The organism is Halpernia sp. GG3 (genome assembly GCF_052976925.2).
In genome coordinates this window covers 173,015-288,357 of sequence record NZ_JBRIIR020000017.1, presented here as the reverse complement: position 1 = coordinate 288,357, position 115,343 = coordinate 173,015, and the positions used below count along the sequence as shown (strand labels likewise).

Sequence of the window (115,343 nt, the reverse complement as noted above, 5' to 3'; positions counted from 1 at the left end):
CTTTCTGAAAGTTTAGAACCAAATATTGATAAAAATAAAGTGTCGTTAAAGGGAAATAACATTTACCAAAATCTATCATTTAAACAAAAATTTGGAAAATATTTATTAAATATTGGAACCTCTTATGCTTATAATAAATCGGATGTAAATTTTTCCACTTTATTAAATGACGTGCCGCAAAGCAATATTACCTCAAATGTTTTAGGGAATTATATAAACGCAAAAGCAGTTGTTGATAGAAAAATAAATAAAATCTCAGCCATTCGTGGTGGTTTTGAATTTAATAATGCGAATGAAAAATCTCAGTATGGTGCTTTCAAAAAAAATTATTCAGATCTAATCTCTGCAGGATTTTTAGAAACCGATTTAGGGTTTTCAAACAATTTTTCTGCTAAATTAGGTGTTCGTGCGGAGAATTCTTCTTATTTAAAACATTGGAATCTTGCACCGAGAATCGCGGTTGCTTATCGTTTGGCGAAAGATTATACCACATCTTTGGCTTACGGAATTTTTTACCAAAATCCTGAAAGTAAATATTTAAATTCTGCCGCTCCACTAACCTTTCAAAAAGCAGAACATTATATTTTTCAGGTTCAAAGAAATACAGAAGGTAGAAATTTGCGGCTTGAAGCTTTTTATAAAAAATACAATCAATTAATTAAAACTTCAGGCGATCAATATTTTTCGACGGCGACAAATAATAATGGAAGTGGCTTTGCAAAAGGGTTAGAGTTGTTTTGGCGGGATAAAAAATCCATTAAAGACATAGATTATTGGGTAACTTATTCTTATTTAGACACCAAAAGAGATTTTAATAATTATCCGGTGAGTCTTATACCAAGTTTTGCTGCAAAACATACTTTAAATCTTGTTGCGAAAAAATTTGTAACCAAATGGAAAACAGGGTTTAATATGTCTTACACCTATTCTTCTGGGCGTCCTTATTATGATATTATTAATGATAATGGCCAAAATATTATTCGTCATGAAGGAAAACTAAAAGACTTCAGTAGTTTAAATTTTAGCTTAAATTATCTTCCAAATTTGGGTAAAAAAAATCCGAAAGCATTTACCGTTTTAGTTTTAAGTGTTTCTAATATTTTAGGCCAAAAGAATATCTACGGCTATAATTTTTCTAATAATGGCATGCAAAGTTCTGCGGTTGTTCCGCCAGTTAATACTTTTATTTTTATTGGTGCATTTATAAGTTTTGGACAAGATAAAACGAATGATACGATTAATAATAACTTGTAGACTTTCAAACCAAGAACCAAGATAAAAGAAATGGGATTAAATTATTTTTAAACCTTTCAGAAATCAAAACTAACCATTCAGTATAAATTAATTTTAAAAGAAAAATTCTCAATCTATCTTTACATTATAATTAACAAACCAATAAAAATTTATATAATGAAACCAATTAAAAATTTAGTTTTAAGTCTTGCATTGACTTTTACCGGAATTAATGCATTTGCACAAACCGCTTATGAAAAAGCAATGGCAGACAAAGTTGCCAAAGTGCAGCAAAGCCAAAATGCAGAAGAATTGGGCGCTCTTGCTAATGATTTCAGCAGAATTGCTTTAAAGGAAAACAAAGAATGGTTACCACAATATTATGCGGCGTTCGCGGACATTCAAAAGGGACGGATTTTAATGCGTGAACAAAAACTTTCAGATTTAGATGCATTAGCAGATGACGCACAAAAGCACATTGATGCTGCAGAAGCCATCTCATCAAAAAACGTAGAGGTTACAATCCTTAATAAAATGATGCACAGTTTAAAAATGATGGTCGATCCGCAATCGCGTTATATGAGTGAAGGTTCGCTTGCCGCAGGATTTCTTGCAGCCGCTGAAAAATTGGATCCTGAAAACCCAAGAATTACTTTGCTTAAGGCGGAAGATACTTATTACACGCCGGAACAATTTGGTGGAAGCAAAGAAAAAGGTATTGAATTATTTAAAAAAGCACAAGCGCAATTTGCGGTTTATAAATCGACTTCTGCGCTAAGCCCAAGTTGGGGGAAAGCAGAAGTCGATTATTTTCTGTCTCAAGTGGCGAAATAATTTAAAAATATCAAATTAAATCCTGCTTTTTGCGGGATTTTTTTATTTAATTTTTTTCAATACCATTCAGTATAATAATCTTACCCTTCGGTTGGAAAAAATTGTAAACCGCTGTTTGTCAGTTTATCTTTACACTATTAATTAACCAAATAAATTATATCGTAATGGAAACTTATACTTTAACCTCAGATGAAAAATTTGCACAAGCACAAAGAAAAGTAAAATGCATCAAGGGATTTTACACCCACGCAACAGTTTATTTATTTATAAACATTTTTATTATCGCGAGTTGCTATATTGATAATCCACGTAGTTTATATACTTCAGACCCTTATATGACGGCTTTTTTCTGGGGAATTGGTCTTGCAGCACACGGTTTTTCAGTTTTTGGGAAAAACTTTATTTTTGGAAAAGACTGGGAAGACAGAGAAATCCAAAAAATATTAAATAAATAATTTTGAATTATTTTAATAATTAAATTTACAAAATGGATACAAAAGATTTAAGAAAAAAAATGATCACAATGCTCTGGATTTCCTTTGCAACAGGCTTGTTTTTTTTCACTTTCTTCACAAATGATAAAACTTTCCATAATTTCTTAATAAGTTTTCTGGTTTCGTTTCTGTATTCCTTTGTCTTTGTAATGGGTAATTATTACACCAATTGCTATCTTAATTCAAAATATTCTTGGATAGATAATACACGTACTAGAATTGTTTTAGGAATAATTTCAACCCTTTTTGTAAATGTATTTCTGGTTTTTGTCTGTAATTATTTAAATTTAATTGTCCTTCAAAAAAACAATCCAGATAATTTTTTCAAGGGTGAAATGGGCATGTTCAACTGGATCATTATCAACTTTGCGCTTTTAGTGTCCGCGATTATGCACGCAAAAGGTTTTATGGATGAGTGGAAAAAATCTTCTAAAAAAGAAGTCGTTGAGCAGAAATTAATTGCAAAATCTGCAAACGCCCAATTTGAAACTTTAAAAAACCAATTAGATCCGCATTTTTTATTTAATTCTTTAAATGTCTTAAGTGCTTTGATAGATGAAAACCCTGAACAAGCACAGAAATTTACGGCTTCGATGTCAAAAATTTACCGCTACATTTTAGAGCAGAAAGACAAGGAATTGGTTTCCGTAGAAGAAGAAATAGAATTTGCAAAAACTTATACCGCGCTTTTAAAAACCCGCTTTGAAGATAGCGTCACTTTTGAATTTAACGTCAATGAAAGTGTTCAAAAAGCATTTGTTGTGCCGCTTTCCTTGCAGTTATTATTAGAGAATTGCATCAAACACAATTTTGCCACTTCTTCAAAACCTTTGCATATAAAAATCAGTTCAGAAGATGGAAATTTATTAATAGAAAACAATCTTCAGTTTAGAGAAAACATCAAAGAATCTTCGGGGATTGGGCTTTCAAACATCGTTCAACGCTATGCTTTATTAACAAAGAAAAATGTTTTTATAGAAAAATCTTCTGATTATTTTAAAGTCAAAATTCCCATATTAACACAAAAAACACAAAAAATGAACACAAAAAATGCATCAGAAAGCAATGCTTACGAACGAGCCTCAAAACGCGTAAAAGAATTAAAGGGGTTTTATGGAAATCTTGCCTCTTACTGCGTGATCATTCCGTTTTTAATATTTGTAAATCTCTACACGGCGCCGCAATACCAGTGGTTTTGGTGGCCGATGCTCGGTTGGGGATTAAGTTTAGTGATTCGTGCTATTTCTATTTTTGGCATTAGCAAAGACTGGGAAGAGCAACAAATTCAGAAAATATTAAATAAAAATTCCTAAAACTATTAACCATGGAAAATTATTCACAAAACGAAATAGATTATTCTATCGCAAAAGAAAAAGTTCATCGTATGAAAAGATTCTATGTAGGCGTCGCAATTTTCATTCTTGTATTTTTAGTGTACAATGTGGAAAGATTTTTCAGAACAGGCGAACTTACTTTTTTAGAGTATCATAGATTTGGTGGAATTTTCTTGATCTGGGGAATTATTTTAGCGGTAAAAGGGTTAAAATTATTTTTTCTAAATCAAGACTGGGAAAGAAAAATGATGGATAAAGAACTAAACAATAACAACAATGGAAACGTATAATTCTGACGAAATAAAATACCAGAAGGCGAAGAAAAGAGTAAAACGGATCAAAGGATTTTACACGCATTTTTTGGTTTACATTTGCGTTAATGCTTTAATTGTTTACTTAAATTATCAAGATTTAAGACCTGGAGAAAGCTATTTCCATTGGCATAATTTCTATACTTTATTCTTCTGGGGAATTGGTTTAGCGGCCCACGGATTAAGTGTCTTCTTACCTAATTTTATTTTAGGAAACGATTGGGAAGAAAGAAAAACTCGCGAATTAATGGATAAATACAGATAATATGGAAACAACAACAAATATTATTATAATCGTTTGGGCGCTTTCAGAAATTTTTCTGCTTTTGAAAATGCGTTCTGGAAGTAGTGCCGAAAGTAGCAAAGATAAAAAGTCGTTATCGCATCTTTGGATTGTGATCGGATTCAGCATTTTCTTCAGCATTTATATTGCCAAAGAAAGCAGTTTCCATTTTTACAGCAATCTGGCTTTTCAAATAATTGGTTTGGCTTTTTTAATGTTGGGCGTTATTTTTCGTTTGGCCGTGGTTTATAATTTGGGTAAATATTTCACCGTAGATGTGACCATTATGAAAAACCATAAACTCATTACTGACGGTTTTTACAAATACATCAGACATCCCTCGTACACTTTTTCTCTGCTAACTTTTGTCGGTTTAGCGCTTGTTTTAAACAACTGGATTTCTGCAATTGTCCTTTTAATTCCAGTATTTTCAATGTTTTTTTATAGAATTAAAATTGAAGAAAAAGTTTTAAAAGTACAGTTTGGAACAGCATATACTGATTACATGAAGCATACAAAAAAAGTGCTTCCTTTTATTTATTAAATTAAGAAAATGATCAAAACCGTAATCATCGAAGATGAAAAACCTGCCGCCAGAAAATTAGAAAGAATGTTGGGTTTAATACCTGATTTAGAAATAGTTGCCGTATTATCTTCCGTGGAAGAAAGTTTAGACTGGTTTAAAAATAATGAGGCGCCGCAACTTATTTTTTCTGACATAATGCTTGGTGACGGAATGTCTTTCGATATTTTTGAAAAATTTCCGGTGCAAAGTTTTATGATCTTCACCACGGCTTATGATCAATATACATTGAAAGCCTTTAAACTGAATTCCATCGATTATCTTTTAAAGCCAATTTTGCAGGAAGATCTGGAAAAAGCCGTTGATAAATTTAAAAGTTTCTTACCTAATGAAATGCCTTCTAACGAATTGAATTTTAAAAATTTAATTAAAAAAGAAGAACCAAAATTATCCCGAATTTTAGTAAAGATCGGCTATAATCTAAAAATTGTTTCCACCGATGAGGTTTCGTGTTTTTACAGCGAAAATAAAATTGCTTATTTACAAACCAAAGACCGTGTTTATCCAACCGATTTTACATTAGAAGAACTCGAACAAAGTTTAGATCCAAAACAATTTTTCCGCGTCAACCGACAACTTATTATAAATTTAAATTTCATTAAAAACATCCACACTTCGCCGTATTACAAAGTTGATCTGGAATTTCAACCGGATTTAGAAATTACCGTGAGCCGCGATCGCGTGAAGGAATTTAAGGATTGGTTGGTGAAATAATTTCTTATTAAACAAAAACGGCGAAAAACTTTAATAAGGAAAAATTTATTAGAGAAATTAAATTATTTAGTACAATTGAATCAATACTTCCGCAGGAATATTTAGTTTTTCTTTTAAATTTCTGATCATTGTCAGGCTCAGTTTTCTTTTACCGGAAAGGATTTCAGATTTTCGGGAACGCGTTCCCAATATTTTACTTAATTCACTTTCAGACATGTTTCTTTGTTCCATTCGGAATTTAATGGCTTCAATTGGGCTTGGTTTTGGAACAGGAAAAAGCACCAATTCATATTCTTTTACCAAAATAGAGAGAATTTCTAGTTCGTCAGAATCTTTAGAATCTTCCTTAATATCTTTTTGCATCAGCAAATAAATTCTCTCAAGAGAACTTTCGTATTGCTTGCTATTTTTTATTGGTTTTAACATAACTTATTTTTTTAGCATCAATCTTATCATAATCTTTATGCGTTCCGAACCAAACAATAAAGATGATTTTCAGTCGGTATTCTATATCCACTATTAATCGGCAAGTATTTCCATTAATATTAAAAACAACTCTTTTATCCGTTAATATTGAAGCGTTTCGGTATTGTTCTTTAAGTTCATTTGGACTTGCCCATTCTGCAACATTACTTTCTTCATACCATGATAATAAAGACTGCTTTGCTTGCGGAAATTCTTCCCAAAATTCTTTTAAAGTATTTACAGCAATAATTCGCATAGACAAATGTACAAAAATGTTCCCAAATTGGTGACACTTAATTTATTTAATTATTGGCCTTACTACAAAGTAGAAATGGAATTTCAACCGGATTTAGAAATTACGGTGAGCCGAGATCGGGTGAAGGAATTTAAGGATTGGTTGGTGAGGTAGAATAAAAGGAAAATCAGTTACTTAGGATTAATATTTCAACTCTATGCAATGAATTCTAGATTGAAAAATATATTGAAATTTTGAGGGTAATTAAATTTTAGAAGTATTTTAAAATGAAGTATGAATTTACGATAAAATGTCAATCACATAAATGGACAATTCAAGACAAATGTTTTATTGGTTTTAACAAGTTCTTTCTAATTTGATATACGTTTAATTCTTTATATTAGTACTTTTGCAAATACATAGATTTATTATGGAAGATATACAGGAAATTAGTGGTAGTTCAGCATCATTTGAAGATTTTAAAAATGAAAATGGTATAACATTTTGGTGGGCATCCGATTTAATGAAAATGTTAGGATATAAGGATATGAAATCTTTTCATAAAGTTTTAGACAGGGCGACCAAGGCTTTCGTATCATTAAATATTCCACATTATGAAAATATTATTTCTCAACAGCGAGAAATAGATGGTAATAATTGTCAAGATTTTAAACTTTCACGTTTTGCCTGCTATATCTCGGTAATGAATGGCGATCCTAAAAAAGTTGAAGTTGCGGAAGCACAAGTTTATTTTGCGCAACAAACAAGAAAATTCGAATTATTTATTGAAAACAATAATGATATTGAGAGAATGCTAATTCGAGAAGAATTAACAGAGGGGAATAAATCATTAGCTTCAATAGCAAAGAGATCAGGCGTAACCGATTTTGCAAGATTCCAAAATGCAGGTTATGTTGGGATGTACAATATGGAATCTTGGAAACTTGAAAAGAAAAGAAATGTAAAGAAGGGTTCTCTTATGAACCATATGGGAAGAACAGAATTGGCAGCAAATTTATTTAGGGTAACACAAACCGAGGAAAGAATAAAAAACAAAGGTATTAATGGACAAAATAATTTAGAGCAAACTCACTACGAAGTGGGAAAGGAAGTTAGGGGTATTATCCAAAAAAATATGGGGAAAAACCCTGAAAATTTACCCATTGAAAAACAAATTTCAGAGGTAAAAAAAGGTTTAAAAGATGGACATAAAAAAATGCTAAAGGAAGACAGCAATAAAAAAAAGTAAAGAAAGGAGGATTTTTGCTATTCTATGAAATCACGCCGCTCCCCAACAATTCTTCCCCAGAATACCACGCGGCAAATTGTCCTTCTGCAATGGCCGATTGTGGGTTTTCAAATTCGATGAATAAACCTTCTTCAAACTGAAAAAGGGTCGCTTTTTCTAAAGGTTGTCGGTAACGGATTCTTGCACAAACGTCTAAAGTTTCGCCATTTTTTAATTTTAGATCTTCGCGAACCCAATGAGTGTCGCTATTTTCAATTTTCAAGGCTTTTCTGAAAAGTCCTGGGAAATTTCTGCCTTCGCCCACGAAAATTAAATTGTCTTTCATGTCGCGTGAGATCATAAAACAGGATTCTTTGTGGCCACCAATTCCCAAACCTTTACTTTGCCCGATGGTAAAATAATGCGCGCCTTGGTGTTTGCCAATGACTTTTCCGTCAGATTTTTTATAAATTGTTTTTGCAGAAAGAAATTCCAGTTCTTCCAGTTTTGAATAAAATTCCAGTTTTTCTTGGTGATATTGATCAAAATCACTGAAAATCTCTACAATTTCACCTTCTTTTGGTTTTAACTGTTGTTGCAAAAATGTGGGCAAACTAACTTTTCCAATAAAACACAGACCTTGCGAATCTTTCTTTTCGGCAGTCACTAAACCCATTTCCCTAGCAATTTCCCGAACTTCCGGTTTTGTAATATTTCCAATGGGGAAAAGCGATTTTGACAATTGGTCCTGGTTCAGTTGACAAAGAAAATAACTCTGGTCTTTATTGTCATCTTTCCCCGCCAAAAGGCGAAAAATTTCTTTTCCGTTTTCGTCAAAAGTGGAAGTCACTTGTGCGTAATGTCCCGTCGCAACTTTCTCAGCACCAAGCGATAAAGCCGTTTTCATAAAAACATCAAACTTTACTTCGCGGTTGCATAAAACATCCGGATTTGGTGTCCGTCCGTTTTTATATTCATTGAACATATAATCGACGATGCGCTCTTTGTAAAGTTCGCTCATATCAATCACCTGAAACGGAATTCCCAGTTTTTGAGCCACTAAAAGCGCATCATTACTGTCTTCGATCCACGGACATTCATCTTCCAAAGTCACCGATGCATCATTCCAATTACGCATAAAAAGCGCAATAACTTCATGTCCCTGTTGCTGAAGCAGATACGCAGCAACACTGGAATCTACACCGCCGGACAAACCAACTACTACTTTCATTTTTTCATTTTATAAAGCCTTTCAAGGAGACTCTTTATTGAGGTGCAAATTTACTACAATAATTGCAGAATTTTTAGAAGCAACAAGATCATCGGTATTTTCAATATTATTCCCGCTTTCCGTTCCAATCTTTCATCCCGATTTTACATCGGAATGAAAGGATTTCCACTGCAATCGGGGCTACCTCGAAGTTTTGTTTTTCTTTCAAGATTAAATTCTAAAAATAACTTGCTTTAAAAGATAAATTGCAACAATAAATTTGGATTAGTAATTGCATTTAAAAGAGTTAATTTTAAAATTATGAGCAGAGGTTTTGTAAAAGAAGATGACCAGGAAGAAGTGCCGATGGTAGCGCCAAGAGCAGATTTACCGGAAAATATAGAAAATTTTGTCACTCAAAATGGAATGGATCTGCTTTTGGAAGAGCGTGAAAGTTTGACAGAAGAACAAGAAAATTTAGATAGTTCACAGGAAAAAGAATACCGAATTTCTTTTAATCATATCAATGCAAAATTGCAATTATTAAATGAGAGAATTTCATCTGCGAAAATCGTTGACCCAGAAAAATTGCCGCAAGATGAAGTTCATTTCTGTGCGACAGTGACTTTTAAAAATTTAGAAAATAATTTAAAGCAAACTTTTCAATTGGTTGGCGTAGATGAAGCCGATATTAAAAAACAAAAAATATCTTTTATCACCCCTTTAGCGAAAGTATTAATGCACAAAAAAGCAGGTGATAAAGCGATTTTAAACTTAGGTGAGAGGAAAAATCAGTTCGAGATCTTGGAAATTAAATATTAGAAACTTTGATTATTTATTCTTTTGTCTTGAAACAAAAGAACCAAAAATTCAAGACTGGAAACCCACCTAAAAATTATATTTTAATTATAAAATTTCCAAATTGACTCTCTTAATGTCGTCGAACCACTTCTTTAGGTTTCGGGCGGAAAGTAGATTTCTGCCGCCACTCAAACACTGGAAATTTTTTAACGAATTAAAATATAATTTTATTAACGGTTCCGTTTCCGTGGTCATTAGAAGTTATTTTCAAAAACACCTTTTTGGATAAAATTAAATAACTCTTTTTGCTGTAATTAATTGAACAATTAAAATGGTAAAAGAAAGTAGTAAACCTAAAATTGAAACGCCTGTCCAGCCGAAAGAATTCCAGGCAATTGCGCCGAGAACCGTTCCTAAAGCACCGCCAATAAAAAAACCAACCATGTAAATGGTATTAACGCGATTTCTAGCTTCGGTGTTTTTAGAAAAAATAATATTTTGATTGGTAATGTGAAGCGATTGACAGCCTAAATCTATCAAAATAACACCCACAATTAAACCAAATATTGAATGCGCGGAAACAAGAAAAATTAACCAGGAAATAATTAATAAAATCACACCGGCGAGAATCAATTTATTTTTACTGATTCTATTATTGAGTTTGCCCACGTACGCCGCACCTAAAGCGCCCGCAATTCCAAATAAACCGAAACCGCCTGCAACTGCACTTCCGTAGTGAAATGAATCTTCCATTAGGAAAACCAAGGTCGTCCAAAATGCACTTAAACTTCCAAAAGCTAACGCGCCACGAAGGGTTGCCAATCTCAATGTAGGCTCAGTTTTTAAATAGAACCAAAGCGATTGCATTAATTTGGAATAGCTTTCTGAATAGTCTGGTTTAATAACTGGAAGTTTAATTTTTAGCAAAACGAAAAGCATAGTCATTAAGGCGGCTGCTCCATAAAAAACACTGCGCCAGCCAAAATATTCTCCAATTAATCCACTCAAAACGCGACTTCCTAAAATACCGATGAGTAAACCGCTCATCACAATTCCAATGGCTCTTCCGCGCCCTTCATCATTACTAAGATGTGCGACCATCGGGACAAATAATTGAGGCAAAGTAGAAGTAAAACCAATTAAAAAACTGCTGATTATTAAGAACAACAAAGATTTTGAAAGCGCTGCACCTATTAACGATAAAACTAAAATCAGAAAATCAATTTTTATAATTTTCATATTGCTGATTTTATCACCTAATGGAATAATTAGCAATAATCCCAATGCATAGCCAATTTGAGTAGATAGCGCTACATTACTTACTTGTGAATCGCTTACATGATAAGTCAATGCGATGTCATGCAACAAAGGCTGATTATAATATAAATTTGCGACAACTAAACCCGCAGAAATACTCAGAAGGTAGAGTGTGGAATTTGGTAAATTATTTTTCATTTAATATTAATCGAGTCATTTAAAAGATTTGCAAAACTATAAATTATCTTGAAAGAATAGGCCAGTCTACAATTGTATTAATGAATTAATTTTGGAAGGAAAATCTATTGATAAAAAAAATATAAAATTATTTAACCAAAAAAACCCCTTGTTAATGATCATTAACAAGGGATTTCACTTTATTTAAAAGTTTATTTCACTTTTTCTTTCATTGCTTCTGGTTTACCGTCCAAACCATCTTTCGCTTCATTGACATCTAAAGTGACACTTTCGCCTTCTTTAAGTTTTTTATTCACAAGCATTTCTGCCAATAAATCTTCGATGTATTTTTGAATCGCACGTTTCAAAGGTCTTGCGCCAAAATCTCTGTCCCAACCTTTCTCACCAATAAACTCTTTTGCGGCATCTGTTAGTTGCACGTGGTAGTTTAATTTTTCTAAACGGCTGTATAATTTTGCCAGTTCTAAATCGATGATTTTAGCAATATCTTCCTTTTCAAGATTATTAAATATCACCACATCATCAATTCTATTTAGAAATTCGGGTGCGAAGGCTTTCTTCAAAGCACTTTCAATGGTGCTTTTTGCTCTTGCGTCGGTATTAGATTTTTTAGCATTTGTACCAAAACCAACGCCGTCACCGAAATCTTTTAAATCTCTAGTTCCGATGTTTGAAGTTAAAATAATGATCGTATTTCTAAAATCAATTTTACGTCCTAAACTGTCTGTTACAAAACCTTCATCTAAAATTTGTAATAGAATATTAAATACATCCGGATGCGCTTTTTCTATTTCATCTAAAAGTAAAACGGCGTAAGGTTTTCTTCTAATGGCTTCAGTTAATTGCCCACCTTCTTCATACCCAACATATCCCGGAGGCGCACCAACCAAACGTGAAACCGCAAATTTTTCCATATACTCACTCATGTCAATACGGATTAATGCTTCATCAGAATCAAATAATTCCCGCGCCATTACTTTCGCTAATTCAGTTTTACCAACGCCCGTTGTTCCAAGGAAAATAAACGTTCCAATTGGTCGGTTTGGGTCTTTCAATCCGGCGCGGTTTCTTTGGATGGCCTTTACCACTTTTTTCACCGCTTCTTCTTGACCGATAACTTTTCCGTTAAGTTTAGCATCCATTTGAGCCAATTTATCCAGCTCATTTTTCCCCACTTTCGTCACTGGAATTCCGCTCATCATAGAAACAACTTCTGCCACATTTTCCTCAGTAACTTGTTCTTTCTTTTCTTTAATATCTTCATCCCATTTTTCCTGTGCCACGCTTAATTCCATTTGTAAGCGCTCTTCTTCATCTTTTAATTTTCTGGCTTCCAGATAATCCTGTTTTTTAACTGCTTTTTGTTTGAGTTCCTTTATCTCATCAATTTTTTTCTCATGATCCACAATTATTTCTGGAACTTTCATGTTTTTCATGTAAACTCTAGAACCCGCTTCATCTAACGCGTCAATGGCTTTGTCAGGTAAAAAACGATCTGTAATATATCTCGCCGTTAATGTTACACACGCATTTATGGCTTCATCTGTGTAAGTTACGTTGTGATGGTCTTCATATTTATCTTTTATTTGATTTAAAATTAAAATGGTTTCTTCAATGTTGGTTGGTTCAACCATTACTTTTTGAAAACGTCTTTCTAACGCGCCATCTTTCTCAATATATTGTCTGTATTCGTCCAAAGTTGTGGCACCGATACATTGAATTTCACCTCTAGCTAAAGCTGGTTTGAACATATTTGAAGCATCTAAACTTCCTGTAGAACTGCCGGCGCCAACAATGGTGTGCAATTCGTCAATAAACAAAATGACATCTCTGTTTTTTTCAAGTTCCGTCATAATTGCCTTCATCCGTTCCTCAAATTGTCCACGGTATTTTGTTCCGGCAACCAAACTCGCAAGGTCTAAAGTAATCACACGTTTGCCATAAAGAACTCTGGAAACTTTCTTTTGCTGAATTCGCAATGCTAAACCTTCCGCAATAGCAGATTTACCAACGCCTGGTTCACCAATCAAAAGCGGATTATTTTTCTTTCTTCTAGATAAAATTTGCGAAACGCGTTCAATTTCTTTCTCACGACCAATGACAGGATCTAGTTTTCCATCTTTTGCTAATGATGTAAGATCTCTACCAAAATTATCTAAAGTTGGCGTTTTGCTTTTGCCGGAGCCAATATTTCCCGTTGGTTTCCGCATTTGACCAAATTCTTCACGCTCTTCATCATCATCATAAGCACTTGCTTTTGGCAATTGTCCAGAATTTTTGAGCATGCTTTTGTACTCCATCGACACTTTATCATAATCGATATCGTACGCATCCAAAATGTTGGTCGCAGGATCTTCGGATTTATATAAAATCCCAAGAAGAAGGTGCACGGTATTTATTTCGTCCGCTTTATACAAGCGGCATTCTAGTTCAGATCTTTTAATAGCTTGATCTGCTAACTTTGTAAAGGAGATCTTATCCGACTCTGAATTTGAGAAAGGATTAGAATTAGTAACCGTCATAGTTTCTATTTTCCTTTTAATCTGTGTAAGATCAGCGTTTAAACTACGAAGAATTTCTTTTGCAGAATTTTCAGAATCTATAATTCCTAAGAGAAAATGCTCTGTATTTAGAAATTCACTGTGCAGTCTTTTAGCTTCACTTTTACTGTGTCTAAAAACTTCATTTAAACCAGTTGAAAATTTATTATTCATATATTTAAAATCGAAATTGTTAAATTAAAGACGAGTTCGCCCGTAACTTGAATCAAAGTTACAAATACTTTACCAAAATCTTAAACTGACTTTATGACTTATTTTTTTTGTAGTTTTGTTTGGTAATCAGCTATTTTAGCACAATTTTTTTATCTTAATTAGATTTTTTCTTAGATAATATTTTAACGAAATGTTTTAATGAAAGTTTTAGCGAGTGTCTTTAGCAATTTATATACCGACCAACGGGTTGAGAAAGTTTGTAAAACACTTCTGGAAGCAGGTTATAAAATTGATTTAATTGGCAACAATTGGGAAGGTTCGCCGGAAATGACGCGGCCTTATTCTTTTTCTATAATAACTTTAAAATCAAAAAAACTTCGATATGCGTATTTAGAATTTCAAGTCAAATTGTACCGGGAACTTTTAAATAAAGCAACTTCAGAAACTATTTTGTTGGCTAATGACTTGGATGCACTATGGCCGAATTATTTAGTTTCAAAAAAATTAAATATTCCTTTGGTTTTTGACAGCCATGAGATTTTTACAGAAATGCCATCGCTTCAAGGAAGATTTGTAAAAAAAATCTGGAAATTTTTGGAGAAAAGATTAGTTCCGAAAGTCAAATACATGATGACGGAAAGTGAAAGCTATGCTGAATGGTTTCAAAAAGAATATGGAATAAAACCAGTCGTGATCAGAAACATCCCAAGAAAAATTACGGAGGACATTGTATTCCCGAAAAATAATCCAAAAATCATTTTATACCAAGGCGCCATCAATCAATCTAGAGGAATTCTGCAAGCCATTGAAGCAATGAATTATTTAGACAACGCCATATTTAAAATTATTGGAGACGGACCGAAAAGGAAAGAATATGAAGATTTTGTTTTAAAGAATAAATTGGAAAATAAAGTCCAGTTTTTGGGCAAAAAATCACCAGCCGAATTACGACAAATCACCAGAATGGCAGATGTTGGTTTAAGTTTAGAAGAAAATGGTGGCTTGAGTTATCTTTATTCTCTGCCCAATAAAGTTTCAGATTATATTCAGGCAAAAGTGCCTTTGGTGATGATAAATTTCCCTGAAATGATGCGCATCAAAAAGCAATTTAATGTTGGCGAAGTAGTAGAAAACCATGAAGCTAAAAACATTGCAGAAAAAATTAAAACAGTTTTAGCAAACGGCAGGAATTTTTATAAAGAAGAATTAGAAACTGCCGGAAAAATTTTATGTTGGGAAGAAGAAGAAACCAAAATAAAAAACCTTTTCAAAAGAGTAAAAGTTGAAAATTTTTGAGCTTAAATTCATAACTTTGTATCATGACCATTAAAGAAAAACAAAACGAGATTGTAGCAGAATTTGCCTTTCTGGAAGACTGGGAACAGAAATATGAATACATTATCGATTTAGGAAAAGAATTAAAGACTTTGCCGCCAGAGAAAAAAATAGAAAGTAATCTAATAAAAGGTTGCCAATCTCAGGTTTGGATAGATGCCCGTTTTGACGACGAAAAATTAGTGTTTGAAGCAGATTCTGATGGAATTTTACCAAAAGGGATCGCGTCGCTATTAGTTAGTATTTACAGCGGCCATACTACAAATGAAATTTTAAATTCAGATTTTGAGTTTATTTCACAAATCGGATTACAGGAATTTCTCTCGCCTTCCAGAGCAAATGGTTTAATGGCAATGACGAAGCAAATAAAATTTTATGCCGTTGCTTATCAATTAAAAAAATGACGCGCGTTTTAGCATATCGTTTTTCTGCATTTGGTGATCTTGCGATGACGGTTCCAGTTTTTAAAGAAATTTTGGAGCAAAACCAGGATCTGGAAATTATCATGGTTACCCGCACAAACTTCGAAGCTTTATTTGCAGAAATTCCCCGACTGAGATTTCAAGGCATAAATCTGGAAGATTATAAAGGTGTCGTTGGAATGAGACGTCTTTCGAAAGAACTATTAAGAGATGTCAACTTTGATTATGTAGCAGATTTACACGACGTTATAAGATCCAAAATACTAAATACTTTTTTCGCGAATCGAAATTTTAAAGTTTATAAAATAGATAAAGGAAAAGAGGAAAAAGAGAATCTTACTGATATTTGGAACCTTGATAAAAAACAGTTAAAAACGACATTTGAGCGTTATGCTGACGTTTTTCGGGACATGGGTTTTTCAGTTAAACTTTCAAATAATTATCTTGTAAAATCAGTTGAAAAAAAAGGAATTGGTTTTGCGCCATTTGCGCAGCATAAGGGCAAAATGCTGCCATTAGAAAAGTCCTATGAAATCTGTAAAATTTTAGCGAAAACGCATAAAATTCATCTTTTTGGTGGTGGCACAGAAGAAAAAGATATTTTAAAAAACTGGGAAGGTGAAATACTCAATACTGAGAATATTGCCGGCGAATTAAGTTTAGAAGAAGAATTAGCGCTTATTTCGAATTTAGAAGTAATGATCTCTATGGATTCTGCTAATATGCATTTGGCAAGTCTTGTTGGGACGAGGTGTATTTCTGTTTGGGCTTCTACGCACCCTTTTGCGGGCTTTTTGGGTTACGGACAATCAAGTGATGATGTCGTTCAAGTTGTAGATTTAACTTGCCGGCCATGCTCCACCTTTGGTGATAAAGAATGCTTCCGGGGAGATTATGCCTGTCTTAATGAATTTAACATTCAAAAAGTAATAGACAAAATTTAAAAGATTAAAGGTATTTAAACATAAAAAAATCTCATATTTCTACGAGATTTTCTAAAAATTGTGGGCCCTGAGGGATTCGAACCCCCGACCCTCTCGGTGTAAACGAGATGCTCTGAACCAACTGAGCTAAGAGCCCCACTTTTTTTCATTTTTGGTTTTGCAAACATACAGCAAAATTTTAATTCTGCAAAATTTTTTCTAAAAATTCTCCCACTACGAAGTTACTTCCGCCAATATAAATCATTTCATTTTTTTTAATATTCTGTAATGCAAATGAATACGCGTCGGAAAGATTTTTAAAGATTTTAAAGTTTATTTCATATTTATTTAAGTCTTCTTCATATTCCTCAGGATTTCTTCCCCTTTCAACGTTGGGTTTAATAAAATAATAGTTTTCTTTTTTGGGTAAGATCTGTAAAATATCATCTAAAACCTTATCATTCACAAATCCTAAAATAATATGTTTTTTGAACTCCAATTTTTCAAGTTGCTTAAAAACCAATTCTAAGCCCGCTAAATTATGCGCCGTATCTAATATTGTTAATGGGTTTTCTGAAAATATGGTCCATCTTCCTAAAAATCCGGTATTTTTTTTGACGTTCAATAACCCTTCGACTAAAGAACTTTCTGGAATTTCAATATTTAATTTTCTTAGCTCTTCAATAACTTTTACAACAACTTTTATATTTTTCTGTTGGTAATTTCCTGTTAGATCTGATTTGTAATTGTTTGTGAATATTGAAGCATCGGTAAACACTGAATTTTTCTTTTCTGCCGTTTCTTTTAAGATTTTAAAAACTTCAGGGTTTTCTGAACCTGAAATAATTGGAATATTTTCTTTTATAATACCCGCTTTTTCAAATGCAATTTCTGCAATTGTATTTCCTAAAAGATTTTGATGATCCAGATCTACATTTGTGATAGCGCAAATTAAAGGGTTTATAATATTTGTAGAATCTAATCTTCCGCCCAAGCCAACTTCAATGACGGCGAAATCAACTTTATTTTCTTTAAAATACTCAAAAGCCATTATTGTTGTAAACTCAAAAAAAGAAGGTTGAATTTTCGGTGGTAATTTTTTCAATTTTTGGATGAATTGATAAACAAATTCTTTATCACAATTTTCGCCATTAATTTTAATTCTTTCCCTAAAATCGACTAAATGTGGCGAAGTGTAAAGTCCAACTTTATAACCAGATTCTTGTAAAACCGAAGCAAGCATGTTGCTAGTTGAACCTTTGCCATTAGTTCCGCCAATATGGATCATTTTTAGAGTGTCTTGTGGATTGCCGAAAAAATCACATAGTTTTTTGATGTTTTCTAAACCTGGTTTATAGGCGGTTTGACCTACAATTTGGTAATTTGGCAATTGTGCAAAAAGCCAGTTTAATTCTTTCTGGTAGCGATCTTCGTTCAGCATTTGAAATAATTCTTTAAACCATACAAAGATATTCAATAACTAACTGAAATAATTGTTCTGATGTAAAGATTTATTAAGAAGCAAAATTGTAAATAGCCCTGATTGCAGTGGTTATAATTTTTAGCAGGCGCGGCGGATAAAAAGATAAAAACGAAAAGCTGATTCCCGCCTACCAAAAAAATTAATTCAAAAAGCGCTATTTTTGCACTTTATTTTATAATTATGGCAAAGCAAGAAGATGTTTTTAAGAAGGTGGTTTCTCACGCGAAAGAATACGGTTTTATATTTCCTTCGAGTGAGATTTATGACGGACTTTCCGCGATTTATGATTACGGTCAAAATGGCGTAGAACTGAAAAATAACATAAAACAATATTGGTGGAAAGCAATGGTGCAGATGAATGAGAACATTGTAGGGATCGATTCTGCCATATTCATGCACCCTTCAATTTGGAAGGCTTCTGGCCACGTTGATGCTTTTAGTGACCCATTAATTGATAATAAAGATTCTAAAAAACGCTTTCGCGCGGATGTTTTATTGGAAGATTATTGTGCAAAATTAGAAGATAAAGCGCAAAAAGAAATTGAAAAAGCCTCGAAACGATTTGGCGATAGTTTTAACGAAGAAGAATTTGTTTCGACTAATCCAAGAGTTGTAGAATACAGACAAAGGCAAAAAACGATTTTGGAAAGAATGGCAAAGTCTTTAACGGACAATAATTTAGCCGATGTAAAAGCGTTAATTGAAGAATTAGAAATCGCCGATCCAGATACAGGTTCTAAAAATTGGACGGAAGTTCGCCAGTTTAATCTGATGTTTGGGACAAAATTGGGCGCTGCTTTAGAATCTGCGACAGATTTATATTTAAGACCGGAAACGGCGCAGGGAATTTTTGTTAATTATCTAAATGTTCAAAAAACTTCGCGTCATAAATTACCTTTCGGAATTGCTCAAATTGGGAAAGCCTTTAGAAATGAAATTGTCGCAAGACAGTTTATTTTCAGAATGCGTGAGTTTGAACAAATGGAAATGCAGTATTTTGTGCCGCCGGGAACGGAACTCAGTTTTTATGAAGAATGGAAACAAAAACGCTTGAACTGGCATTTGGCATTAGGTTTAGGCAAAGAAAATTATAAATTTCATGACCATGAGAAATTGGCGCATTACGCCAATGCAGCAGCAGATATTGAGTTTAAATTTCCTTTTGGTTTTAAAGAATTAGAGGGAATTCACTCGCGAACAGATTTTGATTTATCGGCGCACGAAAAACATTCCGGTAAAAAATTACAGTATTTTGATAACGAAAGAAACGAAAGTTATGTCCCTTATGTGGTTGAAACTTCTGTTGGTTTAGACCGCTTATTTTTAGCGATTTTCTCAAATTCATTAAAAGATGAGGTTTTGGAAGATGGTTCCGAACGGACAGTTTTAGCACTTCCACCAGCTTTAGCGCCTGTGAAAGCAGCAATTTTACCTTTAATGAAAAAAGACGGTTTGGGTGAATATGCAGAGAAAATTTTCGATGATCTGAAATTTGATTTTAATCTTATTTACGAAGAAAAAGACAGCATCGGAAAACGCTACCGTAGAAATGATGCGCTTGGAACGCCTTTCTGTATTACAATTGATCATGATTCTTTAGTTGATAATACCGTCACAATTCGTGACCGCGATACGATGAAACAGGAAAGAGTGCCTGTTGCAGATTTGAGAAGAATTATTGATGAAAAGGTTAATTTTAGAACGCTTTTAAGTAAGATTTAGAAAAATATTAATAATTAAATCCTGAACGCTGTTCGGGATTTTTTTTTGCTAAAAACCTATAAATCTCAGGTTTAAGCCATTCAGTTTTGAGAAATATATTACGTAAATTTGATTTGTTCTAAATAATAAGAAATTCTTTGGAACTTTTTTAATAAAATTGATCAATTACAATGTTAGATTTACAACATATCAGAAACCAGTTTCCTATTCTAAATCAGAAAATTAACGGAAAACAATTAGTCTATTTAGATAACGCGGCAACCTCTCAAAAGCCACTTTCTGTATTAAATGTTTGGGAAAAATACTACAAGGAAATCAACGCCAATGTTCACCGCGGCATTCATACTTTAAGCCAATTGGCAACAGCTGAAATGGAATTGTCTCGGCAAAAAATTCAGAAATTTATCAATGCTAAAAATGATTATGAAGTTATTTTTACCAAAGGAACAACGGAAGGGATTAATCTGATTGCTTACGCTTTAGGGAATTCAAATTGGGTAAAAAAAGATGATGAAATCATTATTTCTTATCTCGAACACCATTCGAATATTGTTCCGTGGCAAATGCTTTGTGAAAGAACCGGGGCAAAATTACGCGTCATTCCAATGGATGAAAGCGGCATTTTGCAAATAGATGTTTTAAATTCCTGGCTTTCTGAGAAAACAAAAATAGTCTCTGTTAATCAGGTTTCTAACGCCTTGGGTGTTATAAATCCGATTGAAGAAATTATTAAAAAAGTCCGAAAAAAATCTTCTGCTTACATTTTAATTGATGGCGCGCAATCTGTCGTTCATTTTGAAATTGATGTTCAAAAAATGGATTGTGATTTTTTCGTATTCTCAGGACATAAAATTTATGCGCCGATGGGAACGGGAATTTTATATGGCAAAGAAGAAATTTTAGAAAAATTACAGCCTTTTCACGGCGGTGGCGAAATGATTGCAATTTGCACTTTTGAGAAAACCACTTACGCTGGGTTGCCGTTTAAATTTGAAGCAGGAACACCTAATGTTGGTGGAAATATTGCGTTGGGCGCAGGTGTAGATTTTATGAATGAGATAGGAATTGCAAATATTCAAATGCATGAAAATGAACTTTTAGACTACGGTCAGAAGAAATTGCTAGAGATTGAAGGCTTAAAAATTTATGGCGAAAAAGCCAAAAGAACGGGCGTTATTTCTTTTAATTTAGAAGGAATTGGCATTGCTTCTGACGTCGGGATGATTTTAGATAAACTTGGAATTGCGGTGAGAACCGGTCATCATTGCACGCAACCAATTATGAACTATTTCAATATTGCGGGAACAGTTCGTGCGAGTTTTGCGGTTTATAATACTTTTGAAGAGATTGATGTTTTGGTGGAAGGTGTGAGAAAAGCGCAGAAAATGCTTTCGTAATTTGCTCTCGCAGATTTTGCAGATGACGCAGATTTAAATATTTACAATTATTTTATATTTGACAAAATTTTACTTTATGAAAAAAATCTTGTTGGCTTTTATTTGCTTTTTATTTATTGGTGTCAAAGCGCAAAGGGCAGAAGTTATAGAACTAATAAAAGTCAATAAAAAGTATGATTCTATTTTAGTGAATTATCAAAAGAAAGCGAAAGATTCGCTTTCAAATTTATCTAAAAGAGAAAGAAATAAAATAATGGCAGAAAAAGAAAGAGATATTTCTAATGATTTAAAAATATATAACTACGCGCAACTTGAAAAAATAAAAATTGCAGAAGAAAAGGAGAAAAAGGAAAAAAGAGATGAGGTTAAAAGTAGGTGTAATAAATACGAACAAATTGTTTTGCCGAATATTAAACCAAATATTTCTTCTTATAAACCAACCTATTCAAAAAATGTTAAATCTGATGATTATGGAAATGTTACAGATAATCTATTAAAAAGCGTTGTTTCTTTTGTAGTCACTGCAGACGGAAATGTCGAAGAAGTAAATGCTGTTGGAAATAATGAAAATTTTAATAAGAATGTAGAGTTAATGATTTACGACGTAGAGAAAAAATGGACAGTTACGTGTCAAAATGGATTTGGAGTGAGATCCAGATATAGGTTGCCTGTTACTTTGAATTTAAAATAATACAATAAACCTCGAAATTTTAAAGATTTCAAAGGTTTAAAATAATTTCTAATTTTCTTTCCAATCCACCACCGCTCTAATAAACGCTTCCGCATTTTCCAGCGGAATATTTGGTAAAATTCCGTGGCCGAGATTAGCAATGTATTTGTCTTTTCCAAAACGGTTGATCATCTCGGTTACCATTTTTTTAATTGTTTCTGGCGGCGAAAGTAACCTTGAAGGATCAAAATTTCCCTGTAAAGTGATATTATTTCCGGTTAATTTTCTGGCATTTTCTGGCGTAATCGTCCAATCTACGCCTAACGCAGAGGCTTTAGACAAAGTCATTTCTTCCAACGCAAACCAACAACCTTTACCGAAAACGACAACTGGCGAAAGATCTGCAAGCGCTTCTACAATTTGATTAATATAAGGCCAGGAAAATTCCTGATAATCTTGCGGCGACAACATTCCGCCCCAAGAATCAAAAACCTGAACGGCAGAAACGCCTTTTTCCACTTTTCGTTTCAAATAAGCAATCGTTGTATCCGTAATTTTTTGCAACAATAAATGTGCGGCTTCTGGATTTTGAAAACAAAATACTTTGGCTTTATCAAAGGTTTTAGAACCTTGTCCTTCCACACAATAGCATAAAATCGTCCACGGACTTCCTGCAAAACCAATTAACGGAATATCATTGTCTAATTTTATCAAAGTCAGTTCAATAGCATCAAAAACATAGCCCAAAGTATCATCAACATTCGGAACTTCAATATTTTGAACCTGTTCTAAAGTATGGATCGGATTTTCTAGCCACGGTCCAACGCCTTCACGCATTTCGAAATCCATTCCCATCGCTTGTGGAATTACTAAAATATCTGAAAATAAAATGGCTGCGTCTAAAGGATATCTTCGAATCGGCATCATCGTTATTTCTGAGGCTAATTCCGGCGTTTGACAGCGGGTAAAAAAATCATAGTTATCTCTCAAAGCACGAAATTCTGGTAAAAATCTTCCGGCTTGTCGCATCATCCAAACAGGCGGTCTTTCTACAGTTTCTCCTTTCAGTGCGCGGATATAAAGATCGTTTTTTATCATGTTTTATTAAGCAGTAGTTGCTTTAAATTTATCATTAATCAAAATTAGCAAAGAGTTTAAATTTGGATCTTTACTGGTGATTATTTTCTGTTGTGTTAATTTTTTTATTTCTGCGGAAGTTGTATCGCCAATAGAAAACAGCGTAGTATGTTCCAAAGAATTATGTTTTGCAAAACTACGAACTCCGCTCGGACTAAAAAAAACTAAAGCATCAAATTTCTTTTGAGTTTTAGGATAAAGTAATTCTGTTTCGTAACATTCTATTTTTTGATATTTTATACTTTGCAGTGGTAATTTTTCGTCTAAAATATCTAAAGTAAAATTGCCACAGAAGTGTAAAAAATCTTCTCTGTTACTCTTCTCAATAATAAACTCACATAAGTCTTTCGCATTTTTTAATGTTTTAAAAACACCAAAACCAAACTGTTTGATTTTCAATTTTGTCTTCATCCCAACACAATATATTTTATTATAAGGTGAAATTGTGAAATTTTCTCTTGGTAAAAATTGATTTTGGAAGAAAGCTTCAACCCCGTTTACACTAGTAAATATTAGGGATTTGCTGTGTAATGGGAAAGTCTTTAGCGTTTTAATTTTAAAATTTAAAACGTCTAAGAATGCAGGTTTAATATTTTTATTCAATTTATCAATTACCTGCTGTTCAACGATTTTCTTTGTAAATACAATTGTCATTGTGATAATTTTTATTGCAGTAGATTTTGAACTTTTTGCACTAAATGATCAATGTCAAAAGGTTTAGCAAGAAAGTCATCAATGCCGATGTTCTCACTGTCTTTTTGCGCATCGGGATGTGCAGACATCATCATTATTTTAATATCTTTTGTGTTTGGATCGATTTTAATTTCTTTAGCCAAAGTTCTACCGTCAACACCACTCATAAGCATATCTGTAATGATAAGTTGGGGATTTACTTTATTGATAAGCTCTTTAGCTTCCAGCGGGTTGCTGCAAATAGTTGCTTCTAAGCCTTCCGAAAGGAGTATGTTTAAAAGTAAATCACAAATATCCTTATTGTCATCAATAATTACGATACTCATCAGTTTTTTTTATTTAAAGGTAATGAAAAATAAAACTTGGATCCTTTTTGTTTCTCACTTTCTACCCAAATGTTTCCTTTGTGTCTGTTTAAGATATCTTTTACTATAAATAAACCAATGCCGAAACCGGGAAAAGTTTCTTCATCTTCACCTGAAACCCTATAAAACCGTTCAAAAATCCTGGATAATTCTTCCCGATTCATTCCTATTCCAAAATCTTCTACGCAAACTACCACTTGGTTATTCTCTACACTAAGTTCCACGTTTATAATTTTAGAATTTGGTGCATATTTTATGGCGTTTGTCAAAAGATTATTTAAAACTTGGGTTATTCTCTCTTTATCGGCATTAACCTCAACGTCGGTATCGCAGTTCAATATAAATTTTATTTCGTGACTTTCGTCCGCTGCTTTAATATCTTCAATAGTTTCCGTAACCAGTTTTATTAGAGAAAAAGGACGTCTTACCAAAGGTAAATTACCATCTTCCATGCGCGAAATATCAAGTAAGTCGCCAATTAAATTATTTAATTTATTAACTTGATTTTCTATTGTATTTAGTGAGTTATTTAAAAACAGGTCATCACTATTACCACGCATTTTCTTTAGCAATTGTACATATCCTTTTATTGTGGTAATTGGTGTTTTTAACTCATGATTAGCCATCTTAATAAAGTCATTTTTCTGATATTCCTGCTTTTTAATTTCATCAATATCAGTGCTTGTTCCCACCCAGTGTTTTACATTTCCGTAATCATCAAAATCTGGAACAGCCCTACTTAACATCCATTTAAAATCCCCATTTTTATTTTGGAAACGATGCTCAAAGGTAAAAGTAGATTTGTTTTTTACACTGTTAGTCCAAAATTCTATATTTTTCGCCCGATCATCTGGATGAACTATTTGCAACCATCCGAAATCAGACAGAAAATCTTCTTCAGTTTTACCACTAAAGTCGTAAACTGATTGATTAAAATAATTTAGTTTTCCTTCCGAGTTACCAATCCAAATGAACTGCGGCATGGCATCAGCTAAAAATTTATAACGTATTTCCCGATCTTCAATTTCTTTTTCTAAATTTTTCCTTTCAGATATGTCTTGAAGTACGCCGACCATTCTGCTGGGCTTTCTACTTTCATCAAAAAATATTTTACCGCGGCTGCTTATCCACTTTATTTCACCCTTTGCATCCTTTATTCTGCCGTCAAAACTATAGATCCCATTGTTAAAGGCATTCACTAACGCGGCATCTAAGAGCGGTTTATCCTCTTGAATAACGTGATTACGCATTTCCAATTGTGTAATCAAATACTCTTCGTTATATCCAAAAATTTTTGATAAAGCAGCGGAATGGTAAATTTGAGAGCTATTTAAATCTAAATCCCAGGTAGAAATATTGTTGCTTTCAGTTGCCAAACGCAATCGCTCTTCACTTTTTGTAAGTTGATCTTTAAGACCAACCATATCAGGAGTTTCTATTGCTATAGAACAGAAATGCTCTGGTTCATCCTTAGAATTAAAAACAGGATAATAGATAAAATTATAATTGCGTACTACAGCAAGGGCATCTTTCCCGAAAGAAATTGGAAATTCGTGGCAGTGGAATGGCTTTTTTCTACCAGCAATTTCTACTAAAAAGCTAGAGAGATTTTTTTTAATTTCTGGGAAAACCTCTGAAAGTTTTTTGCCAACGATTTCGCTCTTGTCAGCAGTAGTTATTTCCAGCCACTTTTCATTAGCATCTAAAATTTCGAAATCACCGTCTAATAAACAAACTCCGAAGGGAATATCTCCCATCAAATAATCTGGATCCATTGATAAAGGTTTAGAATCATTCATCTAATAAATAAGGGTTTTATTTTTGTCTCTCAGACCAATTTTTCATCTTTCTGTCTAAAACATCAAGTGGCAGACAACCCTGGCTTAATACTTCATCGTGAAATTTCGCAAGATTAAATTTACTACCTAAAGATTTCTCATAAGTCGTCCGAAGTTCGCGGATTTTTAGAGATCCGATTTTGTAACCCAACGCCTGCCCCGGAACTGCCATATACCTTTCCACTTCGGCCGTTGCACCAGCTTCATCATATGCCACATTATCTAAAAAATATTTAATAGCTTCTTCACGTGTCATTTTCCCTGTATGAATTCCTGTGTCAATCACAAGTCTCACGGCACGCAACATTTGATCACTTAAATAACCTAATTTTTGATATGGATCAGTGTAAAGTCCGAATTCTGGTCCTAATGTTTCGCAGTAATGTGCCCAACCTTCGCCGTAAGCGCCAAGCCACCCAAAACGCATAAATTTTGGTAGTTTTAAATTTTCTTGCTGTAATGAAATTTGATAATGATGCCCCGGAATTGCTTCGTGTAAAAACAAAGATTCCATACCGGAAGTCACATTAAATTTCGTTGGATCGGGAATTGGGATGTAAAAAATCCCCGGTCTTTTTCCATCGGGCGTTCCTTGCATATATTCCGCACTGGCAGTAGCTTCTCGAAATTTTTCAGTTTGCCGAATTTCAAAAGGTGTTTTTGGCGTCACGTTAAACATGGTTTTTAAACCCGGCGTGATCTTCGTCAAAATTCCATTAAAAGCAGCGATTATTTCTTTGCTAGTTTTATAAGGCATTGCTTTTTTATCACTTTTTTCAAAGTTTAAAAACTGTTCTAATGTTCCTTTAAAACCAACCTGTGTTTTTACTTTTTCCATTTCAATGCGCAACATAGCCACCTGATCTAAACCTAATTTATTAATTTCTGCGGGTGTTTTTTGAGTAGTAGTCCAGCTTTTCACATAATAACTATAAATAGCACTTCCGTTTGGCAGGCCATTATAACCATCTGTAGTTCTAGCTTTTGGCAAGTATTCTTTTTCTAGAAAATCTGCCATTTTTGTATAAGAGGGAATTATTTTAGAATTAATTGCTTCTTGGTAAAGTTTAGAATATTTATTTTTATCTGCCGAAGAAAAACCTTTTGGTAAATATTTAATTGGACCGTAAAAAATATTTTTTTTCATATCCGTGCTAGTGATTTCTGCGGCACGCAACTGAGGTATCATTTTCAATACCAGTTTTTTGGGTAAAACAAAACCCGTTTTTTCACCTTGTCGGAAATTACTTTGAGCAGAATCCATCCAAACAGCAAAAAGATCAACTCTTTTTAGCCAATTATCGTAATCTTTAGCAGTTTTAAAAGGTTGGTTTCCGGCCCCGCTTCCCAAAAGCGGAAAATCTAAAGGCAAGCCACCAAATTGTGTGAAAGGAATCAACTCTGGATGATACGCAAAACCCTCAATTTTATCTTTTATTTCATAATCTAAAACATCATAAACAACTTTTTTATCATCAGATAAACTTTTATAATCTACCGTTTTAATTTCGTTTTGGTATTCATTATAAAGGTTAATTTCTTTCGAAATCTGGTCTTTAGAGATGTTAATTGGAAGCTGATCATTAAAACGATTATCACCTTGAGCAGTTGCATCTATCGGATGTAATTTTAAAAAATCTTCATAATAGTGAGAAGCGATACTGTCTATTGAAGCTGTTTTTTCCGTTAATATCTTACTTTTTTCTTTCTCACAATTCGTTAAAAAACAACCAAGTATTAAAAGCGAGATGAACTTTAAAGCGTGTTTAAACATACATTTTGATATTTAAACAAAAGTACTCAATTTATAATTTAATCTGATTATTTTTACAAGATCTAAAAAAATAAAAAGTTTCTCTGTGTCAATGGATTTTTTATCTTTGCTACATACATTTTAATAAACATCTACTATTTTAAAGCCATGAAAGGGATTTTAAAAATTTATCACCCGGAAGAAACCCTAAAATACCATCTTAAAAGCACTTATTGCAAAGCCGTATTTCTCAATAAGGAAAATTTTTTAGAAGTAGAAGTGATCTCAGACGATGATGTAGATCATGTTGATGATGATTCTTTGCAATATCAGTTTCCCCAAATTGCTTTAAACATCTCTGATTTTCCTATTGATACGAATGAACTTTTAGACAGTACCTTCTTAGTTGACGATGAAAGTAGCATGGAAGTCAATCTTTTTGATGATGAAGACGCTTATATTTCTGAGAATTCATTAACTTTTGAAAATGATGCAGAAAATAAATTGATTCTTTTGTGGAAAGGTTTAATTACAGATTTTTATACAGGTTCGGATAATCTAATTCCATTCAAATTGAAATGTCATTTTGAGGCAGACGAAATTGAAATAGACGATTAAAAGTCATTTTTTACAGCGTTTATTTAGGGTTAAATTACAATAATTAGCTTCCAAAAACGTTTCTATACTAATTTTAAACTACTTAATGTTGCAAGCACAAACTATAAATTCTACAACTCCCGCGGTAGAACAACACATTTTTTCTCTTTGGGAAATTCTTTTCAGTGGCGGGTTGGTCGGTAATCTTATAATGGTTTCGATTTTCATTTTGGGCGCTTTGGCGCTTTATATATTTTTAGAGCGTTACTTTTTTATTAAAAGGGCAGCGAAAGAGACACCTAATTTCTTAGAAAACATTAAAGATTTTGTGGAAGGCGGTAGAATTCAAGCTGCTATAGATTATTGCAAAAATACAGATTCACCTGAAGCGAGAATGATTGAGAAAGGGTTAACTCGAATTGGAAGACCAATTTCTGATATTTCTAATGCAATGCAAAATCAAGGACAATTAGAAGTTTCAAAACTTGAGAAAAATTTAAATATTTTAGCCTCTGCTTCTGGTGCTGCGCCTATGCTTGGTTTCCTCGGAACTGTAATCGGTATGATCATGGCATTTTTTCAAATTTCAAATGTGACAGGCGCTGTAAGTCCAAAATTGTTGGCTTCCGGGATTTACACGGCAATGGCTACAACTGCTGTTGGTTTATTTATCGGTATTCCCGCGTATTTTTTTTATAATATTTTAGTAACTAAGGTCGACCGTCTTGTTTTAAAAATTCAGACGCATGTGAACGATTTTTTAGATACGTTAAATAAACCTTTGTAAATGGAACTTAAGCGAAGAAACAGAGTTAACGCCGAGTTTAGTATGGCTTCAATGACGGATATTATTTTTCTGTTATTGATATTTTTTATGATCACTTCTTCGGCGATCAGCCAGAGTGCGATTGATGTAAAATTGCCAAAAGCTGACGCTACAGAAACTTCAGCGCAAGATCCTGCGACAGTTACGATTAAAGAAGACGGAACTTATTACGTTAACGATAAAGAAATCGCAAAAGAAAATTTAGAAAATTATTTAGTTAATGCTTTAAAGGCTGAAACAACGCCCACTTTTACGATTAGAGCAGATGGAAATACCAAACATAAAGATGTGGTTTTTGTCATGGAAATTGCGGAAAAACATAAATACAATCTTGCAATTGCAACGACTCAGGAATAGATGAATTATGCTTTAGAACATACAAGAAACAAGAAAAAAGATCAGACGAAAAGCGCCGTGATAACTTTTTTGACATTTTTTTTATTGTTCCTGCTTGTTTATTTTTATAAAATTATTCAGGAAACGCCTGTTCTGCCAAAGGACGTAACGACAACAATGCTCATTAATTTTGGTGATAATCAAAACGGGGCACAACTAGAAGAACCTGCAAACCAGGCAGGTTCAATCGCGTCTGCAAACACAGAAATTATACCGCAGCCAGAAGTTTCAGAATCACAACCTGCAGCAGAGAAAATTATTACTGGAAATAATGTAAATGTTTCTACACCAAAAGTAGAAAAAGTAGCAAAAACCGTGAAGAAAGTTACTAAAACGGCAGAAAAAGCAATTCCTTCCAAAACTTCCAATGCAAAATCTTCCACGTCAACAAATAAATCTGTAGCTAAATCTGCCGGCGACGGAAAAGGCACTGCCGCAATTGGAAATTTAATTAAAGGCAGAGGAAATAAAACGGGTTCTCAAGGAATAAATGGAACGACGGGAAACGCGGGCGATCCACTTGGTGGTGACGGAAATGGCGATAGTAAAATTGGGATTGACCGAAAATTAATTGACTTTATTCCTGGGACAATGGGGCGAGGCGGCAGTCAACCTTCCCAAAAGTGCAGCGCGAGCGGTTCTGTAAATATTTCCTATACCGTAGATAAGGCCGGCAATGTAGTTTCTGCAAGAAGAAGTGGTGGAATTTCAGATCCCTGCGTGGTTTCAACCTCTTTAAGTTGGGTCAAAAGATATGTAAAAGCTGAGAAAGCAAATTCCTCATCAACCGGAACCTATAGAATTACTTTTTAGGTAAGAAAATTGGCGATCGTATAGATAATTAAACCAACTAACCCGCCTACTAAAGTTCCATTAACACGAATAAACTGCAAATCTTTCCCGACTTCCAATTCTAATTTTTCGCTCAACTCTTTCCCTTTCCAATTTCCCACAGTTGAACTGATTAATTCCCCAAACTGATGGGTATTTTTTAAAATATATTTATAAGCCGTTAAACGAATCCAACCATCAGTTTTTTGTTGTAAAACTTTATCAGATTTAAGATTTAAACCAAATTCCTGCACGTTTTTCGCGACGTATTTTTTTAATGTTGAGTCTTCCTGACTCAATTCTTCCACTAAATTTTTCTTAATACTGTTCCAGATGTCAAAAGCATAATTATTAATTTTTTCGGGGTCTAATAATCCATCTTTAATATGCTGAAAATTAGCTTCCCATTTCTCATTTTCCTGAATATCTTGGCTGAATTCTAAAATTTTCTGACTGATTTCATCGCGTAATGGGTGGTTTTCATTTTCCTCCACTTCACGAAAATAATCTGCCAAACCGTCCGTAATTTTATTCGCTAGCGCATCGTCGACAAATCGTGGAACTAAGCTAAAACTTTCTTTTTTTACACGGCTTTTTACTAAATCTTGATTTTGTAACACATAATTTTTAATTTGAGAAGAAAGCGAAGTGATCAGTTTTTGATGGTCATTTTTTTCTATTAAATACTGTAAACCATTGCCAATTAATTTTTGAACTTTAAAGTCTTTGGCTAAATCTATCGCTTTATTCCCAATAAAATTAACGACTGTTTTATCTTCAAGTTTATTGATGATATTTAATAAAATGGTTGAAATTTCTTTAACTAAATTTCTTTGATTTCTATCGTTGGAAAGCCAATCACCAGCGAATTTTGAAATATTTAATTTTTTTATATATGGGCGAATGTTGTCGGGCGAGAGAAAATTTTCAACCACAAAATTTCCCAGATTATCCCCAATTTTTTCCTTACTGTTTTCTATAATATTAGTGTGTGGAATTTTTAAACCTAACGGATAATGGAATAGAGCAGTAACCGCAAACCAATCGGCTAAAGCGCCTATCATTGCGGCTTCAGAGAAGGCGCGTAGATAACCAAGCCAGTGGGAAGGATTGTTTTTCATTAAAATAGTCAATGTGAAAAATAGTCCCGCCATCAAAATGAAAAGCCCCGTTGCGAAAGTCTTAAATAGAAACAGTTGTCTTTTTTTAATATCTTGTTTCATTTGTAGATTTATATTTTTAATTGTCAAATGGAATCACGAATTTTATTCATGTAATTCTTAAGTTTGTCCATAATCATTTCATTCTTTAAATTTAAATAAATGCCGTTAAATGGCGTTAAATTTGCTGACAGTATTTGATAATTTAATACAATGAAATTTCTTTCTGTCGTTTTTATCGGCATTCTTTTTCAATCCTGTACACAACCTCATAAAACCCCTAAAACTGTTATCATGGAAAATACCACTGCAAAAAATAATCCATACTATTCCCGAGCTGATCAAACAAAATTACATGTATCAGACGCGGAATGGAAGAAAATTCTCGATCCAGATGTTTACGCAGTTGCGCGCGAAGCAAATACGGAACGTCCGGGAACAGGAAAATACAATAATTTCGATGGTTTAGGCGAATATTATTGCGCCGTTTGCGGCAATCATTTGTTTCGCTCAGATGCAAAATTCTCTTCCACTTGTGGATGGCCCAGTTTTTTTGAGGCAGAGAAAGAAGGTGTTATTTACAAAAGAGACTCTGCTTTTGGAATGGAGCGTACGGAAGTACTTTGCAAACGCTGCGATTCACATTTAGGACACGTTTTTAATGATGGACCGCCACCAACTGGAACTCGATTCTGCATGAATTCAGTCAGTTTGGATTTTGTTGCGGATACCAAAAAAGAGACTAATTAAGTCTCTTTTTTTATTTCAATTTTTAGGTAAGATATTTTTTATCATAATATTATTTTTTAAAAAGTTAAAGTCCGTTAAATTGAGTTAAAGTATATAATTTTAACTATTTATATCTGTTTAAAGATTCCAATCTTTTTATTTTTGCAATCTAAAATTCTAAATGAAAAAAACATTATTTATACTTCTTCCGTTTTATTTGTTAGTTACTTCGTTTGTTTTACCAAAGATTTCGGCCGAAAAACAAAATTTCAAGAAGGATTCTTTGACGGTTCTGAAAAATTCCAAATCACTAGAAAACTTTAATGTCCCAGAATCTCAGACAATTTTTACTGCATTAGATTTCACAAATGAAGAAAAATTAGATGAAAGTATTTTTGAAAAAGCCTATCAAGGTTTTGATAAATTAAAAAAATCTGGCCAACTTCCAGCAGATTCTGAAATTTTAACTGTTGCAGATTTCAGCAAATCTTCTAACACCAAAAGATTATGGGTAATTGATTTATCCAAAAAAAAAATACTTTTTAATGCCCTGGTTGCGCACGGAATGGGAACCGGGGAAGAATTTGCAGAACATTTTTCCAATACTGACAGCTCACATCAAAGCAGTTTAGGCTTTTACATAACAGAAGCAACTTATACAGGAAATAACGGGTATTCTTTACGATTAATGGGAATGGACAAGGGTTTTAACGATGCCGCTTTAGAACGCGCAATTGTAATGCACGGCGCAGATTACGTAAGTGAAAATTTTGCGGCAGCGCATAAAAGAATTGGTAGAAGTTGGGGTTGTCCTGCAATTCCAAGAGAATTAGCGGCACCAATTATTAATACGATCAAGGGGAAAAATTGCCTTTTTATATATTATCCAGATGATAATTACCTTAATTCATCAGAATGGTTAAAATCGTAAAATAAAAAAAGCAGATTATTTATAATCTGCTTTTTTTATTTTAAATCCAAATCTAAACCTTATTTTAATTCAATAAGATTATTAAATTTCTGAACACTCTCTTTTAAACGATCTTCTCTTTCTTTTCTATCTTGCGGTGATTGTTCCGGTCTGTTTCCACCACCACGTCCGCCTCGCAAATTCTGGCTGCTTTGGTTAAAAGAAACAGGGTCTTTTCTAAAAGCCGAAAACTGTTTTACAAAATCTTTTTTCGATATTTTTACAATATTTCCACGAGTAGCAAATTCCGCCGGTGCATTTATTTTTTTGCTTTGCATCAAATCAAAAGAATAATTTCCGTTAGTGTCTTCTACTTTTATAATTAAACCGGGTAAACCACCAAATTTATAAGGACCGTCTTGCACAGGTATGTCTGTGGTAAACCATGCATTCCAAGTTCTTCCGCCATATTTCATTTGTGCTTTCTGAGTGTTATAATCACCAATTTTTACAGTTTCAGGTAAAATTTTCCAGTTAAATTGTGGCGTTTCTGTATAAGAATATTGATCTCTTCCTATTCTGCTATTATATAATAAGCTTTGATCTGTATAATTTTTTTCTACCACGAAATCTAAATGAGACTGCAAATTTTCCACTTGACTTCTGTCAAAATTAAAATTTCTGGTTTGTATTGCTCTACCGATGATCGAATCTCTTTTTAGTTGATTATCGCTGTAAAAAATTGATTTTGTTGGTGAAATATCAAGATTTGCCAACTCTGTTTTTACGCTTTTTGCATCTGTGGAATCTGTTTTAATTGAGGCTTGATAAATAAACCTAGTCACTTGCTGAGCCATAAAAAAAGGCATCGCAAATAAAGTTAGTAATTTTAAAAATTTCATTTTATTGTTTATTTTGATTTTAATTCTATAGGATTACCGTCTGCTATATTTCGGTAATTTCCATTATCATTTATGGTATTTCCAGCCTTACTTATTCCATCAAAACCATTCCTTTGTCCACTAAAACCACTAAAATCTGCTTTATTCATTTTTGGAGCTTCATTTTCAGAATAGTCGTTTTCATCTTCCATCTGATTTAATCCTCCACCATTTCGTTCTCCGCTGTCCATTTCTTCACCCATTCCTTGGCTGTGCGTGTCTCTTTTTCCAGCTCTTCTGCCAGAATTTACAAAACCAGGATTGCCGGAAGATTTATTGTGCGCATTTTGAGCTAATTCCAATTCGATGGAAGTTTTATCTCCTGTAAAATTTATTCTTGTAGATTTTTTTGCAGTTGGTAAGATTTCCTCCGCATATGAATTTGAAATAGTTATTTTCTTAAAAAATGTAAACTTATAATCTCCAGATTCATCTTCTAATTTTAAAATTAAACCAGGCAATCCATAAAATTTATAAGGACCGTCACTAATTTTAATATCTGCCGCAAACCATGCTGTCCAAATTCTTCCGCCAAAACTAGTTGTTGCCTTTTGAGTTTTATGGCCGTCCACATCCATAAAATCTTCAGAAATTTTCCAATCTATCTTTCTATCTTCCAAGTAAAAAATTTGTTTGGAACCGACGTTTTCAGTTAGGGAAACTTCTTTGTTTTTATTATTTTTCTCGATAAAAAAATCAAAAAAACTTGGTTGCAAAGATTTTCCATTTGATAGTTTTGGAAAGTCCAGTTTATCTTTTCTTTTTTTACCAGAGTTTGAATCATTTGCCTGCTGTTTTCTGAAGACAGTAATTAAGGAATCTTTTAGTAATTTATTTTCACTAACAAATGTGGAACCGTCATTTGTAATATCCAGAAATGTAAGCTCATGCATCACGTGGACAAGATTTATGGTGTCAGGATTTACTTGTGTTTCATAAATATAACGCTCAGTTTGACAGGAAAATTTGCCGACTGAAATCACTAAAATTATTAAAAAGAAAAGATGTTTCATAATTAATTACTTTTTGATTCTAAAAACAGGACAAAGTTAATTTTAAAGTGGAGATTTTTTTAAAAAACATTTTTTTTATAATTAGTTTAACATTAACTAAATTTTTAAAAATGATAAATATCAATCTGTTATATAGATAAATAGATAATACGGAATTTGTTATTGATTTTAATTGTAGTATTTTTGTACTTTAAAATAAGTCTAAATAAAAATAATGATAAAAGTATCAGACCAAGCGAAGCAAAAAGCCGTACAGTTGATGACAGAAGAGGGATTTAGTCCTTTAGAAGACTTCATACGTGTCGGTGTGAAGAGTGGTGGTTGCTCTGGATTAGAATATGTTTTAATTTTTGATAATAAAAAAGCGGAGGGAGATCAGGTTTTTGAAGATAATGGAATAAAAGTAATTATCGAAAAAAAATCAATCCTTTATTTAGCCGGGACAGTTTTAGAATATTCGGGCGGGCTAAATGGAAAGGGTTTTATTTTCAATAATCCAAATGCAAGCAGAACCTGCGGATGTGGGGAAAGTTTCAGTTTATAATTAGAGATTAGAGATTAGAATTTAGAGATTAGAAAGCGGCAAAATGCTGAGCTAAAAATTTAAAATTTAAAATTTCTTAAAATGGCAAAATATACAGAAGACGATTTACGCGTCGATTTAGAAAATAAAAAATACGAATTTGGCTGGGAAACGATTCTGGAATATGATGAATTTCCGATAGGTTTAAATGAAGACATTGTGCGTGCTATTTCCGCAAAAAAGGAAGAGCCGCGATGGATGACCGATTGGCGTTTGGAAGCATTCGCGATCTGGAAGAAGATGGAAGAGCCAACTTGGGCCAACGTAAAATATAAGAAACCAGATTTTCAGGGGATTAGATATTACGCTGCGCCATCGAAAAAACCAGAATTGGCGAGTTTGGATGAGGTTGATCCAGAATTATTAAAGACGTTTGCAAAATTAGGAATTAACATCGAAGAGCAAAAAAGACTCTCAAATGTTGCCGTAGATATTGTGATAGATTCTGTTTCTGTGAAAACAACGTTCACCAAAACTTTAAAAGAAAAAGGAATTTTATTTTGTGCAATTTCTGAAGCGATTCGCGATTATCCGGAATTGGTGAGAAAATATTTAGGAAAAATCGTTCCAAGAGGGGATAATTATTATGCGGCTTTGAACTCTGCCGTTTTTTCAGACGGAAGTTTTTGCTACATACCGAAAGGCGTGAAATGTCCGATGGAATTATCCACTTATTTTAGAATTAACCAAGCGGGAACAGGTCAATTCGAAAGAACACTTTTAATTGCTGATGAAGGAAGTTACGTTTCCTATTTGGAGGGTTGCACCGCACCGTCAAGAGATGAAAATCAATTACACGCGGCAGTTGTAGAATTGATAGCTTTAGATAACGCAGAAATAAAATATTCTACAGTTCAAAACTGGTATCCCGGCGACGAAAATGGAATTGGTGGTGTATTTAATTTCGTTACCAAAAGAGGTTTGTGTGAGAAAAACTCAAAAATTTCTTGGACGCAAGTTGAGACTGGTTCTGCTGTAACTTGGAAATATCCATCTTGTATATTAAAAGGTGACAACTCGGTAGGTGAATTTTATTCAATCGCGGTGACTAATAATTACCAATACGCAGATACCGGAACAAAAATGATCCACATCGGCAAGAATACTAGATCCACTATTATTTCAAAAGGAATTTCTGCTGGAAAATCTAATAATTCTTACAGAGGTTTAGTTAAAATAATGCCTTCAGCTAAAGGCGCAAGAAACTTTTCGCAATGTGATTCGCTTTTAATGGGTGATCAATGTGGCGCACACACTTTTCCTTATATTGAAGTTAAAAATCCGACGGCCCAAATAGAACACGAAGCAACCACTTCAAAAATTGGTGAAGACCAAATATTTTATTGTAACCAGAGAGGGATTAATACTGAAAAAGCCATCGCATTAATTGTTAATGGTTTTGGGAAAGACGTTTTAAACAAATTACCGATGGAATTTGCAATTGAAGCCCAAAAATTATTGGAAGTTTCTTTGGAAGGAAGTGTTGGATAATTATTTCTACGTTACGTTATATCACATTATCAGAATAAAAAAAACTATGTTAAAAATAAATAACCTTCACGCCAAAATAGAAGAAGGGACAGAAATATTAAAAGGAATTAATTTAAAGATCAATGCAGGTGAAGTTCACGCGATAATGGGCCCAAATGGTGCCGGGAAATCGACGCTTGCTTCTGTAATTGCAGGAAAAGATGAGTATGAAATTACTGATGGTGAAATAATTTTTGAAAGTAAAAATATTATAAACGATGCGCCGGAAGAACGCGCTCAAAAAGGTGTTTTCATGTCTTTTCAATATCCAGTAGAAATTCCAGGCGTTACGGTAACTAATTTTATAAAAGCCGCGCTGAACGAAACGCGTAAAGCAAATGGTTTAGAAAATTTGCCGGCAAAAGATATGCTCGCTTTAGTTCGTGAAAAAGCGGCGCAGTTAGATATTAAAAAAGATTTCCTTGCGCGTTCATTAAACGAGGGTTTTTCTGGCGGTGAAAAAAAGAGAAATGAAATTTTTCAAATGTTGATGCTTAATCCTAAATTGGCTATTTTAGATGAAACCGATTCAGGTCTAGATATTGACGCTTTGCGAATAGTTGCAGATGGCGTGAACGCATTTAGAAATGAAGGAAATGCAGTTTTATTGATCACACATTACCAAAGACTTTTAGACTATATAAAACCAGACTTTGTACACGTTTTGGCAGATGGAAAAATCATCAAAACCGGCGACGCATCATTGGCTTTAGAACTTGAAGAAAAAGGTTACGACTGGTTACTTTAATTATTTCTAAGTTTCACTTCACACATTTAGTAGATTACGTTAAGCGTAAAAACCTTTGAAAACGCATTAAAATGGCATTGTTTGAGCAAATAGAAAATCAAAAAGAACTTTTAACCGGAAACCAATTAAGCAGTCTAAATTTATTTTTAGAGCAAGGATTTCCGACAAAGAAAGATGAAGAATATAAATATACCAATCTTCGTGAAATTACCGAGAAAGACTACGGCTTTTCACCAAATGAAGAGCATGAAATTACAGATTCACAGTTTCAACAACTTCATTTAGACGAAGCAGATTTTGATTATATTGTTTTCGTTAATGGTAAAATTCACCCGGAACTATCAAAAATTTCCTTCGAAAATTCAGAATTTTTTAGTTTAAAAAATGCCTTTTTAGATTCTGATAAGAAAGAAATTTTAAATACTTATTTAGATAAAATTGCCGCAAAAGAAAACGCATTTATTAACTTAAATAGAGCGTTTTCACCTGAAGGTTTTTTCTTAAGAGTTGGTAAAAATCAAATCATTGAAAAACCAATTCACGTATTTTATCTTTCTCAAAATCAGCCAAAAAACACATTTTACAATGTTAGAAATTTATTAATTGCAGAAGAAGGTGCTCATGTAGAAATTATTGAAAGTCACCATAACTTTGATAATTTTTACACATTAACTAATTCCGTAACAGAAATTTTTGCAGAGAAGAATTCCAAAGCAGATTGGCATAAATTGCAGAATGACAGCGCGTTTTCTTATTTAGTAGACCACACTTTTGTGAAACAGGAAAGAGACAGTTTAGCTACTGTCAATACATTTTCTTTCGGCGGAAAATTAATCAGAAATAATTTAGATTTTATTCATAACGGTGAGAATATTAACTCGTTCATGAACGGCATTACCATTATTGGGAAAGACCAATTGGTTGATCATCACACGGCGGTTCATCACAAAACGCCTCATTGTGAGAGTTATCAAAATTACAAGGGCATTTTTAAAGATAATTCAAAAGGTGTTTTTAACGGTAAAATTTTTGTAGATCAATTAGCGCAAAAAACCAATGCGTATCAGCAAAATAATAATATCTTATTAAACGAAGGGGCTTCCATTGAAACTAAACCACAACTTGAAATTTTCGCAGATGATGTAAAATGTTCGCACGGTTGCACGGTTGGTCAGCTAAATGAAGATGCACTTTTTTACCTTCGCGCGCGAGGAATTGGCAAGGATAAAGCGATGGCTTTGTTGCTTGTAGCTTTTTCCCACGATGCTTTGAAAAACATTGACATTGAACCGTTGAAGAAGAAAATATCCGTTCTTTTAGCAGAAAAATTAGATGTCGAGATAGATTTTTAATATTTTTTTGGATGGAAATTTCTCGCAATCCACTGCAATCCTTTTGTAATTGTGATCAAAGTGAATAAGTCTATTGTACGTTTATTTATTCGCAAAGAAAAAAAGGATCTCCACTTTTATCGGAGGCTGCGACTTTCGCATCTTTATAAAGTTTTTCGTAAAAAGTTTGTTCTAGGTTCAGAAAGAATCAATAATTTGGTATAGGTTACAATTTAATTTCTAACATTAAACCTCTAAAAATTATTTTGTAAATTTACTTAAATCTAGAATTTATGATTCAAAATATATCTTTAGAAAAAGTTTTATTCCTTGATATTGAGACCGTTCCCAATCATCCGATTTGGGAAGATGTTTCAGAAAGTGAACAACAGTTATGGGATAAAAAAACTAAAAATCAACGAAAAGAAGATTTTACAGCAGAAGAGTACTATCTCGAACGTGGGGGAATAATGGCAGAATTTGGTCGTATTATTTGCATCACCGTTGGTATGTTAGAAAAAAATGATACTTTAAAAATCAAAAGTTTTTTTGGCGATAATGAACTTAAACTTTTAGAAGAATTTGGCGATATTTTCAACAGTCCAAAACTCAGAGATGTTATTCTCTGTGCGCATAACGGAAAAGAATTTGATTTTCCCTGGATCGCGAGAAGGTGTTTAATTAATGGAATTCAGCCGCCACTACCATTTCAAATGTTTGGTAAAAAACCTTGGGAAATTCCACATTTGGACACGATGGAACTGTGGAAATTTGGGGACTATAAAAGTTTTGTATCATTAGAATTATTAGCCCATTTATTTGGTATTCCTACACCGAAGGATGATATTAATGGTTCTCAAGTTGCTTCTATTTATCATATCGAAAAAGACCTCGCGCGAATTGTAAAGTATTGTGAGAAAGATGTCTTAACTTTGGCAAACGTTTTCCGTAAGATGCGTCAAGAGGAACTTTTAAAGCGAGCGGAATAAAATTTTAGAAAAAAATTTGGTAAAAAATCCAAAATCATTATGAATTATACAGACGATGAAATTGCCAAAATTGGCGAAAATATAATAGAAAAATTAAAAACTATTTTTGATCCGGAAATCCCTGTGGATATTTACGAATTGGGTCTTATTTACGACGTACAAATTTCCGAAGAAGGAATGGTAAAAGTGATAATGACTTTAACGACCCCGAATTGTCCGGTTGCAGAATCATTGCCGCAGGAAGTAAAAGATAAAGTTGCAGAAGTAGACAAAGTGAAAGAAGTTGATTTAGAATTAACGTTTGAACCTGCCTGGAACAAAGATATGATGAGCGAAGAAGCCAAGTTTGAATTGGGGATTTTATTCTAAAACTTAAATATTTTTTTGGCTAAATTAAAGGCACTTTCAAAATGAAGTAGATTTTGAGAGATTTCAGTTTTTTCTGACGCCATAAAGTTAAAAACCTGCTCTGTAGGCATATTTCCTACGAGTTCATCCTTTGCAAAAGGACATCCGCCAATCCCTTTTATGGCAGAATCAAATCTGCGACAACCTTCATTATAAGCGGCTTTCAATTTTACATAAGAATCGTCGTAACGGTTATGAAAATGACCGCCAAAATCAATACTGGGATATTTATTTGGAATTTTATTGAATAAAAGAGAGATGCTTTCTGGCGTTGCAACTCCTGTTGTATCAGAAAGTAAAATATTTTTAATGCCAATTTCTGAAAATTTGTTTGCCCAGAAATCTACATCTTCCCATTTCCAAAATTCACCGTAAGGATTGCCGAAAGCCATTGAAAAGTAAATGTTTAATTCTTTTTTTTCCGACTTGCATAGTTCGGCTATTTGTATAATTTGCTCAAACGCTTCTTCCTGAGATTTATTGGTATTTCTATGTTGGAAAGTTTCAGATATTGAAAAAGGAAATCCTAAAATATCAATTTTAGGATGTTTCAAAGCTTTTTCCGCTCCTCGAAAATTAGCAATTATAACCGAAAGTTTGGTGTCAGAAAGAGATTTATCTATTTCATCTAAAACAGTTCCAGAATCTTTCATCTGCGGAATTGCTTTTGGTGAGACGAAACTTCCACAATCTAAAACATCAAATTTCACTGACATTAAGGCATTAATGTAATCAATCTTCTGTTGTGTCGGTATAAATTCACCCCAACCTTGCATGGCATCGCGTGGACATTCTGTCAAAAACATTTTTTAAAAACTTTAGATTCAAATATAAGATTTTTTAAATATATTTTAGGTTTAATTTAAGACAGATAAATTTTAACTCTCTAAAAATTAAACTAATTTTGTAAGTAAGATAAAATAATTATGACATTTAATTTTACGCCGGAATGGCAAGAAAAACTTCAAACCAGATTTTTAAATTACGTTAAAATATTTTCTACCAGCGATCCTGAAAGTGAATCCACACCTTCAACAGAAAGACAATGGGACATTGCAAAATATATTTTTGAAGAATTAAATGCGTTGGGTTTGGATGATGTTTCACTTGATGAAAACGGATACATCTATGCATACGTGCCTTCAAATTTAGAAAATGACGACGAGCCGACGATTGGTTTTATTTCACATTATGATACTTCACCTGACTTTAGTGGTGAAAACGTTAATCCACAGATCTGGACTAATTATAACGGTGAAGATTTAGTTTTAAATAAGGAGTCTAATTTCACTTTATCTGCCACAAAATTTCCTATTTTAAAACAATACAAAGGTGAAACGTTGATCACGACAGACGGAACAACACTTTTAGGTGCGGATGATAAAGCGGGTTTGGCGGAAATTGTTACTGCTGCAGAATTTTTATTGGCGCATCCAGAAATTAAAAGAAGTCGAATTGGAATTGGTTTTACGCCAGATGAAGAAATTGGACGTGGTGCGCACAAATTCGATGTCAAAAAATTTGGTGCAGAATGGGCTTATACAATGGATGGAAGTGAGGTTGGCGAGTTAGAATATGAAAATTTTAATGCGGCACAAGCGGTTATAAAAATTCATGGATTGAGTGTTCATCCAGGTTATGCTTTAGGTAAAATGGTAAATGCAAGTCTTTTGGCTGCTGAATTCGTTCAAATGCTTCCTGCCAATGAAACACCCTCAACTACAAAAGGGTTTGAAGGGTTTTACCATCTAACTGATTTAAAATCGGATGTTTCTGAAGCGAAAATTCAATATATTATTCGTGATCACGATGCAGATAAATTTGAAAACCGCAAGAAATTAATTACTTCAAAAGTTGCTGAGTTTAACCAAAAATATGGTGAAAAAGTTGCTGAAATTGAGATCAAGGAGCAGTATCGAAATATGAAACAGCAGTTTGAAGGCAAAATGTATATTGTTGACATTGCTGAACAGGCGATGAAGGACGCCGAAATTAAACCATTAATTAAAGCAATTCGTGGTGGAACGGATGGAGCGCAACTTTCTTATATGGGATTACCATGTCCGAATATTTTTGCGGGCGGATTAAATTTCCACGGACCTTACGAATTTGTTTCCGTAGAAAGTATGGTAAAAGCGGTGAAAGTTATTGTCAATATTGCACAAGCGAAGAAAAAGCAGAATTAAACTTTTCTTATAATTGAAAATAGCCACTCAGTGTTGAGTGGCTATTTTTATTTTGCGTAATTATCTATTTTTTAAAAAGCCTTCCATCCTTGCGCCGTTAAAGCTACCAACTCATTACTACCACTCGCAATTAAAAAATTTCCCTGTTCTAAATCAACAGCGTGACCGATGATTGAAAAATCGGGATTATTTCTGATTTTTTCAAAGTCATTTGGAGAGATTGTGAATAATAATTCATAATCTTCGCCGCCATTTAAGGCACACATTGTCGTATTAAGATTTAATTCATCGGCTGTAGAAATTGTTACAGAGTCTAACGGAAGTTTATTTTCGTAAACGTGAAAACCAATTTTGCTTTGTTCCGATAAGTGTAAAATCTCTGATGCCAAGCCATCAGAAATATCAATCATAGAAGTAGGTTTGATATCTAAATCTGCTAAAATCTGTTTAATATCGGTTCGCGCTTCTGGTTTTAACTGTCTTTCCAGAACATAATCATAACCTTCCATTTCGGGTTGCATATTTGGATCTGCAAGATACACTGAATGTTCTCTTTCTAATATTTGCAAACCGACATAAGCGCCGCCTAAATCTCCGGTTACAACCAATAAATCATTCGGCTTTGCACCTTTTCTTGTAATTATATTTTCAGAGTTTTCTAATCCAATTGCTGTGATGGTAATAACTAAACCAGTTTGAGAACTTGTTGTGTCGCCGCCAACCAAATCGACTTTGTATTTCTCACAAGCCAAAGAAATTCCATAATAAATTTCTTCTAATGCTTCTACTGGAAAACGATTTGAAACAGCCAAAGAAACCAATATTTGTGTCGGAACAGCATTCATTGCAGCAATATCGCTCAAATTCACAACCACCGATTTATAACCTAAATGTTTTAAAGGAACATAGCCGAGATTAAAATGAACACCTTCCGCTAAAGTATCGGTAGAAATCACTACTTTTTTCCCATCAGGATTTATGACTGCAGCGTCATCCCCGATAGAAATTTCAGTTGAAGTATTTTTAAAACTAAATTTTTCGGTTAAATGTTTTATTAAGCCAAATTCTCCTAATTTAGAAATGGGCGTTAATTCGTTTGATTGTTCTTCGAGCATTTTTATTTTTTAATTTAAAGTGTAGAAAGGTCCGAATGAATTATTCAGATTCTTCTTCTTTGTTTTTTTTCCAAGTGAATGTGTTTCTTTTGTGAAAAGCCTCCACATTTTCTGGTTTGAAAGGTAAATTTCGCAAATCATCTTTTGTTAAAAGTTTGCAATTTTTATCTTTGAATTTTTCCATTACTTCTAATATTTCCTCTGGCGGAGTTGTTGCTTTCCGCAACATAGTATCTATCCAAACTCCGGTAGCCTCAGATGTGGCACAATGTGTTCCTTCTGGCAAATAAAATTTATGAATAAATTGGTAAATACTTGCATCATCAGAAGTTCCAGCAACTTCTAAAGTCACAAAAACGGTTTGGTCAGCTAAAATTTCCTTAAAAAAAGAATACCGTTCATGCAAAATAACGGGACCAATTCCCCACCGTGAAAGCTGTGACAAACCAATTTGCTCCTGATTCATAAAAGCCATTCTAGTTTGTGCGCAGTATTCTACATAACTGGAATTTGCAAGGTGTCGGTTCGCATCAATATCGCTCCATCTTACCTCAAATTTATAGTGAAATTCTGACATATTTTTTAGAAAATTTAAAGGTCAAATTTACACATTAAAGATGGCTTAGAAAAATCGTATTTTTGGAAAATAATAACCTTTAAGATGTTTTAAACTTTAGATAAGCTAAAAAAAATGGATATATCACGAAAATGGTGAAAAAGCAAATTGTAATTATTGGTGGCGGTGCGGCAGGTTTTTTTTGTGCAGCTAATTTGGACGAGGAAAAATATAATGTTGTGATTTTAGAGCAGAATTCTGATGTCTTGCAAAAGGTAAAAATATCTGGCGGCGGCAGATGCAACGTTTCGCACGCCTGTTTTGATCCACGAGAACTAGTTAATTTTTATCCACGCGGGAATAAAGAACTTCAAAGTGTTTTTAGTAGATTCCAGCCAGCAGATATGATGGATTGGTTGGAAAAAAGAAATATTGAAGTTAAAATCGAAGGTGATAATAGAGTTTTCCCAGAGAGTAATTCTTCGTCAAGTATTATCAATTGTTTTGTTAATGAAATTCAAAATAAAAAATTTGAAGTCAAAACTCAACAATCTGTTCAAAGTATTACCAAAGAAAAGGAGCAATTCTTAGTTAAAACAAAGTCCGATGAATTTATTGCGGATTATCTGGTTTACTGCACGGGAAGTGCGCCAAAATCTTTAAAAATTTTAGAGAATTTGAATTTTAAAACGGTTCCACCCGTTCCTTCACTTTTCACTTTTAATATTAAAGATGACGCTTTAAAAGATTTGATGGGAACTTCTTTTTTATATGCGGAAGTCTCAATTCCAGCTTTAAAAATAGAAGGATCAGGACCGATGTTAATTACACATTGGGGACTTTCTGGACCGGCAATTTTAAAAATATCTGCATGGAAAGCACTAGAACTAGCAAGTTTAAACTACAATTTTCAAATTGTAATCAATTTTTTAGGAATTGAAATTTCTGATGCAGAAGATTTATTTAAAGATTTTAAAGAAAATAATCCGAAGAAATCAATAGGGACAACGAAAATTTTTGATATTACAAGTAGATTTTGGCATCGTATTTTATGGCTATCAAAAATTGATTTAACTAAAAATATTTCGCAGTTAAATAAAATTGAGATACAAAATATTTTAGAAAATTTATGCAGTAGAAAGATGAAAGTAACGGGTAAATCAACTTACAAAGATGAATTTGTAACTGCTGGCGGTGTGGATTTAAAGGAAATTAATTTTAAAACCATGGAATCAAAAAATATTGAAAATTTCTATTTAGCTGGTGAAGTTTTAAATATTGATGCGGTAACTGGCGGTTTTAATTTTCAGGCTTGTTGGAGTGAAGCATGGATTATTGCGGAAGATTTAAATAATAAAAGGTAAAATTTAACAAAAAAATTAATTGCAAGTCAGTCATAAATCTTTTATATTGGATAAGAGTGAGAAGAAGAAAATTAGATATTCTCACTTCTGTAGGAATTGCGGTTGATGCAGTTGCCGCGTTTGTTTTCGTTTTGATATAGATTTTAGAATCAGCGAAAAATTCTATAAAAAAAATTAATGAGAAAATTTATTTTAATATTTGCGTTATTTACTTTTGGCTTTGCTTCTTCGCAGTTTAAAGATTCTATCGCACATAAAGAAGAAATCATTCCAACAAATGAACATCCTTCAGTATTTCCAAAAGGAATTGATGCTTTTCGAAAAATGATTTTGGATAATTTTAGAATGAAGAAGATTAAATCTCAAAAAAATATTTTTTGCGAAATTACATTTTTAGTTGAAAGAGATGGAACAATTTCAAATTTAAAAGCAGATGGTAATGATGAAAGTTTTAATAAAGAAGCCATTAGAGCAGTAAGTAAAATTACAGATAAATGGATTTCAGCGGAAATTAATGGTCAAAAAGTAAGAAGCCGATATAGAATTCCGTTAAATATCAATTATAAATAATTATTTCCCAATCATTTTTTTAATGGAATTCAGTTTCATTAAAGCTTCAATTGGCGTTAAAGTATTAATGTCAATTTTCGTTAATTCTTCACGGATACTTTCCAAGACCGGATCATCTAATTGGAAAAATGAAAGCTGAAGATTTTCTTCTGTCACACGTTTTATTTTTTCAGAATTCCCTTTGGTGCTGCGAGACTCTTCAAGTGTTTTTAAAATCTCAGAGGCGCGGTTGACCACTTTTGAAGGCATTCCTGCAATTTTGGCCACATGAATTCCGAAACTGTGTTCACTTCCGCCGGAGATTAATTTTCTTAAAAAAATAATATTGCCTTTATTTTCTTGTATTGAGACGTGAAAGTTTTTAATGCGTTCAAAATTGAGCGTCATTTCATTTAGTTCATGATAATGTGTGGCAAATAACGTTTTAGCTTGTGTGGGATGTTGGTGCAAATATTCGGCAATCGCCCAAGCAATTGAAACACCGTCGTAAGTAGAAGTTCCGCGGCCAATTTCATCTAAAAGGATAAGACTTCTGTCGGAAATATTGTTTAGAATATTGGCGGCTTCATTCATTTCCACCATAAAAGTAGATTCGCCAGAAGAAATATTATCGGTTGCGCCAACTCGTGTAAAAATTTTATCTAAAATTCCAATTTCAGCATGTTTTGCCGGAACAAAAGATCCAATTTGAGCTAATAAACACACAATTGCGGTTTGACGTAAAATAGCAGATTTCCCCGCCATATTTGGTCCGGTCACCATGATGATTTGCTGCGAATCTTTATCTAAAAAAATATCATTGGGAATATATTTTTCACCCAACGGCAATGCGTTTTCTATAATCGGATGTCGTGCTTCTTGCAGATTTATTTCAAAAGAATCGTTTAGAATAGGTTTTGTATAACTTTCAGTAACCGCTAATTCTGACAACGAAATTCCGACATCAATTTTTGCAATGAGTTTAGAATTATCTTGAATTCTATCGAGATAATTCATCACTTCTTCGCAAACTGTTCGATAAAGCGCATGTTCCAGTTTTGAGATTTTTTCTTCTGCGCCTAAAATTTGGTCTTCGTATTCTTTAAGTTGCGCAGTGATATAACGTTCTGCATTTACCAAAGTTTGTTTGCGAATCCATTCCTCCGGTACCTTGTCTTTATGTGCATTGCGAACTTCAATAAAATAACCAAAGACATTATTAAAGCTAATTTTTAAACTCGTAATGCCAGTACGTGCAATTTCGCGTGCGCACATTTCATCAAGGAAATTTTTACCTTTATTCTGCAAACTTCGCAAATAATCCAGCTCTTCAGAAATGCCTGATTTGATGACATTTCCTTTGTATAAATTGACAGGTAATTCTTGGTTGAGATTATTTTCCAAATAGATAATTAAATCTTTTTGCTCATCCAAGGGCTGAATCCAAGCTGAAACTTCTGGAAACTGATGCAATAATTCTCTTATTTTTTGAATGTTTATTAAACTCTGGCGAAGATAACCGAGCTCTTTCGGTGAAATTTTTTCTGCCGCGAGTTTTCCCATTAACCGGTCTAAATCTGAAATCGTTTTCAACTGGTCTAGAATTTCAAATTTAAGATTCTCTTCGTTGTTAAAAAATTCTATTAAATTCAATCTGCGATTAATGTCATTGACAGATTTCAAAGGTAAAATTAAACGTCTGCGCAGTAATCTTCCACCCATAGGCGTAATGGTTAGATCAATAATATCCAGCAAGCTTTTTCCTTCCGGATGATTAGAGTAGACAATTTCCAAATTACGCAACGTAAACTGATCCATCATTAAATAATCATCCTGCGGGATTTTATTTATTTTGGTAATATGTTGTAAAAGAGAATGATGCGTGTCTTCTACCAAATAGGCGAAAATTGCGCCGGCTGCGGTAATTCCTAATTTTAAATCAGCAACACCAAAACCTTTTAAAGAATTTGTTTTAAAATGAGCGGTCAGTTTTTCATTTGCATAAATATATTGAAACGCCCAATCCTCTAATTTAAAACAACTTCTATTTTTTAATTGAGAGGGAATTTCTGAAGTTCTTTGGTAAATGATTTCACTTGGGTCAAAAGTTGCAACCAGGTGTAATAATTTTTCTAAATTTCCTTCAGCGATAAGAAATTCTCCCGTAGAAATATCTACAAAAGCCATCCCGAATTTTTCTTTTTCTTTATGCAGCGAAAGCAAAAAATTATTTTTTTTAGAACTTAAAACCTGATCATTAAAAGTTACACCGGGCGTTATCAATTCGGTAACGCCTCTTTTTACAATGCCTTTTACCGTTTTTGGATCTTCCAATTGGTCACAAATCGCTACACGTAAACCAGCACGGACTAATTTTGGCAAATAAGTGTCAATGGAATGGTGCGGAAAACCAGCCAATTCAATATGTCCGTCGCCGTTGGCTCTTTTCGTTAAAACAATACCTAAAATTTTTGATGCTCGAATTGCATCTGCGCCAAAAGTTTCATAGAAATCGCCCACACGAAATAACAACAGGGCGTCAGGATATTTTCCTTTGATACCATTGTATTGCGTCATTAAAGGGGTTTCTTTTTTAGACATTAAATTTTTGGAATTATTTTTAGGTTAAAAATCTTAATTTTGTCAAAAATACGAAAAATGCAGCCTACGCAGAAATTGAAATTGGAAGAACTCGGGAGAATTGACGTACAAACTTTTAAAGAAATTAATAAAATCCCACTTGTTGTGGTTTTAGATGACGTACGAAGTATGCACAACGTGGGCGCCGTTTTTAGAACTTCTGATGCGTTTATTGTAGATAAAATTATTTTGTGTGGTATCACGCCAAAACCGCCGCATCGGGAAATTCACAAAGCTGCATTGGGTGCTACAGAAAGTGTAGATTGGATTCATGTAGAATCGATTGAACAAGCCTTGAGAAATTTAAAAAAGGAAAATTATCAAATAATTGGTATTGAACAAACTACAAATAGTATTTCCTTAGAAAAATTTGAAATTAAAAAAATTGAAAAATATGCAGTTGTTTTGGGTAATGAAGTTGATGGTTTAGGTGAAAATGCGCTTTCACTTTATGATCATTTTTTAGAAATTCCTCAGATGGGAACGAAGCATTCTTTAAATGTCAGTGTTTGCGGAGGTATTATAATTTGGGAATTTTTTAAAAATTTGATTTAGATTTATTTTTATAAGTAATTAAATTCAAAGATAAAATGGAATTTTGTAAGTTTTTAATTACTTATAAAAATAAATCTAAATCTAAATCAAATATTTTAAACATTCAAATTATTAAGAATGACTCCACTTCAGTAATGAGTTAGCATCAATTAAAAAAATGCAAGTACTAATTATTTTTTTGTTTCGCAGGATGCAATAGAATGACGGGGAAATTCTTTTTTGAAAGGATAACGATCCGTTTCAAAGATATTGTAACTACTTATAATGTATATTTCAATAATAATCAGATAGGAAATTTTTTATAAGCAATTAACTGTAATTGCTTATAAAATAGGAAACAACGGTTCAGATATTTCTTATTCTTTGGGATTACTTTTAATTTTAAGAAAAATAGATTAAGAAAAATAGATTAAAAAAAATTAATGATCTTAGCGGTGGTCGCAATTACAATAGTTTAAAATAGTCGTCTAAAATGCCTTTGGTAAAAGTTGACTGTAGAAAATAATCGCTAAATTAATTTTTTAAAAACTGGAAATGCATTTGGAATTTAAAGAGATTTACTCAAAACTTTACTCAAATTATTAAGCCAGATTCTTTACAATGTATAGCACTGAAAGCATTGATTTTTCAAAAAAGGTAAATTAATTTTAATGGCGTCGGATTAAAAGTAAGCTTTTGATTGGATTTATTTATTTTTCAACTTTTCGAAGTAATTGTGTTTAATTTTGGAAGATCATGCAGTCACAAAATTTTAATTTAAAAGAAAAAAGCCAGTTAAGAAATATCTTAGCTGGCTAGTAATTACAAATAATTTAAAAATTATTTTTTTTCCATCATCTTACCGTCTTTAGGCATCATTTTTCCATCTTTATCCATCATCATTCCGTCCTTGTCCATCATCATTCCGTTTTCCATCATCATTTTAGTACCGTCTTTATGCATAACCTGACCATTCATCATCACTTTGTCGCCATTTGGCATCGTCATGTCTTTGTCCATCATCATTGTTTTGCCGTCTTTCATCATCATCATTTTACCGTCTTTCATCATCATACCGCCATTTTTCATAGAACTGCTAGGAGCATCTGCCGCCATTGGAGCAGCTTGCATTCCAGTTGAATCTGCCATTGCAGGTGCCGCCATAGCGCTACTGTCGCTCATCATTGCAGAACTATCAGAATTTGCCATAGTGTTGGTTGTTTCTGTCTTTTTCTTACATGAAGCTAATACAACAGTTGCAGCCATTAATAAGATTACTTTTTTCATAAGATTAAATTTTTTGGATTAATTATGCTAATTTAATCTAAATAATTAAATGAATTTCTATTTTTGATACAAAATTGATAATTTCTAAATATTTGTTCCTTTTAAAATTTAAAGGTCATCCGAAACTTGCCAGGAAAAAAATCTATTATTACATTTTAAATTCTTTACAATCAATGATAAGCGCATTAGACAAAATAAAAGTAAACTTTTAAATTTATAATTAATTTTTACCTGCAGTTTTAAAAATTAATATAAAGTTTAATATATTTATTTCTTTCTTTCCGGATTTTGCTTTAGAAAAGCATCCCATCCGGTATAAGATTTTTCGGCTGAAATATTTCCAGAATTAAAATGATGACAAACTGCGACCGCCAATCCATCAGATGCATCTAAAGATTTTGTTGGAAATTCCTTTAAATTAAATAAATTTTTGAGCATTCCAGCAACCTGTTCTTTACTCGCATTTCCATTCCCGGTAATAGCCATTTTTACTTTTTTTGGGGAATATTCGCAAATTGGAACATCACGATGTAAACTGGCCGCCATTGCGACACCTTGTGCGCGACCCAATTTCAGCATTGATTGTACGTTTTTCCCGAAAAATGGGGCTTCTAAAGCCACTTCATCTGGATGAAATTCATCAATTAAAGCCAAGGTTTTATCGAAAATAATTTTTAGTTTAGTCTCGTGATTGGGGTATTTTTTTAATATTAGTTCGTGAATGGAAATAAGTTCCATTTTATTATTCTTTACCGAAATTAAGCCAAAACCCATAATTGCTGTTCCTGGATCAATTCCTAAGATTATTTTTTCGCTTTGCATTAAGGCAAATTTAAAGATTAAGTTTTAAAAAAATTGAAAAATATTTTATACATAAGAAAATTATGTATAACTTTGTTAGGTATTAAAACAAAAATTGTGGCTAAAAAGAATTCATTATATAAAGGAACACTTCAGAATATCATTTTAAAATTATTATCGTCTGAAGTAAAAATGTATGGTTATCAACTGACGCAGCGCGCGAAAGAACTCACGAAAGGCGAGTTAGAAATGACTGAAGGCGCACTTTATCCCTTACTTCACAAGTTAGAAAATGAAGGATTGATTTTCGCAGAATTGCAAAATGTAAATGGTCGCGACCGTAAATATTATTTCCTCACCAATAAAGGGAAACGCCAACAAAGCGAGCAGGAAGTAGAAATGAAAAGTTATCTGTTTAATCTAAATTCCATTTTTAACGTATGATTACCGAAAAACAAAAAGTCGAGATCTGTAACTATTTAAAGGCGAAAAAACTTTCGAACTCTATTCTAATGGAAGTTACTGACCATTTCATGTCTCAAATTACACAATTACGAGATGACGAAAATTTAGGTTTTGAAGAAGCTCTTTTAAAAACAAAAATACTTTGGCAAGATGAATTAAAAATGGTTAAAGGAGCTTTTTTATCGTTTAAACGAATCACTTCTTTAGAAAAAAAACTTTTGAAAAATAGATTTAATAAAATTATTGCTAGAAGTTTGTCATATACAATTCTTTTTTTTATTTTGAATTTATTTAATGCTGAAGTTTCAATTTATATTTTAATCTTTATGCTCTTTACAGCATTTTTAATCTTATTATACAATTTGATATTTAAAAAGTTAACATTCTTTGAATATATCAGTTTTTCATTACACCCTATAATTTTAAAAAGTCAATTAATTGCAATTTTATTATTTTATGTATTACTTCCGCTTATTTTAAAAATTTATACTCCAGTTTATGATATAAGAAATAGTTTTTTTATTTTAATTCTCGTTTTTCAAGTTTGTACACAAATACAACTTTTTATTTTTTACGAGAAAAAAATCAATGTATTAATATCTTGAGAAAGAAATCATATTTTATGTCAGAATTAGAACAAAATAAAATTCGAGATTATCTTTTATCCAAGAAACTTCCGATTGATATTTTAATCGAAGTTCAGGATCACTTTATTTCGCAAATTTCAGATTTGGAAAAAGAAGAAAACTTGGGTTTCAAAGATACGTTTGAGAAAACTAAAGAAAACTGGAAAAAAGACTTGACTTTTTCAAAACCATTTTATAAGATTGGAAATGCAGGCATTCCAACTACGAATTTTGAGAGAAAATTTAAAAGAGAAGCCAATTATAATATTTTTAAAATTACATTTCTAATTTTTATTACTTTCATTTTTCTTCTATCAATAATATTATTGAACGCAAATTATAAGGTTTTCAACAATTCAGTAAAGGGATTTTTAATTACATCTATAATTCTTTGTTATGGAAGTATTATTTTCAATTGGATTTATGTGTACTTGAATTTTAAAAATAAACTGAAAGATTATAAAGTTTCGATTTTTCAATGGCATATTTTCACGGTGTTTTCTTTGGGATATTTTGGATTAGTATATTTAAATCCTATGCAAACTTGGACCAATGAAATCTTCAACCATTATTTATCTTTTGTCGCTTTTTTAAAACTTACAACTTATCTTGTTTTGGTTTTTTCTTATATTTTTACAGCAATAAATCAAGTAAAATACTGTAAAACTTTGAAAAAAATAAAACCGCATTTAAAATTTACTTAAATGTTAAAAGAACAACAAGAAACAGAAATCCGCAATTATCTCTTGTCCAAGAAACTTCCGATTGATATTTTAATCGAAGTTCAGGATCACTTTATTTCGCAGATAAAAAATTTAGAATTTGATAAAAATTTGCAATTTCCTGAGGCTTTTAAAGAAGTAAAAGAAAATTGGCGGAAAGATTTGCAATTATCTTGGGCGGGCGGTTTTGATATGAATGACTCTAATGATTTTATGCGAAAAATTTCTAAGAATATTTTGCGGGTAAATTTATTTTCTACTTTGAAATTTAGTTTTTTAGGTCTTTTTCTTGCGCTTTTAGGAAATTTAGTTTTATCAGATATTGCTTTTAAATATTTTTTAGCAGGTTTACTTTCCTTAACATTTTCATTACCTTTAATTAATTTAATCGTCAATTTTAAGAAGTTTTGGTTTCCGAGAAAATATCAAAATCACATTCTCACACTTCATCAAGGATATACATTTCTCATTTTAACATTTCTGGTTATTTTAATGCAATATTTACAAAAAACAATAGATCACCCGGAATATTTTCAAATTTTTAATTATTCCCCTTCAAATAAAATAGAATTTTGGCGGGTAATTTTGATTTATTTGGGAATCTTTACTTTGTTTTCAATGGCAATTTTTACATTTATTTCTCAAATTAAATTTTTAATACAATTGAAAATTGTAAAACCATTTTTAAAATATTTAAAACCGGATTAAATTAATTTTAAAAATTTTATACCCTTTGTGAATTTACCTCGAAAATCCCTTATGACTTTGCGATTAAAAAATTTTTAATCCACTTTTAGCATCGCAATTTCATCTCTTAGTTTTGCCGCTTCAATAAAATCTAAATTTTTCGCCGCTTTTTCCATGGCTTTTTTCTTGGCTGCAATCAGAAGATCTGTATTTTCACCATAAGAGGCTTTTTCTTCCGCCACTTTTTGCAGCAGATCTTTTTGTGTGTATTTTGGATCGGGAAAATCTTTACTTCTTCCCACCATATTTTCACTTATTTTTTTATTTAAAGCGGTCGGAACCATGCCATGTTCGGCGTTATATTCCTTTTGTTTTTCCCGGCGATAATCAGTTTCATCAATGGCACGTTGCATGGAACCTGTAATTTTATCAGCATAAAGAATGGCTTTCCCGTTAATATTTCTCGCTGCCCGACCAATTGTTTGCACTAAAGAACGGCGTGAACGCAACATTCCTTCTTTATCAGCATCTAAAATCGCGACTAAAGAAACTTCAGGTAAATCCAGACCTTCACGCAATAAATTGACACCAACTAAAACATCAAAAACGCCTAAACGAAGATCCTGCATAATTTGAATACGCTCTAAAGTTTCTACGTCAGAGTGAATGTAACGTGTTCTGATGCCAAATTTCACAAAATATTTCGTCAATTCCTCCGCCATTTTTTTGGTTAAAGTTGTGACTAAAGTGCGCTCGTCAATTTCAACCCGTTTTTGGATTTCCTCAATTAAATCATCAATTTGATTCACAGAAGGTTTTATTTCAATAAGTGGATCCAGCAAACCTGTTGGTCTGATAATTTGTTCAATATAAGTGCCGCCAGATTTTTCAAGTTCATAATCTGCGGGTGTTGCAGAAACATAAATCACTTGATTTTGCATTTCCTCGAACTCGGGAAATTTTAAGGGACGGTTATCCATCGCAGCGGGAAGTCTGAAACCGTGTTCTACTAAAACTTCTTTTCTGCTTCTGTCGCCGCCATACATCGCGTGAACCTGTGGAATTGTCGCGTGACTTTCATCAATGACCATTAAAAAATCTTTCGGAAAATAATCCAATAAACAGAAAGGTCTAGTTCCAGGAAGCCTTCCATCCAAATAGCGGGAATAATTTTCAATTCCGCTGCAATAGCCAAGTTCTTTGATCATTTCCAGATCGAATTCCGTCCTTTCCTGCAAACGTTTGGCTTCAAATGGTTTTTCTATTTCTCTAAAAAAATCGACTTGTTTTACCATGTCATCCTGAATGGCACGGATCGCTCCAACCATCGTGTCCTTCGAGGTCACAAATAAATTAGCGGGATAAATCCTGATATTTTCAAAATCTGCTAATACGTTTCCGGAAACGGGATCAAAACTTTGAATCGTATCTATTTGATCACCAAAAAACTGGATACGAACCGCGCTGTCTGCGTACGCCGGATAAATATCTACCACATCGCCTTTCACACGAAACGTGCCGCGTTGAAACTCGTTCAACGTTCTGGAATAAAGCGCACTAACTAAAGCGTGAAGTAATTTTGTACGGGAAAGTTTTTCGTTTTTTTCAACTTCAATTAAAGATTTATTGAATTCTGCGGGATTTCCGATGCCGTAAATACAGGAAACTGACGCTACAATTAGAACATCTCGTCTGCCCGAAAGCAAACTTGCAGAAGCAGAAAGCCTTAATTTTTCTACTTCTTCGTTGATGGATAAATCTTTTTCAATGTAAGTGTTAGATGATGCAATAAACGCTTCCGGTTGGTAATAATCGTAATAACTTACAAAATATTCCACGGCATTATTTGGAAAAAACTCTTTGAATTCCATAAATAATTGCGCCGCCAAAGTCTTATTGTGCGCCAAAACTAAAGTTGGTTTCTGAACTTCATTGATGACATTCGCGATCGTAAAAGTTTTCCCAGAACCTGTTACACCTAAAAGTGTCTGGTATTTTTCACCAAGATTTAAACCTTTTACCAAACCTTCAATGGCTTGCGGTTGATCTCCGGTCGGTTTATATTCTGATTCTAATTGAAATTTCATATTATTTTTAAACTAAAAAAAGAACAAAAATTTAGTTTTGTTCTTTACAAAATTACGAAAAAAAGAAAGGAACTTTAATTACCCTAAATATTAAAATATTGGAATTTTATTACCTAGAATAATCTAAAATTATATTCTCTCAACATTGAGTAGATAAAAAAAGAGCAAATAAAATTCACTCTTTTTTATACCTTAGTATTTATCAATTTGCAAACTTAATTGTTAATGGCAATTTATAAACCGATTTTACTGGTTTTTCATCTTCAGTTGCAGGTTTCCATAATTGGGAAGAATTAATTGTTGAAACTGCTCTGATTGCTTCTTTGTTAAATGTTTCATTGCTTCCTTCTGCTCTAAAATTTGAGGTTTTTCCATTTTCATCAATATTAAAATAAATTTCTGACTTTACTAAACCTTCCTTTCCAGTCATAACTGCGGTGTTGAAGTTAGAGGCAACACCTGATCTAAAAGCATTGATTCCCCCAGGAAATTCCGCATTCGTTTTTACGGTTTCAACTTTTGGTGCTTTTGGTGGTGTTGGTGGAATCGCAGGCGTTGCAATTTCAGGTTTTTGTTCTAAAATCTGTTTTTTAGGTTTTAAAGTATCTGTTTTTATAATTTCATCTTTTTTGGCATTATCCAAAACAATTTTCTTGTCGTTTGATTTGAAAGCAATTTTGCTGATTTTTTTGGCAGATATATTTTCAGTTTTATTTTCTGCATATGTTTTTTGCACAAACAAAATAAACATCAAAGCAAAAATGGGCAACGTAAAAACCTTTTTCAGTGTCACAAATTTGGAGTTGGGTTTTGTCATCATAATAAATCGTTTTTTGGTATTGTTAAAATTAAATTGATTAGTAAAATTTCTATTTTGGTAAGTTGAGATTTCCTCTAAGATCAATTGTTGATAGAGTTTTATTTCAAAGTTTTTAGCTAAAACATTTTCATCTGCCAAAAATTCGTGATTGGTAATAATTGCTATTTTGTAAAAATAAAGTGCAGGATTAAACCAGGTAACTATTTTTAAGACCTCAATAAATACTAAATCCAAACTGTGTTTTTGATCAATATGATTTTTTTCGTGAAGATAAATCCGGTCATCAATTTTATAATTTTTAAAATAATTTTTACCTAAATAAAGCGTTCCAAAAAAACTAAAAGGCGATAGATTTTCCTCTAATATTTTAATTTTCGGATTATTTACTTGGACAATGTTTCCTTTTAGTTTTAAAATTTTAACAATAGAAATTATACTTTTCACCAAGAGAAAAAGCGTAATTACTGTATAAATTATGAGCAATAATTGACTCCAATTAAATCCAGAATTTACGGTATTTGCAGGAATCAGTATTTGAGAACTGGTGTCTTGAAAAATTAGCGCTGTTTGAGTTTTGGGCTTTTCTGGAAAATTTAAACTCAAAAATGGAATTAAGTAAGAAAAAGCCAAAGCAAAAATTAAATAAAACCGATTAAACCGAAAACTTTTTTCTTTTTCCAAGAAAAGATAATATAAACAAATTAATAGAGACGAACACAGAGCAATTTTTAAAATGTATATTTCCATAATTTAATCTTTTATTTGTTTATCGATCATATCCCGAAGTTCTTTGAGTTCCTTCTGCGATAATTTTGCATTTGCGGTAAAAAATGAAGCAAACTGTGTCACAGAATTATTGAAAAACTGATTGATTAAACCTTTCATTTCGCCGGTAAAGTATTTTCCTTTTTCAATTTTTGGAAAATATTCCCGAGAATTACCGAATGTTTTGTAACCAACAAGATTTTTATTTTGCATCCGTTTTAAAAGTGTTGCAACTGTTGTTGGCGCTGGTTTCGGTTCGGGAAAGGCGTCTAAAAGATCTTTCATAAAAGCAGTTTCTTTTTCCCAAAGCAAGTCCATTAATATTTTTTCCGTGTCCGTTAATTTCTTATTCATTTCTACAATAAATTATTATGTTCTACAAATGTAGAATAAAAATTTAAATGTGCAAATTATTTTGTGGTATTTATAAAAAATTGATGTAAATAGTTTGAATTTTGTAAATAAATAATTATCAATCAATGTCTTAAAGGAATAATTTTTGTTTCAGCACTTTTAAACTTTATTATGAATAATCTACTTATAAAATCGATAATGCTTGTTTTTTTTACTTTGTTAATTTCTTGTACCGGAAATTCACAGAGTCATAATAAAGAAGTAACCACCGTTAAAGTAAATGGTGAACTGCCAAATCCGGAAACTTTGGTAAAAAATTCACCGGAATATCAACCATCATTTGAGAACCAAACAAGAGTACAAGGTCTAAAATCTGAGGCAGAATATACAGTTGATATCATAAATTCAGATTTAAAGCAACCTTGGGGGATTATTAATTTACCAGATGGTAGATTTCTTGCGACTGAAAAAGGTGGAATAATGAAGATTTTGGGGACTGACGGAAAATTACAGTCTGAAATTAATGGCTTTCAAAACATAGACGTAAAAGGTCAAGGCGGTCTTCTGGATGTCGCTCTGGATCCAGATTTTAATTCTAACCGAACAATTTACTGGACTTTTTCTGAAAAAGTAATTGGTGGAAATCACACCTCCGTTGGAAAAGGAAGACTTTCAAGTGATGAAAAATTAATTGAAAATCCTGAAGTGATTTTTCGAGCAACACCTACTTATGATGGCGATAAGCATTTTGGCAGCCGTCTGCTTTTTGGCAAAGATGGAAATCTTTTTGTGAGTACTGGCGAACGCTCAGATTTGAAAACGAGACCTTACGCACAAAACAAAATGGCTTATTTAGGAAAAATTTTAAAAATTACAAAAGATGGAAAATCTGCCGTAGGAAATCCATTTTTAAATGATATTAAATCTAAACCTGAAATTTATTCCTACGGTCACAGAAATCCGCAAGGTTTGGCGATGGATGAAAATGGACAACTTTGGGAAGCGGAAATGGGTCCGAAAGGCGGTGATGAAATAAATTTAATTAAACCTGGAAAAAATTATGGTTGGGGAGATGTAACTTATGGAATTGAATATAACGGCAAAAAAATTAATAATGGAACGACCCACAAAGCTGGAACTGAGCAACCAGTTTATTATTGGGATCCATCAATCTCACTGAGTGGCATTACATTTTATACCGGAAACATTGCAGAATGGAAAGCCGATCTATTTTTGGGTTGTTTGAGCGGTCAAAAAATCATCCGATTAAAAATTGATGCTAATAAAGTTGTGGGCGAAGAATGGCTTCTTGGCGATAAAAATGAACGTTTTCGTGATGTTTTAAATGGAATAGATGGTAACCTCTATGCGATTACAGATAGTGGAAAACTTTATAAAATTTCTAAAAAATAAATAAAGTAATTATATAGTTTAAAAGAAAATTGTGCAGCAAAAGGTTTTTGAACTGCACAATTTAATTATTATAAAAAAGTTTTGATTTCTAAATTTCTTCTAATTTTACAGTAAAATGTCTTAAAATTTCTGGTTCCCAAATGATTTTGTAGCCTTTTTTGATTTCATTTCTGCGGTCAAAAACATTTTTTAAAGCGACAGCTATATAGTCCATGTGGTTGTTGGTGTAAGTTCTACGGGGAATTGCCAGTCGCAATAATTCTAATTTCGGATATCGGTTTTCTCGGGTTTCTGGATCACGGTCTGCGAGTAATGTTCCAATTTCTACAGAGCGAATTCCGGCTTCTTTAAATAATTCTAAGCCTAAAGTTTGTGCGGGAAATTCTTCTCTTTTTAAATGGGGTAAAAACTTCAAAGCATCAATAAAAATAGCATGTCCGCCAATCGGTTTCTGAATTGGAATACCATATTCAATCAATTTTTTCCCCAAATATTCTACTTGAGAAATTCTACTTTTCAAATAATCAAATTCTGTGGCTTCGTTTAAACCAACCGCTAAAGCTGCCATATCGCGTCCTGCCATTCCACCGTAAGTAATAAAACCTTCGAAAATGATAGTGAAATTCGACGCTTCCTGAAAAATTTTTTCATTGTTCAAAGCGATGAAACCACCGATATTGACCAAGCCGTCTTTTTTAGAACTCATCGTCATTCCATCACCATAAGAAAAAACTTCTTTGGCGATTTCTTTTATGGTTTTATTTTCCTGTCCAACTTCTCGGGTTTTAATGAAATAAGCATTTTCGGCGAATCGCGCAGCGTCAAAATAAACAGGGATTTCGTATTGGTCAGACAATCTTTTTACGGCTTTAATGTTTTCAAGTGAAACTGGTTGGCCGCCGGAGGAATTACAAGTTATTGTGATTAAGCAAAAAGGAATTTCTTCTTTTGGATGATTTTTGTAAACTTCTTCTAATTTATTTAGATCAATGTTTCCTTTAAATGGATGAAGGTCATCGACGTTAAAGGCTTTTTCTATAGTGCAATCTACTGCGTGCGCTTCTCGCATTTCAATGTGACCTTTTGTGGTGTCAAAATGGGAATTTCCAGGAACGATGTTTCCTTTTTTTACCAGGACTGAAAATAAAATATTTTCTGCGGCGCGTCCTTGATGCGTTGGTAACAAATAGTGAAATCCTGTTAGATTTTTTACGGTTTCATGTAAGGATTCAAACGAACGTGAACCCGCGTAACTTTCATCGCCAGACATTAGCGCAGACCATTGTCTATCGGACATTGCGCCAGTTCCGCTGTCTGTGAGAAGATCAATGTAAACATGGGAACTTTTGAGATTAAACAGATTAAAATGAGCGTCTTTTAGCCACTGAATTCTTTGTTCTTTAGTTGATTGATAAATTTCTTCAATCATTTTTATTCTATACGGTTCTGCGTAAGGTAATTTCATTGGTTTAATTTAAAAGTAAAAAGTAAAAAAGTGAATTGATGAATTGTGAACAGATTTTCTATCAAAAAAATTTTTTTGGAAATAGCGAAGATCTGCAGCCCGACTTGAACGGAACTCCTTTTTATTTGTGGGAGCGCGCTCTTCGCGCGTGCGTGCAATAAAAAGAGTGAGAGCGGAAGACGGAAAAGTCCGCCAAAAAAATAGAGAATCTATTCAGGTGCTTTAAAAACAGCGGCATCTGAATGAAAACCTGCAACGCCACCACTCACAGCGAATTTCATGGCATTTGCAGCGTCTACATTTTTTAAAATTTTGACATTAGTTGCTAATACAAAAACTACCCAACCGGAAACGGCGTAGGATTGTGGCATATAGACGGAAACGTAGCCTGGAAAACCGACTGAAGATAAGTCACTTTGCGTTAGAAAACCAACACGCCAGATTTCTGGAATTTCTGATGTTTGAACTAAAACGGGCACATTAAATTTCTTCTTATCTCCTACAAATGAAGACATGACATCTTTAAATGAGGTATAAATAAATTTAATTCCAGGTGTGTGTTCCAAAACATAATCAAGACTGTCTACTATAACTTTTCCTAAAATAAATTTATTACCGATAAAACCCACAAAAGCGGTTGCCAGGATAACAAGTACGAAAACCAACCCCGGAAACTGAGCAGAAATTGAGGGAATTAAATTATCTACTCCTGAGATAAAATACCAAATAATACCAATGGTAGCAGCGATTGGACCAATAATTACCAATCCTTGTAAAAAGAAGCGAAGAAAAAGTCTCAGGTAGTTATTGAATTTGCTATTCATTGGTTATTTTTGAATAATTTGTTAAGGTTTTATGATATCTTTAAGTTATTACACGCAAATGTTAATTTTACTGGCATAAATATTGAATTTCAATCTTAAACAAAAAATAAACTTATGCAAACTAAAAACATTTTTCTGAAACAAACTGAAAAAATTTCAATTTTTTTCTTTACCGCCTTTTTTAGTATCGCAGCTTTCGCTCAAGAGAAAGCGGCGGATCTAAAAGTTGATGTAAATACGACAAAAACCACGACATCTACAGATTGGTATACAAACCCAGTTTATTGGGTAATTGGTGCAGTTTTTCTGATTATTATTGTTGCCTTAATTTCAAGAGGTAACGGTAGAAGAGACTAAATTTCCTTTTAAAATTATCTAACAGTTTCTATTTTAGAAGCTGTTTTTTTTCGTAAAAATTCTAAAATTTTCCATCCAAAACTATCCAGTTTCTTTAAACTGAGTGCGATCCCAACGGCAAGTGAAACATTGATGAGGTAAATTATTACCATCAATAGGATCCAGTTTATATTTTCTTTTAATGGAACGACCACAAAATAGACCAAAGAGGAACTCATGCCCTGGGCAAAATAGAAGAAAATGGCGTTTCTGCCAATGTAATTTATAACATTGTCTTTACTGATTTTTAATCTGTTATATAGAATCAGAACTGTAATTAGAGAAAATAATGACCATAAAATATAACCGGTTTTTGGCGGGAATTTTTGCTTATTCATCAGATAAAAAGCATCTTTTCCAAAAGTGTAAAATAAAACGGCGAGTGAAATCCCCAAACATCCGTATAAAACTGGAATCCAATTTGTCGGTATTTTTTTTCCCTTTAATTGATGCGCCACTAAAAATACGGCTAGATAGTAAGCAACGTAGCCCACTTCGCCACCTGGATAATATTGTGGGAAAATATTAAATATTAAAGTACAGCCCAGACAAACTCCAATAAAAAACCAAATGTGTTTCGGGAAAAATTTTAAAATTAAAACACCAAAAACGGTGAGAATGTAATAGACTTTTAAATACCAAAAGCTCCCCATCACAACAGGGAAAGTGTCGGCATTGGTATATTGGTGCAAATACCAATTGCCGAGATTTTGCCATTGTGGAATTGTTGAAATATTTTGTGGGACATATTTCGACCCGAAAGTTGCGTAAAAATCCTGCAACCAAACCAATCCAAAAAAGTTTAAACCAAAAACCTTGAAAAAATAATCTAAGAAAAAGAGGAAGGTTACGAAAATCATATAAGTGATTTGCAGTTTCAAAAGACGGTAAAGTGTTTTTTCTATATTATTGCCAGAAGTAAGCCCGCTAAGTGCGAAAAAAATAGGAACGTCAAAAACCAAAGAAAATATTCTAATTTCGGGCGAAATATAATATTGTCCAGACCAATATGCGGTATGAATAAATATAATAGAAAGCGTTGCAAGTCCTTTAGCAAAATCTATATAGAGGTCTCTTTTCATTTGTAATATTTATTGTTTTTTTTTAGTCAAATGTAATCGCAAAATTCGCTTAATGCTTTTTTGCGAAGTTTTTTGCGGACGATTTCATAATTAGGTTTAACTTCTTCAAAAATAGATAAATTCCACTTTAGAAAAAATCTAAATTTTATGATCTGTAATTTAGAAATATTCTCTATATTTGCACCCTGAATTAATTAAAAATTTATAAACAATGTTTGCAATTGTAGAAATAGCAGGGCTCCAATATAAAGTTGGACAAGACCAAAAGCTGTTTGTAAACCGTTTGAAAGGAGACATAGGTTCAAAAGTATCTTTTGACAAAGTTCTTCTTACTGTGAACGGAGCAACAACTATCGGCGCCCCGGCTGTAAGCGGTATTACCGTAGATGCTGAAATAATCAACCACCTGAAAGCTGATAAAGTAATAATCTTCAAAAAGAAAAGAAGAAAAGGTTACGAAAAGAAAAACGGACACAGACAGTCTTTAACTCAAATTCAAATTACTGGTATTACTGGTTTTGATAATGACAAAAAAGAGGAGAAAAAAGCGGCGCCGAAAGCTAAAAAAGAAACTGCAGCGGAAGAAAAACCAGCAGTGAAAAAAGCAACTAAAAAAACTGACAGCGAGTCTGCAGAATAACATTAACCCAAAAACCTTAAAATAAAATGGCACATAAGAAAGGAGTTGGTAGTTCCAAAAACGGTAGAGAATCACATTCCAAGAGATTGGGTGTAAAGATTTTCGGTGGACAAGCCGCTATCGCTGGTAATATTATCGTGAGACAAAGAGGTACAACGCACCATCCTGGTTTAAACGTAGGAATGGGTAAAGACCACACTTTGCACGCTTTAGTAGACGGCAAAGTAGTTTTTAGAAAGAAAGCAAACGACAGATCTTTTGTATCTATCGAGCCGAACGCATAAGAAATTAGCGTTTTATAAAATTAAGATCCCGATTTATTCGGGATTTTTTTGTTTAGCATTTCTTCTAATTATTTGGGTAGCTTTTTCCGCCTTCCGTTCCCAAAACGAAGAATGAGTTTCGATGATTCAAATAAAAAAATGGATAAGAATTGAATCAATCTTTTTTTCAAATGCAAAAAAAGGATTTCCACTCAAGTCGGGCTGCGTAAGATTGTCTTCCTTAAAATATAGAAAGCGGTATTTAATTCAAAATGTAAAAATTTTAACCTTAATTGAAGCATAATTCTAAACCTGAAAATTACTTTAAAAAGTAGTAAATTTGCGCACGATATAAAATTCATGAAAAACATCAGAAATTTCTGCATAATTGCACATATTGACCACGGTAAATCTACTTTAGCAGACCGTCTTTTAGAATATACAAATACCGTTACTTCGAGAGAACTGCAGGCGCAGACTTTGGACGATATGGATATTGAAAAAGAGCGCGGAATTACCATAAAATCCCATGCCATTCAAATGGATTACGAGCATAATGGCGAGAAATATATTTTAAATCTAATTGATACGCCAGGACACGTTGATTTTTCTTACGAAGTTTCCCGTTCCATCGCCGCGTGTGAAGGCGCGCTTCTCATCGTGGATGCAGCGCAAAGTATTCAGGCACAGACAATAAGCAATTTATATTTAGCCTTGGAAAATGATTTAACCATCATCCCGGTTTTAAATAAAATTGATTTGCCTTCCGCCAATCCCGAAGAAGTAACGGATGAAATTATGAATTTAATCGGTTGCGAATACGACGATGTTTTAAGAGTTTCGGGTAAAACCGGAGAAGGTGTTCTTGACCTTTTAGAGCATATTGTCAACAGAATTCCAGCGCCAGTTGGTGATCCAGATGCTCCTTTGCAAGCTTTGATTTTTGATTCTGTTTATAATCCTTTTCGCGGTATTGAAGCGTACTTTAAAGTGATTAATGGCAGTATTAAAAAAGGCCAAAGAATCAAGTTCATGGCGACCAATAAAATGTATGAAGCCGACGAGGTCGGAACTTTAAAATTAAAACAAGCGCCTAAAAAAGAAATCTTGTGTGGTGATGTTGGTTACATTATTTCTGGAATAAAAGATGCACGTGAAGTAAAAGTAGGTGATACAATCACCTCATTTGAAAATGGCGCAACTGAAGCAATTGATGGTTTTGAAGAAGTAAAACCGATGGTTTTTGCGGGAATCTATCCTATAGAATCCGAAGATTTTGAAGAACTAAGATTTTCGCTGGAAAAGTTGAGATTAAATGATGCGTCGTTGGTTTTCGAACCAGAAAGTTCGGCAGCCTTGGGTTTTGGTTTCCGTTGCGGTTTTTTAGGAATGCTTCACATGGAAATTGTGCAGGAAAGATTAGACCGCGAATTTAATATGGACGTCATTACAACCGTTCCAAATGTTTCTTACCATGGTTATTCTAAAAGAGAGCCGGAAAAAACTATTTTGATTAATAATCCTTCAGAGATGATGGATCCCACCACCTTAGATCGCGTTGAGGAACCTTTCATTAAAGCTTCAATCATTACAAAATCAGATTTCGTCGGCAGTGTAATGACCTTGTGTATTGAGAAACGCGGTGAAATTGTAAACCAATCTTATTTAACCTCCGATAGAGTAGAATTGGTTTTTAATATGCCTTTAGCCGAAGTTGTTTTTGATTTTTATGACCGTTTAAAGTCTATTTCAAAAGGTTATGCGTCTTTTGATTACCATCCAATTGGAATGCGTGCGTCAAAACTTGTTAAAATGGACATTTTAATTAATGGAGATATGGTCGATGCTTTATCTTCGTTAATTCACGATAGCAATGCTTTTAACATTGGTAAAAAAATGTGTGAAAAACTACGCCAGTTGATTCCGCGTCAGCAATTTGATATCGCTATTCAGGCGGCTCTAGGCGCCAAAGTAATTGCCCGTGAAACCATTAAAGCTTTACGAAAAGACGTTACTGCAAAATGTTACGGTGGTGATATTTCCCGTAAAAGAAAATTGTTAGAAAAGCAGAAAGAAGGTAAAAAGAAGATGAAACAGATCGGTCGTGTAGAAGTACCGCAATCGGCATTTATGGCAGTTTTGAAACTGAATGATTAATTCCGATTTCAGTTTTCCGGAAATTATTCGGCACTTTTATTGAATTAATCCGAGGTGAAAAATTTTATAAGAGTTGCTTTAGGCTTAGCGATGATCGGCGCAGGAATCGGTCATCTTTCTTTCCTGCGGGGCACCTTTCAAGTTCAAGTTCCAGATGGGATTCCTTTTTCCAAGGATTTTGTAGTCTTAGCATCCGGAATTGTGGAAATTTCGTTTGGTCTGGCCATGGTTTTTTTAGCAAAGCAAAAAGAATATGTTGGTTTAATTTTAGCCATATTTTACGTCCTTATTTCCCCGGGGAATATTCATCAGTATCAACAACATTTAGACGGCTTTGGTTTAAACACCGATGCGAAAAGGTTAGGGCGATTATTTTTCCAACCAGTGCTAATATTTCTCACACTTTATTCTACAGAAGGTTGGAAATTATTAAAGAAAAAATAGAAACTTTACTTCTTTTTAGTCCGAACTTTTTTTACCTGATCCTTGATGAAGGGATATTTCAGCTGCATATCTTCCGATAAATCTGCATCTAAACTCAGCGCGGTTTTAAGACTCTCACGGCCTTGTTTCTCCTGATTCAAGTGAAAATGGCAATTACTTTTTTGGTAAAATAGTTCTGCTCGATTGTGAACTTTTAATGCTTTTTCAACAGCCTCCAAAGCTTCTGGAAAGTCGCCTAGAAGCATTAAAACTTCGGTGTAAGCGTACCAATTGTAAAAGCGTGATGGTTCATGATCCAAAAGGATTTTTATGCATGCCACGCTTTCTTCAAAATTTCCAGCATCAATGTGTAAAAATGCTAATCTTTTTTGATAATCAAGATTAAATTCATTTAATGACCCTGCTTCTTTTGCGAAATGTAAAGCTTCTTTCATAGAGCCCATTTCCTCATAAATATAAGATTGCTCCGTCATAGAAAGATAAAACTGTGGATCTTCGCGTAAAGATTTTTGAAAGTAATTGAGTGCCTGAATGGGTAATTTTCCTTCTTTATAGCAAAGTCCAATTTTGTAAAGCGTGAAGGCTTTTGTGTACTCCAAATCCAGCATTTCTTCATAAACTTCTATGGCTTTCTGCCAGTCTTTCATCGCCTCAAAACACGCTGCCTTATTCGCATAAACGCCTACTGATTGAGAATTTATCGCTAAAAGAAAATCAAAACCTTTAATGGCTTCTTCATAATTTTTTTTATTAAAGAAAAACTGTCCATACTCGTACCAAGCAGTTTCTGCAAAAGGAAACTCGTCTAAATATTTATTTAAAAAATCAATAGCTTCTTCACCACGATTCATTTCATTAAAACAAACCATCGCATTTTCTAAAGAATAGTCATCCTGAGAATCAAGCTGTAAAGCAATTTTATAATGTTTTAAAGCATTAAATGGATCACCCAAATTATGATATTCATCTGCAATGAAATTGTGCAGGAAATTTTCTTCCTCTTTTAAAACCAAAGCCTGCTCACAATATTCGATAGATTTTTTGGGATTTCCCAAATTGCTGTAATATTTGGCGCAACAAATTAAAAAATCTGTATTTTCTTGGGCAGATTCTTTTAACTCTGAAAGTAATTCTTTGGCTTTTTTGTAATTTTCCAAATCCAAATAAACTTCCATTTGTTTTATTTTAATTTCCAGGGAATTGGGATGAAGTTTCAACGCAAAATTAGTAGCCATTTCTGCAAAGCTAATATCTCCCATTTCCAGATAGTAAATAATGATATCCTCTAATTCTTCGGTATCGAAGTATAGTTCTTCATTATTTTCTACCATGTCTTCGAACTTTTTAACAAGTTCATTTTCAAAAAATTCTTCCAATATGTATTTTTGTTTTTTCTATTTCTGTAAATATTTTACAGTTTTGAAAAAGTTTTTTAATTAATATTTTTTTTTCTTCTAAATACTTCCAAAGCTTCATTATAAAGAACGTGTTCTTTGCTAATGTCTCTAAAGTTTTAAATAAAGTTAAGCAAAATTTAAATTAAACTTTTAATTTTCTCAATCATTTTATCGCCTAAATCATCAGCTTCTTCCTGTGAAAAGGCTTCCGTGTAGATTCTGATAATTGGTTCTGTATTAGATTTTCTTAAATGTACCCAATTATTTTCAAAATCTATTTTTACACCATCAACTGTAGAAACTTCTTCGTTTTGATACTCTTTTTCCATTTTTGTTAAAAGCGAATCGACATCTATTTCCGGTGTTAATTGTATTTTCTTCTTACCCATAAAATAACTTGGATAAGTCGCGCGCAATTCCGAAACTGTTTTATTTTCTTTTGCTAAATGTGTTAAAAACAAAGCGACACCAACCAAAGAATCTCTGCCGTAATGCAAATCTGGATAAATAATGCCACCGTTTCCTTCCCCGCCAATTACAGCATTTTTCTCTTTCATTAAATTCACCACATTTACTTCGCCAACGGCGCTTGCAAAATAATCTGAACCATACTTTTTTGCAATATCTCTTAAAGCACGGCTTGAACTTAAATTTGAAACCGCAACGCCTTTTTTATTTTTTAATAAATAATCTGCAACGGCAACTAAAGTATATTCTTCACCAAACAAATTGCCGTTTTCATCGACCAAAGCCAATCGGTCAACATCAGGATCAACGACAATTCCAACGTCTGCTTTCTCCGATTTTACCAGTTCACAAATATCTCCTAAATGTTCTTTCAAAGGTTCCGGATTGTGCGGAAATTGACCGTTTGGTTCACAGTATAATTTAATTGTTTCGCAGCCTAATTTATCCAAAAGCATCGGAATTGCTATTCCACCAGTAGAATTTACGGCATCTAGAACCACTTTATATTTTTTTGCTTTTATAGCATCCGCATCAACCATCGGTAAATCTAAAATCTTCTGAATGTGAATGTCAAATGCATCTTCGCGTGTTTCATATGTGCCCAAATGATCAACTTCAGCAAAATCAAAACTTTCATCGGCGGCTAGTTTTAAAACATCTGCTCCGTTTTCACTATTGATAAATTCGCCTTTCTCATTCAATAATTTTAAAGCGTTCCACTCTTTTGGATTATGAGAAGCAGTTAAAATTATGCCGCCATCTGCGTTTAATTCTGGGACCATTATTTCAACAGTTGGCGTCGTAGAAAGTCCTAAATCTATCACATTAATTCCCAGCCCTTGCAAAGTAGCGCAAACCAAAGAATTAACCATTTTACCGGAAATCCTCGCATCACGACCCACAACAATGGTCAGATTTTTTTTATTTTTATTTGTTTGAAGCCAGGTTCCGAAAGCGGCTGAAAATTTAACCACATCTAACGGCGTGAGGTTTTCATCAACTTTTCCACCGATTGTACCGCGGATTCCGGATATACTTTTTATTAAAGACATAAAAAAAATTATTAAATATTTGCTTATGCAAAAATACAGAAATTAGAAGAGAAGTTAGAATTTAGAAACAGCAACTCAATTTTTAATTCTGAATTAAATAAGAAAATCAGGAGCAGCCGCAGTTTTTATCACAACCAGATTTACTTTTTTTAAACTTTTTAAAGGAAAGATTTTTTCTAACAATTTTATAAAGGTAAAAACCCGCAAAAAGAAAAACGAGCGTGATGATGAGATATTGAAATTGTAAAGAATTCATAATTTTAAGTTTAGAATTATTTTAAATCAAATGATAAATAGTGTTAAAGATTTTAATGGCCACACTCTCTGTCGCAGCCGAACTCGCCTTTAACTTGCTTTTTTGTAGTGAAATTTTTAGCGATAATTTTAATTAAGTAAAAACCCGCCGCAAGAAAAATGACGGCAATGGTGACGTATTGAAATATTAAAGTATCCATAATCTTAAAGTTACGATTAATTTAAATGATTATCACTTAAAAACTTGATAAACAATGAGCGAGGCAAAATATGCCAAGCCAGACATACCCAAAAGTTGCACCAAAGTCCAGCGCCAGGATTTTGTTTCCTTATAAACTACCGCAATTGTAGAAACGCATTGCATAGCGAACGCATAGAAAATTAAAATAGAAAGTCCAGTCGCAAAATTGAAAACTTTATCACCATTGGGTTTTGTGTCATTTCGCATTTTATCAATCATTCGCGTTTGTGGCGCATCATCATCCAAAGAATATAAAGTGGACATTGTGCCGACAAAAACTTCACGAGCAACAAAACTTGTTAAAATCCCAACGCCCATTTTCCAATCGTAGCCAAGCGGCGCAATTGCGGGTTCAATAGTTTTTCCCATTTTTGCCAAATAAGAATTTTCAAGTTTTACGTTGGTAGAAACAAATTGAGTGCTTTGTTTTGGCGGTCCGAAATAACTGAAAACCCAAATAATTATACTTACGATAAAAATTATTTTCCCTGCGCCAGTAATAAATTCCCAGACTTTGCCTAAAGTTAATTTAAAATTATAACGCCAAAGCGGCATTTTATAAGCCGGCAAATCCATTACCAAGAAACTTCTTGAGGTATCTTTTATAATTTTTTTTAAAATAAATGAAGCAACTAAAGCCATGAAAAATCCCAGAAAATACATGAACATTAACATGAATGCTTTATACTGAATTCCTAAAAATGTTTTGTCTGAAATAACTAAAGCAATAATAATACTGTAAACGGGAAGTCTCGCAGAACACGTCATAAAAGGCGTTACCAAGATTGTTATCAATCTCTCTTTTACATTTTCAATATTTCTGGTGGACATAATCGCCGGAATTGCACACGCCGTCCCAGAAACTAAAGGAACGATGCTTTTCCCGTTTAAACCAAACGGTTTTAGAAAACGATCCATTAAAAATATGACACGCGCCATATAACCGGAATCTTCCAGTAAATAAAGGAAATATAATAGAATCCCGATCTGCGGCGCAAAAACCATAATGCCGCCAATTCCAGGAATTATTCCATTAGAAATTAAAGAATTTATTGGTCCCGCTGGAAGATGCGTTGCTGTGAAATTAGAAAATGCAATAAAAAATTGCTCAATCCATTTCATGGGATAATCTGCCAAAAAGAAGACACTTTGGAAAATTAATAATAAAACAAGCGCAAAAATAATATAACCAAAAACAGGATGAACTAAGACTTTATCTAATTTCTCTGTTAAGAGTTCTTTAAATTGCGGTTTTTTAGTTAAAACTTTAGAAACGATTTCATCAATTTTTTGATAACGCCGAACCGTTTCTTGAACTTGTAACCGTTTAGGGACCAAACATTTAACATCATTCTGCATTAATTGGTCATTCACAGTTTCAAGTTTGCCGAGATACGTTTCAGAGGCTAAAAGCGTCCAAACTTTATACTGGTTACTTTCGTGAATGTTTTCTAGAATTTTAAAAACCAAACCTTTTTGCGCCATTGGAATTTCAAAAGAAACCTCTGAAGAAACAGAAAACTGTTCTTTAAACACGGCTTCTCTAATATCATCAATCCCAATATTTGCTTTTGCATTGGTTTTAATGATGGTCACTTTCAATAATTTTGAAAGCAGTTCTAAATCTAAATTGATACCGCGTCTTTGCGCCTGATCAATTTGATTAACAACTAATAAAACGGGGATTCCTAAATCTTGTATTTGTTGGAAAAGTAGAAGACCTCTTTTAATGCTCAGTGCTTCTAAAACATAGACGACGCCGGCATAATTTTGCTGTTCGTCTATTAAATATTTTGTGAAAATGGCTTCGTCTTCAGAACCGGGGTAAACGCTATAAGAACCGGGTAAATCTATAACTTCAACTTCTTGCTCCTGAAATACGTAGTTCCCGGATTGGCTTGCCACAGTTACACCGGCATAATTTCCTGTCTTTTGTTTTTTGTTACAAAGCCAATTAAAAATAGTGGATTTCCCGACATTTGGGTTGCCAACTAAAATTATTTCCTGTTTGTTTTTGGACATTTAATTAGAAATTACATTCTAGAAATTATCTGTTAGACTAAAATCTAAATTTTTAAATTGTTAGAAATCTTCAGTGCCTTATTTTTTAATAAATTATAGTGCTTCTTTTACAAAAATATACTGGGCTTCTTCTTCGCGTAGTGCAATCCTGCTTTTTTCTTCACCAAATTCTATATAAAGCGGTCCTTTAAAAGGTGCCTGATAAAGTATTTTGAAAATTGTTTCAGGTAGAAGCCCCATCTCAATAATTTTCGTCGGCATTTTTAGATTATCATTATCATAACCTTCTATTATCCCAACTTTATTTTTTGGGAAGCAACATAATTTATTAGATAAGTCTGCTTTCAATGTTCTATTTTGAAGCACAAATATACTTATTTAAATTTAATCTAAATAAGGAAATTTATAAAGATGGGAATATGTCATAAAAAGATCCAGAAGTATAAAACTTCTGGATCTTAAAACCACTACTAAAAATTTCTTATTTTTTTGTGGGCATGTACATTTCTATAGGATTATTATTTGCACCAAAAAAATCGCGGGTCATTTTTTCTTGTTTTTTTAGCATATCACCAATTGTTCCGTCCATTCCCGGTATTTTTCTATCCATCATTTCTTTCGTAAGCATTGGTCTCATTGTTGCAAACGGATCTTTTTTATACTCAGTCATGGATTTTTCAAATTTATCCCGCGGTACAATTGTTAATTTGCCTGCTCCACCCGGTGTAATGGTTTCGGCGTAAGATAATTCCTGAAAATTTTCTACTTTTTTATTTCCTCTCAATAACCAGGAATAATTTTTTCCGGAATCTTCTACTTTAACAATCAGCCCCGGTAAACCTTCAAATTTATAAGGTCCATCCTGAAAAGGAAGATCTGTAGAAAACCAGGCTGTCCATTGTCTTCCGCCAAAATCGGTAGTAGCCTTCTGAGTATTATAATCGCCAATTTTTTCTTTTTCACTAGAAATTTTCCAATTGAATTTTGGTTCTTCATTATAAGCAATTTGTAACGGTGTAAAGCCGCTTGAAATTCTATCACTATAAGTTTCTTTCATACTTGGATATGATTTCTCAACTTTAAATCCAAATTTAGGCATTGTGATGGTTTTAGAAATATCCTTGAAAGCGCCGGATTTTTGCATTTCCTCAACTGCAATTTTCATGATGGAATCCTGCGCCACCAAGGTATAATCACGGTAAAGGGATTTGTCTTTAGTAATATCTAAGATCGTCATTACTTTTTCCACTTTTGCAGAATCCTGTTTCGGCTTAAAAGTAAGTTCATAAAAAAAACGATTGGCTGTAACCTGCGCATTTAAAAGAAACGCAACTGCAAGAAAAACTATTGAAAAGTATTTTTTCATTATGTTGTTATTTAATTTAATTAGTAGCCAATTTAAATTTTTGTTACATAACTTTGGGTAGATTTCTAAAAATTACAATCAATTTTACAAATTATTAATTATAAAACTTATATAAAATGGATGCTTTAGAAAATTTACAAAAAGAGTACAAAGACGAATACGAAATCACAAAAAAATTTATTGCTAATTTCCCGGATGGTAAAAATGATTATGCGCCACACGACAAAAGTATGAAAATGATGCCGTTGGCAACGCATTTGGTGGAAGTGTTTGCTTGGCCAGAAACTATATTAAATACAGAAAAATTAGACTTTGCAAAAGGAGATTATAAACCTACTTTTTTAGAGAAAAAAGAAGATCTCATTCAAAAGCTGGAAAGCGACTTTCAAAAAGGAAAAACGGCGTTAGATCATGCAAAAGAAGAAGACCTTGATAAGCGCTGGACGATGAATAATGGGGAGACGGTTTTAATGGATTTTAATAAATACGAAGCGATCCGTCATTCTTTAAACCAAATTACACATCACCGTGCGCAACTTGGCGTTTATTACCGCTTAAATAATGTTCATTTGCCCGGAAGTTATGGGCCAAGTGCGGATACAGGATTTTAGTAGAGGATAATATTCAATAATATCTAAAATAAAAATTCCCGTCTACTAAAGGTGGGAATTTTATTTTTAAGGTTTCAGCTCTATTTTATTATTATTTTTCGCCATTTCAGCTTTTGCGTTCTTTTCCATTTCTCGTAAAACATCTTTTGGCTCAGAAAATTCTTGGCCGTTAATATTTATTTTAACTTTAGAATTTGGCATATTCAGCATTTCCCGCATACCTTGAACCGGATCTTTTCTGTATTTTTCTAACTGAACAAGATATTGTTTACGGCTAACTTCTAGGGGTTTTCTATTAAAAAAAGCAGGGACTTTCTCACTTTTAATTTCGTCAGAAGCAACTACGCTGAACTTTTTTAAACCTTTCATTAAAAACTCATGCGTTTTTGAAGCATCTTCCATCTTCAAAATTAGACCAGGAAGTCCTTGAAATTTATATGGACCATCTTGAATCGGAATTTCTGTGGTAAACCAAGCCGTCCATTTTCGACCGGCAAAATCTGTAGTTGCTTTTTGTACCTTATAGTTTTCAATTTTATCATCTTGCGGTAAAATTTTCCAAACTAATTTGCGGTCTTCTAAAACACGGTATTTGTCATTATCAACGTTCGTATTGAGAAATATTTGATAATCTGGATATATTTTATCTACAGAAAAATCAACATCGCCTGAATTCGACTGACGAGAAATACTTAAGTTTTTAGAATTAATTGCCAATTGTTTCCGAACTGATTCAATCATTATAGAATCATTTTCAAATTTGGATTTGCTATAAAACTTGGAGCCATTCTTATCAATATCAAGATACATCCATTCTTTTTTAAGACTGTCTTTACTTAAAGAATCAGATTTAAACTTATACTCATAGATCACTCTTGTATTTTGCGCGTGCGCCGCAAAAATAATTAAGAGAAAAATAAGACTTAGTTTTTGCATTTTACTTGAAATTAAATTTCACCGTAAACATTACCTGGGTTGGACGAAGTTGGTATCTTGTAAATGATTGCAGAACTGCGCCATTATTAAATGTTTCAAAAACTCTTCTATTGGCAATATTCAACCACTTTAGCTCAAAATCGATTTTCTTTTTTGCCCAAGTGTATTGATATGCGATGTCATAAAAGGCATTCTTATAATGATTGATTCCTTGCGCCGAGTTGATCTGATCCCAATTAAAAGTTACAATATTATTTTCTAAAGGATAAAAAGCTGCGGTTAAGTTATGATTGTAACCGGTGCTTTTACTTTGGTTAAAAATACTGTTTTGTTTATTCCAGGATTTGGTGAAATTAAAATCTAAACTCATCCAGGAAAAATAAGCGTTGTTAAATTTAAAGCCAAAATTTTGAGAAGTGCTTTTGCTTTGGAAGAATGTTCCATTTTGTAATTGATCTGCCACGCTTGCACTATTAGACGCACTTACAGAAGCGTTTGTTTTAAATTTTGGAAAATATTTACCCACTTCTACGCTTTCACGGTTTGAATTGGAAGAGTTATCCAGCCTCTGATAATTTAAAATTGTATATCCGGCGTCACTAATAGTCGGTGAGGCGATAAGATTATTTTTATTGGTATTGTAAGAATATCTTACATTAAAAAATAAATTGTTTAAAGGATTTCTGTATTCTAATCTTGGACCAATGCTTTTGCCAATGCTCTCAGAAACTGGCGTATTTGCTGGGATAGCATTGATGGACGCTGGATTCGTCAAAAGATATCCTGCATACGTATCTTGAATAGAACCAAAATTATAATTAATATTACCAAAAATACTGGCTTTCCAGAAGGAGGCAAAGGAATACTGCGCAAAACCATTAGGCTCAAACGTAACTTTATTTAAATTTTTTGAAACGTTGGTTCTTGGGTCATCTGCTTTAATGCTGTTAAAATTCACGGGAAAATTTGAGTACAACATCCAGGAATCACTTTTATAGTTGACACCCACTTGTGCGTAAGGTTTTGCAGTTGTAAATTTTAAATCATTGGTATAGGCGGCCGGATAACCAAACCTGCCGTTATTATTAAAACCAAGAATCTGCGTATTTAAAAGCGTATAATTATAATCAAAACCGAATTCTGGTGTAAAAGTCCAGTTTTTTGCGCTGAAACCTAAATTTACAGAATGATCTGCCTCAAATGTTTTCAGTTTGAAATCCTGCTGAATTTTATCTGCGTTTGTCGGGAAAATGCTCGTGTAATTTGCTGGCACAATTTCGAGATTCTGCGAGTCATTTTGATAATTGATATATGACATTAGGTTTACCATTTTATCCTTCCAAGGAATAATAGTGCTTAATGAATTCTGAAACGATGAGGTTGGGGAGTTTACGCTTTCGCCTGCGCTTTGCAAACCATTTACGCTGTTTCGACTAACATCGGCACGGTTTCCATTCCAAAACTGGGAAAATGTAGTTGTGTTTTTAAAGAAACCTTTTTTAGCGTTTTTAGTAAAAATTAACTCTCCTTTTAATTTGTCAGTGTATAATTTATTTTTAATAGTTGTTACGTATGACGTGTTGGTCTGTAAATTTGTGGTTTGTTGAAAATAGTCTCTGTCAACCGCGTTATTTGTATAGCTGGCGTTACCTTTCAGTTCCCACAATTTATTTTTGTCAATATTTGTTAAAAAATTGGCGGCTAAATAATGAACATTGTTAAATAAATAACGTTTTTCCGGTAAGCTGGGCGTGGACGCTTTTTCAACATCAATCCAATTATTTTGCGAAACATTTTCTCTTCTTCCTTCATATCGATTTCCAAAGGACAATAAATTACCGTCATTCTCTACAGATTCCCCATTATTATTGGTTTTATAGTTTACTACCCATTGCGCTTTTTGACCGAAGAACATTGGAGTTAATTTTACATTGTAAACAAATGGATCTGCAAAACCGACACCCACTTCACCACGACCAGTCATGGTAACAGATTTTTTTAAAACAACGTTCAGTGCCGCTTTCTCAGAGGGTACTTTGTCCTGCAGCATTTTTATGGGTTGGTGATTTTCTAAAACTTCCACTTTTTGCACGGCATCTTTCGGTAAAGCATTGTTAATACTTCCGTAGGCACCTTCCATTAAATCTTTACCGTTAACATAAAATTTATTGATCGCTTCACCCTGGTACAAAACTGAACCGTCGGGATTAACTTCAATTCCCGGGATTTTCTTTAAAACATCGGCTAAAGAACGGTCACTTTTATTCTCAAATGCTTTTAGATCGTAAGAAATAGTATCACCGCGTTTGGTGATCATTTTAGTTTTTATTTTTACTTCTTTTATTTCCGTTGCTTGGGATTCTAAGCTAAAATTAGAAGTCTGAGTTGTATTTGATAGTGATTTTAATATCGGTTTTTGGTTAAACGCTTTTATTTTTAAATCTACATTTGGCTCAGCTGTTGTAAATGTGACTTTATATTCGCCTTTAGAATTCGTAATAGAATAAGCAATGATGGCATCTTTTCCAGTTTCTTCGATAGTGACACTTGCGCTTGGAATTGCCTGACCATCAGAATCTGTAATTTTGCCTGAAATCGTATGTTGTGAAAACATAATTCCTGAAATGGAAAATAAGAAAATGAGTAAAACTTTTTTCATAGTATAAATTTCTTTCAAATTAGTAAGCATCGTCCATTAATTGTTACAAATCTCTTCAAATAGTTAGTATTACGATTTTACTTTGCTCAAGTGTAAGATGTTTTAAAAATCGATAAGTTAAAATAATTTAAAAAATTCTATTGTTTTTTTTTCTAAATTTGCCCATTAAGATAAATATATGCCGCTTCATTTAAAACCCATAGACATTGTCGACGATATTTCAAAAGAAGAATTTTTTGAAAAATATCTGAAACCGCGTAAACCAGTTGTCATTAAAAATCTGGCAAAAAAATGGCCTGCTTACAAAAAATGGACGATGGAATATTTAAAGGAAACCGTTGGTGATGTAGAAGTTCCTTTGTATAACAGCGCAAAAGCGGATCCATCAGCGCCAATAAATACGGCAAGTGCAAAAATGAAGTTTACAGATTATATTGATTTAATCAAAAGTACACCGACAGATCTTCGTATTTTTCTATTTGATCCTATTAAAGAAGCACCAAAATTACTCGATGATTACATTTCACCCAAAGATCTTATGGGCGGATTTTTAGATAAACATCCCGCAATGTTCTTTGGCGGGGAAGGCTCGGAAACTTTTTTGCATTTTGATATTGATATGCCGCATATTTTCCACACCCATTTTAACGGCAGAAAACACGTTCTTTTGTTTGATTATAAATGGAAAGAGCGTTTGTACAAATTACCATACGCTACTTATGCGCTGGAAGATTATGATATTTCTAAACCTGATTTTAAAAATTACCCTGCTTTAGATGGTGTAGAAGGTGTGGAATGTTTCTTAGAACATGGTGATACTTTATTTATGCCGACTGGTTGCTGGCATTATATGAAATATTTAGATGGAAGTTTTTCTATTTCACAGCGGGCTTGGGATCAATCTTGGGCTGTAAAAGCCCACTCACTTTGGAATCTTGCAGTACAGCGCAATTTTGATAATATCATGAAAGGCCGGTATAAAAACAGATACATGGACTGGAAAGAGAAAAAAGCCGTAGAAATTGCAAACAAAGCCTTAGAAAAGGGTTTACCGAAATAAAATTAAAACGCTTTCACCAATTGAAAGCGTTTTTTTTATTGGTAATACATATTTAGAAAATCAAAAAACTCCTCCATTCTAATAAAGTTGTTGATGCCTAAATAAATAACTAAAACACTTGTTGTCAAATACAGAACTGTCTGGATTTTAGGTGAATTTTTATAAGCATAAAATAGCCAGCCTAATAAAAGTGGATAGACGAAAACGAAATGTCCGCCATAAATGTAGGCTGTGTGCAAGCCAAATTTCAGAACACAGTGAATCATAACATCTACCAGCAAAGAGATCATCAGAATCTGAACTAGCTTATTTTTAAAATTTTTGACGTAACTCCAGATAATGAGACTAAAAATAACAGCGACAAAAACATAAGGAATCCAACTGCTGTAAACTTCCATAAACAGAGCTTTATACTTAAAACCTGATGCATTGTGATAATCCCGGATTACAAAATTTGAGAATAAAATGTTGCCGCCCAGAAACCAGGAAGATATCATATCCCAAAGTGGAGTGATTTTCGGTTTTGAAAATTTTTCATACTGCTCGCCAGTTTTTGCAAAGATTCTTGAATAGTCAAAATTGAGACGGTTCAAATAAAGCAAAATAAAAATAACCACAGAAACTACAGCGCGTACAACTGCATTTAAAATTCTCTTCCAGTCCCAAAAAAGTTTTTTCTCAAATAAAACGGGTATAAAGACTTTCACGGCATTTGTAATCGTTAATCCGCCGATAAAAATGGTAGAAAGCACCATTGCAGAACCCGATATTTTTTCATCTTTTCTTAATTTTAAAGCAGAATAATAATTAAATAAAACCAAGAAAAACAAAGTGTAAGTATAGGTTTCGGGGGTAAAAGAAAGTAAGATATTAGTCGAGAAAAGTGCGAAAAAAGCTACAATTAAAAGGGAGATTTTTAAAGGAAGTCTGATAATATTTTTTAAATATTTAAAAATCTGAACTAAACTTAAACTGATCGCAAAATTGCTGCACCAAGCTAAAACCAGTCGAAAGGTAGCGTCCATTTTACCGCCTGAGATCCAAAAAGCAAAATTTCTAATGCCGTCAAAAAAATAATTGGAAAGCGGATGTCTTTCAAATCCACCGCCTGTCATGACGATAGCGCGATTATCAAAGCTGAAATAAGCATCCCATGGAATTCTGTTGTCAAAAATAATTCTGCAATTCAGCGCAATAAAACTGCCGAGAATGCCGTAAAGTATAAAGAAAAATACAAATAAAAAAAATTCATTCCATTGACTGGGAAAAATAGTTTTTAAAAAGTCTGAAGATTTTTGTTTGAAATGCAAGGCTAAATTTTTCGCAAAATTACGATTTTTTAAGAACTACAGGATAAACTTGAACTACCAACTACATCTTCATATTTAGAAGGTCTCTTTAATGAAAATTCTGGATAAATTTCTTGATAAGGCTGTTTTAAGGCAATTTGCAATTTTTCCAAAAGTTCAGTTTTTCCTATATTTAATTCGGCAATGCATTCATAAAGCAGATAATTCCGAAGAATAAATTTTGGATTATTTTTAGCCATTAAATTTTGAGATTCTTCCCGTAAAATTTTATTTACTTTCAATCTTTCGAGGTAAATTTTAAGGAAATTGTTAAATGAAATTTTTGATTCTTCTCTCAAATCTTCATAAAACGCGTCATTAAAAAATGTAAGATCTGAAGATTCACCTATTAATTCTAACTTATTAAAAAACAAAGTGTGATCTATTTTTAAATCTTGCATCATCCTCTGCCATTGGCTAAAAAACTCTAGATCCTGTTCCAGAACTTCATCAAAACCAAATTTATTAGCAAGCATTTCATCATGTTTTTTCCAGAAATAAAGACCAAAGTTATTTAAAATGTCTTCCACTGTTTTTTGATCTTTTATCAGCGGAAAAAGTGCGTTAGCCAATTGCCAAAGATTCCATTGTGCTATTTTTCCTTGATTTCCGAAAGCATATCTTCTGCCGGGTAAATCGGTGGTATTTGGAGTAAAATTTAAATCATATTCATCTAAAAAAGAAAACGGTCCAAAGTCTATTGTTAGGCCTAAAACTGACATATTATCAGTATTCATAACCCCGTGTACAAATCCTACGCGAAACCAGTCAACCATTAAATCTGCGGTTTTTTCAGAAATTTCGTTAAACCATTTTGCGTACTTTTCTGCATCATTTTTATCGATTTCAGTGAAATAATTTTCAATGGTGAAATCTGATAAATTTTTCAAGGTATCAATTTCTTTTCGGGCAGATAACAACTCGAAATGACCAAATCTCAGAAATGATTCGGCAGTTCTGATAATAACTGCACCTTCTTCATACCGCGCATTTCCATTGTATTGTTCGTCTCGAAGAACTTTTTCGCTCGTTTTCACTAAACTTAAAGCACGCGTTGTTTTAATTCCTAAAAAATGCATTGCTTCACTCATTAAATATTCTCTTACTGAAGAACGCAAAACTGCGCGTCCATCAGCATTTCTTGAGTACGGTGTTGCACCCGCGCCTTTGTATTGAAGTTCTGTTTTTTGATTAAATTGATTTAAAATTTCGCCAAGATATATTGCTCGTCCGTCACCTAATTGTCCAGCCCAATTTCCGAACTGATGTCCGGCGTAAGCTGTAGCGTAAGTCTGAATATTTTCCGGTAAATTTTTTCCGGCTAAAAATTGTAAATCATTTGAGTCAATTGATCCCAAACCAATTTCGTCCGAAAGTTCCTCATTAAAACAAATTATTTCAGGATTTTCAAATTCTACTGGTTTTATAGTACAAAATAAAATATCCGGAGTCTGCCGTTGCTGGGTATTTCCAGATAAATCACCGGGAAATTTTGATATGAAAGGGGAAGTTATTTTAGATAAATTCATAGTTACAATTTAGCAAAATTTTAGGTTTCAAAAAAACAAAAAGCCTTCCATTTCTGAAAGACTTTTAGTTTAACTACTACTATTTTTTATTTATTAAAATCAACTCCGTCAGAAGAATTAATTTTTTCATTAACGTTATCTTCTTTTTTTGCAGGTGATTTTTTGGGTTCAGAAGGTGGGTTTGGGTTTTTAATTTGATCTATTGTTTGTAGACCACCTTCATCGCCGTAACCGCCGCCCAATCCACGCAAATCATCACAATTGCCCGTCCAGTTTGAAGGTTTTAAAAACTTATCATCAGGCGATATATTTAAAGTTTTATCTGCCCAGACTTTTTTCATAAAAATTGCCCATATCGGAAGCGCCATTCTTGCTCCCTGCCCTTCGCCGGTTCCTGCAAAGTGAGTTGCTCTATCTTCCCAACCTACCCAAACGCCGGTTGCTAATTTTGGTGTAATTCCCATGAACCAACCATCAGAGTTATTTTGAGTTGTTCCAGTTTTGGCTGCAATATCGATAGATTGTGAAACTCCCCGTCTGGTAAGTTCTCCAAAAGCAGTTCCGCCGGGTTCAGTTACGCCTTTCATCATATCGATCATTGTATATGCATACAACTCATTCATCACTTCTTTTATAACTGGTTTCACCTCTTTTATTACAAGCCCATTTGGAGTTTGAATTCGCCAGATCATTTCAGGTTTTATATAATTTCCATAGTTGGCAAAAGTATTATAAGCACCCAACATTTCGTAAATCGTGATATCTGAGGAACCCAAAGCGGTTGTTAAATTACTTTGCATATCACTTGTAACTCCCATATCGCGGGCAAGTTTTATAACATTATCTGGACCAACTTCATCCATCGTTCTTACGGCAGGTGGATTTTGGGATCTTGATAAAGCCTGTCTGTAAGTCATAGAGCTTGGTCCAGCTTCAGAAACCCGATAATTTCCTTTTTGAAAAGGTGCGTTTGAAACAATTGAACAAGGGGTTTTTCCTAAATTTATAATCGCAGCCGCATAAACGAATGGTTTAAAAGTAGATCCAACTTGTCTTTTACCCTGTTTTACATGATCATATTGATAATGCTGCCAGTTAATTCCCCCGACCCAAGCTTTGATATCACCAGTTGCAGGATCCATTGACATTAAACCTGCCTGTGCGATTTGTTTGTGATATCTAATGGAATCGTACGGTGACATTTCTACTTCTTCCTCGCCTCCCCAAGAAAATCTTGACATTTTTGTAGGCGTTTTAAAGTCAATCATAATGGAATCATCGGGAACATTTGCCGCTTTTAATTGCTGGTAACGACCTGTTCTCTTCATCGCCTGAAGCATCAAACCATCAATTTCTTTTTGATTTAAAAAATAAAAAGGTGCTAATTTCCGACCGCGCTGTTCACTATCAAACCTTTTCTGCAGATCCGTAAGGTGTTCTTTTATTGCCTCTTCTGCATAAATCTGCATTTTTGAATCTAAGGTTACAAATATTTTAAGACCGTCCTTATAAAGATTCAATACTTTACCTGTTTTCTTTTCGTAATCCTTTAAATATCCGTCTATTTCTTTTCGCAGATAATATTTGTAGTAAGCAGAATAACCTTGATCAATCGTTTTTATAGGATGAAAATCCACTTTCACGGGTTCAGAAATAGCTTTAGTGTAAGTTGCTTCGTCTATGTAACCCGTTTCTTTCATTTGCAGCAAAACGACATCTCTTCTCACTTTGGCAGTTTCAGGATGTCTGTACGGATTATTCTTTACCGGATTTTCGAGCATTGCTACAAGGATTGTCGCTTCCGGAAGAGTCAATTGACTGGTTTTTTTATTAAAATAAACCCTGGAAGCCATTTCAATTCCATTAGCGTTAAAAAGGAAATCAAATTTATTAAAATATAAAGTGATGATTTCGTCTTTGGTATAGATCCGCTCTAAACTTACCGCCACGCTCCACTCTTTTAATTTCTGGAAGGCTCTGCCGATTTTATTTTGAGATGCTTTTTTTGTAAAAAGTAATTTTGCTAATTGCTGTGTAATTGTAGAACCACCACCACGTTCACCGCGAAAAAATATGGCACGTGCGATAGATTTTAAATCAATGCCTGAATGTTCTTTAAACCGCTCATCTTCTTTAGCTTGTAGAGCATAAATTAAGAAAGGAGGCAGATCTTTATAAACAACTGGCTGGGTTTTTTCTTTTTCAAATTTGCCCAGCATTACACCATCTGAAGACCAAATTTCTGAAGCAACGTAAATGTCAGGATTTTCCAGTTCCTGAACATTTGGCATTTCCCCCAAAAAGCCCTGTGACACTGCAAAAAACAAACCTGAAATCCCCAATACTACCGCTATAAGTCCCACCCAAATAAACTTGACAAATTTTTTATAGCCGGTATTTTTATTTTTTTTCGGTGGTAAAGGAAATGTCGCAGATGTTTTTTTGCCTGTTCCTGTGTTGTTTTCCATTATTTTAAGGCTTTGCAGATTCTATTTTGATACCTAAATCTTCTATGCCTGGAAGAATGTCTCTTCTCATGGCTTGCGTTACATTAATGTTATAAACTCCTTTTTCAGTAAATTTATAATTTAATTTATATTGAAATAAAATTTCTTTTGTTTCCCCAAAACCCGTTCCGATCCATTCTCCGTTAGGTTTAGCTAAAATATAATTCAGTGTATCTGTTTTAATTTTCTTATCTGGAGATTCAAGATTTACGATCAAGCGCAAATTGCTATAGGGATAATCATTGTTGTTTCTTACCACAAATATAATATTTTTTGCTTTTTCTGTGTCTTCGGTGTTAAACTTGAAGTCCAGTTTTTGCTTTTTATTCCATTTACTGTTTAAGCTTTTCACATCTACCATTTTGTCTTTTTTGGTACAGGAAAGGCAAATTAATATGAGTAATAAAAAGCCACTAACTCTGTGCATTATTATTTGGATTTGGCGGATATTTTTTCTTAAACTTCTTTTTTGGTTTATTAGTATTCGCGTCTGCAGAAATTGGATTGTTTTCTGACGAACTATTTTGCGAAACCTTATTTTGAGGATTGTTATTCTGCAGTTTCGTATTCTGAGGCGCATTATTCTGCGCATTACTATTGTTATTATTATTCGGTTTCGTATTTTTATTACGGCTGTTTCTGTTTTTTGAAGTATTCTTCTTTTCAAAACGATCCATATTATTTTCCTGAATAATATCTACAGCCTTTTCCTTAATCTCAGTCACACGAACTTCTTCTAATGGCGTGGCTTTTTTACCGGCTTTATTCATCGCCATTAATTCTTTAACGTCATCAATGTGCAGATCATACCAAGCCATTGCCTTATCAGCGTAAGCAAACCACATTTTTCTTTTAAAAACATCGATTTTAATACAAAATGCTTTACCATTTTCTGTATCTAAAGTCGTATTTGAAGAAGGAAAATGACTTAAAGTATCTAAATAGGAATCCAGTTCATAATTTAAACAGCATTTCAATTTTCCACATTGCCCGGCTAATTTCTGCGGATTTATGCTTAATTGTTGATAACGCGCGGCATTAGTATTAACAGAGCGGAAATCCGTCAACCAAGTTGAACAACATAATTCTCTACCGCAAGAACCAATTCCACCTAATTTTGCAGCTTCCTGGCGATAACCAATTTGCTTCATATCGATTTTAGAACGAAAAGTTCCGGCAAATTCTTTAATTAAAATACGGAAATCCACACGATTATCTGCGGTGTAATAAAATGTTAATTTTGCGCCATCTCCCTGGTATTCTACATCTGAAATTTTCATTTCAAGTTGCAATGCATAAGAAATTTTCCTTGCCTGTATTTTTATCGATTCTTCCTTTTCACGTAATCCCTGCCAAACTTCAACATCTCTCTGGGTAGCTAAACGGTAAACTTTTAAAATTTCATTCTCAGGATGGTGTTTTTTCTTCATTTGAATATTTACCAATTCTCCTGTAAGACTTACTACTCCTACATCATGTCCCGGACTGGATTCTACTGTGACAATGCTTCCTATATGTAACGGCAGGTTATTAACATTTTTAAAAAAAAACTTTCTTTCATTTTTAAATCTCACTTCTACCCATTCATTATTAGAAATAGAAGGAGATCGAACGTCTGAAAGCCAATCAAAAACACTTAATTTATAACTATTACCGCATGTATCTACACTATCACACCCATTTGAGCTCTTTGTGCCACAAGAATGGGAAGAATCGCCGGATGTTTTGCATCCACAACTCATATTTTTTTATTTTATATTAATTGCAAATCTAGTATAATTTTAAATTAGAATATTTAAAATAAATTTTGTGTGTTGTGAAGCTTAAAATTTTGAATATTTGAGTGGTCAATTTTTAACTGTAAAGTTAGAATTACTATGGTATGCATTCATTTGTTTAATATTAAACTGTTTGTGTAATTCTAGACTTCAGTTATATTAAATAGTTGAAGGTAAAGTATTTAAAAATTTTAAATAAATTAAACAGAACTGCCATATTAACTTTTGTTTAAAAATGCTTAAGATTTGTTAACATTTGTACTTAAATATATTTTATATTTGATACATTAATAATCATTTCTATGAAAAAAATCTTAATTTCGACAGTTTTACTGTCTAGTTTTATGGCTTATGCAGGCGGCTTCAGAGTTTCTTTGCAAGGTGTAAAACAGTTAGCGATGGCGCATACAAGTGCTCACGTAGAAGACGCTAGTGTTGCTTTTTTTAATCCAGCTGGTATCTCTTTTATCCCTGCAAAGTTAAGTATTGCAGTAGGTGGGTTCGGTGCGAAATCAAGTGTGACGTTTCAAAGTTTAGCCACTTTGGAATCATCTAAAACCAATAATCCTATTGGTACACCAGTTTATGCAGCAGTGGCTTATAAAGTTTTACCAAATGTTTCTCTTGGTTTCAGTTTTTCTACGCCGTTTGGAAGTACAATTGAGTGGCCATACGATTGGGCTGGTAGAGAGATAGTACAAAGATTAGAACTGAAAGCTTACTATTTTCAACCGATGGTTTCTGTGAAATTAGCCCCTTGGGTTTCATTTGGGGGGAGCTATATTTATGCAAAAGGAACTGTAGATTGGGATAAAGCTGCAACGCAAATTGGGGGCACTTTAAATTTAAATGCGAAAGCTTCAGGAAGTGGATTTGGATTTGGATTTTATTTTCAACCAGACAGTAAGTTAGATGTTAGTGTGGCATACCGTTCTCCGGTAGATGTAAAAGCCAAAGATGGTTTAGTAAGTTTTAATATTTCTCAAGCATTATATACGAGTCTTGGTCTAAGTTCTACTGGAACGGATTCATTTACGGCAACTTTACCACTGGTAGATGAATTTACAATTGGTGCAACCTATAAATTCACACCGAAATTTTTGGTGTCCGCAGATTTTAATTATTCTGGTTGGGAGAGATATAACAAGTTGACTTTAAATTTTGCCCATGCACCGATCGGAAATCAAACTGATCCCACTATTTTAGTTAGTCCAAAAAACTTTCACAATACCAAAACATATAGAATAGGAACACAATACCAAATTTCTGATATGATTGCTTTAAGAGCAGGTTATTATTATGACGAGTCTCCGTATACAGATAGAAACTTTCAGGCAGAAACGCCTTCTTTTGATTCTAATGTTTTCACTGCAGGGCTTGGATTCAAACTTTACAAGAGTTTTGGTCTTGATTTAGCTGGCGGGATTGCTTTCCCAAAAAGCAGAAACGTAGACAATACTTATAATAATTTTATTGGCCAGGCAAAAGCGAAAGCATATTATTTTGGTCTAGGTCTTTCTTATAACGCATTTTAATTTTAAAATAATTATGAAAAAAATATTAATTTCAAGCCTGGCTTTCTCAGCATTACTGTTCACCGTGAGTTGCAAAACTGACTTTGAACAAGATGTCAGCAGCGTGGTAGTTTCTAAGGGAAGTGCAGACTTTAGTAAGTACGTTTCAATCGGAAACTCACTAACATCAGGTTACAGAGACGGTGCTTTATATATTGACGGGCAAAATGAATCGTTTCCTTCAATGATTGCAGGTGAAATGCGATTAGCAGGTGGTGGTGATTTTAAACAACCATTGATGGCTGACAATTTAGGTGGAATTCCATCTGTTGGCTTTGGTAATAAATTGGTTCTTGCTGTAGTGAATAATTCTTTGGCACCAATACCTGCATCAGGCGTTGGAACTACAACCTTAGCAAATATTTTTGCTGCAGGACCTTATCAAAATATGGGTGTTCCTGGCGCAAAGTCTTTTCATTTGGGAGTTGCTGGCTATGGAAATGCAGCGGGACTTTCAACAGGACAGGCCAACCCTTATTTTGTCAGATTCGCATCAAGTCCATCGGCTTCTGTTATTGGTGATGCTGTTGCACAAAAACCAACATTTTTTTCTCTTTGGATAGGTAATAATGATGTTCTCTCTTACTCGACAAATGGTGGAACAAATTCCAGTACTTCAGGAGGTGTTACAACTTACACTGAAGCAGTTGATCAAACAGGAAACATAAATCCTGCTACTTATAAAAGCAATGATATTTCAGATCCAAATGTTGTGGCAGCTTCTATAAATGGCTATGTGAATGCACTTACTGCAAACGGTGCGAAAGGCGTGCTTGCGAATATTCCTAATGTAACTTCCATTCCATTTTTTACAAGGGTTCCTTATAATCCATTAACACAAAAATTGATAGGTGCAAATGTTGCGGCGTTAAACTCTGGTCTATATGGGCCATTAAAGCAAGCGCTTACCGCTTTTGGAGCGGGGGCAAGAATTAATTTACTATCTACAACAACAGATAATCCATTACTAATTGTAGATATTTCATTGCAGAATCTTTCCGCACAGCTTACTGCGGCATTAACTCCTTCTTTAGGTGCCTCTACTGCTGCCGCATTTGGGCAAATTTATGGTCAGGCAAGACAGGCCACTGCTGAAGATTTAGTACTTTTAACAACGAGTTCGGTAATTGGAACTACGGTTCCAGGTGCACCGGCAAGTATCAATGTTAATGGTGTTTCTTATCCTTTAGCTAATCAATATATTTTAACAAAAACAGAAGTTGCGAAAGTGCTTACTGCTACAGCTGCTTATAACGCGGCTATAAAATCTATAGCAACTGCAAAAGGATTAGCATATGTTGATACGAATGCAAAATTGATAGAACTTTCTACAAATTCAGGAATTCAATATAACGGAGTAAAATTTACTGCAACTTTTGTTACTGGTGGAACGTTTTCCCTAGACGGAGTTCATCTTACGGGTAGAGGTTATGGCTTAATTGCTAATGAATTTTTGAAACAGATTAACGCAAAATATGGCTCAACTTTGCCAATGGTAAATATTAATAAATATTCCGGCGTAAAGTTTCCTTAATATTAATTTAAAATTAACTAAATATAAAACCACTTGAATGATTTCAGGTGGTTTTATTTTTTTAAATTTGCACCAGTAAAAAATCAATACTACCAAGATGAGCGATAATCACCAAGCCAGTTATTTATTTTCTACAAGAACCAGTAAGGTTTTAGCCGAAAAAATTGCAGAATTTTATGGACAAAGTTTAGGTAAAATTAATTTTCAGAGTTTTTCTGATGGAGAATTTGAGCCGGTTTTGGACCAATCCGTACGTGGCGGCAGGGTCTTTTTAATAGGTTCCACCTTTCCACCAGCAGATAATTTATTAGAATTATTACTAATGATTGACGCCGCAAAAAGAGCTTCTGCAAAAAATATTACGGTTGTTTTACCTTACTACGGTTTGGCCAGACAAGACAGAAAAGACCAACCCAGGGCGCCAATTGGGGCAAAGTTAGTGGCTAATCTTCTTACCGCAGCCGGTGCAACCAGAGTAATGACGATGGATTTGCATGCAGATCAAATTCAAGGATTTTTCGAAATTCCAGTTGATCATCTTTATGCTTCCACTATTTTTATAGATTACATTGTAAAAAACAATATTCAGGATCTTTGTATCGCTTCTCCGGATATGGGTGGAGCTAAAAGAGCAAAAAACTATGCTGGTCATCTGGGAGCAGAGGTTGTAATTGCATACAAGGAAAGAAAAAAAGCAAATATTATTGAAGATATGTTTCTTATCGGTGACGTGACTGATAAAAATGTAATTCTTATAGATGATATGATCGATACTGCTGGAACACTTTGTAAAGCTGCAGAAATCATCATGGAAAAAGGCGCAAAATCTGTTCGGGCAATGGCGACGCATCCTGTACTTTCTGGCAACGCTTATCAAAATATCGAAAACTCAAAATTGATGGAAGTCATTGTAACTGACTCTATTCCCATTAAAAATAACTTGTCCACTAAAATAAAAGTGCTATCTTGCGCCCCATTATTTGCTGACGTTATGAAGATGGTTCACGAGCATAAATCTATAAGCAATAAGTTCATTATTTAATTCATTATCAGTGCATTAAATAAAAATTAACCCTAATAAAATTTTAAATTTATATAATGAAATCAATTACAATTCAAGGTACAAAAAGAGAAAGCGTGGGCAAAAAGTCTACAAAAGTTTTACGTGATGCTGAATTAGTTCCTTGTGTTGTTTATGGAGGTAAAGAAACACTAAATTTTTCCGCGGAAGAGAGATCTTTCAAAGATTTAGTTTACACTCCGGAAGCACACACGGTATCTTTAGAGGTAGAAGGACAGACAATTGCAGCAATATTGCAGGACATCCAGTTTCATCCTTTAACAGATAAAATTCTGCACGCAGATTTCTTTCAGTTAACTGATGATAAACCAGTTACAATGGAAGTTCCAGTAAGACTTACAGGTCGTTCACGAGGTGTTGTGGCCGGTGGTGCACTAAGAAATCCATTCCGTAAACTGAAAGTGAAAGCGCTTCCAGCAAATCTTCCCGACGAGATCGTGGTAGATGTTACTGCTATAAAGATCGGTATGAAACTTTATGTAGGTGATATTAAAACTAATAATTTCACATTTGTTCATCCAGATAACGCTGTTGTTGTTGCTGTAAGAATGGCTAGAACGGCTATTAAAGGCGCAGATTCAGATGAAGAAGAAACTGCTGAAGCAGGAGAAAATACGACACCAGAAGGTGACGCTGCTGCAGAAAACACTGAAGCATAAAAATTTTCTCAAAATCTACAGATTCTCATCCATTAATTTGGATGGGAATTTTTTTTGGTAGCAAGACGGTTTCGCTTTTTTTCGAAACGTAGTCCCGCAATCCACTATATCTTTTTTTCTGCGCTGCCGCGCAGCAAAAAAGGATGCCGTTCCTATCGGGGCTAAATTTCAAATGTATTTTTTTCTTTGATAATACAATGGTTTTTATGATTGAAATACTTCTGAAACGTAAAATTCAAAAACGCATTTTTCCCGACAAAAAAGTTTATATTTGAGAAACAGAAAAAACTAAAAACTAAAAAACCATGAAAAAACTTTTACTTTCAGCCCTTATTTGTACAGCATTTTCTGCTTCTGCTCAGGAAATGGAAACTACAACTTCAGACAGGCAGAACGACATTATGATTAGCCCGATAGAATTGATCGCTTCACAGGCGCTTAATATTTCATATGAGCGACTTTTAAATAAAGACTCGGGAATTGGTATCAACGGTATTTTTGTTTTTAATGATAATCAAAACAGCAGTACTCTTACATCTCAAATTTCGCCTTATTACAGAATATATTTTGGTAAAAAATATGCCTCAGGATTTTTCGTGGAAGCATTTGCACCAATTACCACCTCAAATGATTCTAGACTAAACGTTCCCTACTCGCCGAATAATTATTATAACAACCCCTATTACACTTATGAAAAAAAGACCACTATTGGAGCGGGTATTGGATTTGGTGGAAAATGGGTTGCCCGCAGAAATATTATTTTTGAAGTAAGCGCCGGCGTTGCCCGTAGATTTGGAAATGGTGTTTATGACAAAGTTGCAGGAAAGGGAATGCTTGGAATTGGATACCGTTTTTAGACCTCCAAAAATATTTATTCAAAAGGTTTAGTTTTTTGCTGAACCTTTTTTATTTTTAAAAGTAAAAAAAAGTTTAAACTAATAATAGAAAGCAATGTTCACCGACGAGTATTTTATGAAAATGGCTTTACAAGAAGCACAAAATGCCTTTGAAGAGGATGAAATTCCGGTAGGTTGCATCATTGTTTCTAATGACAGGATAATTGCAAAATCACATAACCTCACTGAAACTTTAAACGACGTCACGGCGCATGCAGAAATGCAGGCGATCACGTCTGCTGCTAATTTTCTTGGTGGCAAATATTTAATTAACTGTACAATTTACGTTACATTAGAACCTTGCGTGATGTGTTGCGGCGCTTTAAATTGGTCTCATATATCTAAAGTTGTAATTGGCGCAAGAGATGAGCAACGGGGTTTTATCAATAAAAATCTTAAGCTCCATCCAAAAACAGAAATAATTGTTGGTGTTTTGGAAAATGAATGCGCGGATATTATTAAGGAATTTTTCAAAGGTAGAAGATAGGTTATAAATCAGTTTCTAAATAGTACATTCTTTTGCGGTGTGCAGCTGCCATCCAAATTCTTTCCGCTCACCATTTATATTACCATCGTTTAATGTCCAATAATATTGCAGAAAAAGTTTAAAAAACACAGGCCGTTTAAGAAAAATGGCAAATCAGCCCCACTGAGCTCCACTATTTACGAAAAAAAGGTTAAGATTTACTGCCAAATAATTATTGATTTACAATCTCCACAAAAGGATGAATAAATAAAATTTCAATAGTTCGCTTTTCGTTTTCCTTCAAGCCCTCCAAGCTCGCCGTCAGATCTGGGATTTAAAATTCTGCGCTAAAAGAGGGGGTAATATTTTGGATTACGAAAAAGAATATTAAACTTAAAAATCAGCGTTATTTTTAATGAACTTGTTCATTTGATCAACCACATCGTCAAATTCAAAAGGTTTTGCGATAAATGCATCAGCGCCCGAGTCTAAAGCAGAGGGTTCTAGACCGCGACTCGCTGACATGATAATTATAGGTATATTTTTAGTATCGGCGGCGTTTTTTAATTTTTTACAGATATCCCTGCCGTCTTCATTCTTGAGCCACATGTCTAACAAAATTATATCGGGATTGATATGATTCTCTAAAAATTCAAAAATTTCTGTACCCCTCTCAAAAGTTGTTACATCGAATCCCTCAATATCAAATACTAAATTTAATGCGTCTAGGATGGCAGTGTCATCATCAATAATTATTATCTTTTTCGGAATCATTTCTTAATCTTGTTCTATTAAGGGCAAAGAAAAACAAAAGGTAGAGCCTTCATCTAAAATGCTTTCTACCCATATTTTACCATTTGATCTTTCAACTATATCAGCGGAAATATACAGACCTAATCCTAAACCTGGGATTGTATTTTGTTCCTTACCACTTACTCTGTAATATTGTTCAAAAATCTTTTCCTTTTTTTCTGCTGGAATTCCGATCCCAAAATCCTGTACACAAAAATTAATTTCATTATCAATTATGACGCTTGAAATTACAATTCTATCGGATTGAGGAGAATATTTAATAGCATTTGATATTAAGTTACTCATTACCTGGCTTATTCTGTTGCGATCTGCAAATACGATACCTTCCGAATTACTATCAAAAATCAAGTGGTGTTTCGAGTCTAATTGCATTTCTTCCACCATTTCTCTCGCAAGACTTTCAAAATTAAAACGACTTTCTATTAATTGCATTCTTCCTGCCGAGATCTTAGTTACATCTAATAGGTCTACAATCAAAGAATTTAATTTTGAGATTTGGGCGTCCATTTTTTTTGCAAATTCAGCATTTTTATTATCACCGGAATTTTTTAGAACACGTTCTAAAACCTGCGCATAAAGTTTTAAACTGGTTAACGGGGTTTTCAACTCATGACTGGCAATTCCTAAAAAAGTATCTTTTTGCGCTTGCAAAAGTTTAAATTCATTTATGTCTGTACTTGTGCCTATCCACTGCACAACTTTTCCCTCCTCGATAATTGATGGAACACCTCTGGTTAAAAGCCATAAATACTGTTGTGTGCCACCATTTAACGCTCGATATTCCACTTCGAAATTAGTTCGTTTTTCATTAGCCTTTTTCCACGTAGTACGAACGCGGGCTAAATCTTCAGGATGGCAAAGGTGATAAAACATTTTACCTATTGGATTCTCATTATCATTTCCTAAGTAAAATTGTAATCGCTCATTACAATAAGTTATAAATCCATCTGCATCGGCCGTCCAGATGATCTGCGGAATTGCTTCTGTTAAATTTTTGTATTTTTTTTCAGATAAACTTAAGTCCTCTCTCATTTTAATATCATCTGTCACATCATAACCAATTGCAATAATGGAAATTGTTTTGCCGTATTCATCTTTTGTTGGATGAAGAATATAGTTCAGATAGGTGTCTTCAAAAGTACCAGAACGACGCACCCTCACTTCTTTCATTTCAAGTTGGTTTCCACTCTCATAAACGTTGTTAAAATGTTCAAAAACTCCGAAAGACTCAAATTCGGGAAAAATATCTTTAAATGGTTTTCCAAAATAGGGTGAAAGGTCTCCCCAGATTTTATTTGCTCCGTTATTACTCGTTTCTAAAATATTTTCTGCGCCTGTAAAGACAGTGATAGCTATTGGAACATTTTCAATAAAACCTTGCAGTTTATTATAATTTTCCATGGCCGATTTTTTTGCCAAAACCATATCTGTTACTTCAATAGCCATATTAAAAATCGCGTATACTTCACCAGAAGAGTTTTTGATTGGTTGATAAGAATAATTGTAATAAGATGTTTCCCACTTCCCGTTGCGTAAAAAATCTGCACGGCCTTCTTTTGCAAGAAAATTTTCACCGGATATAAGAACTTGTCTCATATCATCCATAAAACGCTGCCCCACAAGTGAAGGAACACCTTCTGTTAAAGGTAAACCGATTATTTTGTCTGTTTTATCCCAGGTTTGCAGCATTTTGTCATTTGCTAATTCAATTATCAACTCAGGACCTCTGTAAATGGCAGAACAATATTCGGAATTCAAAATAAGTTCTTGAAATTTGTATTCACTTTCAACAAATTTTTTCTCCGAGTGTATCTTTTCCGTTACATCCGTAGCAGAAATACATATACCCGTCACTTCTTTAAAATCGTCAAATATTGGGGAATAACTAAAGTCAAAATAATATTTTCTCTCCTTTCCGTCTTTTAATAATGTCGCAGGTATCGAATATCCTTGAAAAGGAATACCGGTTCTATAAACTTCTTTGAGGAGTTGGGGGAATTCCTGATCTTTTATTTCCGGTAATGCTTCTAAAATTGGCTTCGAAATAACGCCGACACTTTTGCCCCACAATTCTAAAATCTTACTATTTGCAGCTTCAATTATCATGTCTGGACCCTGCACCATTGCTAAAGCATTTGGTGCGTGAGAGAACAGAGTAATAAAAGATTCTAAACTTATATTATTTTTTAGATATTGTTCCATTTTATACCGGCAATTTTGCAGAACAAATGTAACTTTTTACTATTGTGTTTTATTTAAAATAATAATAATATTTTTTTATATTTTAATTCAAACCAATCAACAATTTATAAAATATTAAAAAAATTAATAATGCGTTAAATAGTTTGTAATTTTTTTTCTATTTATAGTAAATTATCGTAGAGATATTCTTTTTAAAATTTAGAACAAAATCAATATGGTATAAAAAATCCCTAACCTAAGACTTCGGAATTCCACTATTTGCATTAGCTATCCTGCTTAAAACATTTTGTTGGAAGGAACTTTAGTTTATAAATCAATAATTTCAAAGTGGGATAAATGACAGACGTAATTTTATCATTATTAAAGAAAAACCAAAGTTGATTTTCGAACTTATTTCTGCTGCAAGTGCAACAATTAATCGCTTCGAACTACAATATATTTCTGGGGAAAAAGATGTCAGTGAAATTTTATCCATTCTGTTGGATAAAAAGATAAATAATAATTTGGAAAAAGATATTTATTTTAGAAAATTTGAAATTTCAGTACTCTGAGATGATAAATGAGTAGAACTAGTAGATTTTTACAAATCTTTCCCCAAAAAATACAAACCCTTCAAAGTGTGCAATCTGTCTGCTACCTGAATTTTTTCCGTTAAAGGTTTGTAAACGTGAGAAACGCCGCCAGTCGCAATCACAAAACAATCGTCTTTTACCTCAGCATTAATTCTGTCAATAAAACCTTCTACCATTCCTAAATAGCCATAAACCATTCCGCTTTGCATACAGGACACGGTGTCTAAACCTAACACAGTTTTTGGTTTTATGAGTTCAATTTCCGGCAATTGCGCGGTATCTTTTATCAAAGAATTAAGTGCGGTGATAATTCCAGGTGCGATAATGACACCTAAAGTTTCACCCGTTTCATCTACGCAACTTGCTGTAAGTGCAGTTCCGAAATCAAAAATTATCTTCTTTTTTTTCGGATAAAGATGATGTGCGGCGACTAAATTTGCGTAAATATCAGTTCCCATCTGCTTGGATTTTGCTTCCACCTCCGATAGGGTATTTCTATCCACAATTACCGGTTTGCTTCCATGTATCCTGTAAATAGCACGCGAAATATCATAAGTTAGCTGGGGAACCACAGAGCCAACAATTACTTTTTCTACGGTATTAATGTCAACTTTATAAGTTTGATAAATGTTTAAGAACTGAATGTACAATTCATCTTGTGAGCGGTAAGGTTTAGTATTGATGACCCAACTCAGCTCACAATTTTCGTCTTTGAAAAGACCAAATCTTATATTTGTATTGCCAATATTGATTACAATAGAATTCATTATAAAACTTAAAATAATTATTTTACTTCGACATAGTTATCCTGCGGATTTACATCTGCTATTCTTTTAGAAAAATCAATTCCTAAAGCTGATAGTTGGTCTTTGGAATAAGGAATTGTGAAAGTATATTCTCTCTGCGTCCACGGCCAAATTGCTAAACTTTTAAAATCACCATTAATATCTTTTGTTTTAAAAGTCCGCGTTAGATTTAATGGAATTTGATAATTCACAATACTCTTATCTTTCAATAAAACACCAAAATCAATAGGCATCGGAACCTGTCCGTTATTTGCTAAAGTGATTGTAGTAGAAATAGGGTCATACTGAACGTTTTTTATACCATAATCTATAGTTTTAGTCGTATTAATCCAATAATGGTGAAACCATTTAAGATCCATTCCCGAAACCATTTGTGCGATATGAATAAAATCGCGGTCAGTGGGATGTTTTAGATGCCATTGATTATAATATTCTTTCATGGTTTTTTTTAAATTTTCTTCTCCCATAATGTAGCCGAGCTCCACTAAAAAAGTTTCGCCTTTTACATATGTAGAAAAGGTGTAAGCGGTTCCGTTATCGTGGTGATCTCCCAACCAAACTGCGGGCTCTTCCAAACCTGTTTTTGTAAATTTTGCGTAGGCGTTTAGAGAACTCACAAAAGGATTTGCCTGTGGCGCTGCAGGTGGAAAAAGTTGATACATCACATAAGATTCCGCATAACTTGTAAAACCTTCATCCATCCACGGTCGCATGGCTTCATTAGTTGCCAACATTTGCTGAAACCAGGAATGAGAACCTTCGTGAAACATTAAACTGCACAAGCCTTCTATAGATTTTGCGTCACCCAATATCATCGTGCACATTCCATATTCCATACCGCCATCGCCGCCCTGTATAAATGAGTAGGTAGGATAAACATAATCGCCAAAAGACGCGTTCATTAATTGATAGTATTTTGTAATATAAGGTTTCGCCTGCTCCCACGCGGCAGTTTTATCAGATTTTTGGTAAACAAGATATACTTTTGGTCCGTTTAAAACTGAAAAGGAATCAACCGTGTAATCTCGGTCTGCCGCCCAAGCAAAATCTAAAATATTTTTTGCGGTCCAGTGCCAGATTACTTTATTATTTTTGTCTGTTTTAATGTTCGGTGAATTTGTGTAACCTTTTACATCAGACGGGTTTTCTAAAATTCCACCTGCGCCTATCACATAATTTTTATCAATTCTTATATTCACATCGAAATCTGCAAAAGGTGCGTGAAATTCCCTTCCTACATAATCAAAAGCTGCCCAACCGTCATAATCATATTCTGTAATTTTCGGATACCATTGTGTAACTGTCATGTCAATGCCCTCACGGTTATTTCTGCCGCTTCTTCTAATTTGCATAGGAATATTCGCATCCCATTCCATTGTAAAATTCGTGGAAGAATTAGGTCTCATATTTTTATCCAGATACACTTTCATGATTGTTTCCTGAATTTCAAATTTTAAAAGTTTACCATTTTGTTTTATCCAATGAATATTTTGAGCGCCTTCCTGATCCTTTGGAATAGATGCCAGACGTGAAACACCATTTATATTTAATCTGGAATCGCCAGTTTTTCCTTGGTATTGTACGCGTTGATCCATCGTAGAGCCTGGTTTAAAAGCGTTCCAATAGAGATTAAAATAAACGACATTTAATTCATCTGGCGAATTATTGGTATATTCAATAGATTGTTTTCCTTGAAAAGTATAATTTGCCGCATCGACATCAATATCCATTTTATAGTTTGCGTTTTGCTGATAGTAAGCATTTTGTTGCGCTGAAAATAAGCCGCAGACTAAAGTTAGGATTAGGAAAAAGAATTTGGTCATATTAAATTTTTTTTTGAAATGGCAAGATAATGATTTTAGATAAAATACATTTTATAAAAAAAGCCAATCATACTTTACAGATTGATTGGCTTTAAATATTTTGATTTATTCTAAATTATTTCTTTAGTTTTTGCCTTAAAAATATGCTCCAAAATTCTAAGCGTAATTAAATAAGTTGGCTTCACACCAGTTAATCCCAAACCACCGGAAGACAGAGTAGAGCCAGTTTCTAAAGGATTGTCCGATGCGTAATAAGAATAAGAAACCCTTACATCTTCAGAAATATGTTTTCTAATTTTACTCGCCACCTGAATGGCTTTTTGATAATGTGCGCCCTCCATTTCTAAACCAATTGCCTTCCATGAAGTCGTCATGAAATACGTAAGAATATCTTTATTTTGCAGAGAGGTTCCCAAAACGGTAATCATTGGTCCTTCATAAGCCTTCAGATCTTCATCTAAAAAATCTTCAAGTTTTAAAGCATTATCAAAAATATAATTATCTGCCGTTCCTTCAAAAATATGAGAATTTGGGATCATGATATCGCCTTTTCCACCAGTTAAAATGCCGGCTTTCCCCATAATGTGAATGGATTTCACTTTCATGGTGTAAACTTCAGAATTGAAATTATAAGGACGCAAAAGTTCATCCATTACTTCAAAAGCCTGCTCACCAAAAGCATAATCGAAAACTAAAATGACATCGTCACCGGTAAATTTTGTTTTAGCGAAAGGAGAATTTTTTAAATCAATTTTGCTGAGGTCGATAATTTGAACATCAATATTACTTCCACTCTGGTCATCGATATAAATTAAACCTTGTTGTAAAGAGTAATCTAAAATTTTATCCTGAAGCGTTTTCTTATTGCTAATTTCCTCGTATAATTTGTAATCAACGTCGCCTTTGTGTTTTTTGCCAAGTGCGTCATTAGCAAAAAGCATGTTTTTCACGGAATGCATATTGGCGGAAATAATATGCAACGGTCGCATATGCAAGTCGTTTTGAGCCAAAACCTTTTTTACATTATTTGCCCACTTTTCACCAAAATAATGGTGGCCAACCCTTTCACGCAAAATTGCACTGAAATGGATTTCCCGTTCTCTTTTTTCCTGAATATCTTCTAAACTTCCCTTACCTAAATAATAAATAATTTTAAATAAACGATCTGGATTTTGGTCGTCGCCGAAGGAATTGTAAGCGTTCAAAGTTTCGTCAAAAGTTCTTCCTATTAAAGAAGAAAGGTGAATTAACGCCACTTCTTTTTCTTTGCGGCTAAATTTTTTCTCTCCTAAAGCGACTTCTTCAATAATGCGCCAAGTGCGTTTCGGACGTGCTCCGTCGTCCATCAAAAAACCTAAATTTCTAATTTTATCGGCTTCTATATATAAGAAAGTTAAATGCGTAAGAATATCGTAGATCTCAGAACGGCCGAGAAGAACTTCAATATTCATCTGGTGTTCATCAATACGGTAACAAAGTCTGCGTCTTTTTTTCGGAATAATGGGCTCAAAACTACCTTTATCAAAGCCTTCATCTGACGTTAAATGTACAAAGGCAGTTTCTTCAATTCCTTCCGGAAGGCGGTCTAAAACATACATTAAACCATCCAGTTCTATTTTATTAGAAACACCCATTGTTCCGTAGATCTCTGGGTTAATGTTCATCAGTAAACTTCTCAAACTTTCCCCGGAAACACCGCTTGGTTTGTAGAATCCGCGATAAAATAAATGTCTGAGTGTGACGTATAAACGTTCGATAGATTCGGTGGTTTCCCTTGCTCTAGATTTTGCCATAAATTAAATTTCACGCAAAGATAAGCATATTAAAAATTGCAAAAAAGAGTGATTTTCAAGCGAGAATTAAATATCCCACTTATTTTAATGTAATTGTGTGAATTTTTAAAAATTCTAATAGTGCTGATCTAATTTTTATTTTAATTAAAATCTATCTTTTAGAAAAGTTTTCTGATCGTTAAAGTGGAAGAGATACTAAATTTAAATTCTAACAAGGGGCAACATTTGTTGTTATAAAATAATTAAGACCGATCATTTTTCAGAACGAAAGAAAACTCACTTCCCACGCCAAATTCACTTTTAACGGAAATGGTGCCGCCCTGCGCTTCAATAAATTCTTTGCTTATGCTTAAACCCAGTCCGTTTCCTTCTTTTTTATTACCGGGAATTCGGAAATAACGGTCAAAAACTCTTTGTGTGTATGCAGGATCAATGCCTTGTCCGGTATCCGTTACGGAAAATTTAGTTTGGTGATCTTCATGTTTTACTTCAATGTTGATTCGGGAATTTTCATAGGAATAGCGCACTGCGTTCGATAGAAGATTATTCAGAACCCAAGAAGTTTTATCCTTATCCGCAAATATTAAATGTGAATCAGCATCTTTTTGTACAAAAACTTTAATGTTCTTCTGTTCTGCAGCAGATTTATTAGCATCTGTCGCGTAATCTAAAATATCCTGAATGTCCGTTTTTTGCATTTTTAACTGCATAGAACCGCTTTCAACCTGAGCAATATTGAGTAATTCGCCAGTAATTTTTAAAAGTCGATCAGAATCCTCACGAATACCAGTAAGTAGATTTTTCTGTTCCTCATTTAAGTTGCCGATCTTTTCATTTCCTAAAAGTTGAATTCCTAATTTAATAGAAGAAATTGGCGTTTTAAATTCGTGCGAAACGGTTCCCATAAAATTAGTTTTTGCTAAATCTAATTCTTTAAAAAGAGTAATGTTTCTTAACATAATTACCTGACCAATAAAGAGGCTTGCTTGCTCGCCGGTCGGAATTACATTAATGTCTATAATTTCTTTTTCAAAATAACTTTCTTTACCATTTGCATATATTTTCATTGGCTCATTGGAAGAATTTTTATCGTCAGAAGAAATAATTTCTCTAATAATAGTACGTACTAAATCGTTTGTAACCGCAACATCCTGCATTAATTGTCCTACGAAGTCTTTCCGTTCAAGGCCAGTTATTTTTAAAGCTTCATCATTTACAAACAATACTTTTTTATTTTCGTCAATGCCAATTACGGGATCGTGCAGATTATCAATTAAAGTTTCAATGCGTTTTTTTCCTTTAATAATTCTGTCCAGCTTACTTTCAGAAAACTCTTGCAGCTTTTCTGCCATGGTGTTGAACGATTTTGCTAGCTCCCCAAATTCTCCATTACCCACAGAATCAATACGCTGATTATAATTTTGATTCGCAATTTCTTTAATACTTGACGTTAAAACTTTAATAGGATCTGCAATATTAGAAGGCAAATTAACCAGTAAAATAAACGCGATCAAAAAGCAACCAGTTCCAGCAATTGATATTACGGTTATTGCGGAACTGGCGGTTACATTTGCAATACTGCTTTTATGCTGTATAGCACTCATATTCAGCTGCATCACTTCTGCAATATCTTTTCGGATAGAAGACTGAAGTTTCGGATTTTCGGGATCAGATTTTAAGGCTTCAAAATGAACCGCAATTTTTTCCGTTGCTTCTGCTTCCCCCGCTTCTGTTACGTTTTCTCGCTGTTTTTCTAAATGTTTAGAAAATAAATTAAAAGCCAAAGGATCAGTTTGCAAATCCTCCAAAGCCAAAAGCATATTTCTGGAATATTGCAAAGTGTTATAATTGGCCGCTAAAATATTATTGGTGTCTCTTTTCAACAGATTCACGTACCATCCGCTGAGAACGGACAATCCGATAATCATTATAAAGAGTAATCCGACGCCGGCATTAAGTTTTGTTTTTATTTTCATTGTGGTATAAAAAATTTCTACTTCTAAAATTGATTTTTTAAAGTAACAAAATTACAGGGGACATTTTTTAATTTTAAAAAAGCGTTAAAAAGTGTTTCTAGCAATCAACTTAAAATCACCAGATCAATATTTTCATCAGCTAATTTATTCAGTAATGACCTTAAGGTATTATTACCTGTCAAAATTTTCAGTAAATCATGATGAGGTTTCCCGATGCAAACCGTAGTAATTTTTCGTTCTGCACATTGAGCCATAATGGCTTCGGTAATATTACCATTCTGGACTTTAATAATTTCGGCACCTAATTCTGTTGCTAGTTTAAAATTATTTATCAAAAACCTCTGTTTGTCTAACGCAATTTTATCCGCACTTTCCCTTGGAATTTGAACGTAGAGTAGAAACCAAGAACTATTGTAATAATTTGCCAATCGCGCCGCTTTACGAATCACTTTTTTCGCCGTAATTTCATTTGAACTAATACAAGCTAATATTTTTTCCTTCCTAATGTTTCGTATAACTGAAACTTCGATTTCCACTTTCCGCTGGACTTGTGAGGCGACTTCCTTTAAAGCCAATTCTCTCAATTGAAGAATTTGTTCGCTTTTAAAAAAATTATTTAAAGCAGTTACAATTTTTGACTGATCGTAAATTTTCCCTGCTTTTAAACGATCAATCAGTTCTTCTGCTGTTAAATCTATGTTTACGACTTCATCTGCCATCTTCAAAACACTGTCCGGAATGCGTTCCTGCACTTCAATGCCCGTAATATTTTTTACTTCTTCATTGAGACTTTCAATATGCTGAATATTTACCGCGCTAATTACATTAATGCCTGCGTCCAAAATATCAAGCACATCCTGCCATCTTTTTTCATTTTTACTGCCTTCAATATTGGTATGCGCCAATTCATCAACAATGACGACTTCCGGCTGGATATTAATTACGGCTTGAAAATCTAGCTCTTCTAATTCTTTTCCTTTGTAAAATAATTTGCGCCTCGGGATCACCGGTAGGCCATCCAATAGAGCGACAGTTTCTTTGCGATTATGGGTTTCAATGTAGGCGATTTTTACGTCGATGCCATTGCTTAGAAGTGAGTGTGCTTCCTGCAACATCCGGTAAGATTTACCTACGCCGGCGCTCATTCCAATATATATTTTAAACTTTCCACGTTTGGAACGTTTTATGAGTTCGAGAAAATGTTCGGCTGATGACATGTTAGAGCTATTTTCGGAAGATTTAATTTGAAGTTTTTTTAGTTTCAAAACCAGGCTGAAATACTTGTTGTGAGTGAGAAATTAGTATTTTTTGGCAAATTATTTTTAGTAAAGATATTGTCTTTAGAAGAAAATCCACGCACTTCGGTTCTCCAAAGGATGTTTTTGTGAATTTCATGATCTATATTCAAAGAATAACCCAATGTTTGAAATCCGTTTGGCGTGGTAATATTAACAATTACTCCGTTTTTATCGTTATAATATTCTATTCTTCCACCAATTTTGGTATGATTTGTAATCGCATAACTCAGTAATAAATTAGGTGAATACCAGGCGTTGTACTGTTCGCTTCCTTTTGCTTTTTGTTCCGCGCCAATATCAAAACCAGCGACGCCAGACCATTTTCCGCCAAGGTTAAAATTAGCATATAAATCGTGGAAGTACCGCATTCTTTTATTTATTATCGGTTTGTCATTTCCTATAAATGAACTGCTGTTTAAACTGAGGTTATTTGAAAATTTGTAACTGAGCTGGTGACCAAAAGCCAAAGTTTGGTTTCCTTTTGGTCGTGCAATTCGTTGCCAGCCGTTTAAGACCAAGCCGCTCAGGAAAAATTTACCGTTATCAGAAGTGTAGGAAATTCTTGCGCCAGTTTCGAAATACGGCGAATTATCTCCTGCTATGCTTTGTGTTAAAGTCAAATTATCTTTTCCTATGGCACCTTCCCAGCCAATATGTGAAGGTAAAATTCCCGCATCAATCCAGATATTTTTCTTTTTTGAGATTTTAAAACCGATATTGGCTTCATTGATATATTTTAGCGAATTCTGTTCAGCCGCTAAATTATCCTGAGCATAAGTTCCCGCCATCAAAGCAAGATTCGCGCGTATATTTTCTGTAGAATAATTTGCTTTAACCAAGCCTAAATTTAAATTAAACTCATTGTGACGGTTATAATTATATAAAAACAGCTGTTTGATATGATTGTCTGGTTGGTTGAAATCGTAGCTGTAAAATATTTCGGCATATCCAGAAAATGTGACCTTTGGCGCTGAAGTTTCAGTTTTTTCCTGAGCGCTTGCAATACCAAAAGCCATTATAAATGCTGATAAAATTAATTTTTTCATTGGTGAAAAAGAGAATATAAAATTATTTATTTGTGAGACTAATGCTTTTTTTATTTAAGATTTTCTAAAGCAACGTTCAGCTTCAACACATTTACTTTTTGTGGCGCAAAAGCAATCACGTTTTCTTCTGCAGCGTTTTGTACTATTAAATTTTTCACTTGATCTTCAGTGATATTTCTAATTTTCGCCACACGTTTAATCTGAAATTCTGCAGCCTGCACGGAAATATTTGGATCCAAACCACTGCCGCTCGCTGTTACTAAATCGACAGGAATTTGAACGTTTTTCATCGCTGGATTCTGTGTTCTTAAAGTATCAATTCGTTTTTGCACATCTGCTAAATATTCTGGATTGTTAGGTCCTTTATTACTGCCGCCACCAGCTGCCGCGTTATAATTTACGGCTGAAGGGCGTCCATGAAAATATTGCGGTAACTTAAATTGCTGCCCGATATTGGTATATTGTCTGTGTCCTTTTACCTCAATTTGATCACCTAACCCATTATTTGGAATTAACTTTCCAAAAGCAAATACAATACCCGTATAAACTAAGACTAAAACTGCGATTCCCAATGTGAGTACTAAAGCTGGTCTGATATAATTTTTCATTTTTTTAAAATATAATTTTTAATAATTACATGAATAAGGTTACTGCCAAATCAATTAATTTAATACCGATAAATGGTACGATAATTCCGCCAAGTCCGTAGATCAAAAGGTTTCTTCTTAATAAAGCGCTTGCACCGATTGGTTTGTATTCTACACCTTTCAAGGCAAGCGGAATTAAAAATGGAATGATGATCGCATTAAAGATTACCGCTGATAAAATCGCACTTTGCGGACTGTGCAGATTCATTACATTTAAAAATTGCAGAGCCGGGATAAACGTGATAAATAAAGCCGGAATAATAGCAAAATATTTCGCCACATCATTCGCAATAGAGAAAGTAGTTAACGTTCCGCGTGTCATTAATAACTGTTTCCCGATCTCTACAATTTCAATTAATTTGGTTGGATCATTATCCAGGTCCACCATATTTCCTGCTTCTTTCGCCGCCTGAGTTCCGCTGTTCATCGCAACGCCAACATCTGCCTGAGCTAATGCGGGCGCATCGTTTGTTCCATCACCCATCATTGCGACTAATTTTCCTGCTTCTTGTTCGCGTTTGATGTAGTTCATCTTATCTTCTGGTTTAGCTTCCGCGATAAAATCATCAACACCTGCTTTTTCGGCAATAAATTTTGCTGTTAAAGGATTATCACCAGTTACCATTACCGTTTTAATTCCCATTTTTCGCAAGCGTTCAAAACGTTCCTGAATACCGGTTTTAATGATATCCTGCAATTCTACAACACCTAAAATTTTCTCATTTTGCGATACCACCAAAGGCGTTCCGCCGTTTTGAGAAATTGCGCGCACATTTTCTTCTGCATCTGCTGGGAAAACATTTCCAGCTTTTTCCGCAATATTTCTGATCGCGTCAGAAGCACCTTTCCGGATTCTCGTGGTTCCAAAATCAATCCCTGAACTTCTTGTTTCCGCAGAAAAATTAATAAAAGTTGGCTCTTCAACGTGAAAATTCAGCGGATCTATATTTGCTAAATCTATGATTGATTTGCCTTCTGGCGTTTCATCCGCCATTGAACTTAGGACGACAGCTTTAATAAAATCTGCTTCATTGACACCAGCTGCAGGATAAAATTTAGTCGCTTTTCTATTTCCAATGGTAATAGTACCTGTTTTGTCTAAAAGTAAAACGTCCACATCACCGGCAGTTTCTACTGCTTTACCACTTTTTGTAATGACGTTAGCGCGCAAAGCTCTGTCCATTCCCGCAATTCCAATCGCGGAAAGCAATCCACCAATAGTCGTTGGAATTAAACACACGAAAAGTGAAATAAAAGCCGCAATTGTGATCGGTGTTTTAGAATAATCTGCAAAAGGTTTCAGCGTTACGGTTACGATGATAAAAACCAAAGTAAAACCTGCTAATAAAATAGTTAAGGCAATTTCATTGGGTGTTTTTTGACGGGAAGCGCCTTCCACTAAAGCAATCATTTTATCTAAAAAACTTTCGCCTGCTTTGGTATTTACTTTTACTTTAATGCGATCAGAAAGCACTTTCGTACCGCCGGTTACTGAAGATTTATCACCGCCTGCTTCTCTGATTACTGGTGCACTTTCACCAGTAATTGCGCTTTCATCAATGGTCGCTAAACCTTCAATTATTTCACCATCCATCGGAATTTGATCTCCTGCAACGCAAAGGAAAATATCGCCAAGTTGCATTTGAGCAGACATTTTCAACTCAGTTTCTATATCAAAACCTTTCTTATTGTTTTTTATTAATTTCGCTGGCGTTTCTTCTCTGGTTTTTCTCAAGGAATCCGCTTGCGCTTTACCACGTGCTTCGGCAATTGCTTCGGCGAAATTGGCAAATAAAACCGTAAGAAAGAGGGTAATAAATATGGTAAAATTATACCCGAAACTTCCCTGGCTTTTCTCGCCCATCAAAGTCCAGAGTGAAACCACGAACATCACCACAGTTCCTACTTCTACCAAAAACATGATCGGATTTTTGATCATCACGCGCGGATCCAGTTTTATAAAAGACTGTTTCAGCGCTTCATTTACTAAATCTTTTTGAAAAAGACTTTGTGTATTTTTTGTATTCATTTTTTTTATCAAAAATTATTTAGTGATCGAAGTAAGATATTCCGCGATCGGTCCTAAAGTTAAAGCGGGAAAGAAAGCCAAAGCAGCGATTAATAATATAACTCCCAAAGTCATTAGTCCAAAAGTAGATGTATCGGTTTTCAAAGTGCCGGCACTTTCTGGAATAAATTTTTTCTTCGCTAAAAGTCCTGCAATAGCTACAGGTCCTATAATTGGTAGAAATCTGGATAAAATTAAAACAATACCTGTAGAAATATTCCACCATGGTGTGGTCGCACCAAGTCCTGCGAAACCTGATCCATTATTTGCCGAAGAAGAAGTGAATTGATAAAGCATTTCACTAAAGCCATGAAAGGTCGGATTATTTAAAGTTGCTGTTCCATACTGCGGTAGATAAGCTGTTAAGGCAGTTCCCGCCAAAATTAGCAGCGGATGAAAGAGTGCAATCATCATTGCGATTTTCATTTCTTTAGCCTCAATTTTTTTACCTAAAAATTCAGGTGTTCTTCCCACCATCAATCCACTTATAAATACTGCCAGAATAATAAATATTAAATAATTTAATATTCCGACGCCAACGCCTCCATAAAAACAATTGATCATCATGGCAAGTAACATATTCATCCCAGAAAGTGGCATAAAACTGTCATGCATCGCATTTACTGAGCCAGTGGATATTACAGTAGTTGCAATACTCCAGTAAGCAGACGCAGAGGAGCCAAAACGGATTTCTTTTCCTTCCATGTTACCGAGAGAAATGTTTGCACCCATATGTTGAATTGCGGGGTTTCCTGCGTTTTCAAAGGCGACATTCATCGCCATTAATGAAAGAAAGCCAATTGACATGACGGCAAATATGGTCCAGCTTAATTTGCGTCTTTTTATAAAAAAGCCGAAAGCGAAAACAAGCGCGAAAGGAATGATCATCTGAGCTACCATCTCCGTAAAATTCGAGATATAGCTAGGATTTTCTAATGGGTGTGCAGAATTAGTTCCGAAAAATCCACCACCATTTGTACCCAGATGTTTAATAGCCACAAACGCGGCAACCGGACCGGTTGCAACACTCACGGTTTTTCCCTCCATGGTCGTAATTGTATCTTTACCATTGAATGTCATCGGGCTTCCGGTGAAAAGCAAGATAACACCAACTAATATGCAAATTGGCATTAAAATTCTGGTGATAGATTTGATAAAAAAGACAAAAAAGTTACCTAGATTTTCAGTAGTTTTTTCTTTAAATGCCACAAAGACGTGCGCTACAGCAGCCATTCCGGTTGCTGCAGAAACAAACTGCAGAAACATTAAATACATTTGACCCAAATAACTTAAACCAGTTTCCCCTGAGTAATCTTGAAGATTACAGTTTACAATGAAAGAAATTGTTGTGTTAAATGCCAAATCTGGGCTCATGCTCGGATTATTGTCCGGATTTAATGGCATCCAACCTTGATTCATTAAAATAAACATACCGAGAAGAAACCAGACGAAATTGATCGCAATTAAAGCCATCATATTTTGTTTCCAGTTCCAGCCAGTTTCTGGATCAATTCCGGCAAGACGGAAAAATAATTTTTCTATGGGATCAAAAATAAAATCTAAAAATGTTTTTTCGTGACCGTAAACTTTTGCAATATATTTTCCTAAAGGAATTGCTAAAACTAGCGTGACAACGAACATTAGGACAAGTCCCAGTAATTCTATATTCATTTTTGTTTAGTTTAAAATTTTTCGGGTTTTATTAAAACATAGCAGATGTACCCAAATGCTGCAAGAGATAAGATAAATAAGGTCCACATAGGTTTAAATTTTATCAAAAAAGTTAATAGATTCGGCTAAGAGGAAGAATATCGCTATTCCAAGTGCCATTAAGATTATTGTCATCATTATTTAAAGTATTATCAGGCTAAAAATAGTTCCTGCCAAAGAGATCAGACCGAAAAATGCGGCTAGCAAATGACAAGATTTTAGGTTGCGATTTAATTTAATTTTGAGATTTTCCACGTTTTTAATTTTTAAGTGTGCCACGCAATTAACAATTTCAACACCGCAGAATCTATTCTTAACCGAAAGCCTTTATTAATGGGAATTATATCTTAATTTTAAAAATTAACAAAAAAAAACCCTATCGTTTTGAAAGGGTTTTTTGCATTAATGCTGTCGTTTTGAAAGGCTAATTAATTTTATATTCCTCAATTTTTCGGTAGAGTGTGGTAAGTGCGATATTCAGAAGTCTAGCGGTTTCAGTTTTATTACCATTAGTGTAATTTAAAACGCGCTGAATGTGAATTTTTTCAGCGCTGGAAAGTTCAAAAGCGGACATTATTTTAGTTTCAGAATTTTGAATCTGAAAATCGGCTGGCAAAGTATCTGTATCTAAAGTTTCACCGTCTGTCAAAATCATACTTCGTTCGATTACATTACGCAGTTCCCGGATATTTCCTTTCCAGGAATGCTGTTTTAAACAACCGATATAATTTTCTGAAAATCCATTTATTTTTCGGGACGATTTTGCACTGAAAAATTTCAGAAAATAATTTGCCAGCATTTCAATATCTGAAATCCGATCCCGCAAAGCAGGCAAAATAATGTTGAAAATGTTGATCCTGTAATATAAGTCTTCCCGGAAATTTCCACTCAAAATTTCGTTTTGCAGATTGCGGTTTGTAGCCGCTATAATTCTAACATCCACTTTCGTCGATTTGCTGTCGCCTACTTTTAAAAATTCACCGGATTCTAGAACACGTAATAATTTAGCCTGAAGGTCAAGAGGCATTTCACCGAGTTCATCCAAAAAAACGGTGCCGTTATTGGCTTCTTCAAAAATGCCTTTCGAATCTTTTATAGCACCCGTAAAAGCGCCGGCTTTGTGACCGAATAATTCATTTTCTAATAGTTCTTTACTAAAAGCCGAACAGTTTATAGCGATAAAATTTTGTTTTGCGCGTGAACTTGCCGCGTGAATTGCTTGTGCAAAAACCTCTTTTCCAGTTCCTGTTTCGCCCGTTAAAAGAACAGTCGCGTCTGTGTTTGCAACCTTCTCGGCATCTTCAATCGCGGATTTTATAATTTTAGATTTCCCGATAATGGATTCAAATGAGTGACGGTTTCCAAGTTGCTTTTCTAAGTGAAAAACACGTTTGTTTAACTTAACTTTCTCAAGTGCCTTATAGATAAGCGGAATGATCTTGTTGTTATCGTCCCCCTTGGTAATATAATCAAAAGCACCATTTTTTATTGCTTGCACGCCATCCGGAATATTGCCGTAAGCCGTGAGCATGATTGTTTCTGTGGCCGGATATTTCTCTTTTAAAATTTTTGAAAAATCAACACCACTACCGTCGGGCAATTTCACGTCACAAACAATCACGTCAATTTCCGTTCGCTCTAATTTTTTTAAAGCGCTTTTTAAGTCAGCGACCTGAAAAACTTCAAAACCCTCCAAACTCAAAATTCTGGAAAGCAGCCCGCGGATCTTCTCCTCGTCATCAATTATTAAAATGGTGTTCACTAAGATTATTTAATTTACAAATTTAGAATAATTCAAATAGTAATTTTTACTGATTTTTAACGGAAATTTTAATTAAATGCGTTGTTCATAATATTATAGTTTACGGTCTAATTAATTAATTTTTTTTTAAAACAGAAAAAAGTATGTTTAAAGATTCCGAATAAGTTGGATGTGAAAATATGGCGGTTTCAAGATGTTTCGCAGGAATGCCACCTTCCATTGCCATTTGTAAAACTGTCGCAATCTCACCGCCTTCAGTGCAAACAATAGAAGCACCTAAAATTTTACCAGATTTATTGTCAATTATTGCCTTCCAAGGACCCTGAATTTGCGCCGTTTCTTTACCGCGCGTAATTCTTTCACCCCCAATTTTCACCACTGAAAAATCTAATTTTCCTATCTTAGCCTGAGTTTCGGACAATCCAACTCGTCCTAATTGCGGATCGGTGAACATCGTATAAGGAACAATTCTACCTTTGGTAGAGGCTTTTCCTTTTCCCAAAATATTTTCGGACATAATCACATAATCGTTGTAAGAAATATGGGTAAATTGTGGACCACCATTAATATCACCCATCGCGTAAATATTTTTCACACTGGTTTCAAGTTTTGAGTTCACTTTTATAAAACCTTTTTCGTCCAGTTTTATGCCGGCTGCTTTAGTATTTAAATTATCGGCATTAGAAACCCGGCCAGTAACCACCAAAATATGTGTTCCGGAAATCGTATGCTTTTTAGCTTTTGTTTTGTAAGTTAACGTGACTCTTTTTCCTTTTTCTTCGACTTTTTCAATGTCAGTATTTAAGATAAATGTCATGCCTTCATTTTTCAGAATTTCCTGAAGTGGTTCTGTGATATCTTTGTCTTCACCAGACATAATTTGTGCGGAACGCTCCATTACAGTTACTTTACTACCAAAACGGCTGTACATTTGCCCGAGTTCTAAACCAATATAACCGCCACCAATTACAAGTAATTCTTCTGGAATTTCCTTTAATTCTAGAATTCCAGTAGAGTCGTACCATTTAATTTTGTCGAGACCATTAATTTTCGGAACGGCTGGTCGTGCCCCTGCGTCTATAAAAATATAAGGTGCAGAATATTTTTCTTCTTTACCGTTTTCCATTTTTACAACTACAGATTTTTCGTCAATAAAAGATGCCGTACCATAAACAAGTTCCAAATTTTTTAACGCATTCATTCTCTTTATAATGCCGCTCTTACCTTCGTCCACAATGTTTTGTTTGCGCTTTTGCGTCTTTTTAAAATTGAGTTTTAAATTAGAAACTGAAATGCCATGTTTACCTGCCACTTTAATATCGTGCATCACTTTAGCTGAAGCGATTAAAGTTTTTGTCGGTGTGCAGCCTACATTTAGACAAACACCCCCTAACTTTTCTTCAGATTTTTCTATCATTACGATTTTCCATCCCGCATCTGATAATTTTCTTGCAAATGGAACATTAGCTTGACCGGAACCGATTAAAATGGCATCTTTTTTTATCATCTCTTAATTTTAAGGAAATTTTTGGTTATAAAAACTGGAATATTAACTGCAACATTAAGACCATTAAATTTACTTAAAAAAAATTTCATGTCTTGATCTTCTTTTAAACCAGAAATATTATGACTATAAAAATTATTAAAAACTTTATTACAAATTAAGGTATGACCCCTAAAATAAATGGGGTAAATAAAATTTTATATTAAAAAATAACATAAATTTGCATAAAAAATAAGGGTAAAATGTCAAGATTAAGATTTAGTGCATTAGAAACACTTCCGTTTAAAAATTACAGAAGTGACAACGCAGTTGAAATTCCGGGAAAACTTTCCGAATTGTTTTGTAAAAATGTTTTCTCAGAAGATACGATGAGAGAATATTTAACAAAAGAAGCATTCCAATCTATAATGGATGCTATTAAGAAAGGAACGAAAATGCCACGTCCAATTGCCGATCAAGTTGCTGTCGCAATGAAAGACTGGGCAATGGCAAAAGGTGTAACACATTATACACATTGGTTTCAACCTTTAACGGGGGCAACAGCAGAAAAGCATGATTCTTTTTTCACGCCAATTGAGGGTGGAAAAGCCATAGAAAGATTTTCTGGGAATTTATTAATTCAGCAGGAACCGGATGCATCTTCTTTCCCAAATGGTGGTATTAGAAATACTTTTGAAGCAAGAGGCTATACCGCTTGGGATCCAACATCACCTGCTTTTATTATGGGAACGACGCTTTGTATTCCTTCTATTTTTATTTCTTACACCGGTGAAACTTTAGATTATAAAGCGCCTTTATTACGGTCACTGCAAGCGGTGGATAAAGCTGCAACTGATGTTATGCAGTATTTTGATAAAAATGTAACAAAGGTAATTGCAACTTTAGGTTGGGAACAAGAATATTTTTTGGTTGATTCCGCTTTATTTCAATCGCGACCAGATTTGGTTTTGACAGGAAAAACTTTACTTGGACATTCTCCTGCGAAAGGTCAACAACTTGATGATCATTATTTTGGGTCAATTCCAACTAGAGTGATGAACTTTATGAAAGAGTTGGAAATGGAATGTATGAAGTTGGGAATTCCCGTGACGACGCGTCATAACGAAGTTGCTCCAAATCAGTTTGAAATGGCGCCGATGTTTGAGGAAGCAAATGTTGCAGTCGATCACAATTCACTGTTAATGGATGTAATGGCGAGAATTGCGCACAAACATCACTTCCACGTTTTACTTCACGAAAAACCTTTTGCAGGAGTGAACGGAAGTGGAAAACATAATAACTGGTCTTTGAGTACAGATACCGGTGAAAATCTTTTAAGTCCGGGAAAAAATCCAAAGAAAAATCTACAGTTTTTGACATTTTTTATTAATACCATCAAGGCCGTTTATGAATATGCAGATCTACTAAGAGCGGGTATTGCATCCGCAAATAATGATCATAGATTAGGTGCAAACGAAGCTCCGCCAGCAATTATTTCAGTTTTCATAGGGTCGCAACTGTATTCTGTTTTATCAGAACTGGAAAAAGTAACGAAAGGGAAATTATCACCAGACGAAAAAACCGATTTAAAGCTAAATGTTGTAGGGAAAATTCCTGAGATTTTATTAGATAATACAGATCGAAACAGAACTTCGCCTTTCGCATTTACGGGAAATAAATTTGAAATCCGGGCTGTTGGATCTTCTGCAAACTGTGCGGAGACAATGACTATTATGAATGCAATTGCAGCAAAACAATTGCGTGATTTCAAACAGGAAGTCGATGCTTTGGTAGAGAAAGGTCTTAAAAAAGACGAAGCTATTTTTAACATATTAAGAGAATATATCAAGCAGTCTAAAGATATTATGTTTGAAGGTGACGGTTATTCTGATAATTGGGCGAAAGAAGCAGAGAAAAGAGGTTTAAGTAATTTAAAAACTACACCGGAAGCTTTGAAACGTGAAATGGACAAAAAATTCATTGACTTATATGAAGAATTAGATATTTTCACGCACAGAGAAATAGAAGCGAGAAATGAGATTAAATTAGAAAAATATTCTACAACAATTGATATTGAAGCTAGAGTTTTGGCAGATATCGCAAGAAATCACATTATTCCAAGTGCATTAAATTATCAAAACAGATTGATTGAAAATGTAAAAGGTTTAAAAGAAATATTTGGTGACAAGGAATTTAGAAATTTAGCTAAAGAACAGATGCATTTAATAGAAAATATTTCTGGAAACGTTTCTGCAATTAAATTGGGTGTTGAAAAATTACTTGCCGCCAGAGAAACAGCGCATGCGATAGAAAATGGACAAGAACGCGCCACTTATTTCTGCGAAAACGTAAAAACTTTGTTTGATGTGATCCGCAAGCCGTCTGACGATTTAGAAATGATGGTGGATGATGAACTTTGGCCACTTACGAAATATAGAGAATTACTGTTTACCAGATAATTGTAATTTAAAAAAAGCAAAAACCGCTTCAATTTTTGAAGCGGTTTTTTTATATTATGTAAACCATAAAATAGTATACATTTACATCCTTAAATATTAAAAAACATTTATGTATGAAAAGTAAACTATTAATTATAATTATAATTTTTGCTGTATTTTCAACAAATGCGCAAGTAAAAGTGCTATTTGATGCCACAAAAGCAGAAATGGCAAGCAATGCAGATTGGGTTATCGACGCAGATGTTCATAATTTGAAAGCCGGTACAGGCGGCGCAATGGTAACTGGTGGCAGCGATTCTAATCCACAAAGAATCCCGACACCCGCCCAAAGTGGCATCACCGCTACAACATCTGAAACTTATTGGCAAGGCGCTTTGAGTGCATGGGCTGTAGATTTGGTAAAATTAGGATACACCGTAGAAACTTTACCTTATGACGGACAAATTACTTATGGTGATATTACCAATACGCAGGATTTAGCAAATTATAAGGTATTCGTTATTGATGAACCCAACATTAAATTTACCATTACCGAAAAAAATGCTTTGGTAAATTTTGTAAAAAATGGTGGTGGACTCT

At 33.8% G+C, this 115,343-nt stretch carries 105 protein-coding genes and 1 tRNA gene (2 of these 106 running past the window's edge); 53 read left to right on the top strand and 53 right to left on the bottom strand.

Features of this window, described 5'->3' with window-relative positions:
* From ACVBED_RS10750 to ACVBED_RS10715, 8 genes are all read left to right on the top strand, one after another.
* A protein-coding gene (locus tag ACVBED_RS10750; protein ID WP_447120273.1) for a TonB-dependent receptor crosses the window boundary here: on the top strand, nt 1-1,254 show its 3' portion. The gene continues 954 nt to the left of window position 1, outside the view; 1,254 of the gene's 2,208 nt are visible here — the last part of the coding sequence; its start codon lies beyond the left edge, outside the window; its stop codon occupies nt 1,252-1,254.
* Between the two features lie 156 nt (nt 1,255-1,410).
* Nucleotides 1,411-2,067 carry a hypothetical protein gene (locus tag ACVBED_RS10745; RefSeq protein ID WP_447120272.1) on the top strand — a complete coding sequence of 219 codons (657 nt, stop codon included), beginning with the start codon at nt 1,411-1,413 and terminating at the stop codon, nt 2,065-2,067.
* A gap of 164 nt (nt 2,068-2,231) precedes the next feature.
* Entirely contained in the window at nt 2,232-2,522 is a 291-nt protein-coding gene (locus ACVBED_RS10740) for a 2TM domain-containing protein (protein ID WP_447120271.1), read from the top strand.
* 32 nt (nt 2,523-2,554) lie between these two features.
* A complete protein-coding gene (locus tag ACVBED_RS10735) occupies nt 2,555-3,874 on the top strand; it encodes a 2TM domain-containing protein (protein WP_447120270.1) in 1,320 nt (439 codons plus the stop codon).
* 11 nt (nt 3,875-3,885) lie between these two features.
* A complete protein-coding gene (locus ACVBED_RS10730; RefSeq protein WP_447120269.1) occupies nt 3,886-4,185 on the top strand; it encodes a 2TM domain-containing protein in 300 nt (99 codons plus the stop codon).
* Nucleotides 4,172-4,471, top strand: a complete 300-nt coding sequence (locus ACVBED_RS10725) for a 2TM domain-containing protein (protein WP_447120268.1) — start codon at nt 4,172-4,174, stop codon at nt 4,469-4,471. Before ACVBED_RS10730 ends, ACVBED_RS10725 begins: the two co-directional genes overlap by 14 nt.
* 1 nt (nt 4,472) lies before the next feature.
* Nucleotides 4,473-5,033, top strand: coding sequence for a methyltransferase family protein (locus ACVBED_RS10720; RefSeq protein ID WP_447120267.1), 561 nt, complete (start codon nt 4,473-4,475; stop codon nt 5,031-5,033).
* Between the two features lie 9 nt (nt 5,034-5,042).
* A complete protein-coding gene (locus tag ACVBED_RS10715) occupies nt 5,043-5,786 on the top strand; it encodes a LytR/AlgR family response regulator transcription factor (protein WP_447120266.1) in 744 nt (247 codons plus the stop codon).
* A 66-nt stretch (nt 5,787-5,852) separates the two neighbouring features.
* Here the strand turns inward: ACVBED_RS10715 and ACVBED_RS10710 are convergent, their stop codons facing one another.
* Both ACVBED_RS10710 and ACVBED_RS10705 read right to left on the bottom strand, forming a co-directional pair.
* A complete protein-coding gene (locus tag ACVBED_RS10710; RefSeq protein WP_447120265.1) occupies nt 5,853-6,212 on the bottom strand; it encodes a helix-turn-helix domain-containing protein in 360 nt (119 codons plus the stop codon).
* Nucleotides 6,190-6,507, bottom strand: a complete 318-nt coding sequence (locus ACVBED_RS10705; protein WP_447120264.1) for a type II toxin-antitoxin system HigB family toxin — start codon at nt 6,505-6,507, stop codon at nt 6,190-6,192. Before ACVBED_RS10705 ends, ACVBED_RS10710 begins: the two co-directional genes overlap by 23 nt.
* A gap of 6 nt (nt 6,508-6,513) precedes the next feature.
* On the opposite strand from ACVBED_RS10705, the gene ACVBED_RS10700 reads away from it, so the two are divergent.
* Together ACVBED_RS10700 and ACVBED_RS10695 are read left to right on the top strand one after the other, a co-directional pair.
* Nucleotides 6,514-6,660 (top strand): hypothetical protein, encoded by a 147-nt coding sequence (locus ACVBED_RS10700; protein WP_473094989.1) that lies wholly within the window; start codon nt 6,514-6,516, stop codon nt 6,658-6,660.
* Between the two features lie 256 nt (nt 6,661-6,916).
* Nucleotides 6,917-7,735, top strand: a complete 819-nt coding sequence (locus ACVBED_RS10695) for a BRO family protein (protein WP_447120263.1) — start codon at nt 6,917-6,919, stop codon at nt 7,733-7,735.
* 22 nt (nt 7,736-7,757) lie between these two features.
* Here ACVBED_RS10695 and mnmA read toward each other — a convergent pair whose 3' ends face one another.
* Nucleotides 7,758-8,945, bottom strand: coding sequence for a tRNA 2-thiouridine(34) synthase MnmA (mnmA, locus tag ACVBED_RS10690; RefSeq protein WP_447120262.1), 1,188 nt, complete (start codon nt 8,943-8,945; stop codon nt 7,758-7,760).
* A 300-nt stretch (nt 8,946-9,245) separates the two neighbouring features.
* Here mnmA and ACVBED_RS10685 point away from each other — a divergent pair, with 300 nt between their 5' ends.
* Nucleotides 9,246-9,746: a GreA/GreB family elongation factor gene (locus ACVBED_RS10685; protein WP_447120261.1), complete on the top strand. Its 501-nt coding sequence runs from the start codon at nt 9,246-9,248 to the stop codon at nt 9,744-9,746.
* Between the two features lie 270 nt (nt 9,747-10,016).
* On the opposite strand, the gene ACVBED_RS10680 is transcribed toward ACVBED_RS10685, so the two are convergent.
* Together ACVBED_RS10680 and ACVBED_RS10675 are read right to left on the bottom strand one after the other, a co-directional pair.
* Nucleotides 10,017-11,180 (bottom strand): MFS transporter, encoded by a 1,164-nt coding sequence (locus ACVBED_RS10680; RefSeq protein WP_447120260.1) that lies wholly within the window; start codon nt 11,178-11,180, stop codon nt 10,017-10,019.
* 191 nt (nt 11,181-11,371) lie between these two features.
* Nucleotides 11,372-13,894 (bottom strand): ATP-dependent Clp protease ATP-binding subunit, encoded by a 2,523-nt coding sequence (locus ACVBED_RS10675; protein ID WP_447120259.1) that lies wholly within the window; start codon nt 13,892-13,894, stop codon nt 11,372-11,374.
* A gap of 198 nt (nt 13,895-14,092) precedes the next feature.
* Here ACVBED_RS10675 and ACVBED_RS10670 point away from each other — a divergent pair, with 198 nt between their 5' ends.
* From ACVBED_RS10670 to ACVBED_RS10660, 3 genes are read left to right on the top strand one after another with little or no spacing between them, the layout of a single operon-like run.
* On the top strand, nt 14,093-15,190 hold the full coding sequence (locus tag ACVBED_RS10670) for a glycosyltransferase (RefSeq protein ID WP_447120258.1): 1,098 nt from the start codon (nt 14,093-14,095) through the stop codon (nt 15,188-15,190).
* A gap of 23 nt (nt 15,191-15,213) precedes the next feature.
* Nucleotides 15,214-15,633 carry a SufE family protein gene (locus ACVBED_RS10665; protein ID WP_447120257.1) on the top strand — a complete coding sequence of 140 codons (420 nt, stop codon included), beginning with the start codon at nt 15,214-15,216 and terminating at the stop codon, nt 15,631-15,633.
* On the top strand, nt 15,630-16,595 hold the full coding sequence (locus ACVBED_RS10660) for a glycosyltransferase family 9 protein (protein WP_473094988.1): 966 nt from the start codon (nt 15,630-15,632) through the stop codon (nt 16,593-16,595). The genes ACVBED_RS10665 and ACVBED_RS10660 overlap by 4 nt, the downstream gene beginning before the upstream one ends.
* Nucleotides 16,596-16,656: 61 nt before the next feature.
* Here ACVBED_RS10660 and ACVBED_RS10655 read toward each other — a convergent pair.
* Nucleotides 16,657-16,731, bottom strand: a tRNA-Val gene (locus ACVBED_RS10655).
* A gap of 42 nt (nt 16,732-16,773) precedes the next feature.
* Nucleotides 16,774-18,015, bottom strand: a complete 1,242-nt coding sequence (locus tag ACVBED_RS10650; RefSeq protein ID WP_447120256.1) for a bifunctional folylpolyglutamate synthase/dihydrofolate synthase — start codon at nt 18,013-18,015, stop codon at nt 16,774-16,776.
* Between the two features lie 222 nt (nt 18,016-18,237).
* Here ACVBED_RS10650 and ACVBED_RS10645 point away from each other — a divergent pair, with 222 nt between their 5' ends.
* From ACVBED_RS10645 to ACVBED_RS10635, 3 genes are all read left to right on the top strand, one after another.
* On the top strand, nt 18,238-19,779 hold the full coding sequence (locus tag ACVBED_RS10645) for a glycine--tRNA ligase (RefSeq protein ID WP_473094987.1): 1,542 nt from the start codon (nt 18,238-18,240) through the stop codon (nt 19,777-19,779).
* A 170-nt stretch (nt 19,780-19,949) separates the two neighbouring features.
* Nucleotides 19,950-21,176: a cysteine desulfurase gene (locus tag ACVBED_RS10640; protein WP_473094986.1), complete on the top strand. Its 1,227-nt coding sequence runs from the start codon at nt 19,950-19,952 to the stop codon at nt 21,174-21,176.
* A gap of 76 nt (nt 21,177-21,252) precedes the next feature.
* Nucleotides 21,253-21,867, top strand: coding sequence for a hypothetical protein (locus tag ACVBED_RS10635; protein WP_473094985.1), 615 nt, complete (start codon nt 21,253-21,255; stop codon nt 21,865-21,867).
* A 48-nt stretch (nt 21,868-21,915) separates the two neighbouring features.
* On the opposite strand, the gene hemE is transcribed toward ACVBED_RS10635, so the two are convergent.
* From hemE to ACVBED_RS10610, 5 genes are read right to left on the bottom strand one after another with little or no spacing between them, the layout of a single operon-like run.
* The gene (gene hemE, locus ACVBED_RS10630; protein ID WP_447120253.1) at nt 21,916-22,944 is read right to left on the bottom strand and encodes a uroporphyrinogen decarboxylase; all 1,029 of its coding nucleotides are present in this window, start codon (nt 22,942-22,944) and stop codon (nt 21,916-21,918) included.
* Between the two features lie 6 nt (nt 22,945-22,950).
* The gene (locus tag ACVBED_RS10625) at nt 22,951-23,637 is read right to left on the bottom strand and encodes a uroporphyrinogen-III synthase (RefSeq protein WP_447120252.1); all 687 of its coding nucleotides are present in this window, start codon (nt 23,635-23,637) and stop codon (nt 22,951-22,953) included.
* 11 nt (nt 23,638-23,648) lie between these two features.
* The gene (locus tag ACVBED_RS10620) at nt 23,649-24,002 is read right to left on the bottom strand and encodes a response regulator (protein WP_447120251.1); all 354 of its coding nucleotides are present in this window, start codon (nt 24,000-24,002) and stop codon (nt 23,649-23,651) included.
* A complete protein-coding gene (locus ACVBED_RS10615) occupies nt 24,002-25,840 on the bottom strand; it encodes a PAS domain-containing protein (RefSeq protein WP_447120250.1) in 1,839 nt (612 codons plus the stop codon). Before ACVBED_RS10615 ends, ACVBED_RS10620 begins: the two co-directional genes overlap by 1 nt.
* Nucleotides 25,841-25,856: 16 nt before the next feature.
* Nucleotides 25,857-27,653, bottom strand: coding sequence for a DUF885 domain-containing protein (locus tag ACVBED_RS10610; RefSeq protein WP_473094984.1), 1,797 nt, complete (start codon nt 27,651-27,653; stop codon nt 25,857-25,859).
* 147 nt (nt 27,654-27,800) lie between these two features.
* Here ACVBED_RS10610 and ACVBED_RS10605 point away from each other — a divergent pair, with 147 nt between their 5' ends.
* From ACVBED_RS10605 to ACVBED_RS10590, 4 genes are all read left to right on the top strand, one after another.
* Nucleotides 27,801-28,250 (top strand): hypothetical protein, encoded by a 450-nt coding sequence (locus ACVBED_RS10605; RefSeq protein WP_447120249.1) that lies wholly within the window; start codon nt 27,801-27,803, stop codon nt 28,248-28,250.
* 85 nt (nt 28,251-28,335) lie between these two features.
* Nucleotides 28,336-29,016, top strand: coding sequence for a MotA/TolQ/ExbB proton channel family protein (locus ACVBED_RS10600; protein WP_447120248.1), 681 nt, complete (start codon nt 28,336-28,338; stop codon nt 29,014-29,016).
* The gene (locus tag ACVBED_RS10595) at nt 29,017-29,412 is read left to right on the top strand and encodes an ExbD/TolR family protein (protein ID WP_447120247.1); all 396 of its coding nucleotides are present in this window, start codon (nt 29,017-29,019) and stop codon (nt 29,410-29,412) included.
* The gene (locus ACVBED_RS10590) at nt 29,413-30,264 is read left to right on the top strand and encodes a ferric siderophore ABC transporter substrate-binding protein (protein ID WP_447120246.1); all 852 of its coding nucleotides are present in this window, start codon (nt 29,413-29,415) and stop codon (nt 30,262-30,264) included. It begins immediately after the preceding gene.
* Here the strand turns inward: ACVBED_RS10590 and ACVBED_RS10585 are convergent.
* Nucleotides 30,261-31,505, bottom strand: a complete 1,245-nt coding sequence (locus ACVBED_RS10585; RefSeq protein WP_447120245.1) for a DUF445 domain-containing protein — start codon at nt 31,503-31,505, stop codon at nt 30,261-30,263. The genes ACVBED_RS10590 and ACVBED_RS10585 overlap by 4 nt on opposite strands.
* A gap of 231 nt (nt 31,506-31,736) precedes the next feature.
* On the opposite strand from ACVBED_RS10585, the gene msrB reads away from it, so the two are divergent.
* Both msrB and ACVBED_RS10575 read left to right on the top strand, forming a co-directional pair.
* Nucleotides 31,737-32,192 carry a peptide-methionine (R)-S-oxide reductase MsrB gene (gene msrB / locus ACVBED_RS10580; protein ID WP_447120244.1) on the top strand — a complete coding sequence of 152 codons (456 nt, stop codon included), beginning with the start codon at nt 31,737-31,739 and terminating at the stop codon, nt 32,190-32,192.
* 160 nt (nt 32,193-32,352) lie between these two features.
* Complete coding sequence (locus ACVBED_RS10575; protein ID WP_447120243.1) at nt 32,353-33,102, top strand: murein L,D-transpeptidase catalytic domain family protein; 750 nt, start codon at nt 32,353-32,355, stop codon at nt 33,100-33,102.
* 59 nt (nt 33,103-33,161) lie between these two features.
* Here the strand turns inward: ACVBED_RS10575 and ACVBED_RS10570 are convergent, their stop codons facing one another.
* Together ACVBED_RS10570 and ACVBED_RS10565 are read right to left on the bottom strand one after the other, a co-directional pair.
* A complete protein-coding gene (locus ACVBED_RS10570; protein WP_473094983.1) occupies nt 33,162-33,983 on the bottom strand; it encodes a GLPGLI family protein in 822 nt (273 codons plus the stop codon).
* Nucleotides 33,984-33,991: 8 nt separating this feature from the next.
* Nucleotides 33,992-35,035 (bottom strand): GLPGLI family protein, encoded by a 1,044-nt coding sequence (locus ACVBED_RS10565; protein ID WP_473094982.1) that lies wholly within the window; start codon nt 35,033-35,035, stop codon nt 33,992-33,994.
* A 214-nt stretch (nt 35,036-35,249) separates the two neighbouring features.
* Here ACVBED_RS10565 and ACVBED_RS10560 point away from each other — a divergent pair, with 214 nt between their 5' ends.
* From ACVBED_RS10560 to ACVBED_RS10535, 6 genes are all read left to right on the top strand, one after another.
* Complete coding sequence (locus ACVBED_RS10560) at nt 35,250-35,579, top strand: HesB/IscA family protein (protein WP_447120239.1); 330 nt, start codon at nt 35,250-35,252, stop codon at nt 35,577-35,579.
* Between the two features lie 81 nt (nt 35,580-35,660).
* Nucleotides 35,661-37,109 carry a Fe-S cluster assembly protein SufB gene (sufB, locus tag ACVBED_RS10555; RefSeq protein WP_447120238.1) on the top strand — a complete coding sequence of 483 codons (1,449 nt, stop codon included), beginning with the start codon at nt 35,661-35,663 and terminating at the stop codon, nt 37,107-37,109.
* A 46-nt stretch (nt 37,110-37,155) separates the two neighbouring features.
* A complete protein-coding gene (sufC, locus tag ACVBED_RS10550; RefSeq protein ID WP_473094981.1) occupies nt 37,156-37,896 on the top strand; it encodes a Fe-S cluster assembly ATPase SufC in 741 nt (246 codons plus the stop codon).
* A 71-nt stretch (nt 37,897-37,967) separates the two neighbouring features.
* Nucleotides 37,968-39,248: a Fe-S cluster assembly protein SufD gene (gene sufD / locus ACVBED_RS10545; RefSeq protein WP_447120237.1), complete on the top strand. Its 1,281-nt coding sequence runs from the start codon at nt 37,968-37,970 to the stop codon at nt 39,246-39,248.
* 272 nt (nt 39,249-39,520) lie between these two features.
* Complete coding sequence (locus ACVBED_RS10540) at nt 39,521-40,216, top strand: 3'-5' exonuclease (protein ID WP_447120236.1); 696 nt, start codon at nt 39,521-39,523, stop codon at nt 40,214-40,216.
* 39 nt (nt 40,217-40,255) lie between these two features.
* Complete coding sequence (locus ACVBED_RS10535) at nt 40,256-40,585, top strand: iron-sulfur cluster assembly protein (RefSeq protein ID WP_447120235.1); 330 nt, start codon at nt 40,256-40,258, stop codon at nt 40,583-40,585.
* Here ACVBED_RS10535 and ACVBED_RS10530 read toward each other — a convergent pair.
* Nucleotides 40,582-41,430 carry a hydroxymethylglutaryl-CoA lyase gene (locus ACVBED_RS10530; RefSeq protein WP_473094980.1) on the bottom strand — a complete coding sequence of 283 codons (849 nt, stop codon included), beginning with the start codon at nt 41,428-41,430 and terminating at the stop codon, nt 40,582-40,584. The genes ACVBED_RS10535 and ACVBED_RS10530 overlap by 4 nt on opposite strands.
* Nucleotides 41,431-41,547: 117 nt before the next feature.
* On the opposite strand from ACVBED_RS10530, the gene pepT reads away from it, so the two are divergent.
* Nucleotides 41,548-42,810, top strand: a complete 1,263-nt coding sequence (pepT, locus tag ACVBED_RS10525) for a peptidase T (protein ID WP_447120613.1) — start codon at nt 41,548-41,550, stop codon at nt 42,808-42,810.
* 71 nt (nt 42,811-42,881) lie between these two features.
* On the opposite strand, the gene thiL is transcribed toward pepT, so the two are convergent.
* Together thiL and ACVBED_RS10515 are read right to left on the bottom strand one after the other, a co-directional pair.
* Nucleotides 42,882-43,925, bottom strand: a complete 1,044-nt coding sequence (thiL, locus tag ACVBED_RS10520; RefSeq protein WP_447120234.1) for a thiamine-phosphate kinase — start codon at nt 43,923-43,925, stop codon at nt 42,882-42,884.
* Nucleotides 43,926-43,965: 40 nt separating this feature from the next.
* Nucleotides 43,966-44,502, bottom strand: a complete 537-nt coding sequence (locus ACVBED_RS10515; protein WP_447120233.1) for an acyl-CoA thioesterase — start codon at nt 44,500-44,502, stop codon at nt 43,966-43,968.
* Nucleotides 44,503-44,633: 131 nt separating this feature from the next.
* On the opposite strand from ACVBED_RS10515, the gene ACVBED_RS10510 reads away from it, so the two are divergent.
* Nucleotides 44,634-45,845 carry a BaiN/RdsA family NAD(P)/FAD-dependent oxidoreductase gene (locus tag ACVBED_RS10510; RefSeq protein ID WP_447120232.1) on the top strand — a complete coding sequence of 404 codons (1,212 nt, stop codon included), beginning with the start codon at nt 44,634-44,636 and terminating at the stop codon, nt 45,843-45,845.
* A 177-nt stretch (nt 45,846-46,022) separates the two neighbouring features.
* A complete protein-coding gene (locus ACVBED_RS10505; RefSeq protein WP_447120231.1) occupies nt 46,023-46,415 on the top strand; it encodes an energy transducer TonB in 393 nt (130 codons plus the stop codon).
* Here the strand turns inward: ACVBED_RS10505 and mutS are convergent, their stop codons facing one another.
* Nucleotides 46,416-48,995 (bottom strand): DNA mismatch repair protein MutS, encoded by a 2,580-nt coding sequence (gene mutS / locus ACVBED_RS10500; protein ID WP_473094979.1) that lies wholly within the window; start codon nt 48,993-48,995, stop codon nt 46,416-46,418.
* Nucleotides 48,996-49,052: 57 nt separating this feature from the next.
* Here mutS and ACVBED_RS10495 point away from each other — a divergent pair, with 57 nt between their 5' ends.
* Nucleotides 49,053-49,589 (top strand): RNA methyltransferase, encoded by a 537-nt coding sequence (locus ACVBED_RS10495; RefSeq protein WP_473094978.1) that lies wholly within the window; start codon nt 49,053-49,055, stop codon nt 49,587-49,589.
* Between the two features lie 819 nt (nt 49,590-50,408).
* Here ACVBED_RS10495 and ACVBED_RS10490 read toward each other — a convergent pair.
* Both ACVBED_RS10490 and ruvC read right to left on the bottom strand, forming a co-directional pair.
* A complete protein-coding gene (locus tag ACVBED_RS10490; RefSeq protein WP_447120230.1) occupies nt 50,409-50,855 on the bottom strand; it encodes a DUF6799 domain-containing protein in 447 nt (148 codons plus the stop codon).
* Between the two features lie 267 nt (nt 50,856-51,122).
* Entirely contained in the window at nt 51,123-51,677 is a 555-nt protein-coding gene (gene ruvC / locus ACVBED_RS10485) for a crossover junction endodeoxyribonuclease RuvC (protein ID WP_473094977.1), read from the bottom strand.
* A 96-nt stretch (nt 51,678-51,773) separates the two neighbouring features.
* On the opposite strand from ruvC, the gene ACVBED_RS10480 reads away from it, so the two are divergent.
* The 4 genes from ACVBED_RS10480 (at nt 51,774) to ACVBED_RS10465 (ending at nt 54,177) form a co-directional block, all read left to right on the top strand.
* Nucleotides 51,774-52,100, top strand: coding sequence for a PadR family transcriptional regulator (locus ACVBED_RS10480; RefSeq protein WP_447120229.1), 327 nt, complete (start codon nt 51,774-51,776; stop codon nt 52,098-52,100).
* A 68-nt stretch (nt 52,101-52,168) separates the two neighbouring features.
* Nucleotides 52,169-52,726: a hypothetical protein gene (locus ACVBED_RS10475; protein WP_447120228.1), complete on the top strand. Its 558-nt coding sequence runs from the start codon at nt 52,169-52,171 to the stop codon at nt 52,724-52,726.
* Nucleotides 52,727-52,743: 17 nt separating this feature from the next.
* Nucleotides 52,744-53,451, top strand: a complete 708-nt coding sequence (locus tag ACVBED_RS10470) for a hypothetical protein (protein ID WP_447120227.1) — start codon at nt 52,744-52,746, stop codon at nt 53,449-53,451.
* A complete protein-coding gene (locus ACVBED_RS10465) occupies nt 53,452-54,177 on the top strand; it encodes a hypothetical protein (protein WP_473094976.1) in 726 nt (241 codons plus the stop codon).
* Nucleotides 54,178-54,251: 74 nt separating this feature from the next.
* Here ACVBED_RS10465 and uvrB read toward each other — a convergent pair whose 3' ends face one another.
* The 3 genes from uvrB to ACVBED_RS10450 all read right to left on the bottom strand — a co-directional run bounded on the left by uvrB (nt 54,252) and on the right by ACVBED_RS10450 (nt 58,182).
* On the bottom strand, nt 54,252-56,243 hold the full coding sequence (gene uvrB, locus ACVBED_RS10460; RefSeq protein WP_473094975.1) for an excinuclease ABC subunit UvrB: 1,992 nt from the start codon (nt 56,241-56,243) through the stop codon (nt 54,252-54,254).
* A 202-nt stretch (nt 56,244-56,445) separates the two neighbouring features.
* Nucleotides 56,446-57,810, bottom strand: coding sequence for a M56 family metallopeptidase (locus ACVBED_RS10455; RefSeq protein WP_473094974.1), 1,365 nt, complete (start codon nt 57,808-57,810; stop codon nt 56,446-56,448).
* Nucleotides 57,811-57,813: 3 nt separating this feature from the next.
* On the bottom strand, nt 57,814-58,182 hold the full coding sequence (locus ACVBED_RS10450; protein ID WP_447120222.1) for a BlaI/MecI/CopY family transcriptional regulator: 369 nt from the start codon (nt 58,180-58,182) through the stop codon (nt 57,814-57,816).
* Between the two features lie 171 nt (nt 58,183-58,353).
* Between ACVBED_RS10450 and ACVBED_RS10445 the strand changes: the two genes are divergently transcribed.
* Entirely contained in the window at nt 58,354-59,595 is a 1,242-nt protein-coding gene (locus tag ACVBED_RS10445; protein WP_447120221.1) for a PQQ-dependent sugar dehydrogenase, read from the top strand.
* An 88-nt stretch (nt 59,596-59,683) separates the two neighbouring features.
* Here ACVBED_RS10445 and ACVBED_RS10440 read toward each other — a convergent pair whose 3' ends face one another.
* Together ACVBED_RS10440 and ACVBED_RS10435 are read right to left on the bottom strand one after the other, a co-directional pair.
* On the bottom strand, nt 59,684-61,060 hold the full coding sequence (locus ACVBED_RS10440; protein ID WP_447120220.1) for a tryptophanase: 1,377 nt from the start codon (nt 61,058-61,060) through the stop codon (nt 59,684-59,686).
* 209 nt (nt 61,061-61,269) lie between these two features.
* Nucleotides 61,270-61,884, bottom strand: coding sequence for a DUF502 domain-containing protein (locus ACVBED_RS10435; protein ID WP_447120219.1), 615 nt, complete (start codon nt 61,882-61,884; stop codon nt 61,270-61,272).
* Between the two features lie 114 nt (nt 61,885-61,998).
* Here ACVBED_RS10435 and ACVBED_RS10430 point away from each other — a divergent pair, with 114 nt between their 5' ends.
* On the top strand, nt 61,999-62,241 hold the full coding sequence (locus ACVBED_RS10430; protein WP_447120218.1) for a hypothetical protein: 243 nt from the start codon (nt 61,999-62,001) through the stop codon (nt 62,239-62,241).
* Between the two features lie 14 nt (nt 62,242-62,255).
* Here ACVBED_RS10430 and ACVBED_RS10425 read toward each other — a convergent pair whose 3' ends face one another.
* On the bottom strand, nt 62,256-63,362 hold the full coding sequence (locus tag ACVBED_RS10425; RefSeq protein ID WP_447120217.1) for an acyltransferase family protein: 1,107 nt from the start codon (nt 63,360-63,362) through the stop codon (nt 62,256-62,258).
* Nucleotides 63,363-63,573: 211 nt separating this feature from the next.
* Here ACVBED_RS10425 and rplU point away from each other — a divergent pair, with 211 nt between their 5' ends.
* The 4 genes from rplU to ACVBED_RS10405 all read left to right on the top strand — a co-directional run bounded on the left by rplU (nt 63,574) and on the right by ACVBED_RS10405 (nt 66,866).
* Entirely contained in the window at nt 63,574-64,002 is a 429-nt protein-coding gene (gene rplU, locus ACVBED_RS10420) for a 50S ribosomal protein L21 (protein ID WP_447120216.1), read from the top strand.
* A 26-nt stretch (nt 64,003-64,028) separates the two neighbouring features.
* Nucleotides 64,029-64,286 carry a 50S ribosomal protein L27 gene (rpmA, locus tag ACVBED_RS10415; protein ID WP_473094973.1) on the top strand — a complete coding sequence of 86 codons (258 nt, stop codon included), beginning with the start codon at nt 64,029-64,031 and terminating at the stop codon, nt 64,284-64,286.
* A 339-nt stretch (nt 64,287-64,625) separates the two neighbouring features.
* Nucleotides 64,626-66,422, top strand: coding sequence for a translation elongation factor 4 (gene lepA, locus ACVBED_RS10410; protein WP_447120215.1), 1,797 nt, complete (start codon nt 64,626-64,628; stop codon nt 66,420-66,422).
* A gap of 54 nt (nt 66,423-66,476) precedes the next feature.
* Nucleotides 66,477-66,866: a DoxX family protein gene (locus ACVBED_RS10405; RefSeq protein WP_447120214.1), complete on the top strand. Its 390-nt coding sequence runs from the start codon at nt 66,477-66,479 to the stop codon at nt 66,864-66,866.
* 5 nt (nt 66,867-66,871) lie between these two features.
* Here the strand turns inward: ACVBED_RS10405 and ACVBED_RS10400 are convergent, their stop codons facing one another.
* From ACVBED_RS10400 to ACVBED_RS10380, 5 genes are all read right to left on the bottom strand, one after another.
* Nucleotides 66,872-68,242 carry a tetratricopeptide repeat protein gene (locus tag ACVBED_RS10400; RefSeq protein WP_473094972.1) on the bottom strand — a complete coding sequence of 457 codons (1,371 nt, stop codon included), beginning with the start codon at nt 68,240-68,242 and terminating at the stop codon, nt 66,872-66,874.
* Between the two features lie 158 nt (nt 68,243-68,400).
* Nucleotides 68,401-69,783: a phosphoglucosamine mutase gene (gene glmM / locus ACVBED_RS10395; protein ID WP_447120212.1), complete on the bottom strand. Its 1,383-nt coding sequence runs from the start codon at nt 69,781-69,783 to the stop codon at nt 68,401-68,403.
* A gap of 487 nt (nt 69,784-70,270) precedes the next feature.
* A complete protein-coding gene (gene feoB / locus ACVBED_RS10390) occupies nt 70,271-72,301 on the bottom strand; it encodes a ferrous iron transport protein B (protein WP_447120211.1) in 2,031 nt (676 codons plus the stop codon).
* A gap of 93 nt (nt 72,302-72,394) precedes the next feature.
* A complete protein-coding gene (locus tag ACVBED_RS10385; RefSeq protein ID WP_447120210.1) occupies nt 72,395-72,649 on the bottom strand; it encodes a FeoA family protein in 255 nt (84 codons plus the stop codon).
* A 133-nt stretch (nt 72,650-72,782) separates the two neighbouring features.
* Nucleotides 72,783-73,667, bottom strand: a complete 885-nt coding sequence (locus ACVBED_RS10380; RefSeq protein WP_447120209.1) for a GLPGLI family protein — start codon at nt 73,665-73,667, stop codon at nt 72,783-72,785.
* Between the two features lie 116 nt (nt 73,668-73,783).
* Between ACVBED_RS10380 and ACVBED_RS10375 the strand changes: the two genes are divergently transcribed.
* A complete protein-coding gene (locus tag ACVBED_RS10375) occupies nt 73,784-74,278 on the top strand; it encodes a DinB family protein (RefSeq protein WP_447120208.1) in 495 nt (164 codons plus the stop codon).
* A 66-nt stretch (nt 74,279-74,344) separates the two neighbouring features.
* Here ACVBED_RS10375 and ACVBED_RS10370 read toward each other — a convergent pair whose 3' ends face one another.
* Nucleotides 74,345-75,214 (bottom strand): GLPGLI family protein, encoded by an 870-nt coding sequence (locus tag ACVBED_RS10370; RefSeq protein WP_447120207.1) that lies wholly within the window; start codon nt 75,212-75,214, stop codon nt 74,345-74,347.
* A gap of 1 nt (nt 75,215) precedes the next feature.
* The gene (locus tag ACVBED_RS10365; RefSeq protein WP_473094971.1) at nt 75,216-77,873 is read right to left on the bottom strand and encodes a TonB-dependent receptor; all 2,658 of its coding nucleotides are present in this window, start codon (nt 77,871-77,873) and stop codon (nt 75,216-75,218) included.
* Nucleotides 77,874-78,051: 178 nt separating this feature from the next.
* Between ACVBED_RS10365 and ACVBED_RS10360 the strand changes: the two genes are divergently transcribed.
* Nucleotides 78,052-78,933 carry a cupin-like domain-containing protein gene (locus tag ACVBED_RS10360; RefSeq protein WP_447120204.1) on the top strand — a complete coding sequence of 294 codons (882 nt, stop codon included), beginning with the start codon at nt 78,052-78,054 and terminating at the stop codon, nt 78,931-78,933.
* A gap of 35 nt (nt 78,934-78,968) precedes the next feature.
* Here ACVBED_RS10360 and ACVBED_RS10355 read toward each other — a convergent pair whose 3' ends face one another.
* From ACVBED_RS10355 to ACVBED_RS10335, 5 genes are all read right to left on the bottom strand, one after another.
* Nucleotides 78,969-80,243 carry a DUF6080 domain-containing protein gene (locus tag ACVBED_RS10355; RefSeq protein ID WP_447120203.1) on the bottom strand — a complete coding sequence of 425 codons (1,275 nt, stop codon included), beginning with the start codon at nt 80,241-80,243 and terminating at the stop codon, nt 78,969-78,971.
* 29 nt (nt 80,244-80,272) lie between these two features.
* The gene (locus ACVBED_RS10350) at nt 80,273-81,811 is read right to left on the bottom strand and encodes a protein adenylyltransferase SelO (protein ID WP_473094970.1); all 1,539 of its coding nucleotides are present in this window, start codon (nt 81,809-81,811) and stop codon (nt 80,273-80,275) included.
* Nucleotides 81,812-81,897: 86 nt separating this feature from the next.
* Nucleotides 81,898-84,279: a transglycosylase domain-containing protein gene (locus tag ACVBED_RS10345; RefSeq protein WP_473094969.1), complete on the bottom strand. Its 2,382-nt coding sequence runs from the start codon at nt 84,277-84,279 to the stop codon at nt 81,898-81,900.
* A 4-nt stretch (nt 84,280-84,283) separates the two neighbouring features.
* Nucleotides 84,284-84,745: a gliding motility lipoprotein GldH gene (locus ACVBED_RS10340; RefSeq protein WP_473094968.1), complete on the bottom strand. Its 462-nt coding sequence runs from the start codon at nt 84,743-84,745 to the stop codon at nt 84,284-84,286.
* A complete protein-coding gene (locus ACVBED_RS10335) occupies nt 84,732-86,060 on the bottom strand; it encodes a PSP1 domain-containing protein (RefSeq protein WP_473094967.1) in 1,329 nt (442 codons plus the stop codon). The genes ACVBED_RS10340 and ACVBED_RS10335 overlap by 14 nt, the downstream gene beginning before the upstream one ends.
* A gap of 338 nt (nt 86,061-86,398) precedes the next feature.
* On the opposite strand from ACVBED_RS10335, the gene ACVBED_RS10330 reads away from it, so the two are divergent.
* The 6 genes from ACVBED_RS10330 (at nt 86,399) to ACVBED_RS10305 (ending at nt 92,327) form a co-directional block, all read left to right on the top strand.
* Nucleotides 86,399-87,631: an OmpP1/FadL family transporter gene (locus ACVBED_RS10330; RefSeq protein WP_473094966.1), complete on the top strand. Its 1,233-nt coding sequence runs from the start codon at nt 86,399-86,401 to the stop codon at nt 87,629-87,631.
* Between the two features lie 13 nt (nt 87,632-87,644).
* Nucleotides 87,645-89,204 (top strand): G-D-S-L family lipolytic protein, encoded by a 1,560-nt coding sequence (locus ACVBED_RS10325; RefSeq protein ID WP_447120197.1) that lies wholly within the window; start codon nt 87,645-87,647, stop codon nt 89,202-89,204.
* Between the two features lie 97 nt (nt 89,205-89,301).
* On the top strand, nt 89,302-90,246 hold the full coding sequence (locus ACVBED_RS10320; protein WP_447120196.1) for a ribose-phosphate pyrophosphokinase: 945 nt from the start codon (nt 89,302-89,304) through the stop codon (nt 90,244-90,246).
* A 56-nt stretch (nt 90,247-90,302) separates the two neighbouring features.
* On the top strand, nt 90,303-90,944 hold the full coding sequence (locus ACVBED_RS10315) for a 50S ribosomal protein L25/general stress protein Ctc (RefSeq protein WP_447120195.1): 642 nt from the start codon (nt 90,303-90,305) through the stop codon (nt 90,942-90,944).
* 305 nt (nt 90,945-91,249) lie between these two features.
* The gene (locus tag ACVBED_RS10310; protein WP_447120194.1) at nt 91,250-91,801 is read left to right on the top strand and encodes a DUF3575 domain-containing protein; all 552 of its coding nucleotides are present in this window, start codon (nt 91,250-91,252) and stop codon (nt 91,799-91,801) included.
* A gap of 94 nt (nt 91,802-91,895) precedes the next feature.
* On the top strand, nt 91,896-92,327 hold the full coding sequence (locus ACVBED_RS10305) for a nucleoside deaminase (RefSeq protein WP_447120193.1): 432 nt from the start codon (nt 91,896-91,898) through the stop codon (nt 92,325-92,327).
* 372 nt (nt 92,328-92,699) lie between these two features.
* Here the strand turns inward: ACVBED_RS10305 and ACVBED_RS10300 are convergent, their stop codons facing one another.
* From ACVBED_RS10300 to ACVBED_RS10235, 14 genes are all read right to left on the bottom strand, one after another.
* Nucleotides 92,700-93,080 carry a response regulator gene (locus ACVBED_RS10300; RefSeq protein WP_447120192.1) on the bottom strand — a complete coding sequence of 127 codons (381 nt, stop codon included), beginning with the start codon at nt 93,078-93,080 and terminating at the stop codon, nt 92,700-92,702.
* Nucleotides 93,081-93,083: 3 nt separating this feature from the next.
* On the bottom strand, nt 93,084-95,321 hold the full coding sequence (locus ACVBED_RS10295) for a PAS domain-containing sensor histidine kinase (RefSeq protein WP_447120191.1): 2,238 nt from the start codon (nt 95,319-95,321) through the stop codon (nt 93,084-93,086).
* 580 nt (nt 95,322-95,901) lie between these two features.
* Complete coding sequence (locus tag ACVBED_RS10290) at nt 95,902-96,660, bottom strand: type III pantothenate kinase (protein WP_447120190.1); 759 nt, start codon at nt 96,658-96,660, stop codon at nt 95,902-95,904.
* Between the two features lie 17 nt (nt 96,661-96,677).
* Complete coding sequence (locus ACVBED_RS10285) at nt 96,678-98,522, bottom strand: M1 family metallopeptidase (RefSeq protein WP_447120189.1); 1,845 nt, start codon at nt 98,520-98,522, stop codon at nt 96,678-96,680.
* 110 nt (nt 98,523-98,632) lie between these two features.
* Nucleotides 98,633-100,315 carry a DUF6909 family protein gene (locus ACVBED_RS10280; protein ID WP_473094965.1) on the bottom strand — a complete coding sequence of 561 codons (1,683 nt, stop codon included), beginning with the start codon at nt 100,313-100,315 and terminating at the stop codon, nt 98,633-98,635.
* A 242-nt stretch (nt 100,316-100,557) separates the two neighbouring features.
* Nucleotides 100,558-102,291, bottom strand: a complete 1,734-nt coding sequence (locus ACVBED_RS10275; protein WP_447120188.1) for a HAMP domain-containing sensor histidine kinase — start codon at nt 102,289-102,291, stop codon at nt 100,558-100,560.
* Between the two features lie 104 nt (nt 102,292-102,395).
* Nucleotides 102,396-103,508 carry a sensor protein KdpD gene (locus tag ACVBED_RS10270; RefSeq protein WP_447120187.1) on the bottom strand — a complete coding sequence of 371 codons (1,113 nt, stop codon included), beginning with the start codon at nt 103,506-103,508 and terminating at the stop codon, nt 102,396-102,398.
* A gap of 44 nt (nt 103,509-103,552) precedes the next feature.
* Nucleotides 103,553-104,635 (bottom strand): porin, encoded by a 1,083-nt coding sequence (locus tag ACVBED_RS10265; RefSeq protein WP_447120186.1) that lies wholly within the window; start codon nt 104,633-104,635, stop codon nt 103,553-103,555.
* A 50-nt stretch (nt 104,636-104,685) separates the two neighbouring features.
* Nucleotides 104,686-105,243: a potassium-transporting ATPase subunit C gene (locus tag ACVBED_RS10260; protein WP_447120185.1), complete on the bottom strand. Its 558-nt coding sequence runs from the start codon at nt 105,241-105,243 to the stop codon at nt 104,686-104,688.
* A gap of 25 nt (nt 105,244-105,268) precedes the next feature.
* On the bottom strand, nt 105,269-107,311 hold the full coding sequence (gene kdpB / locus ACVBED_RS10255; protein ID WP_447120184.1) for a potassium-transporting ATPase subunit KdpB: 2,043 nt from the start codon (nt 107,309-107,311) through the stop codon (nt 105,269-105,271).
* Nucleotides 107,312-107,326: 15 nt separating this feature from the next.
* Nucleotides 107,327-109,021 (bottom strand): potassium-transporting ATPase subunit KdpA, encoded by a 1,695-nt coding sequence (gene kdpA, locus ACVBED_RS10250; protein ID WP_447120183.1) that lies wholly within the window; start codon nt 109,019-109,021, stop codon nt 107,327-107,329.
* An 11-nt stretch (nt 109,022-109,032) separates the two neighbouring features.
* Nucleotides 109,033-109,110 (bottom strand): potassium-transporting ATPase subunit F, encoded by a 78-nt coding sequence (locus ACVBED_RS10245; RefSeq protein ID WP_126340520.1) that lies wholly within the window; start codon nt 109,108-109,110, stop codon nt 109,033-109,035.
* A 374-nt stretch (nt 109,111-109,484) separates the two neighbouring features.
* Nucleotides 109,485-110,822, bottom strand: a complete 1,338-nt coding sequence (locus ACVBED_RS10240; RefSeq protein ID WP_447120182.1) for a sigma-54-dependent transcriptional regulator — start codon at nt 110,820-110,822, stop codon at nt 109,485-109,487.
* 115 nt (nt 110,823-110,937) lie between these two features.
* The gene (locus tag ACVBED_RS10235) at nt 110,938-112,329 is read right to left on the bottom strand and encodes a mercuric reductase (protein WP_447120181.1); all 1,392 of its coding nucleotides are present in this window, start codon (nt 112,327-112,329) and stop codon (nt 110,938-110,940) included.
* 239 nt (nt 112,330-112,568) lie between these two features.
* Between ACVBED_RS10235 and ACVBED_RS10230 the strand changes: the two genes are divergently transcribed.
* Both ACVBED_RS10230 and ACVBED_RS10225 read left to right on the top strand, forming a co-directional pair.
* On the top strand, nt 112,569-114,764 hold the full coding sequence (locus ACVBED_RS10230; protein ID WP_447120180.1) for a glutamine synthetase III family protein: 2,196 nt from the start codon (nt 112,569-112,571) through the stop codon (nt 114,762-114,764).
* A 113-nt stretch (nt 114,765-114,877) separates the two neighbouring features.
* Nucleotides 114,878-115,343 carry the 5' end (the start) of a T9SS type A sorting domain-containing protein gene (locus ACVBED_RS10225; protein ID WP_447120179.1) on the top strand. Its footprint extends 758 nt past the window's final position, so 466 of the gene's 1,224 nt are visible here — the first part of the coding sequence; its start codon is at nt 114,878-114,880; the stop codon falls past the right edge of the window.

What these genes read in the sequence shown, in the direction of transcription:
- ACVBED_RS10745 (WP_447120272.1), top strand. Translation starts at nt 1,411, where the DNA reads ATGAAACCAATTAAAAATTTAGTTTTAAGTCTTGCATTGACTTTTACC.
- ACVBED_RS10740 (WP_447120271.1), top strand. Translation starts at nt 2,232, where the DNA reads ATGGAAACTTATACTTTAACCTCAGATGAAAAATTTGCACAAGCACAA.
- ACVBED_RS10735 (WP_447120270.1), top strand. Translation starts at nt 2,555, where the DNA reads ATGGATACAAAAGATTTAAGAAAAAAAATGATCACAATGCTCTGGATT.
- ACVBED_RS10730 (WP_447120269.1), top strand. Translation starts at nt 3,886, where the DNA reads ATGGAAAATTATTCACAAAACGAAATAGATTATTCTATCGCAAAAGAA.
- ACVBED_RS10725 (WP_447120268.1), top strand. Translation starts at nt 4,172, where the DNA reads ATGGAAACGTATAATTCTGACGAAATAAAATACCAGAAGGCGAAGAAA.
- ACVBED_RS10720 (WP_447120267.1), top strand. Translation starts at nt 4,473, where the DNA reads ATGGAAACAACAACAAATATTATTATAATCGTTTGGGCGCTTTCAGAA.
- ACVBED_RS10715 (WP_447120266.1), top strand. Translation starts at nt 5,043, where the DNA reads ATGATCAAAACCGTAATCATCGAAGATGAAAAACCTGCCGCCAGAAAA.
- ACVBED_RS10710 (WP_447120265.1), bottom strand. Translation starts at nt 6,212, where the DNA reads ATGTTAAAACCAATAAAAAATAGCAAGCAATACGAAAGTTCTCTTGAG.
- ACVBED_RS10705 (WP_447120264.1), bottom strand. Translation starts at nt 6,507, where the DNA reads ATGCGAATTATTGCTGTAAATACTTTAAAAGAATTTTGGGAAGAATTT.
- ACVBED_RS10700 (WP_473094989.1), top strand. Translation starts at nt 6,514, where the DNA reads ATGTACAAAAATGTTCCCAAATTGGTGACACTTAATTTATTTAATTAT.
- ACVBED_RS10695 (WP_447120263.1), top strand. Translation starts at nt 6,917, where the DNA reads ATGGAAGATATACAGGAAATTAGTGGTAGTTCAGCATCATTTGAAGAT.
- mnmA (WP_447120262.1), bottom strand. Translation starts at nt 8,945, where the DNA reads ATGAAAGTAGTAGTTGGTTTGTCCGGCGGTGTAGATTCCAGTGTTGCT.
- ACVBED_RS10685 (WP_447120261.1), top strand. Translation starts at nt 9,246, where the DNA reads ATGAGCAGAGGTTTTGTAAAAGAAGATGACCAGGAAGAAGTGCCGATG.
- ACVBED_RS10680 (WP_447120260.1), bottom strand. Translation starts at nt 11,180, where the DNA reads ATGAAAAATAATTTACCAAATTCCACACTCTACCTTCTGAGTATTTCT.
- ACVBED_RS10675 (WP_447120259.1), bottom strand. Translation starts at nt 13,894, where the DNA reads ATGAATAATAAATTTTCAACTGGTTTAAATGAAGTTTTTAGACACAGT.
- ACVBED_RS10670 (WP_447120258.1), top strand. Translation starts at nt 14,093, where the DNA reads ATGAAAGTTTTAGCGAGTGTCTTTAGCAATTTATATACCGACCAACGG.
- ACVBED_RS10665 (WP_447120257.1), top strand. Translation starts at nt 15,214, where the DNA reads ATGACCATTAAAGAAAAACAAAACGAGATTGTAGCAGAATTTGCCTTT.
- ACVBED_RS10660 (WP_473094988.1), top strand. Translation starts at nt 15,630, where the DNA reads ATGACGCGCGTTTTAGCATATCGTTTTTCTGCATTTGGTGATCTTGCG.
- ACVBED_RS10650 (WP_447120256.1), bottom strand. Translation starts at nt 18,015, where the DNA reads ATGCTGAACGAAGATCGCTACCAGAAAGAATTAAACTGGCTTTTTGCA.
- ACVBED_RS10645 (WP_473094987.1), top strand. Translation starts at nt 18,238, where the DNA reads ATGGCAAAGCAAGAAGATGTTTTTAAGAAGGTGGTTTCTCACGCGAAA.
- ACVBED_RS10640 (WP_473094986.1), top strand. Translation starts at nt 19,950, where the DNA reads ATGTTAGATTTACAACATATCAGAAACCAGTTTCCTATTCTAAATCAG.
- ACVBED_RS10635 (WP_473094985.1), top strand. Translation starts at nt 21,253, where the DNA reads ATGAAAAAAATCTTGTTGGCTTTTATTTGCTTTTTATTTATTGGTGTC.
- hemE (WP_447120253.1), bottom strand. Translation starts at nt 22,944, where the DNA reads ATGATAAAAAACGATCTTTATATCCGCGCACTGAAAGGAGAAACTGTA.
- ACVBED_RS10625 (WP_447120252.1), bottom strand. Translation starts at nt 23,637, where the DNA reads ATGACAATTGTATTTACAAAGAAAATCGTTGAACAGCAGGTAATTGAT.
- ACVBED_RS10620 (WP_447120251.1), bottom strand. Translation starts at nt 24,002, where the DNA reads ATGAGTATCGTAATTATTGATGACAATAAGGATATTTGTGATTTACTT.
- ACVBED_RS10615 (WP_447120250.1), bottom strand. Translation starts at nt 25,840, where the DNA reads ATGAATGATTCTAAACCTTTATCAATGGATCCAGATTATTTGATGGGA.
- ACVBED_RS10610 (WP_473094984.1), bottom strand. Translation starts at nt 27,653, where the DNA reads ATGTTTAAACACGCTTTAAAGTTCATCTCGCTTTTAATACTTGGTTGT.
- ACVBED_RS10605 (WP_447120249.1), top strand. Translation starts at nt 27,801, where the DNA reads ATGAAAGGGATTTTAAAAATTTATCACCCGGAAGAAACCCTAAAATAC.
- ACVBED_RS10600 (WP_447120248.1), top strand. Translation starts at nt 28,336, where the DNA reads ATGTTGCAAGCACAAACTATAAATTCTACAACTCCCGCGGTAGAACAA.
- ACVBED_RS10595 (WP_447120247.1), top strand. Translation starts at nt 29,017, where the DNA reads ATGGAACTTAAGCGAAGAAACAGAGTTAACGCCGAGTTTAGTATGGCT.
- ACVBED_RS10590 (WP_447120246.1), top strand. Translation starts at nt 29,413, where the DNA reads ATGAATTATGCTTTAGAACATACAAGAAACAAGAAAAAAGATCAGACG.
- ACVBED_RS10585 (WP_447120245.1), bottom strand. Translation starts at nt 31,505, where the DNA reads ATGAAACAAGATATTAAAAAAAGACAACTGTTTCTATTTAAGACTTTC.
- msrB (WP_447120244.1), top strand. Translation starts at nt 31,737, where the DNA reads ATGGAAAATACCACTGCAAAAAATAATCCATACTATTCCCGAGCTGAT.
- ACVBED_RS10575 (WP_447120243.1), top strand. Translation starts at nt 32,353, where the DNA reads ATGAAAAAAACATTATTTATACTTCTTCCGTTTTATTTGTTAGTTACT.
- ACVBED_RS10570 (WP_473094983.1), bottom strand. Translation starts at nt 33,983, where the DNA reads ATGAAATTTTTAAAATTACTAACTTTATTTGCGATGCCTTTTTTTATG.
- ACVBED_RS10565 (WP_473094982.1), bottom strand. Translation starts at nt 35,035, where the DNA reads ATGAAACATCTTTTCTTTTTAATAATTTTAGTGATTTCAGTCGGCAAA.
- ACVBED_RS10560 (WP_447120239.1), top strand. Translation starts at nt 35,250, where the DNA reads ATGATAAAAGTATCAGACCAAGCGAAGCAAAAAGCCGTACAGTTGATG.
- sufB (WP_447120238.1), top strand. Translation starts at nt 35,661, where the DNA reads ATGGCAAAATATACAGAAGACGATTTACGCGTCGATTTAGAAAATAAA.
- sufC (WP_473094981.1), top strand. Translation starts at nt 37,156, where the DNA reads ATGTTAAAAATAAATAACCTTCACGCCAAAATAGAAGAAGGGACAGAA.
- sufD (WP_447120237.1), top strand. Translation starts at nt 37,968, where the DNA reads ATGGCATTGTTTGAGCAAATAGAAAATCAAAAAGAACTTTTAACCGGA.
- ACVBED_RS10540 (WP_447120236.1), top strand. Translation starts at nt 39,521, where the DNA reads ATGATTCAAAATATATCTTTAGAAAAAGTTTTATTCCTTGATATTGAG.
- ACVBED_RS10535 (WP_447120235.1), top strand. Translation starts at nt 40,256, where the DNA reads ATGAATTATACAGACGATGAAATTGCCAAAATTGGCGAAAATATAATA.
- ACVBED_RS10530 (WP_473094980.1), bottom strand. Translation starts at nt 41,430, where the DNA reads ATGTTTTTGACAGAATGTCCACGCGATGCCATGCAAGGTTGGGGTGAA.
- thiL (WP_447120234.1), bottom strand. Translation starts at nt 43,925, where the DNA reads ATGCTCGAAGAACAATCAAACGAATTAACGCCCATTTCTAAATTAGGA.
- ACVBED_RS10515 (WP_447120233.1), bottom strand. Translation starts at nt 44,502, where the DNA reads ATGTCAGAATTTCACTATAAATTTGAGGTAAGATGGAGCGATATTGAT.
- ACVBED_RS10510 (WP_447120232.1), top strand. Translation starts at nt 44,634, where the DNA reads ATGGTGAAAAAGCAAATTGTAATTATTGGTGGCGGTGCGGCAGGTTTT.
- ACVBED_RS10505 (WP_447120231.1), top strand. Translation starts at nt 46,023, where the DNA reads ATGAGAAAATTTATTTTAATATTTGCGTTATTTACTTTTGGCTTTGCT.
- mutS (WP_473094979.1), bottom strand. Translation starts at nt 48,995, where the DNA reads ATGTCTAAAAAAGAAACCCCTTTAATGACGCAATACAATGGTATCAAA.
- ACVBED_RS10495 (WP_473094978.1), top strand. Translation starts at nt 49,053, where the DNA reads ATGCAGCCTACGCAGAAATTGAAATTGGAAGAACTCGGGAGAATTGAC.
- ACVBED_RS10490 (WP_447120230.1), bottom strand. Translation starts at nt 50,855, where the DNA reads ATGAAAAAAGTAATCTTATTAATGGCTGCAACTGTTGTATTAGCTTCA.
- ruvC (WP_473094977.1), bottom strand. Translation starts at nt 51,677, where the DNA reads ATGCAAAGCGAAAAAATAATCTTAGGAATTGATCCAGGAACAGCAATT.
- ACVBED_RS10475 (WP_447120228.1), top strand. Translation starts at nt 52,169, where the DNA reads ATGGAAGTTACTGACCATTTCATGTCTCAAATTACACAATTACGAGAT.
- ACVBED_RS10470 (WP_447120227.1), top strand. Translation starts at nt 52,744, where the DNA reads ATGTCAGAATTAGAACAAAATAAAATTCGAGATTATCTTTTATCCAAG.
- ACVBED_RS10465 (WP_473094976.1), top strand. Translation starts at nt 53,452, where the DNA reads ATGTTAAAAGAACAACAAGAAACAGAAATCCGCAATTATCTCTTGTCC.
- uvrB (WP_473094975.1), bottom strand. Translation starts at nt 56,243, where the DNA reads ATGAAATTTCAATTAGAATCAGAATATAAACCGACCGGAGATCAACCG.
- ACVBED_RS10455 (WP_473094974.1), bottom strand. Translation starts at nt 57,810, where the DNA reads ATGGAAATATACATTTTAAAAATTGCTCTGTGTTCGTCTCTATTAATT.
- ACVBED_RS10450 (WP_447120222.1), bottom strand. Translation starts at nt 58,182, where the DNA reads ATGAATAAGAAATTAACGGACACGGAAAAAATATTAATGGACTTGCTT.
- ACVBED_RS10445 (WP_447120221.1), top strand. Translation starts at nt 58,354, where the DNA reads ATGAATAATCTACTTATAAAATCGATAATGCTTGTTTTTTTTACTTTG.
- ACVBED_RS10440 (WP_447120220.1), bottom strand. Translation starts at nt 61,060, where the DNA reads ATGAAATTACCTTACGCAGAACCGTATAGAATAAAAATGATTGAAGAA.
- ACVBED_RS10435 (WP_447120219.1), bottom strand. Translation starts at nt 61,884, where the DNA reads ATGAATAGCAAATTCAATAACTACCTGAGACTTTTTCTTCGCTTCTTT.
- ACVBED_RS10430 (WP_447120218.1), top strand. Translation starts at nt 61,999, where the DNA reads ATGCAAACTAAAAACATTTTTCTGAAACAAACTGAAAAAATTTCAATT.
- ACVBED_RS10425 (WP_447120217.1), bottom strand. Translation starts at nt 63,362, where the DNA reads ATGAAAAGAGACCTCTATATAGATTTTGCTAAAGGACTTGCAACGCTT.
- rplU (WP_447120216.1), top strand. Translation starts at nt 63,574, where the DNA reads ATGTTTGCAATTGTAGAAATAGCAGGGCTCCAATATAAAGTTGGACAA.
- rpmA (WP_473094973.1), top strand. Translation starts at nt 64,029, where the DNA reads ATGGCACATAAGAAAGGAGTTGGTAGTTCCAAAAACGGTAGAGAATCA.
- lepA (WP_447120215.1), top strand. Translation starts at nt 64,626, where the DNA reads ATGAAAAACATCAGAAATTTCTGCATAATTGCACATATTGACCACGGT.
- glmM (WP_447120212.1), bottom strand. Translation starts at nt 69,783, where the DNA reads ATGTCTTTAATAAAAAGTATATCCGGAATCCGCGGTACAATCGGTGGA.
- feoB (WP_447120211.1), bottom strand. Translation starts at nt 72,301, where the DNA reads ATGTCCAAAAACAAACAGGAAATAATTTTAGTTGGCAACCCAAATGTC.
- ACVBED_RS10380 (WP_447120209.1), bottom strand. Translation starts at nt 73,667, where the DNA reads ATGAAAAAATACTTTTCAATAGTTTTTCTTGCAGTTGCGTTTCTTTTA.
- ACVBED_RS10375 (WP_447120208.1), top strand. Translation starts at nt 73,784, where the DNA reads ATGGATGCTTTAGAAAATTTACAAAAAGAGTACAAAGACGAATACGAA.
- ACVBED_RS10370 (WP_447120207.1), bottom strand. Translation starts at nt 75,214, where the DNA reads ATGCAAAAACTAAGTCTTATTTTTCTCTTAATTATTTTTGCGGCGCAC.
- ACVBED_RS10365 (WP_473094971.1), bottom strand. Translation starts at nt 77,873, where the DNA reads ATGAAAAAAGTTTTACTCATTTTCTTATTTTCCATTTCAGGAATTATG.
- ACVBED_RS10360 (WP_447120204.1), top strand. Translation starts at nt 78,052, where the DNA reads ATGCCGCTTCATTTAAAACCCATAGACATTGTCGACGATATTTCAAAA.
- ACVBED_RS10350 (WP_473094970.1), bottom strand. Translation starts at nt 81,811, where the DNA reads ATGAATTTATCTAAAATAACTTCCCCTTTCATATCAAAATTTCCCGGT.
- ACVBED_RS10345 (WP_473094969.1), bottom strand. Translation starts at nt 84,279, where the DNA reads ATGGAAAACAACACAGGAACAGGCAAAAAAACATCTGCGACATTTCCT.
- ACVBED_RS10340 (WP_473094968.1), bottom strand. Translation starts at nt 84,745, where the DNA reads ATGCACAGAGTTAGTGGCTTTTTATTACTCATATTAATTTGCCTTTCC.
- ACVBED_RS10335 (WP_473094967.1), bottom strand. Translation starts at nt 86,060, where the DNA reads ATGAGTTGTGGATGCAAAACATCCGGCGATTCTTCCCATTCTTGTGGC.
- ACVBED_RS10330 (WP_473094966.1), top strand. Translation starts at nt 86,399, where the DNA reads ATGAAAAAAATCTTAATTTCGACAGTTTTACTGTCTAGTTTTATGGCT.
- ACVBED_RS10325 (WP_447120197.1), top strand. Translation starts at nt 87,645, where the DNA reads ATGAAAAAAATATTAATTTCAAGCCTGGCTTTCTCAGCATTACTGTTC.
- ACVBED_RS10320 (WP_447120196.1), top strand. Translation starts at nt 89,302, where the DNA reads ATGAGCGATAATCACCAAGCCAGTTATTTATTTTCTACAAGAACCAGT.
- ACVBED_RS10315 (WP_447120195.1), top strand. Translation starts at nt 90,303, where the DNA reads ATGAAATCAATTACAATTCAAGGTACAAAAAGAGAAAGCGTGGGCAAA.
- ACVBED_RS10310 (WP_447120194.1), top strand. Translation starts at nt 91,250, where the DNA reads ATGAAAAAACTTTTACTTTCAGCCCTTATTTGTACAGCATTTTCTGCT.
- ACVBED_RS10305 (WP_447120193.1), top strand. Translation starts at nt 91,896, where the DNA reads ATGTTCACCGACGAGTATTTTATGAAAATGGCTTTACAAGAAGCACAA.
- ACVBED_RS10300 (WP_447120192.1), bottom strand. Translation starts at nt 93,080, where the DNA reads ATGATTCCGAAAAAGATAATAATTATTGATGATGACACTGCCATCCTA.
- ACVBED_RS10295 (WP_447120191.1), bottom strand. Translation starts at nt 95,321, where the DNA reads ATGGAACAATATCTAAAAAATAATATAAGTTTAGAATCTTTTATTACT.
- ACVBED_RS10290 (WP_447120190.1), bottom strand. Translation starts at nt 96,660, where the DNA reads ATGAATTCTATTGTAATCAATATTGGCAATACAAATATAAGATTTGGT.
- ACVBED_RS10285 (WP_447120189.1), bottom strand. Translation starts at nt 98,522, where the DNA reads ATGACCAAATTCTTTTTCCTAATCCTAACTTTAGTCTGCGGCTTATTT.
- ACVBED_RS10280 (WP_473094965.1), bottom strand. Translation starts at nt 100,315, where the DNA reads ATGGCAAAATCTAGAGCAAGGGAAACCACCGAATCTATCGAACGTTTA.
- ACVBED_RS10275 (WP_447120188.1), bottom strand. Translation starts at nt 102,291, where the DNA reads ATGAAAATAAAAACAAAACTTAATGCCGGCGTCGGATTACTCTTTATA.
- ACVBED_RS10270 (WP_447120187.1), bottom strand. Translation starts at nt 103,508, where the DNA reads ATGTCATCAGCCGAACATTTTCTCGAACTCATAAAACGTTCCAAACGT.
- ACVBED_RS10265 (WP_447120186.1), bottom strand. Translation starts at nt 104,635, where the DNA reads ATGAAAAAATTAATTTTATCAGCATTTATAATGGCTTTTGGTATTGCA.
- ACVBED_RS10260 (WP_447120185.1), bottom strand. Translation starts at nt 105,243, where the DNA reads ATGAAAAATTATATCAGACCAGCTTTAGTACTCACATTGGGAATCGCA.
- kdpB (WP_447120184.1), bottom strand. Translation starts at nt 107,311, where the DNA reads ATGAATACAAAAAATACACAAAGTCTTTTTCAAAAAGATTTAGTAAAT.
- kdpA (WP_447120183.1), bottom strand. Translation starts at nt 109,021, where the DNA reads ATGAATATAGAATTACTGGGACTTGTCCTAATGTTCGTTGTCACGCTA.
- ACVBED_RS10245 (WP_126340520.1), bottom strand. Translation starts at nt 109,110, where the DNA reads ATGTGGACCTTATTTATCTTATCTCTTGCAGCATTTGGGTACATCTGC.
- ACVBED_RS10235 (WP_447120181.1), bottom strand. Translation starts at nt 112,329, where the DNA reads ATGATAAAAAAAGATGCCATTTTAATCGGTTCCGGTCAAGCTAATGTT.
- ACVBED_RS10230 (WP_447120180.1), top strand. Translation starts at nt 112,569, where the DNA reads ATGTCAAGATTAAGATTTAGTGCATTAGAAACACTTCCGTTTAAAAAT.